Source organism: Psychroflexus aestuariivivens, from assembly GCF_004010055.1.
In the GTDB taxonomy this organism is placed as follows: Bacteria; Bacteroidota; Bacteroidia; order Flavobacteriales; family Flavobacteriaceae; genus Psychroflexus; species Psychroflexus aestuariivivens.
In genome coordinates this window covers 288,358-391,014 of sequence record NZ_RQVT01000050.1, presented here as the reverse complement: position 1 = coordinate 391,014, position 102,657 = coordinate 288,358, and the positions used below count along the sequence as shown (strand labels likewise).

Annotated in this window: 89 protein-coding genes and 1 tRNA gene (1 of these 90 only partly in view); 30 read left to right on the top strand and 60 right to left on the bottom strand. The window is 33.6% G+C overall.

Going from position 1 to position 102,657, the window contains the following annotated elements; all coding sequences use genetic code 11:
- Nucleotides 1-9: 9 nt before the first annotated feature.
- Both EIG86_RS10335 and EIG86_RS10330 read right to left on the bottom strand, forming a co-directional pair.
- Complete coding sequence (locus EIG86_RS10335) at nucleotides 10-354, bottom strand: GIY-YIG nuclease family protein (protein WP_127846095.1); 345 nt, start codon at nucleotides 352-354, stop codon at nucleotides 10-12.
- 49 nt (nucleotides 355-403) lie between these two features.
- A tRNA-Phe gene (locus EIG86_RS10330) sits at nucleotides 404-476 on the bottom strand.
- 100 nt (nucleotides 477-576) lie between these two features.
- On the opposite strand from EIG86_RS10330, the gene EIG86_RS10325 reads away from it, so the two are divergent.
- The 7 genes from EIG86_RS10325 (at nucleotide 577) to EIG86_RS10295 (ending at nucleotide 8,230) form a co-directional block, all read left to right on the top strand.
- On the top strand, nucleotides 577-1,308 hold the full coding sequence (locus EIG86_RS10325) for a type III pantothenate kinase (protein ID WP_127846094.1): 732 nt from the start codon (nucleotides 577-579) through the stop codon (nucleotides 1,306-1,308).
- The gene (locus EIG86_RS10320) at nucleotides 1,308-2,558 is read left to right on the top strand and encodes a lipid outer membrane transport protein FadL-like protein (protein ID WP_127846093.1); all 1,251 of its coding nucleotides are present in this window, start codon (nucleotides 1,308-1,310) and stop codon (nucleotides 2,556-2,558) included. Before EIG86_RS10325 ends, EIG86_RS10320 begins: the two co-directional genes overlap by 1 nt.
- A 14-nt stretch (nucleotides 2,559-2,572) precedes the next feature.
- Nucleotides 2,573-3,943 carry a tetratricopeptide repeat protein gene (locus EIG86_RS10315; protein WP_127846092.1) on the top strand — a complete coding sequence of 457 codons (1,371 nt, stop codon included), beginning with the start codon at nucleotides 2,573-2,575 and terminating at the stop codon, nucleotides 3,941-3,943.
- A 1-nt stretch (nucleotide 3,944) separates the two neighbouring features.
- Nucleotides 3,945-4,502: an LPS export ABC transporter periplasmic protein LptC gene (gene lptC / locus EIG86_RS10310; protein WP_240032204.1), complete on the top strand. Its 558-nt coding sequence runs from the start codon at nucleotides 3,945-3,947 to the stop codon at nucleotides 4,500-4,502.
- The gene (locus tag EIG86_RS10305) at nucleotides 4,502-4,696 is read left to right on the top strand and encodes a hypothetical protein (protein WP_127846091.1); all 195 of its coding nucleotides are present in this window, start codon (nucleotides 4,502-4,504) and stop codon (nucleotides 4,694-4,696) included. Before lptC ends, EIG86_RS10305 begins: the two co-directional genes overlap by 1 nt.
- Nucleotides 4,693-5,979, top strand: coding sequence for a hemolysin family protein (locus EIG86_RS10300; RefSeq protein ID WP_127846090.1), 1,287 nt, complete (start codon nucleotides 4,693-4,695; stop codon nucleotides 5,977-5,979). The genes EIG86_RS10305 and EIG86_RS10300 overlap by 4 nt, the downstream gene beginning before the upstream one ends.
- Before the next feature lie 139 nt (nucleotides 5,980-6,118).
- Entirely contained in the window at nucleotides 6,119-8,230 is a 2,112-nt protein-coding gene (locus tag EIG86_RS10295; RefSeq protein WP_127846089.1) for a peptidylprolyl isomerase, read from the top strand.
- Nucleotides 8,231-8,312: 82 nt separating this feature from the next.
- Here EIG86_RS10295 and EIG86_RS10290 read toward each other — a convergent pair whose 3' ends face one another.
- Together EIG86_RS10290 and EIG86_RS10285 are read right to left on the bottom strand one after the other, a co-directional pair.
- The gene (locus EIG86_RS10290; protein ID WP_127846088.1) at nucleotides 8,313-9,224 is read right to left on the bottom strand and encodes a GYDIA family GHMP kinase; all 912 of its coding nucleotides are present in this window, start codon (nucleotides 9,222-9,224) and stop codon (nucleotides 8,313-8,315) included.
- Nucleotides 9,224-10,534, bottom strand: coding sequence for a hydroxymethylglutaryl-CoA reductase, degradative (locus tag EIG86_RS10285; RefSeq protein WP_127846087.1), 1,311 nt, complete (start codon nucleotides 10,532-10,534; stop codon nucleotides 9,224-9,226). Before EIG86_RS10285 ends, EIG86_RS10290 begins: the two co-directional genes overlap by 1 nt.
- A gap of 195 nt (nucleotides 10,535-10,729) precedes the next feature.
- On the opposite strand from EIG86_RS10285, the gene EIG86_RS10280 reads away from it, so the two are divergent.
- From EIG86_RS10280 to EIG86_RS10270, 3 genes are read left to right on the top strand one after another with little or no spacing between them, the layout of a single operon-like run.
- On the top strand, nucleotides 10,730-12,916 hold the full coding sequence (locus EIG86_RS10280) for a S9 family peptidase (protein WP_127846086.1): 2,187 nt from the start codon (nucleotides 10,730-10,732) through the stop codon (nucleotides 12,914-12,916).
- Between the two features lie 13 nt (nucleotides 12,917-12,929).
- Nucleotides 12,930-14,510, top strand: coding sequence for a peptide MFS transporter (locus EIG86_RS10275; RefSeq protein ID WP_127846085.1), 1,581 nt, complete (start codon nucleotides 12,930-12,932; stop codon nucleotides 14,508-14,510).
- A 60-nt stretch (nucleotides 14,511-14,570) separates the two neighbouring features.
- On the top strand, nucleotides 14,571-15,113 hold the full coding sequence (locus tag EIG86_RS10270) for a thioredoxin family protein (protein ID WP_127846084.1): 543 nt from the start codon (nucleotides 14,571-14,573) through the stop codon (nucleotides 15,111-15,113).
- Here the strand turns inward: EIG86_RS10270 and EIG86_RS10265 are convergent.
- From EIG86_RS10265 to EIG86_RS10250, 4 genes are read right to left on the bottom strand one after another with little or no spacing between them, the layout of a single operon-like run.
- Nucleotides 15,110-17,161 carry a ComEC/Rec2 family competence protein gene (locus EIG86_RS10265; protein WP_127846083.1) on the bottom strand — a complete coding sequence of 684 codons (2,052 nt, stop codon included), beginning with the start codon at nucleotides 17,159-17,161 and terminating at the stop codon, nucleotides 15,110-15,112. The genes EIG86_RS10270 and EIG86_RS10265 overlap by 4 nt on opposite strands.
- A gap of 23 nt (nucleotides 17,162-17,184) precedes the next feature.
- The gene (locus tag EIG86_RS10260; RefSeq protein ID WP_240032203.1) at nucleotides 17,185-17,685 is read right to left on the bottom strand and encodes a C40 family peptidase; all 501 of its coding nucleotides are present in this window, start codon (nucleotides 17,683-17,685) and stop codon (nucleotides 17,185-17,187) included.
- A gap of 1 nt (nucleotide 17,686) precedes the next feature.
- Nucleotides 17,687-20,110 carry a GumC family protein gene (locus tag EIG86_RS10255; protein WP_127846081.1) on the bottom strand — a complete coding sequence of 808 codons (2,424 nt, stop codon included), beginning with the start codon at nucleotides 20,108-20,110 and terminating at the stop codon, nucleotides 17,687-17,689.
- Between the two features lie 2 nt (nucleotides 20,111-20,112).
- Nucleotides 20,113-20,877 (bottom strand): polysaccharide biosynthesis/export family protein, encoded by a 765-nt coding sequence (locus EIG86_RS10250; protein ID WP_127846080.1) that lies wholly within the window; start codon nucleotides 20,875-20,877, stop codon nucleotides 20,113-20,115.
- A gap of 194 nt (nucleotides 20,878-21,071) precedes the next feature.
- On the opposite strand from EIG86_RS10250, the gene EIG86_RS10245 reads away from it, so the two are divergent.
- Nucleotides 21,072-22,988 (top strand): polysaccharide biosynthesis protein, encoded by a 1,917-nt coding sequence (locus tag EIG86_RS10245; RefSeq protein ID WP_127846079.1) that lies wholly within the window; start codon nucleotides 21,072-21,074, stop codon nucleotides 22,986-22,988.
- A gap of 3 nt (nucleotides 22,989-22,991) precedes the next feature.
- Here the strand turns inward: EIG86_RS10245 and EIG86_RS10240 are convergent, their stop codons facing one another.
- Nucleotides 22,992-23,450 carry a GAF domain-containing protein gene (locus tag EIG86_RS10240; protein WP_127846078.1) on the bottom strand — a complete coding sequence of 153 codons (459 nt, stop codon included), beginning with the start codon at nucleotides 23,448-23,450 and terminating at the stop codon, nucleotides 22,992-22,994.
- Nucleotides 23,451-23,584: 134 nt separating this feature from the next.
- Here EIG86_RS10240 and xrtF point away from each other — a divergent pair, with 134 nt between their 5' ends.
- The 8 genes from xrtF (at nucleotide 23,585) to EIG86_RS10200 (ending at nucleotide 33,867) form a co-directional block, all read left to right on the top strand.
- Complete coding sequence (xrtF, locus tag EIG86_RS10235; RefSeq protein ID WP_127846077.1) at nucleotides 23,585-24,142, top strand: exosortase family protein XrtF; 558 nt, start codon at nucleotides 23,585-23,587, stop codon at nucleotides 24,140-24,142.
- Nucleotides 24,135-24,575 (top strand): exosortase F system-associated membrane protein, encoded by a 441-nt coding sequence (locus tag EIG86_RS10230; protein ID WP_127846076.1) that lies wholly within the window; start codon nucleotides 24,135-24,137, stop codon nucleotides 24,573-24,575. The genes xrtF and EIG86_RS10230 overlap by 8 nt, the downstream gene beginning before the upstream one ends.
- 24 nt (nucleotides 24,576-24,599) lie before the next feature.
- The gene (locus EIG86_RS10225) at nucleotides 24,600-25,025 is read left to right on the top strand and encodes an HYC_CC_PP family protein (RefSeq protein WP_127846075.1); all 426 of its coding nucleotides are present in this window, start codon (nucleotides 24,600-24,602) and stop codon (nucleotides 25,023-25,025) included.
- 79 nt (nucleotides 25,026-25,104) lie between these two features.
- Nucleotides 25,105-29,016, top strand: coding sequence for an efflux RND transporter permease subunit (locus EIG86_RS10220; protein WP_127846074.1), 3,912 nt, complete (start codon nucleotides 25,105-25,107; stop codon nucleotides 29,014-29,016).
- Nucleotides 29,017-29,019: 3 nt separating this feature from the next.
- On the top strand, nucleotides 29,020-30,288 hold the full coding sequence (locus EIG86_RS10215; protein WP_127846073.1) for a TolC family protein: 1,269 nt from the start codon (nucleotides 29,020-29,022) through the stop codon (nucleotides 30,286-30,288).
- Nucleotides 30,285-31,517 carry a permease gene (locus EIG86_RS10210; protein WP_127846072.1) on the top strand — a complete coding sequence of 411 codons (1,233 nt, stop codon included), beginning with the start codon at nucleotides 30,285-30,287 and terminating at the stop codon, nucleotides 31,515-31,517. The genes EIG86_RS10215 and EIG86_RS10210 overlap by 4 nt, the downstream gene beginning before the upstream one ends.
- 11 nt (nucleotides 31,518-31,528) lie before the next feature.
- Nucleotides 31,529-33,157, top strand: coding sequence for an efflux RND transporter periplasmic adaptor subunit (locus EIG86_RS10205; protein ID WP_127846071.1), 1,629 nt, complete (start codon nucleotides 31,529-31,531; stop codon nucleotides 33,155-33,157).
- Nucleotides 33,158-33,204: 47 nt separating this feature from the next.
- Nucleotides 33,205-33,867, top strand: coding sequence for a DUF3347 domain-containing protein (locus tag EIG86_RS10200; protein WP_157983128.1), 663 nt, complete (start codon nucleotides 33,205-33,207; stop codon nucleotides 33,865-33,867).
- Nucleotides 33,868-34,056: 189 nt separating this feature from the next.
- Here the strand turns inward: EIG86_RS10200 and hemE are convergent, their stop codons facing one another.
- The 7 genes from hemE to hemH form a co-directional block, all read right to left on the bottom strand.
- Nucleotides 34,057-35,076: a uroporphyrinogen decarboxylase gene (hemE, locus tag EIG86_RS10195; RefSeq protein ID WP_127846069.1), complete on the bottom strand. Its 1,020-nt coding sequence runs from the start codon at nucleotides 35,074-35,076 to the stop codon at nucleotides 34,057-34,059.
- Nucleotides 35,077-35,130: 54 nt separating this feature from the next.
- Nucleotides 35,131-36,117, bottom strand: coding sequence for a porphobilinogen synthase (gene hemB / locus EIG86_RS10190; RefSeq protein WP_127846068.1), 987 nt, complete (start codon nucleotides 36,115-36,117; stop codon nucleotides 35,131-35,133).
- A gap of 6 nt (nucleotides 36,118-36,123) precedes the next feature.
- Nucleotides 36,124-36,900 (bottom strand): enoyl-CoA hydratase/isomerase family protein, encoded by a 777-nt coding sequence (locus EIG86_RS10185; RefSeq protein ID WP_127846067.1) that lies wholly within the window; start codon nucleotides 36,898-36,900, stop codon nucleotides 36,124-36,126.
- 4 nt (nucleotides 36,901-36,904) lie between these two features.
- Nucleotides 36,905-38,356 carry a sensor histidine kinase gene (locus tag EIG86_RS10180; protein WP_127846066.1) on the bottom strand — a complete coding sequence of 484 codons (1,452 nt, stop codon included), beginning with the start codon at nucleotides 38,354-38,356 and terminating at the stop codon, nucleotides 36,905-36,907.
- A gap of 9 nt (nucleotides 38,357-38,365) precedes the next feature.
- Nucleotides 38,366-38,908 carry a CopD family protein gene (locus EIG86_RS10175; RefSeq protein ID WP_127846065.1) on the bottom strand — a complete coding sequence of 181 codons (543 nt, stop codon included), beginning with the start codon at nucleotides 38,906-38,908 and terminating at the stop codon, nucleotides 38,366-38,368.
- Nucleotides 38,909-39,256: 348 nt separating this feature from the next.
- On the bottom strand, nucleotides 39,257-40,606 hold the full coding sequence (locus EIG86_RS10170) for an MATE family efflux transporter (protein ID WP_127846064.1): 1,350 nt from the start codon (nucleotides 40,604-40,606) through the stop codon (nucleotides 39,257-39,259).
- Nucleotides 40,607-41,641 carry a ferrochelatase gene (gene hemH, locus EIG86_RS10165; protein WP_127846063.1) on the bottom strand — a complete coding sequence of 345 codons (1,035 nt, stop codon included), beginning with the start codon at nucleotides 41,639-41,641 and terminating at the stop codon, nucleotides 40,607-40,609.
- 199 nt (nucleotides 41,642-41,840) lie between these two features.
- Between hemH and EIG86_RS10160 the strand changes: the two genes are divergently transcribed.
- Nucleotides 41,841-44,282, top strand: coding sequence for a ligase-associated DNA damage response DEXH box helicase (locus tag EIG86_RS10160; RefSeq protein ID WP_127846062.1), 2,442 nt, complete (start codon nucleotides 41,841-41,843; stop codon nucleotides 44,280-44,282).
- Between the two features lie 205 nt (nucleotides 44,283-44,487).
- Here the strand turns inward: EIG86_RS10160 and EIG86_RS10155 are convergent, their stop codons facing one another.
- From EIG86_RS10155 to EIG86_RS10110, 10 genes are all read right to left on the bottom strand, one after another.
- Nucleotides 44,488-46,890, bottom strand: a complete 2,403-nt coding sequence (locus tag EIG86_RS10155; protein WP_127846061.1) for a tetratricopeptide repeat protein — start codon at nucleotides 46,888-46,890, stop codon at nucleotides 44,488-44,490.
- A gap of 133 nt (nucleotides 46,891-47,023) precedes the next feature.
- Complete coding sequence (locus tag EIG86_RS10150) at nucleotides 47,024-48,376, bottom strand: undecaprenyl-phosphate glucose phosphotransferase (RefSeq protein ID WP_127846060.1); 1,353 nt, start codon at nucleotides 48,374-48,376, stop codon at nucleotides 47,024-47,026.
- 4 nt (nucleotides 48,377-48,380) lie between these two features.
- On the bottom strand, nucleotides 48,381-49,367 hold the full coding sequence (locus tag EIG86_RS10145) for a UDP-glucuronic acid decarboxylase family protein (RefSeq protein ID WP_127846059.1): 987 nt from the start codon (nucleotides 49,365-49,367) through the stop codon (nucleotides 48,381-48,383).
- A 152-nt stretch (nucleotides 49,368-49,519) separates the two neighbouring features.
- The gene (locus tag EIG86_RS10140; RefSeq protein ID WP_240032202.1) at nucleotides 49,520-50,683 is read right to left on the bottom strand and encodes a glycosyltransferase family 4 protein; all 1,164 of its coding nucleotides are present in this window, start codon (nucleotides 50,681-50,683) and stop codon (nucleotides 49,520-49,522) included.
- 13 nt (nucleotides 50,684-50,696) lie between these two features.
- Nucleotides 50,697-52,007: a nucleotide sugar dehydrogenase gene (locus tag EIG86_RS10135; protein ID WP_127846057.1), complete on the bottom strand. Its 1,311-nt coding sequence runs from the start codon at nucleotides 52,005-52,007 to the stop codon at nucleotides 50,697-50,699.
- Complete coding sequence (locus tag EIG86_RS10130) at nucleotides 52,008-52,862, bottom strand: sulfotransferase (RefSeq protein WP_127846056.1); 855 nt, start codon at nucleotides 52,860-52,862, stop codon at nucleotides 52,008-52,010.
- Nucleotides 52,863-53,205: 343 nt separating this feature from the next.
- The gene (locus EIG86_RS10125) at nucleotides 53,206-54,384 is read right to left on the bottom strand and encodes a hypothetical protein (RefSeq protein WP_127846055.1); all 1,179 of its coding nucleotides are present in this window, start codon (nucleotides 54,382-54,384) and stop codon (nucleotides 53,206-53,208) included.
- 107 nt (nucleotides 54,385-54,491) lie between these two features.
- Entirely contained in the window at nucleotides 54,492-55,184 is a 693-nt protein-coding gene (locus tag EIG86_RS10120) for a class I SAM-dependent methyltransferase (protein ID WP_127846054.1), read from the bottom strand.
- 95 nt (nucleotides 55,185-55,279) lie between these two features.
- Nucleotides 55,280-55,804 carry an acyltransferase gene (locus EIG86_RS10115; protein WP_127846053.1) on the bottom strand — a complete coding sequence of 175 codons (525 nt, stop codon included), beginning with the start codon at nucleotides 55,802-55,804 and terminating at the stop codon, nucleotides 55,280-55,282.
- The gene (locus EIG86_RS10110; RefSeq protein ID WP_127846052.1) at nucleotides 55,797-57,035 is read right to left on the bottom strand and encodes an O-antigen ligase family protein; all 1,239 of its coding nucleotides are present in this window, start codon (nucleotides 57,033-57,035) and stop codon (nucleotides 55,797-55,799) included. The genes EIG86_RS10115 and EIG86_RS10110 overlap by 8 nt, the downstream gene beginning before the upstream one ends.
- Before the next feature lie 347 nt (nucleotides 57,036-57,382).
- On the opposite strand from EIG86_RS10110, the gene EIG86_RS10105 reads away from it, so the two are divergent.
- Nucleotides 57,383-58,456, top strand: a complete 1,074-nt coding sequence (locus tag EIG86_RS10105) for a glycosyltransferase family 4 protein (protein ID WP_127846051.1) — start codon at nucleotides 57,383-57,385, stop codon at nucleotides 58,454-58,456.
- A gap of 103 nt (nucleotides 58,457-58,559) precedes the next feature.
- Here EIG86_RS10105 and EIG86_RS10100 read toward each other — a convergent pair whose 3' ends face one another.
- From EIG86_RS10100 to EIG86_RS10060, 9 genes are all read right to left on the bottom strand, one after another.
- Entirely contained in the window at nucleotides 58,560-59,783 is a 1,224-nt protein-coding gene (locus EIG86_RS10100; protein WP_127846050.1) for an oligosaccharide repeat unit polymerase, read from the bottom strand.
- Between the two features lie 6 nt (nucleotides 59,784-59,789).
- Nucleotides 59,790-61,526: an asparagine synthase-related protein gene (locus tag EIG86_RS10095; RefSeq protein ID WP_127846049.1), complete on the bottom strand. Its 1,737-nt coding sequence runs from the start codon at nucleotides 61,524-61,526 to the stop codon at nucleotides 59,790-59,792.
- A 12-nt stretch (nucleotides 61,527-61,538) separates the two neighbouring features.
- Nucleotides 61,539-62,873 carry a flippase gene (locus EIG86_RS10090; RefSeq protein WP_127846048.1) on the bottom strand — a complete coding sequence of 445 codons (1,335 nt, stop codon included), beginning with the start codon at nucleotides 62,871-62,873 and terminating at the stop codon, nucleotides 61,539-61,541.
- The gene (locus EIG86_RS10085) at nucleotides 62,870-63,118 is read right to left on the bottom strand and encodes a hypothetical protein (protein ID WP_127846047.1); all 249 of its coding nucleotides are present in this window, start codon (nucleotides 63,116-63,118) and stop codon (nucleotides 62,870-62,872) included. Before EIG86_RS10085 ends, EIG86_RS10090 begins: the two co-directional genes overlap by 4 nt.
- A gap of 34 nt (nucleotides 63,119-63,152) precedes the next feature.
- Nucleotides 63,153-64,127: a hypothetical protein gene (locus tag EIG86_RS10080; protein WP_127846046.1), complete on the bottom strand. Its 975-nt coding sequence runs from the start codon at nucleotides 64,125-64,127 to the stop codon at nucleotides 63,153-63,155.
- A gap of 141 nt (nucleotides 64,128-64,268) precedes the next feature.
- The gene (locus tag EIG86_RS10075; RefSeq protein ID WP_127846045.1) at nucleotides 64,269-66,170 is read right to left on the bottom strand and encodes an amidophosphoribosyltransferase; all 1,902 of its coding nucleotides are present in this window, start codon (nucleotides 66,168-66,170) and stop codon (nucleotides 64,269-64,271) included.
- A gap of 45 nt (nucleotides 66,171-66,215) precedes the next feature.
- The gene (locus tag EIG86_RS10070; protein ID WP_127846044.1) at nucleotides 66,216-67,139 is read right to left on the bottom strand and encodes a PfkB family carbohydrate kinase; all 924 of its coding nucleotides are present in this window, start codon (nucleotides 67,137-67,139) and stop codon (nucleotides 66,216-66,218) included.
- 149 nt (nucleotides 67,140-67,288) lie between these two features.
- Nucleotides 67,289-67,579 (bottom strand): hypothetical protein, encoded by a 291-nt coding sequence (locus tag EIG86_RS10065; RefSeq protein WP_240032201.1) that lies wholly within the window; start codon nucleotides 67,577-67,579, stop codon nucleotides 67,289-67,291.
- A gap of 50 nt (nucleotides 67,580-67,629) precedes the next feature.
- Nucleotides 67,630-68,079 carry a nucleoside deaminase gene (locus tag EIG86_RS10060; RefSeq protein ID WP_127846043.1) on the bottom strand — a complete coding sequence of 150 codons (450 nt, stop codon included), beginning with the start codon at nucleotides 68,077-68,079 and terminating at the stop codon, nucleotides 67,630-67,632.
- A 37-nt stretch (nucleotides 68,080-68,116) separates the two neighbouring features.
- Here EIG86_RS10060 and dxs point away from each other — a divergent pair, with 37 nt between their 5' ends.
- Nucleotides 68,117-69,892 (top strand): 1-deoxy-D-xylulose-5-phosphate synthase, encoded by a 1,776-nt coding sequence (gene dxs / locus EIG86_RS10055; RefSeq protein ID WP_127846042.1) that lies wholly within the window; start codon nucleotides 68,117-68,119, stop codon nucleotides 69,890-69,892.
- Here the strand turns inward: dxs and EIG86_RS10050 are convergent.
- The 23 genes from EIG86_RS10050 to EIG86_RS09940 all read right to left on the bottom strand — a co-directional run bounded on the left by EIG86_RS10050 (nucleotide 69,884) and on the right by EIG86_RS09940 (nucleotide 92,384).
- Entirely contained in the window at nucleotides 69,884-70,336 is a 453-nt protein-coding gene (locus tag EIG86_RS10050; RefSeq protein WP_127846041.1) for a DUF1801 domain-containing protein, read from the bottom strand. The genes dxs and EIG86_RS10050 overlap by 9 nt on opposite strands.
- A 29-nt stretch (nucleotides 70,337-70,365) precedes the next feature.
- Nucleotides 70,366-71,094 (bottom strand): metallophosphoesterase family protein, encoded by a 729-nt coding sequence (locus tag EIG86_RS10045; protein WP_127846040.1) that lies wholly within the window; start codon nucleotides 71,092-71,094, stop codon nucleotides 70,366-70,368.
- Between the two features lies 1 nt (nucleotide 71,095).
- Nucleotides 71,096-72,235: an ATP-binding protein gene (locus EIG86_RS10040; RefSeq protein WP_127846039.1), complete on the bottom strand. Its 1,140-nt coding sequence runs from the start codon at nucleotides 72,233-72,235 to the stop codon at nucleotides 71,096-71,098.
- Nucleotides 72,236-72,353: 118 nt separating this feature from the next.
- The gene (locus tag EIG86_RS10035) at nucleotides 72,354-73,484 is read right to left on the bottom strand and encodes a hypothetical protein (protein WP_127846038.1); all 1,131 of its coding nucleotides are present in this window, start codon (nucleotides 73,482-73,484) and stop codon (nucleotides 72,354-72,356) included.
- 11 nt (nucleotides 73,485-73,495) lie between these two features.
- Entirely contained in the window at nucleotides 73,496-76,036 is a 2,541-nt protein-coding gene (locus EIG86_RS10030; RefSeq protein WP_127846037.1) for a TonB-dependent receptor, read from the bottom strand.
- 179 nt (nucleotides 76,037-76,215) lie between these two features.
- Nucleotides 76,216-77,403, bottom strand: coding sequence for a M23 family metallopeptidase (locus EIG86_RS10025; RefSeq protein WP_394342216.1), 1,188 nt, complete (start codon nucleotides 77,401-77,403; stop codon nucleotides 76,216-76,218).
- A 220-nt stretch (nucleotides 77,404-77,623) separates the two neighbouring features.
- Nucleotides 77,624-78,490 (bottom strand): ATP synthase F1 subunit gamma, encoded by an 867-nt coding sequence (gene atpG / locus EIG86_RS10020; protein WP_127846035.1) that lies wholly within the window; start codon nucleotides 78,488-78,490, stop codon nucleotides 77,624-77,626.
- An 11-nt stretch (nucleotides 78,491-78,501) separates the two neighbouring features.
- Entirely contained in the window at nucleotides 78,502-80,082 is a 1,581-nt protein-coding gene (gene atpA, locus EIG86_RS10015; RefSeq protein WP_127846034.1) for a F0F1 ATP synthase subunit alpha, read from the bottom strand.
- 40 nt (nucleotides 80,083-80,122) lie between these two features.
- Complete coding sequence (gene atpH, locus EIG86_RS10010) at nucleotides 80,123-80,650, bottom strand: ATP synthase F1 subunit delta (protein WP_127846033.1); 528 nt, start codon at nucleotides 80,648-80,650, stop codon at nucleotides 80,123-80,125.
- Nucleotides 80,651-80,661: 11 nt separating this feature from the next.
- Complete coding sequence (locus EIG86_RS10005) at nucleotides 80,662-81,156, bottom strand: F0F1 ATP synthase subunit B (RefSeq protein ID WP_127846032.1); 495 nt, start codon at nucleotides 81,154-81,156, stop codon at nucleotides 80,662-80,664.
- A gap of 81 nt (nucleotides 81,157-81,237) precedes the next feature.
- Nucleotides 81,238-81,462 (bottom strand): ATP synthase F0 subunit C, encoded by a 225-nt coding sequence (gene atpE / locus EIG86_RS10000; protein ID WP_003434627.1) that lies wholly within the window; start codon nucleotides 81,460-81,462, stop codon nucleotides 81,238-81,240.
- 25 nt (nucleotides 81,463-81,487) lie between these two features.
- Nucleotides 81,488-82,576 (bottom strand): F0F1 ATP synthase subunit A, encoded by a 1,089-nt coding sequence (gene atpB, locus EIG86_RS09995; RefSeq protein WP_127846031.1) that lies wholly within the window; start codon nucleotides 82,574-82,576, stop codon nucleotides 81,488-81,490.
- A gap of 142 nt (nucleotides 82,577-82,718) precedes the next feature.
- Complete coding sequence (locus EIG86_RS09990; RefSeq protein WP_127846030.1) at nucleotides 82,719-83,108, bottom strand: hypothetical protein; 390 nt, start codon at nucleotides 83,106-83,108, stop codon at nucleotides 82,719-82,721.
- A gap of 5 nt (nucleotides 83,109-83,113) precedes the next feature.
- Complete coding sequence (locus EIG86_RS09985; protein ID WP_127846029.1) at nucleotides 83,114-83,344, bottom strand: AtpZ/AtpI family protein; 231 nt, start codon at nucleotides 83,342-83,344, stop codon at nucleotides 83,114-83,116.
- Nucleotides 83,304-83,726: a bactofilin family protein gene (locus EIG86_RS09980; RefSeq protein ID WP_127846028.1), complete on the bottom strand. Its 423-nt coding sequence runs from the start codon at nucleotides 83,724-83,726 to the stop codon at nucleotides 83,304-83,306. The genes EIG86_RS09985 and EIG86_RS09980 overlap by 41 nt, the downstream gene beginning before the upstream one ends.
- A 1-nt stretch (nucleotide 83,727) precedes the next feature.
- Nucleotides 83,728-86,283, bottom strand: a complete 2,556-nt coding sequence (porW, locus tag EIG86_RS09975) for a type IX secretion system periplasmic lipoprotein PorW/SprE (RefSeq protein ID WP_240032200.1) — start codon at nucleotides 86,281-86,283, stop codon at nucleotides 83,728-83,730.
- Nucleotides 86,284-86,583: 300 nt separating this feature from the next.
- Nucleotides 86,584-87,204 (bottom strand): hypothetical protein, encoded by a 621-nt coding sequence (locus EIG86_RS09970; RefSeq protein WP_127846027.1) that lies wholly within the window; start codon nucleotides 87,202-87,204, stop codon nucleotides 86,584-86,586.
- A gap of 104 nt (nucleotides 87,205-87,308) precedes the next feature.
- Nucleotides 87,309-87,881 carry a DUF7010 family protein gene (locus EIG86_RS09965; protein WP_127846026.1) on the bottom strand — a complete coding sequence of 191 codons (573 nt, stop codon included), beginning with the start codon at nucleotides 87,879-87,881 and terminating at the stop codon, nucleotides 87,309-87,311.
- Nucleotides 87,882-88,052: 171 nt separating this feature from the next.
- Nucleotides 88,053-89,357 (bottom strand): erythromycin esterase family protein, encoded by a 1,305-nt coding sequence (locus EIG86_RS09960; protein ID WP_127846025.1) that lies wholly within the window; start codon nucleotides 89,355-89,357, stop codon nucleotides 88,053-88,055.
- Nucleotides 89,358-89,512: 155 nt separating this feature from the next.
- Nucleotides 89,513-89,923: a putative toxin-antitoxin system toxin component, PIN family gene (locus EIG86_RS09955; RefSeq protein WP_127846024.1), complete on the bottom strand. Its 411-nt coding sequence runs from the start codon at nucleotides 89,921-89,923 to the stop codon at nucleotides 89,513-89,515.
- The gene (locus tag EIG86_RS09950) at nucleotides 89,913-90,128 is read right to left on the bottom strand and encodes a hypothetical protein (protein WP_127846023.1); all 216 of its coding nucleotides are present in this window, start codon (nucleotides 90,126-90,128) and stop codon (nucleotides 89,913-89,915) included. Before EIG86_RS09950 ends, EIG86_RS09955 begins: the two co-directional genes overlap by 11 nt.
- Nucleotides 90,129-90,194: 66 nt before the next feature.
- The gene (locus EIG86_RS09945) at nucleotides 90,195-90,899 is read right to left on the bottom strand and encodes an ABC transporter ATP-binding protein (RefSeq protein WP_127846022.1); all 705 of its coding nucleotides are present in this window, start codon (nucleotides 90,897-90,899) and stop codon (nucleotides 90,195-90,197) included.
- A 9-nt stretch (nucleotides 90,900-90,908) separates the two neighbouring features.
- The gene (locus EIG86_RS09940) at nucleotides 90,909-92,384 is read right to left on the bottom strand and encodes a DUF5687 family protein (RefSeq protein WP_127846021.1); all 1,476 of its coding nucleotides are present in this window, start codon (nucleotides 92,382-92,384) and stop codon (nucleotides 90,909-90,911) included.
- A gap of 172 nt (nucleotides 92,385-92,556) precedes the next feature.
- On the opposite strand from EIG86_RS09940, the gene EIG86_RS09935 reads away from it, so the two are divergent.
- The 8 genes from EIG86_RS09935 (at nucleotide 92,557) to EIG86_RS09900 (ending at nucleotide 100,728) form a co-directional block, all read left to right on the top strand.
- Nucleotides 92,557-93,495: a T9SS type A sorting domain-containing protein gene (locus EIG86_RS09935; RefSeq protein WP_127846020.1), complete on the top strand. Its 939-nt coding sequence runs from the start codon at nucleotides 92,557-92,559 to the stop codon at nucleotides 93,493-93,495.
- A 104-nt stretch (nucleotides 93,496-93,599) separates the two neighbouring features.
- Nucleotides 93,600-94,142, top strand: coding sequence for a 3-hydroxyanthranilate 3,4-dioxygenase (locus tag EIG86_RS09930; protein WP_127846019.1), 543 nt, complete (start codon nucleotides 93,600-93,602; stop codon nucleotides 94,140-94,142).
- Nucleotides 94,143-94,203: 61 nt separating this feature from the next.
- Nucleotides 94,204-95,757, top strand: coding sequence for an L-piperidine-6-carboxylate dehydrogenase (gene amaB / locus EIG86_RS09925; protein WP_127846018.1), 1,554 nt, complete (start codon nucleotides 94,204-94,206; stop codon nucleotides 95,755-95,757).
- 268 nt (nucleotides 95,758-96,025) lie between these two features.
- Complete coding sequence (locus EIG86_RS09920) at nucleotides 96,026-97,021, top strand: beta-ketoacyl-ACP synthase III (protein ID WP_127846017.1); 996 nt, start codon at nucleotides 96,026-96,028, stop codon at nucleotides 97,019-97,021.
- 17 nt (nucleotides 97,022-97,038) lie between these two features.
- The gene (gene accB, locus EIG86_RS09915) at nucleotides 97,039-97,545 is read left to right on the top strand and encodes an acetyl-CoA carboxylase biotin carboxyl carrier protein (protein ID WP_127846016.1); all 507 of its coding nucleotides are present in this window, start codon (nucleotides 97,039-97,041) and stop codon (nucleotides 97,543-97,545) included.
- Nucleotides 97,546-97,598: 53 nt separating this feature from the next.
- Entirely contained in the window at nucleotides 97,599-98,951 is a 1,353-nt protein-coding gene (gene accC, locus EIG86_RS09910; protein WP_127846015.1) for an acetyl-CoA carboxylase biotin carboxylase subunit, read from the top strand.
- Between the two features lie 128 nt (nucleotides 98,952-99,079).
- Nucleotides 99,080-99,949 (top strand): ChaN family lipoprotein, encoded by an 870-nt coding sequence (locus EIG86_RS09905; protein ID WP_127846014.1) that lies wholly within the window; start codon nucleotides 99,080-99,082, stop codon nucleotides 99,947-99,949.
- Between the two features lie 2 nt (nucleotides 99,950-99,951).
- Entirely contained in the window at nucleotides 99,952-100,728 is a 777-nt protein-coding gene (locus tag EIG86_RS09900) for an amidohydrolase (RefSeq protein ID WP_127846013.1), read from the top strand.
- Here the strand turns inward: EIG86_RS09900 and EIG86_RS09895 are convergent.
- Entirely contained in the window at nucleotides 100,715-102,328 is a 1,614-nt protein-coding gene (locus EIG86_RS09895) for an Ig-like domain-containing protein (protein WP_127846012.1), read from the bottom strand. The genes EIG86_RS09900 and EIG86_RS09895 overlap by 14 nt on opposite strands.
- A gap of 47 nt (nucleotides 102,329-102,375) precedes the next feature.
- Nucleotides 102,376-102,657 carry the end of a ComF family protein gene (locus EIG86_RS09890; protein ID WP_127846011.1) on the bottom strand. Its footprint extends 399 nt past the window's final position, so 282 of the gene's 681 nt are visible here — the last part of the coding sequence; its start codon lies beyond the right edge, outside the window — the gene reads right to left on this strand; it ends in the stop codon at nucleotides 102,376-102,378.

The window sequence follows — 102,657 nt, the reverse complement described above, 5'->3', positions numbered from 1 at the left end:
AAACCTCAACTAATGAAAGTTGAGGTTTAAAAGGTGGTGCCTCCAGCCCCGAAGTCTCGGGGGAACCAGGTGACTATTTTTTTTTAAAATATCTACTAAAATTTCAGAGTTGTTGATTACTCTTTGTATAAATTTACGGCTTTTAATCCGTTTTATAAACTTTTCTAAAAACAATGCATCTTCCCTAGATTGGCATGCAAAAACAAGTTTCAACTCCCAATCACAAGCAACTCTTGTAAAAGCTTTTTTAAAATGATGTTCGTTATGCATCATCAATCGCTTTTCAACATCCTGAGTTTCGCCAACGTAATATTTATCTAATTCTCCACTATAAATAATGTATAAATATCGCATACGTCAAAAATAAAAAAACCTCAACTAATGAAAGCTGAGGTTTAAAAGGTGGTGCCTCCAGGAATCGAACCAGGGACACAAGGATTTTCAGTCCTTTGCTCTACCAACTGAGCTAAGGCACCAGTTTTTATTGCGGGTGCAAATATAAAACCATTATTTAATTCTGCAAAATAAAAATTCAATTATTCTTATATTGTATCTTTGTTTTTTTCAAATGAGATTATGAATTTAATTCTTGACATCGGTAACACATTCATAAAAGTCGCTGTTTTCAATGACGACGATTTGATTTTTAAATCTAAAATTTCTCCTGAAGATTTCGCTACTGAATTTCAAAATTTACTCAATGAATACCCAAACTTAAAATTTAGCATAATTTCTGCAACCGGTGACATTCCTCAAGGTTTAGTTGAACAGTTGGAATCAAAACTTGAAGTTATTCATTTTTCACATGAAAGTAAAATCAATTTCAAAAACGGATACAAGACACCAGAAACTTTAGGTCTTGACCGGATTGCGCTAACTACTGCAGCAGCTGGATATTATCCTTCACGAAATGTTTTGATTATAGATGCCGGCACTTGCATTACTTACGACTTTCTGGATGCTAATAATATTTATCATGGGGGCGCCATTTCGCCAGGAATTCAAATGAGATTTAATGCCATGCATAATTTCACTGCTAATTTGCCGTTGATAAAACAAGCTACGGCAGATGTTGGATTTTTAGGTAAAACTACTCGAGAATCCATGGAAGTTGGGGTTTTAAAATCAATTCAATATGAAATTGATGGATTTATTGAAGATTATCTGGCTGATTATGAAGATTTAACAGTTATTTTAACAGGTGGCGACTATCAATTGTTGTCAGCATCTATAAAAAATAGCATATTTGCCACTTCAAATTTTTTATTACAAGGTTTAAACAAAATTTTACAACTTAATATAAATTAATGATCAAACGTCTCAGCTTAATCATCTTAACATTAGTTCTCAGCACCAGCGGATTGAAAGCCCAAGAAGGTGTGTTTTCACCTTATTCATTTTTAGGCATCGGTAACAATACATTCCGTGGAACTGCTGAAAATAGGTCGATGGGTGGACTTGGAATTCTTTCAGACAGTATTCATTTGAACTTAAAAAATCCTGCAGCTTATGCAGATTTGAAACTTACTGCATTTACTGCTGGAATAACTAGAAATAGCGTGACTTTGGAAAGTGATTCGCAATCTGACGATGTCAACTTTACAACTTTAGATTATTTATCTATTGGTTTGCCATTTAAAAATTTCGGTGTTGGCGTAGGATTGAAACCCGTTTCGGCAGTTGGTTATCAGTTAGAAAGTTCAACTGAAAATCAAGTTTCTGAATTTTCCGGACGTGGTGGATTAACCAATTTATATTTCTCTGTGGGCGGAGAACCAATCAAGAATTTGAAAATTGGTGGGACGATAAATTATAATTTTGGTGATATTGAAAATAAAAATTTAATTTTTCAGAATCAAGTGCAGTACGCTTCTAGAGAACTTAATTTCACCGATTTAAAAGGTTTCTCTTTTGAATTGGGTGCGCTTTATGACTATGAAATAAACGACAAACTGACACTCCACGGCTCTTTACGCTACACAACTGCGTCCTCTTTGGATGTAGACAGTCGCAGAGAGTTGGCAACTGTGCAAGTGACTAACAGCGGAGATGAATTTGTTATCGACGAATTCGAAGCCTCTCCTACCAATACGGAAGTAGATTTACCCGAAATGATTGCTTTTGGAGCGGGAATTGGTCAAATCAGAAAATGGTTTGTTGGTGCTGAATATGAAAAGTACGGTGCAGCTAATTTTTCTAATATCGCTTATAATTTCGGACCTGAAGTGGTTCAAAAAGAAGCGAGTGCATTTAGACTTGGCGGTTTTTTTATACCAAGATACAACGATCCTGTGAGTTATTTCAAAAGGATTGTTTTTAGAGCAGGTTTACGTTACGAAGAAACAGGTTTGCAATATCGTGGCGAAGACATTAACGAGTTTGGCATATCTTTTGGTCTAGGTTTACCTGCCGGAAGACTTTTTACAAATGCTAACCTCGGTGTTGAGTATTTCGAAAGAGGTACAACTGATAATGATTTAGTACAAGAAAATTATTTCAGCGTATTCTTAAGTTTTTCATTTAACGACAAATGGTTCATTAAATCTAAATATAATTAAATACAAATATTATTATGAAGTTTAAAATTGCTTTTACACTTTTAGGATTATTAGCCAGCTACCAGGTAGCTGTGGCGCAGAATTGTACAGCAACACTTAGCCTTTTCAATGAAAGCGCAAAAGTTGAAAACTATGATGATGCTTATCCAAGATATCAACAGCTAATTGAAAACTGCCCTGACGCAAAGTTGTTGATTTATCAGCGTGGAGAAAAAATGCTTGAATCTATGATTGATCTTGCTTCAACTGAAGAAGAGAAGCAAAAACTAGTTCAAGAATACATTGATAATCAAAAAATGCGTTTGGAATATTTTCCAAATGACACCAAAAAAGGTGATATCCTTGCTGATATTGCTATGATTAAATACAAGCATGAAATCGGCTCACTTGAAGAAAGACTGAAATCTTTTGAAAAAGTCGTAGAAGAGGACAAAGAAAATTTCTCTTCACCAGTCGCCTTGTACGCCTATTTCAGAATTGCCAACGATCTTAATGACGCAGGCGAAAGAGATATCCAGTTTTTATTCGACAAGTATGACGAAGTTATTGAACTTATAGAAACTCAGGAAAACGATAAAGCTGCAGAAGCTGAACCTTTAATCAAAAAACAAGAAGAACAAGAAGAATTGACTTCTCGTGAATCTAGAATATTGAAAAATTCTGAAATTTATCTTAGAAATTACACCAAAATTAAAAGTAGTGTAAATTCTCTTTTGGGTTCAAAGGCAGATTGTGACAATTTAATTCCTTTATATAACAAGGATTTTGAAGAAAAGAAAAGCGATGTCAAATGGTTAAGAAATGCAAATGCTAGATTATCTGCTAAAGATTGTACCGATGATCCTTTATTTTTCAAAGTTTCTGAAGCCTTACATAACATAGAGCCTTCTGCAAATTCAGCTTACTCACTTGGTCAGCTTGCACAAGCTGAAGGAGATAAAGCCAAAGCATTAAATTATTTAAATGAAGCTGGTGAACTTGCTAAAGATAAAGGCAGAAAGTCAAGAATTTACTACAGAATTGCAAACATTTACAAAGCACAAGGTAGTTATTCACAAGCTAGAAATTATTACCGAAAAGCTTTAACTAACAAGCCATCTTTAGGAATTGCTTATTTGAAGATAGCAGAAATGTATGCGAAAAGTGCCAATGACTGTGGCGATAGTACATTCGACAAAAGAGCGGTATATTGGTTGGCTGCAGATTATGCTAAAAGAGCTGGACGTGTAGATCCATCTTTGAAATCTACTGTTGATGCAACGGTTGAAAGCTATAACGGTCGAGCGCCTCAAAAATCTGATATTTTCCAAGAGGATGCCAAAGGCAAAAAAATAACATACTCTAACTGCTGGATTGGCGAAAGCGTTGTTGTGCCAAACCTATAATATGTTTTTCAACAAAACATTTTTTAAAAATAGCATTGCTGTCTCTTTTTTGGCAGCAATGCTTTTTGCTTGTGAAGGCAATCTGAAAGACGTAAAAGACATGGAAAAAGATTTCCTAGCACCACAAGCCAAAGTATACGAAATCAATCTTTTTTATACAGACAGTGGTCGAGTGAAAGCCAACTTGAGAAGCCCTGAAATGCTTGACTATTCGAATAGAAAATTTCCTTTCAGAGAATTTCCAAATGGCATTGAAGTCGATTTTTTTGAATCCGATTCTTCAAAAAACACCATAATTTCTGACTACGCCATTATTTATAATGAAACAAATTTGGTAGATTTACGTGGCAATGTGAAAATAATTACCTCAGACAGCACAATAATGACGGGTTCTCAACTATATTGGGATCAAGAAAATGAGTGGGTCTTTACTGATTATAAATATAAGTTGAAACTACCAAATGGCGGAACTAATATTGGAGAGCACTTTGATACTGATCAAAAATTCACTAAATTCAATTCCATATCTAATATCGGAACCCAATACATAGAAGACTAATGAAATATTATAAATATTTTGAATTTGCCTACATAGCTTTTGCAGCGTTTTTCATTATTGAAAGTATTCGTACATGGCAAGAAAATGAAAGCAGAGCTTATCTTTACTTATTTTTTGCGGTCATTGCTATTTTTATGTTTTTCTTCAAAAGAAAATTTAGAAAAAAAATCGAAGATAAAAATAAAAACAAATGAGTTCAGAAGTTCTCATAATCATTATTATGCTTCTGCTCTCTGCTTTTTTTTCGGGGATGGAAATCGCTTTTATTTCGTCAAATAAAGTTCACATTGAACTTCAGAAAAACCAAAGCGATTTCATTGGTAAAATCCTGAAAATACTAACCAAAAAACCCTCAAAGTTTATTGCCACTATGTTGGTCGGCAACAATATCGCCCTAGTCATTTACGGATTTTTTATGGGTGATCTCATCATGAGTTGGTTCGAAAGTCTTCAACCTTCAAGTCAATTTTTAGCTTATCTTATTCAAGATGCAAGTCTATTTACTCAAACACTTATTTCTACTTTAGTCATATTACTCACTGCAGAATTTTTACCTAAAGTTTTTTTTCAAATTTACGCAAATGACTTATTGAAGTTATTTAGTATTCCCGCTTTCATTTTTTATTATTTATTCAGTTTTATTTCAAGTTTTGTTATTTGGATTTCTGATATTATACTTAAAAATATTTTTAAAATTGAAGGTGATAAAGTTCAATTAAACTTCAGTAAAGTTGAGCTTGGCGACTACATTAATCAGCAAATGGAAACCGTAAAAGCCGATGATGATGTAGATTCTGAAATTCAGATTTTCCAGAATGCACTTCAGTTTTCGGATGTCAAAGCTAGAGAAGTCATGATTCCTAGAAATGAAATCGTGGCAGTTGACATAGATGAAAAAACTGAAAATCTTATCGAAATTTTCACCAATACAGGACTTTCTAAACTTTTAGTATATCGCGAAACCAACGACGATATTATTGGGTATGTCCATTCTTTTGAAATGTTCCGAAATCCAAAAAACATCAAAAATATACTGATGCCAGTAGTCTTTGTGCCTGAAACTATGCCGGTCAAAGAAATCCTAAATTTACTCATTAAAAAGCGAAAAAGTATTGCTGTGGTTGTGGATGAATATGGTGGCACGAGTGGAATGATGACTTTAGAAGACATTGTAGAAGAGTTGTTTGGAGAAATTGAAGACGAACACGACTCGGTCGTTCTAGTTGAAGAAAAAATAAATGAAAACTTTTTCAAATTTTCTGCCCGCTTGGATGTTGATTACATTAACGAGCGACACAAAATCAATTTGCCAGAAAATGAGAATTACGAGACTTTAGGCGGAATGATTGTAAATATCACTGAAGAAATTCCAGAAGTTGGCGCAGAAATCAACATAGAGAACTACAAAATTGAAATTCTTGAAGCTTCAAACAAAAAAATAGATTTGGTCTCTGTTCGTTTAGTATCTGATGACTAGTTAATTACAAAATATAAGATTAATTTTCAGTAAACTTAGCACTACAAAATCAGTCGTTAAAAATATTTTAAAGTCCAAGGTTTAATATATGGTGTAATTATCTTATTTTCGCCCCCTAGATTTTATAAAATACCCAAAAATGGCAATACTTAGTAAAATTAGAGAACGTACAGTTTTTCTTATTGTAATCATCGCCCTAGCATTATTTGCTTTTGTGCTTACAGATTTATTCAAAAATGGTGGCTTCACTTCAGACAAAACCACAAACACTATTGGTGTGGTTGGAGATGAAGAAATTACCAGAGAGGAATTTGCAGCACAAGTTGAAAATATCGTTCAGCAAAACAGAGGACGTGTCACAACCATGCAAGCCGCTAAACAAGCCTGGGACGGTAAACTTAGGCAAATGTTGCTTAAGCAGGAATATGATAAACTCGGTCTTGAAGTTGGCGCAGAGCAAATTACAGATGCCATGGCAGACCAATTGGCTGGCGATCCTAGATTTTCCGATGAAAATGGATTTTTTAGCGAAGCAAAATTGAAACAATTCATCGCTGAAGCTAAAGTTACAAATCCACAACAATATCAACAATGGATCAATTTTGAACAAAATATGGAAGTTATGGCTAAATCCCAGCTTTACTTCAATATGATAAAAGCTGGAATTAGTGCAACTTTACTTGAAGGAGAGCAAATCTACCACCAAGAAAACGATAATTTATCTTTTGAATTTGTTCGTGTAGGATTTGACCAAGTGGATGATGTTGAAATCTCTAAATCAGATATAAATCAATACATCAGCCAACACAAGGACAGATTCAAACAAGAAGAAAAAAGAGATCTTGAATACGTGTATTTTGAAGAAGAGCCATCTGAAGAAGATGAAATGAGAGTTGAAGCTTCAATTTCAAATCTTCTTAAAGACACAGAAAGTGAAGAGTTTGAAGGCAAAACTAACTTCAAAACAACAGATAATGTTGAAGAATTTGTTGCTATTCATTCAGAAACACCTTACAAAGATCAATATGTCTTCGAATACAACATGAAAGGTGAATTCGATCAAGACATTTTGAAACTTGACGTTAATGACGTTTACGGTCCGTACAAAGAAAATGAGCAGTTGAAAATAACTAAGCTTCTAGAAAGAACAAAAAAACCTGACTCGGTCAAAACTAGTCATATTTTAATCACTTACGACGGAACGAGAATAGATCCAGAAGTGACCAGAACAAAAGAGGAAGCAGAAAAACTTGCAGACAGCATTTTGAATGTTGTAAAAGGAAATTCAGATAAATTCGCTGAAATTGCTGAAGAAATGTCTTCCGACAAGCAAAGCGCAACCAAAGGCGGTGATTTAGGTTGGATCAATTACGGTGCTTTGGTCCCAGAATTTAATGATTACGTTTTTGAAGAAGGTAAAGTTAATGATTACGGCTTAGTAGAAACCGATTATGGATTTCACGTTGTTTTCATCGAAGATAGAACAGAACCAAAAGATGCTGTTAAAATTGCTACAGTTACAAAATCTATAGAACCTTCTGAAAAAACTTTGAATAATTTATACAGAGAAGCCAGCAAATTCGAACTTTCTGCTAAAGATGAAGGTTTCACTGAAACCGCTGAAACTGCAGACAAAGAAATAAAGCCAGTCCGCGGCATCAACAAGCTAGACGAAAGCATTCCAGGCATTGGTCGCCAAAGACAAATCGTAAGATGGGCGTTCGAAGAAGAAACTAAAGTCGGAGATATTAAAAGTTTCGAAATTGATAATGGCTATGTAGTTGCTAGAATAACTAACAAAATAGCGGAAGGCGTCCAGACTGCCGAAGAAGCATCTTCTAAAGTAACGCCTATTTTGAAAAATGAAAAACGTGCTGAGAAAATTATAGGTAGAATTGGAGATAAGAATCTTGATGAAGTCGCTACAGAATTTGGTGTTTCAAAACAAACAGCAGCAGCTGTAAATATGAGCAACCCAACAATTCCTGGTGGCGGAAGAGAACCAAAAGTTGTCGGAGCAGCTTTTGCATTAGAAGTAGGTGAACAATCTAATCCTATTGAAGGCAACAAAGGCGTTTACATTTTGAAACTTACTGAGAAAAATAAAGCCCCAGAATTACCTTCATACAGAGGTGTTGCTAAAGAAGAAACAAAAACACGAACTCAATCACTCAATAGCAGAAATAGCAATGTTATAGATGCTTTGAAAGAAAGCAGAGAAATTGAAGATAATCGCCATTTGATTTACTAAAAATCAAATTTAGAATACTAAAAAAGCCTTTTGAAGTTTATTCAAAAGGCTTTTTTATTGGTCTTTAATGAAAAGTAATAAATTACAGAACCATAGTTTCGTAATCCAAAATTGTTGAAAAACCTTTATTTCTGAAATATTCTTCAGGATTATGTTCTGAAACTGCCATTAAAAAATCGCCGCCCCAAGCGCCTAGACTTTTTACCACACCAGAAAAATCTGAAAAAAGTCGTTGTTGAACAGTTTCAATTTGAAGAACCTCTGACAATAAAGATTCGTGTTTCAATACTAAATTTTGAAATCTGGAAACTTCTTGACAAATTGAAATTTCATTTGTAATTGAATTTACTTTTGAAATAAAATCCGACACATTTCCAAGTTTCAGTCGTCGATAATTCTGAATAGCCTCGCGACTATTTTGTTTTTGATTCAAGTGAACGAAATAAATATATGGTTTAAGAATTTCTGGAAATTCAACATTTTGAACAAACGCAATTTTATTTTTCAATTGAAAAGTCAATGCTGAATTACTTCCTGCACACGCAATATCATAACCGCTTCCACCAAAAGTTTTGGCGAGCAATTCATAAGGATTCACAGCTGCCCAATCAGCTAAATTATTTATCAGAGTTGATGATGTTCCCAAACCCCAATTTTTAGGAAATTCAAGTTTGGTTCTAAAATCATATTGTTTTGAAAACAACTTTGGTTTCATTTCTGCTAAAACAGAAAAAATCTGAAAAAGTCGAGATTCAAATTCGTTTTTAGGAGTTTGATTTGAATTCAAAACAAGATTCAAATCGAATTCAGAAGAGAACCAAATTTTTTCATGCTCATCAAAACTTGTCCAAGTAGAGAAATTTCCAGGTTTTGGTTGAACTGTGAAATCTTGTCCAAACTTACAAGGCAGAGCCAAAGCTTTAGCTCCATCCAAAACCAAATATTCACTGGTGATTAGTAATTTGCCGTGACTATAAAACCGCTGTTTAGGCATTAACTTCGAATTTTTTCAAGAAGGTTGATAACTTCAGAATGACTAACTGTATGAGTTTTAAAATATTCTACAGCTTCAGAACGTTCATCTGCGTTGGCTTCAAATTGGTTCAGAATATTCATTAAGTGCATTTTCATGTGTCCTTTTTGAATACCGGTCGTGACCAAAGAATTAACTGCAGCAAAGTTTTGCGCTAAACCAGCAACGGCTACAAAACGCATCAAATCTTTAGCAGAAGGTTTCCCAAGCATGGCAAGTGATAATTTCACCAAAGGATGCAAACTCGTCAAACCACCAATTGTGCCAAGAGCCAAAGGAAGTTCAATCCAAAATTTGAATTCACCGTTTTCAACTTTCACATCGGTCAGACTGCGATATTGACCGCTTCTAGCAGCATAAGCATGAACGCCAGCTTCTACGGCTCGGAAATCGTTTCCTGTCGCTAAAACGACTGCATCCACACCATTCATAATGCCTTTGTTGTGCGTTACAGCACGATAAGGTTCTAACTTAGCAATTTCTATAGCTTGGATAAATTTGTCGACAAATTTTTTAGAGTCGGCTTCATTGTCTCCAAGTTGAGTCACTGGACAAGAAACTTCTGCCCGCACCAAACATTCTGGCACATAGTTGGATAAAATACACATGATGACTTCTGGAAATTTACCGTCAACTTTAAATTTTTCAAAATTTTGAGCTTCAGATTCCAAAGTTTTACCAAACTGCTCCAAACAAGAATTGATAAAATTAGCACCCATGGCATCTTTGGTTTCAAAAGTGCAGTGCAATTGGTAATAGTTTTCCAAAGATTTAGATTTGTCAACCAATTCTATATCTAAAATTCCGCCACCCCGCTTTTCCATATTTTTGGTCAGTGACTTAGCATCTTGAAAAAATTTATTTTTGTTATTCTGAAAAAAATCTTCTAAATGTTGACTATTGCCTGAAAAACTGAAATGAACATGACCAACTTTAGTTGTGCTCAAAACTTCAGTTTTGAAACCACCGCGCTCTTCCCAAAATTTAGCGGCTTTGCTTGCAGCTGCAATGACCGAACTTTCTTCTATTGCCATAGGAATGACATGAAATTTGCCATCAATTTTGAAATTTGGAGCCACGCCAAGCGGTAAATAGTAATTGGAAATGGTGTTTTCTGTAAACTCATCATGGAGTTTTTGAAGCTTGTCATCAGCATTCCAATATTGTTTGATAATTTCGATTGCTTGTGGATGATCAGATAAATAATTCTCTGCAATCCAGCTTATTTTTTCATTTTTGGTCAACTTGGAAAATCCTGAAATCTTTGCCATTATTTAATTTTAAAAATCAAGTTACAAAGATACAATTCGAAAAAAATTCGCTCTAAAGTTCTAGATGTATTTAGAAAATTTATAAGAGTAATTGATAATCATGAAAAAGCCAAAAAATCTTATTTTCAGTTTTAATACAAATGTTAACCGAAATTTAATGTTTTTTTAGTAAAATTGAACTTCAAAAATAAGTTCATGAAAAATCGAAAGAAATTACAGCTTTTTTTTACATTTTTATTAATTAACGCAGGGCTTTTAACCGCTCAGAATAAGCAATTTACCTTAGAAGAAATCTGGAGCGGCGAGTTTCGGCAAGAGCAAATGCAGAATTTGCAATCTTTGAAAAATGGTGAATCATATATCGTTCAAGATTATGATAGAAGTAAGCAAGAAATGCGTGTTGATATTTTCAGCTATGAAACTGGAAATAAAACGGGCACGCTAATCAATAGCTCAAATATTGATGAGCTTCGTTTTTTTGAAACTTTTGAACTGAGTGCAGACGAATCCAAAGCTATTTTAGGTGTTGATATTGAATCTATTTATAGACGTTCTACTCGTGGAATTTATTTTGTTTATGATTTGAATAGTAAAAAATTGATTCAAATTGATTCAGAAAAGATTCAGTCGCCACAGTTTTCTCCACAAGGCAATCAAGTGGCTTTTGTAAAAAACAATAATATTTTCGTGAAAGATTTAGACGAAAATTCAACTTTGCAAGTCACTTTTGACGGTAAAAAAAATAAAATCATCAATGGTTTGACAGATTGGGTTTATGAAGAAGAATTCGCTTTTGTTAGGGCTTTTGAATGGAGCTTAGAAGGAGACAAACTTGCTTTTTTGAGGTTTGATGAAAGAAAAGTTCCTGAATTTTCTATGGATGTTTATGGAACTTATGGTAATGATTTGTATCCAGAACAAGATGTTTTTAAATACCCAAAAGCTGGTGAAATGAATGCAGAAGTTTCACTTCATTTGTATGATTTCAAAAATAAATCGACTTCAGACATAGATTTGGGAGATTATGAGTATATCCCAAGATTGAAATGGACTTCCAGAAATAATCTTTTAAGTGTACAAACGACAAACCGACTCCAAAACAGGTTGAAATTGCATTTTGTCAATACAGAAAACAACAAAGCAAAACTGGTTTTAGAAGATGTAGACGAAGCTTATGTGGATGTAACTGATGATTTGACATTTTTGAATAACAACAGTTTTATTTGGACAAGTGAAAAAGATGGCTGGAAACACATTTACCATTATGATGAAAATGGAGAACTCATTCATCAAGTGACGGACGGGAATTGGGAAGTCACCAATTATTACGGTTTTGATGACCAGTCTGGAAGGATTTATTTCCAAAGCACAGAAAACGGAAGCGTAAATCGCGATGTGTATTCAATTTTGGCAAATGGAAAAAACAAAATTAGGTTGACTTCAAAAACAGGAACAAATCGCGCTGATTTCAGTGCAGATTTTACCTATTTTGTGAATACTTACAGCAGCGTTAACACGCCAAATATTTACACACTTCACAAAGCCAAGAATGGAAAATTGGTTAGAAAAATAAAAGACAATTCAGCTTTATCAGAGAAATTAGAAAAATACGAAACTTCTGATAAAGAATTATCTACGATAGAGGTCAATGGAAATTCACTAAATATGTGGATGTTTAAACCTACAGATTTTGATCCAGAAAAATCTTACCCTATGTTGATGTTTCAATATTCTGGTCCAGGATCGCAATCTGTCTCTAATAGCTTTTTTAGCATTAATGATTATTGGTACCAAATGCTTGCGCAACAAGGCTATATTGTAGCTTGTGTTGATGGTAGAGGAACTGGTTTTAAAGGCAGAGATTTCAAAAAAGTGACTCAAAAAGAGTTAGGAAAATACGAGCTTGAAGATCAAATTTCAGCAGCAAAATTACTTGGCGAAAGAGATTATGTAGATGCTGACAGAATCGGAATTTGGGGCTGGAGTTTTGGTGGTTATATGGCTTCCAATGCTATTTTCCAAGCCAATGATGTTTTCAAAACTGCAATTGCCGTTGCACCGGTAACAAGCTGGCGTTTTTACGATACTATTTATACTGAACGTTACATGACGACGCCTCAAGAAAATCCAAGTGGTTATGATGAAAACTCACCAATTACTCACGTAGACGAGTTTGATAAAGGCAATTATTTACTTGTTCATGGAAGTGCGGATGACAATGTTCATGTGCAAAATACCATGCAATTGATAGAAGCTTTGGTACAAGCTAACAAACAGTTTGACTGGCGAATTTATCCAGACAAAAACCACGGTATTTACGGCGGAAATACCAGACTTCATTTGTACACATTAATGACAAATTTTATTCAAGAGAAATTATAAAAAAAAGGGATTTATGGAATTTAAATTTGGTGGTTCTGAACTGAACCAAAAAACAGTTTTAGGACAGCCTTCAGGTCTTTTTGTTCTATTTTTTACGGAAATGTGGGAGCGCTTTTCATATTATGGAATGCGTGCGCTATTAGTGCTTTTCCTTACAGCTTCAATACTAGATGAAGGTTGGGCTTGGCCTAGAGATGAAGCATTACTCTTGTATGGTTTCTATACAGGCTTAGTTTATATTACACCGATTCTAGGTGGGTTAATTGCTGATAAGGTCACGGGTTACAGGAAGGCTGTTGTTTGGGGTGCACTTATTATGACTCTAGGTCATGCTTCTATGGCTTTAGAGGGTTTTACAGATTCATTTTTTTATCTTGGTTTATTATTTTTAGTAATTGGAAACGGGTTATTCAAACCAAATATTTCTTCTATTGTAGGTAAGCTTTATAAAGATGAGGGCAAGAAAAAAGATGCGGGTTACACAATTTTCTATATGGGAATTAATGCTGGTGCTTTTTTAGGAATTTTAATGTGTGGATATTTGGGTGAAAAAATTGGATGGCACTGGGGTTTTGGTTTAGCTGGTGTATTCATGTTTTTTGGTATGCTTCAGTTTTATTTTGCACAATCAATATTTGGAAATATTGGCTTGAAACCAGACAAAGATGATAATTTTATAGATTCTACTGCGATTGAGGGTGAAACTGAAGAAATTAGAACTGAAAATAAAAAAACTTCAGATAAAGTTAAAAGACAAAGACTTATTGTTATTGCAATTTTAGCATTTTTCTCAATATTCTTTTGGTGGGCCTTTGAGCAGGCTGGTGGCTCAATGACAATTTTTGCGGGTGATTATACAGATCGTGTTTTGTCCGATGATACTGCTATAATATTCAAAGTTATTAATGCTCTAATTACAGTAATTCCCATGCTTGTAATTAGTTGGGTTTTGATTATGTTATTTCGACAAACTTTTGGAAAACACCCTCTTTCAAATATATTTTTAGCAACAAGTTTTATTATTATTTGGGGTGTTGTAATTTGGATGTTAAACAGGGAGTTTACTAATGATGTGGCAGAAGTTCCTGCCAGTTGGTTTACAATACTAAACTCGCTATTTATAATTATTTTTGCGCCATTATTTTCTAAAATTTGGGAAAGCCGATTAAACCCTTCTGGACCTGTAAAATTTGCTATAGGATTAGTGCTTTTAGGTGGTGGTTTTGCTTTCCTTGCTTATGGTTCATTCGGTATTCCTCAGGGTGCAAAAACAGCTTCTGTAAGTATGATTTGGTTGATTTTGGCTTATTTATTTCATACTTTAGGTGAACTTTGTGTTTCACCTGTAGGTTTATCTTATGTTAGTAAGCTTTCCCCTGCAAAACTTGTTGGTTTGATGTTTGGTGTATGGTTTTTTGCAAATTTCTTAGCAAATTTACTTGCTGGTGTTACAGGAAGTTACATAGATTATATTACAGAAAATTATTCTATGGGAACTTTCTTTTTAATTTTCACTGTAGTTCCTATTGGCGCAGGCATATTTATGCTTTTAATAAGCCGGATATTGGTGAGAATGATGCATGGCATCAGGTAAGAAACAATTATTAATTGAATTTAGCGTTATTTAACTAACGCTAAATATTATTACCATATTATGAGGCTAAACATTTTATTGATTATATTTTTATTGCTAAACATTTCTATAAATGCCCAAATAGAATGGATGTCGATGAATGAAGCTTTAGATGCCCAAGAAAAAAAGCCGAAAAAGATATTTGTCGATGTCTATACAGAATGGTGCGGACCTTGTAAAATGATGGACAAAAACACTTTCACCAACGATGATGTTGTAGAATATATCAACAAACATTTTTATGCGGTTAAGTTCAATGCTGAAGGCACTGAGAAAGTTCAATACAAGGATTTCAACTATACAAACCCGAATTATGACCCGAAACGAAAAGGCAGGCGAAATTCCCAACATTTTTTTGCTAACGCTTTGAAAGTTTCGGGATATCCTACGGTTGTTTTCTTTGATGAAAAGTCTGATGTTATTTCTCCTGTAGTTGGCTATAAAACGCCAGAACAGTTAGAAATATACCTAAAGATGATTGCTACAGATAAGTATAAAAAAATCAAAAGCGCGGAAGATTGGAAGAGATATCAGAAAAGTTTTGAAAGCACTTTTGAAGACTAATCTGATGCACATTTTAGGATGAAAGCGCCATCTTCCCAAGTGGAATGGAAATCTATACCAGCATTTTTTGTTGTTGATTTCCAGCGTTCAACATAGGTTTTGTAGTTACTTCCATCTGCAATAATCATTTTGGGTTGCAAATCTGAAATCACAAGATCAAGGTTGATTTTTGGTGAATTTTTCAACAGCAGATAATCTGGTTTGAATTCATCCAATTCATAAACTGCTAGACTATCAATTATGTAGAGATATTCATTGTTTTTCAGTACAAATACGTTTTGAAATCTTTCGTTTTTTATAGTATTGATGTTTTTCAAAGTAGAATAATTTTGAATAGCATAATCACTAGAAACATCTAGAGAGTCATCATGAAATACGGTCAAATGATCACCATTTTTGAAACCGATAAGTGATTTTTTATATTTATTAAAAATCACCCATTCCACTGTTGAGTTAACTTTTTTATGTTCAAAATAAATCACTGAGAACATAACAATTAAAGCCACACTTATCACAGCATAACTAAGCTTCCGATGAAATTTACTCCAAAACAAAACGGCAAATAGAAGCACTAAACTAGAAATTAGCATATTTTGGGTAAATAGAATTTCAGTAAAAATAAAATCCTCTTTCATTGCAATCCAATGAATAAAGCTTAATAACAAGTCAAGCAAATATGCATAAGTATCTACTATAAATTCGGGAAGAAAATCGACTAAACTCAACGCTATAATCAAAACGCCACCACCGAGTAAAACACCTAAAAATGGAATAATGACGAGATTAGTTAACATAAATAGCCCTGGAAATTGGTGAAAATAAAATAAGCTTAGCGGTAAAACTCCAATTTGGGCAGTTATTGTAACCGTAAGGATTCCCCAAAGCATCCGATCTAAATAAAATCGTGGTGTATAAATTTTGTAAAGCCGCGGCTGGAGCAAAACTATAGCAAAAACTGCCATATAACTCAACTGAAATCCAACTTGGAAAATGTCAAAAGGATTGATGGACAGCAATAAAATGAGCGACAAGGCTAGTGTATTAATCGCACTTGTTTTGCGATGAAAATTGATTGCAACCGTCAAAAAAGAAAACATTACCGCCGCTCTGACAACTGAAGGTGAAAACCCAGCAATGGCAGCAAAAAACCAAATTCCTATCAGTACAGTAAATGTTCTGATGATTCGACCTTTCGGGATGAAAAGCAACGGATAAGTAAGCCATTGTAGAATAATCAGAATGATACCAACATGAAGTCCAGAAACTGCCAAAATATGAACGACACCGGCTTTGGCAAAATCATCATAAGTTTGCTCAGAGATATCTTGTTTCTGTCCTAAAATAAGAGCCTGAATAATTCCTAGTTGAGCTTGGCTAAACTGCGTTTGGTCGAGCTTCAACTGAATTTTGTTCCTCATTTTTTCTCCAATTGCCAAAATACTAAAACCTTTTGAAGGTAAAACTTCAAGTTGTTTGTGGTCAACATTAACAGCGGATAACATGCCTTGACGAGACATGTAAGTTTTGTAATTGAATTGTTGTGGATTCTTTGGGTTAGTAAAACTTTTGAACTGCCCATAACCAAGAATTCTTTGGTTAGATTTCAACGTTTTAGTAGAGTCAAGATTTACTTGCATGAGAGTTTTACCTTGTACAGATTTTCCATCAACTTTACTAAGGGTCAATTCATATTTATCGTAGTATTTACTGCTTTTTAATGCTTTGTGAATTTCACCTTCGAAAAGAAGTGGTTTGGAAAAAAGTGAATCTCCTAAATGAATATAATGTTGTGGTTGGTTCTTAGGTAAGTGAATTTTAGTATTTAAAAACCCTAAGTTCATTATACAAAATAAAGCCAATAAACTTGGAATTAATTTCAATTTTGGGAAACGTCTGGCAAGTAAAAATGAAGCTAAAAAGAGTAAAGAGGCACCTATAAAAACAAAAATATAGGTTGATAAGTCAGAATTCCCCAAGTAGAAACCGAGACTTGTGCCAACAAGAAAAAATAGGCAAATCTGAAGTATGGGTAGATTGGCAAACCTCAATTTTGTAAGTATTTAGGATGAAATTAATTTAAAACTCTTCTGCTTTTCACATAGTTTTTTTCCCAATATGGATTTTTAATTGATGAAATCATAACGCCTCTTGTGCTACTAGAATGTATAAATTCTATCTGATCTCCATATTTTTTGACCACCAACCCGACATGATTAATTTTTCGGTGATTTTTGGAGGTTCTAAAAAAAACTAAATCACCGACTTCAACATTTTTCAATTTCAAAGACTTGCCAAAATTAGACATGTCACTAGATGTCCTTGGCAATTCTAAACCAAATTGTAAAAAAGAAATCTGAACCAAACCAGAACAATCCATGCCTCTTGAGGTAGTACCACCATATTTATAAGGTGTTCCTAAAAAGGATTTGGAATAATTTACAATTTCTATTGCTTTAAGTTTTAAATTGTTATTTCCAGAAGCGTTCAGGTTTTTTTTTGAACCGCATGAGGACAACATAAATGCGAAAAGCAAAAATGATAATAAACTATATTTTATTCTAAAGCATTTCAAATTACCAGAATTTCCAAAACTTCTTTTTCTTAGGCTTATCTCCATAAGCGTAACCATAGCCATAGGCATAACCATAAGTGTAACCGTACTTGTAGGCGCTAATTCCAGTTTCAGGCAAACCATTCATGACCAGTCCAACATTCACCAATTTCTTATCTTGATAATATTCGTTGATGTGTGGCAATAATCTTATATCGGTATAACCAGCTCTGGTTAAATATAGTGTGATATCGGCAAATTTAGAAATCAAAATCGTGTCGGTGACCAAAATTGTAGGCGCAGTATCTATAACAATATAATCGTACTTTTCTTTAGCTGCGCTAATCATTTCTTCGTATCGGTCACTCATCAGGAGTTCAGCAGGGTTAGGCGGAATTTCACCTGAAAGAACAATATCTATATTTGAATTTTTAATTTGCTGCTCTAAAATTAAATCATCAAATTCTACAGAATGATCATACAAAAAGTTGGTCACTCCAGTGTGATTTTTACCAATATTTAGGTAATTATGCAATTGTGGATTCCTTAAATCACAACCCATCAGTAATACTTTTTTGTTTGTTGAAGCTAAAGTACTCGCTAAATTGACTGAAACAAAGGTTTTACCTTCTGCTTTTGTGGTTGAGGTTACCATGATTATTTGGCCATCATCAGATTTTCCATGACCGCTTTTCTTTAGGTTGAGATAGTTCAAATTGGTTCTTAAAATCCTAAAAGCTTCAGCTACTGGTGAGCGTTCGTTAGTTTGAATAATTGGATCTTCATCCTTTTTTCGCATAGGTATTTCTGCCACAATAGGGATATTTGGCAAATAAGACTTAATTTGATCTTTAGATTTTAATTTAGTATCTAACAAAAAGGCTAAAAATAAAATTCCAAATGGAATTAAAAAACCTATAATTCCACCAGCTAATAAAATGACTTTAGACTTTGGACTTACTGGTGATCCTGAAGTGTAAGCGAAATCTACTACTTTAATAACAGGCGCAGTAATAGCGTTGGATAATGCTGCTTCTTCTCGCTTCTGAAGTAAGAATAAATATAATTTTTCTTTAATTGCTTGCTGACGCTGTATAACCCTAAACTGTTTTTCTTGTTCTGGTAATTCCTCGAAGTTTTCTTCGAAAGTTTCTTCTCTAGTTTGGATATCATCTAAAGCAATATTTAAACTCTTGATGTAACCATCTATGGTATTGAGTATATTGTCTCGCAACTGTTTAAGGATTCTATTGGCTTCAATAATTAGCGGGTTGTCTTTAGTTGAAGACACCAAAAGTTTCTGTCTTTCAATAATTTTTTCATTGTAAGATTCTGTAAAAGCATTGATATTTGAATTGTCAATTCCAATATCTGCTGGTAATAGTCCGTATTCATCTTGATTGAGAATAACTTCCTTAAAGCTTTTTGTAAGCGCAATTTGGGTCAAAACTTCATAGCGTCTCAATTCTGCTTCACTACTTTTTGTTATAATTTCTCCCGCACTTGTTTCAATAGTAAGTAATTCATTACCTTTTTTGAAATCCACCAAACCACTTTCAACAGTATCTAGCTCCTCAACTAAATAGCCTAGCCTTTCTATAACAAATTCCTCCGTACGTTTTGCAACTAAGCGTTTATCAGCCACACCATCCTCATTGAATTCACTGACTAAAGCATCTAGTACATCCTGGTTTTTTTGTGGATTTTGACCATTCATTGAAATGTCAAGAATTTCGCTACCTTCTCCTAAAATCTCTATTTTAAATTTTTGCGATAAACTGGCTGCTGCGCTTTCTTTATTTTTTCGAGTAAAACTAAATGTGGAATTTATAATTGAATTCAGGTTTTTATCAAAACTAGGGTTAAAATTAATCACGAATTTATTACCTTCTACTTCTAAGGTATCACCAGGATTGAAACGATCTCTAAAGCCAGTTTCAGGATTGCTAAGCTCGTATTTTGTTAAACTTGTGAATTTCACATCATAGCTACCAGACTTATCTCTAAAGTCTTTTCCATTTGACCATTCTACCACAAAAGGAACTTCATCTTTCCAAATTTCCGAAACTTTCAGATTGCCAGATTTATAATACGAAGTTTCCAAATTTAAAGTATCTACGACCTTTTTGGCTATTCTTCTAGACTTTATAACTTCTATTTCATTCTGAAGGTTAATCTTATTCCAGTCGAAAAGTGGCGCACTACCTTGAAGTCCAGACAAATCCAACCCGCCTTCATCTTTCAAAATTTTAATCTGAGTCGCTGTTTTATAAACACTTGTAGTGTATCTTAAATATAGAAAAGCAAGACTCAAACAAATAAAAACAGAGATAGCAAACCAAGGCCAGTATTTCAGATATTGAAAAATGATTTGTTTAACATCGCCTTCACTTTTCAATTCTTCCTGGGCAGAAGTAGATAAATTTGAATTATAGTTTTCGGACATAATTATCTAGAGATTAGGACGATTAGAGATGACAGAATTGAAATTACAGAAATGACTGTACCAACATTACTAATAAATCCAGCAGAAGCAACTCTTGGATTGTTAGGTTCTACATAAATCAGATCATTAGGTTTAATGTAAAAAAACTCGGTATTCATCCAATCAGATTGAGTCATGTCTATGCGTTTCACTATGCGTTCTCCTGCAACTTGTCTTATGATAAGAATATTCTCGCGTTTACCTCTAATGCTCAAACCTCCAGCCATACCTAAGGCTTGGGGCAAAGTTAGATTTTCTTCTGTAGTTTCGTAAGTTCCAGGTTTTTCTACTTCACCTTCAAAAGTAAATTTAAAATTAATTATTCTCACTCGAACAGTTGGGTCTTGGACAAACTGCTTTAATTTCTTTTCTAAAAGTTGTTGCACCTCTTGTGTATTTTTTCCTTGAACTTCGATAAGTCCAAGTTGAGGAAAATTGATTTCGCCATCACTATTTACCAAATAACCCATTAATTTCATAAGTTCAACATTTCTGGGTTGTTGTTGGTTAGAACCACCAGTATCAAATTTATAAGGCATTACGCTTTCTGGATTTAGTGCTGCGACTTCAATATTCAAAATATCATTGACTTGAATTTTGGGGTGTGAACTAATTTCTGCTAAAGGCTCCAAGTTTTGATCATCAATATCTTGATAATAAATAACTTCCTTCCGAGTAGCACAACTTAGAATTAAAAAAGGAACAATAAGAATAAATAATTTTTTCATGTTTTTTAAGCTAGCAAAATAGTTACAAATAACACGTTTTTTTTTTAAACTCAAAACTGTACTGTTGACTAAAATAGGAAATATTCTATAATTAACTTTTTTATGCTTAAATTTATTGTGTAATCATATTAATGATTAAATTTGTTTTGGAAAAATTTAACTAATCGTTCTAAGATTTTATCTATCTAAAAATTATGAGTTTCCTAAATTTAATAAAACAGAAACCTGTCAATTTACTTAAAGGACTTGTCAAAAATTACGTCCCCAGAAGCATAATTTTCTCTATAGACACGTTAATAGTTTTTGTAGCCGCCCAGTCTACTTTTTTTCTTATTTCAACTATTTCTGAGCCTGAGCCTGACTACCTAAACCTTAAACTTAACTTCTGGATTATTTTTGGTATTCAGATTCTCATTTTTTTAATTCTGAAATCTTATGCAGGAATTGTAAGATATACTGGTTTTAGAGATGCAATTAAACAATTGCAAACTACAATTTTGGCAGTTGTCTCTATTTTAGTTGTTAATCAAATTTATTTTCAAACTTTAGGCGAAAAGTTGATTATTAATGCAGGAGCTGTTGTTTACGGGTTTATTGCATTTTCAATGTTATTCTTTTTCAGAGTTCTCGTCAAACGCATATATCAACTTATTCATTCAAACTCTACTTCATCGCGGGCTTTGATTCTAGGAACCAGTCTTACAGATGTTGCGGTTGCTGAAAGTATTATTGCTGATACTCAAAAAAAGTTTAATGTTGTAGGATTTATCAATGAATCTGGAAAACTGAAACGTACTAGAATCTTAACCCTGCCAATTGTTACCATTGAACAGCTTCAGCACAAAAAAATAAGAGGCGCGACTTGCATTATAATTTCCAGCCAAAAATTAAGAGAACTTTCTACCAATGAACCCGAATTTTTAAATAAGTTATTAGAGCTCAATTTCAAAATTTTCAAACTTCCAGAACTCCAGGATTGGGATGGCGAAAGTATTTCTGCTGAAATCAAAAAAGTGAATTTAGAAGATTTACTTCAAAGAACACCTATAAAACTTCAAAAAGATAAATTAAGCGCTATTTACAAAGACAAAACCATTTTGGTTACTGGTGCTGCTGGCTCTATTGGTAGTGATATTGTGAAGCAATTGATTCCATTCAAACCTAGAAAAATATTGATGCTGGATCAAGCTGAAACTCCACTTCATACAATGAGTCTTTGTATGGATAAAGAGTTTCCAACTATTAATTATGAAAAAATAATTGCAAATGTTCGTAATAAAAAACGCATTGAGTTAATTTTCAATGAACATCAACCTGAGATAGTTTTTCATGGTGCTGCCTACAAACACGTACCAATGATGGAAGCTAATCCAATTGAAGCTTTGGATGTGAACTTTATTGGCACCAAAAACCTGGTTGATCTTTCTGTAGAAAACAATGTTGATCGTTTTGTGTTTGTCTCTACCGATAAAGCCGTAAATCCCACAAATATTATGGGAGCTTCAAAACGTGGAGCAGAAATTTACGTTCAGTCATTAGCCAGGCTAAAAACTACGAAGACCAGATTTATTACAACTAGATTTGGTAATGTATTAGGTTCAAATGGATCTGTAATTCCGCATTTCAAAAAACAAATTGAAGAACTCGGTCCAGTTACTGTAACTCACCCAGATATTACTCGATTCTTTATGACCATAGATGAAGCTTGCCAACTGGTTTTAGAAGCTGGAGCAATGGGCAACGGTGGTGAAATTTACGTTTTTGATATGGGTAAACCAGTCAAAATTATTGATTTGGCAAAACAAATGATTCGCTTATCTGGTTTTGTTCCAGATGAAGATATCAAAATTGTTTACACAGGTTTAAGACCAGGCGAAAAGCTTTATGAAGAGCTACTAGCGGACAAAGAAAATACCCAACCAACTCATCACCAAAAAATACTGATTGCTAAAGCTAGTTTTGCCTTTGATAAAGGCAAACTGATTCTTTTAGAAAATCTTGTCAATCAAATTTCAAATAATAATGAAATCAAATCTATTGAAGTTCTGAAAAAATTAGTACCAGAATTCATCCCTTTGACCGAACAGCAACGTCAAAAAAATGCCATGTAATTATTACTTCAAAATTTCACTCACCTGTTGATTGACCCAAGTCAAAAATTCTTCATCAGTTTTTGAAAAAGCATTTTTTGTATGCGAATCAATATCAATTTGACCAATATTTTCACCATTCAGAAATAGTGGAATCACAACTTCTGATTTCACATGAATGTTGCAAGCGATATAATTATCTTGCGCACTGACATCTTCAACTACAAAATTTTGATTTGATTCTGCAACCTGACCACAAATCCCTTTTCCAAAAGGAATGATCGTGTGATCCGTAGGTTCACCGGCAAAAGCTCTTAAAATCAATTCGCGCTTATCGCCGTTTTTGAAATAAAACCCAACCCAATCATAATGATCCTCATTTTGCTCCAGCAAAGTACACACTTCTGTCAATCTATGATTTACATCGAGTTGCTCTTGATTCAATATTTTTTCTATTTCAGGTTTCAACTGTTCTAAAGCCATAACTATTTTTTTGACAAAAGTATTTAATATTTAAAGGTCGTTGATAATCAAATTTCTATAAATTTGTTAAAAGTTACCTTAGATTTTATACGGAACACAAAGTTGAAATCATTTAAAATTTTAAATCTGGTTTAGTGGAAATAATTAGAAAAAACAAAGCAGTTATCAAATTTCTAGTCACCTTCTTTGGCGTCTATTTAGTGTTGAGTTTACTTTATAATTTGTATCTGAATTATGGAACTTCAGAAAAATATTATCCAGAATTAATCACTCATATCGTAGCCCTGCAAAGTGAAAACCTTATTTCTGCTTTCGGATATGAAACTAAAATTATTCCGAGCAATTACGATGCATCCATGAGAATTGGATTGAATGGAGAATATCTTGTTAGAATTGTGGAAGGTTGTAATGCTGTGAGCGTTATCATTTTATTTTTATCTTTTATTCTGGCGTTTCGAAGAGATTTCAAAACAACAGCACTCTATATTTTTGGCGGCATTGTTATAATTTATGCATTGAATATTCTTAGAATTGCTCTGCTTACCATTGGCATTTATGAAATTCCTGAACACGAATCTTTTATGCATGGCACACTATTCCCTGCTTTTATTTACGGTGTGGTTTTCTTGCTCTGGTTTTTATGGATTAGGAATTTCAACAAAAAGGAAAATAAAGCTGCAGACGATGAATAAATACCTGAAATTAACCTTGATTTTTTTGTTGTTTGTTGGATTAGCTATCATCCGCTTTTTCGAAGATGAAATATTTAATGATCCTTTAATTGATTTTTACCATTCAACTTATAAATTTTCAGAAGCTCCATCATTTGATCTTTGGCAGTTGATTATGACGACCAGTTTTAGGTTTCTTTTGAATACCATTATTTCATTACTAATTATCTGGATTGCTTTTCCAAGTAAAAAAACATTGAAATTTTCGCTGCTAATTTATGGTTTGGCTTATTTGATTTTAATTTTGCTTTTTAGTTATTCTATCGAAAATATGACTTCAGAAGACTACTTCACCATTTTTTATATCAGGCGTTTTCTCATTCAACCCTTATTCGTACTTGTTTTATTGCCAGCCTTTTATTATCAAAAATATGTCGCCAAAGACAATTCTTGACAAAAATTGCTTAAATTTGCAATTGTGAAGACGCATTTATTCAAAATATCGTCCATCTTTTTAGCATTTTTGGTGCTTTTTTCAACTATGTCATTTACCATAGATGCGCATTATTGTGGCAACATTTTGGTAGACAAAGCCATCATGAAAAAAGCAGAAACTTGTGCCATGCATAAGTCAAAAAGTGCTAAAAGTCACGAAAATTCTCATCAAAAAAACAAAGCCGATAACTGTTGTGATAACGAAACTGAAACCATTGAAGGTCAAGATGAACTTCAGTTTTCTAAAGCCGAATTCAGCTTTGAAATGCCAAACGCAGTCTTCGCTTTCAGTTTTATTTATTTGTTCGGTTTTGCAGAATTCCAGACTGAATATGACGAATTAAAATTTTACGACCCGCCTGAATTTTCACCAGATTTAAATATTCAACACCAAGTTTTTATCATTTGATATTTTAAAACAATTCATTTTTCTCTCAGAGACTTAGTTTTTGAGGATTTTATTAATGTTTTTGTTTTAAACACATCTTATGTTAAATACAGTTATCAAATTTTTTCTTAATCAACGCCTGTTAAGTTTTATTCTACTTTCAGGTATTATTATTGGCGGACTTATTGTTTCTCCATTCGATTGGCAAAATAATGCTTTGCCAAAAAATCCTATTCCTGTAGATGCGATTCCAAACACTGGCGCAAATCAGCAAATTGTTTTTACAGAATGGCCTGGTCGTTCGCCACAAGATATCGATGACCAAATCACCTATCCGCTCACGACCTATTTATTAGGTTTACCTGGTGTAGAATCTGTGAGGAGCAATTCTATGTTTGGCTTTTCTAGTATTTATATCATTTTCGAAGAAGATATAGAATTTTATTGGTCTCGCTCTCGTATTCTTGAAAAACTCAGTTCCATTCCCAAAGGACTTCTGCCTGCTGAAGCTAAACCTACTTTAGGACCAGATGCCACTGCATTGGGTCAAGTTTTTTGGTACACATTGGAACCGAGAGACGAAAATAACGAACCTACTGGCGGTTGGAATTTAGATAAAATAAGAAGTGTCCAAGATTTCTATGTAAAGTACGGATTAAGCAGTGCTAAAGGCATTTCTGAAATAGCATCAATCGGTGGATTCGTCAAAGAATATCAAATTGATGTAAATCCAGAAGCATTGAAATCTTACGGTATTTCTTTGATGCAAGTCGCTAAAGCAGTAAAAGAAAGCAATCGAGATGTAGGTGCTAAAACCTTGGAAATTAATCAAGTTGAATATATTGTCAGAGGATTGGGATATTTAGAAAATCTGCAAGATTTTGAAAATATTGTAGTAGAAGAAAACCAAAATGTCCCGATTTACCTGAAAGATGTTGCACGAATTAAAACTGGCCCAAGTCAGAGGCGCGGAGTTCTAGATCGTGCCGGAGCAGATGTTGTTGGCGGTGTTGTCGTCGCTAGAGATGGTTTCAACCCTATGGAAGCTATCAATAATATAAAGGATAAAATTGAAGAAATTTCTCCTGGCTTACCGAGCAAAACTTTGTCAGATGGAACCGAGAGTCAGCTAAAAATTGTTCCTTTTTATGACCGTTCAGAATTGATTAATGAAACCATAGGAACTCTGGAAGAAGCCATCAGTTTACAGCTTATCATAGCTTTGCTTGTGGTAATTATAATTGTGTTCAACATTAGGGCTTCAATTGTAATTTCAGCAGTTTTGCCAATTTCAGTATTGTTGGTTTTTATCGCCATGAAATTTTTCAACATTCAGGCGAATATTGTAGCATTATCAGGAATTGCCATTGCAATTGGAACTATGATTGACTTGGCTGTAATTCTTTCAGAAAACGTCCTAAAGAAGTTTGAAAAATCTCCAGAAAATTCACTTTTCAAAAATATCTATAACGGTTCAGCTGAAGTAAGTTCGGCAATTTTGACGGCAGTACTTACAACGGTTATTAGTTTCATGCCAGTTTTTGCATTGGAAGCCGCCGAAGGAAAACTATTTATTCCTTTAGCTTACACCAAAACATTTGCACTTGTCGCAGCATTTTTAGTTACAGTGCTGATACTCCCAAGTTTGATTTATGTCTTTTTCAGAATAAAAATCAATAAAGCCAAAACTTCATATTTCCTTAATGTTTTGCTTGCTGTTATTGGCTTTTGGACTATTTTTTATGAATTTTGGTTAGGCTTTTTTATATTAGTTTATAGTTTAACTTACTTCTTATCTTATCAAACTCGTATTAAAAAATTTCAGTTCAAAAATCTTCATTTTTACGTATTAGTTTTAGGAATTTTAATTTTACTCAACAAGTTTTGGCTGCCTTTAGGACCTCAACAGCATTTCTTATCCAATCTAGTCTTCGTAGGTGTTTTAGTCGGTGTTATTCTAGGATTCTATCTTTTATTAGAAAAATACTACGCCCAAATTTTAAAAATATTTTTGAATAATGTCAAAACATTTTTGGTCATTCCATCAATATTTATCCTTTTAGGAATCACTATATGGTTAGGATTTTCCAAAACATTTCATTGGTCCAAAGCAATCTCTAATAGTCTTGGTTTTTCTATAGAAAATACTAGGCTTTGGAATACTATGGATGAAAATTTCCCTGGTATTGGCAAAGAATTTATGCCAAGTTTGGACGAAGGAAGTTTCATTTTGATGCCTACCAGCATGACACATTCTGGAATTGAATTCAACAAAGAAAAACTTCAACAAATGGATATTTTGGTCAAGCAAATACCAGAAGTTGAAGTTGTTGTAGGGAAATTAGGTCGAGTAGAATCTGCAATTGACCCCGCGCCAATTTCTATGTTCGAAAACCTTATAACATATAAGTCAGAATTTATTTTGAATGCTGAAGGTCAACAACAAGCTTTTGAAGTTGATGAGAGTGGACTTTTCAAAGTGAAAGGTTTAAAAATTCAGGATAATCAAATTGAAATAACCAAAAGCTCTGAAGATATAATTTGGTTCGATAATCAAACTTTTGCATTTCAAAATAATTCTAACCAAGTGTTTCCAGATCAAATTCAAAATGAAATTTTATATGAAATTGAAAATGATTTCGAGCCTTTTTTAATCAAAAATGAAAATGGAAATTACTTTAGAAACTGGCGTCAACACATAGAATCTCCAGACGATATCTGGAATGAAATTGCAAAAGTCACAAAAATTCCTGGTATAACTTCTGCGCCAAAACTTCAGCCTATAGAAACACGACAAATCATGCTTCAAACTGGCATGCGCGCGCCAATGGGTATCAAAGTTTCTGGCCCAGACCTAGAAACTATAGAAGGTTTTGGGAAAAAGTTGGAAGATATTTTGAAACAAGTTCCTAGCGTAAAAAGTCAAGCGGTTTTTGCCGATCGAGTGGTGGCAAAACCTTATTTACACCTAAATCTGAATCGAAAAAATATGGCGAGATATGGCTTGAATGTCAATGATGTTCAAAGTTATATTTCCACGGCAATAGGTGGAGAAAGTTTAACTCAAACTGTGGAAGGTCGTGAGCGTTACCCTGTACGAGTTCGCTATCCTCGAGAATTGAGAAACACGCCAAATGCAATTGAAAATATGTTGATTTCAACTTCTTCTGGAACACAAATTCCTTTAGGAGAAATTGTAGATATTGAATATCATCGAGGACCACAAATGATAAAAAGAGAAAATACATTTTTAAACTCATACGTTCTTTTTGATCGTGCCGAGGGTGTAGCAGAAGTTACTGCTGTGGAGGCTGCCAGAGACGCTATTTCTTCTGAAATTGAAAAAAAAGATTTGAAAGTCCCTAGCGGAGTAAGTTACAGATTTGCTGGAAGTTTCGAAAATCAAGTCCGTTCAGAAAAACGCTTATCCATGATTATACCAGTTGTTATGGTAGTTATTTTCTTGATTTTATATTTTCAATTCAAGTCTGTTAGTGTAAGCTTTATGGTGTTTTCTTCCATTGCCTTGGCATTTAGCGGTGGTTTTATCATGATTTGGTTTTATGGCCAAGATTGGTTCATGAATTTCAGTTGGTTTGGCGACAACTTTCGGGATATTTTTCAATTGAAAACCATCAATTTGAGTGTTGCCGTTTGGGTTGGTTTTATTGCTCTATTCGGCATTGCTACCGACGACGCCGTTCTGATGGCGACTTATTTAAAACAATCATTAAAGAAAAATCCTACCCAAACAAAATCCGAGCTCTACGAAGCAGTTATGGACGGAGGACTCAAAAGAATTCGACCAGCAGTTATGACTTCAGTTACAACAATTATCGCACTCTTACCCGTGTTGTCTTCAACAGGAAAAGGCTCTGACATCATGGTGCCTATGGCAATTCCTGCTTTTGGCGGAATGCTGATGGCGAGTTTGACTTATTTTTTATTACCGGTATTATTTTACCTTGTATTTGGACAAAAATTGAAAAATAATTCTGAATTAAAATATTAAAAAATGAACAAAATATTCAACATAAAGAAAATTTTTCTAGCTCATTTCAAACTGTTTGCTCTGACCATAATATTTTTCTTAGCTAATGAAAGCAAAGCACAAAGTTTAGAAGATTTTCAAGTTTTAGCAGCTGAAAACAATTTGGAATTGAAAGCGCAGTATAAAGCTTTCGAAGCAAAATTAGAAGAAGTAACACAAGCTAAATCTTGGCAAGATCCAAATCTGAGTTTTGGATATTTCATAAGTCCGATAGAAACCCGAGTTGGACCGCAAATTGCAAGATTTTCGTTGAGTCAAAAATTGCCTTGGTTTGGCACTTTCAAAGCTAAAGGTGATGTTGCAACAAAGAAAGCTGAATTTGAATATGAAAAATTTCAAAATCAAAAAATGAAATTGTTCCTTCAAGTTGCCAAGCAATATTATGACATTTCGGTATTGCGTTCTTTAGAAAAAATTGAGCAGCAACAATTGAAAGTCTTGGATGATTTAAAATCTATGATTGAAGTTCAATATGAAAACGATCAGGCCAAATTGGTCGATGTGTTAAGAATTGATCTTGAAATCGATGATCAAAAAACAGCAATTCAAGTTATAAAAGACCAAGAAAAGGCACAAGTTTCTAAACTCAATTCAATATTGAATCGACAATTAAAAACTCCTATTGAAATCACGAATCCTGAACTGGTTCTAGAACAAGATTTAATGTTTGAAGCTGATTCTGTTTCAGAAAATCATCCACGTCTTCAAGCAATCCAAAGATTAAAAGAATCGAATTTAGCGGAAGCAGAATTAGTCAAAAAACAAAACATGCCACAATTTGGATTTGGTTTGGACTATGCCATAATTCAAAACAGAAATGTTATGAATGCTGATGCTGGGCAAGATGCAATTATGCCAATGCTTTCAGTAAGTTTACCAATTTTCGGTAAGAAAAATAAATCCAGAGAAAAGCTTATTACGCTTCAAGGAAAATCTGTTGATTTTCAATTAGAAAATGAACGAAATCTGTTAGAAAATGAAATCCAAATTAGCCGTTATAAGCAAAACGAACTAAATAATTTACTGGATTTGTATAACCAACAAATTACAACTTTAGAAGATATTTTAGAACTTTCCGAAGCTGCTTTAGCCAATGCTAATATGGAAATAGAAGAAGTTTTACGCCTTTACGAAAAGCAACTTATTTATAAAAAACAACGCATAAAAACTTTAGCTGAACTTCAAAAGATAAATCAAACTTTGAGATATTTAACTTCAAATCTACTACCATGAATTTAGAAAATTTTTTAGAAAATTGGGGGAATGCAGCAAATACTGCACTAGGTTTTTTTTGGATGGCACTTTGGGCATTTATACTCGGTTATGCGCTTAGTAGTATGATACAAGTGCTTGTCACCAAAAAAAACATGCAAAAAACCATGGGAAAATCGGATATGAAATCCGTACTTTTTGGAACTTTCTTTGGCTTCATTAGCAGTTCTTGTAGTTTTTCAGCTTTAGCTACAACAAAATCTCTGTTCAAAAAAGGAGCGAGTTTTATCTCTTCAATGGCATTTCTTCTAGCTTCTACAAACTTGGTGATAGAACTCGGAATCGTTATTTCTATATTCTTAGGTTGGCAATTTGTAGTTGGTGAATATGTTGGCGGTTTGCTATTGATTCTTATCGCATGGGCATTAATCGGTTTAATAAATCCCAAATCAATAATTTCTAAAGCAAGGCAAAAACTTGGCGATTCTGAGAAAGAAAAAGTAGATTCAACTCCTATTTCAGAAAAAATTCAGAATAAAACCAATTGGGTGAAAATCGGGAAACAATATGGTATGGAGTGGAAAATGGTATGGAAAGATGTCACTATCGGTTTTACCATTGCTGGAATTATTTCAGCCTTTGTGCCAGATTCTTTTTTTCAAACATTATTCATAAACACTGGAAGCGGTCAAACTTCTTTTGGATTTTTTACACTCTTAGAGCACGCTATAATTGGTCCTTTCGCAGCTTTTATAACATTTATTGGTTCGATGGGGAATATTCCTTTAGCAGCTTTGCTTTTCGGAAAAGGAGTCAGTTTTGCAGGAGTCATGGCTTTTATATTCAGCGATTTGGTGGTGTTTCCAGTATTAAGAATAAATGCGAAATACTATGGCTGGAAAATGTCGCTTTTTATACTTTTTTTATTATTTACAGCGCTAATCTTAACCTCACTTATGCTTCACTATAGTTTTGACTTATTTAATTTAATTCCAGATTTTTCATCAAACAATATTTCAAAACAAGACCATTTTCAAATAGATTATACTTTTTTTCTAAATATTGGTTTCTTAGTTGTTTCAGGAATTTTGATTTACCTCGGTTTTTATTCTAAAAAGAAAGATATTTCTTATATGAAAGAAATGGCACCTAAAAGCCCACTTCTGGAGAAAATTTTAAAGTATCTCGCTTTCGTAAGTTACCTCTGGTTAGCTGGTGGAATCTTAGTCAAATACATATTCAATTATTAAAATAGTTCAAAATGAAAAATAAATTCAAAACATATATAATTGCCGCAATTATTTTGATTTTCGGCATTATTCTCGGCGCTACTTTATTTACTTCGGAATCACAAAATACTTCCAAGCCAGAAGAACATTCTCACGAGCTGGGCGATAATTCAACTTGGACTTGCTCTATGCATCCACAAATACGCAAAGACGAACCTGGCGATTGTCCAATCTGCGGAATGGATTTGATTCCAGCAAATCAAATGGAGAAAACCATAGATCCGGACGCTATCAAAATGAGCAAGACTGCTCGGAAACTAGCTCAGGTAGAAACTATGATTGTGGGCAGTAAAAACAACAATCCTTCCTTGAATTTGTCTGGTCGTCTGGAAATAAATCAAGACAAAACACATTCTATTTCTGCCAATTATGAGGCTAGAATTGAAAAACTATACGTGAGTGAAGAAGGCGAAAAAATCGAAAAAGGCCAAGTGATTGCAGAACTTTATGCACCAGATATCCAAGTTTTGAAAAGCGAATTGGATTTGGCAAAGCGCCAGGCTGATGAACGTTTATTGAAAAAAGTAAAGCAAAAAATTCAAAATTATGGTTTAACTCTAGAAGACATTCAGAATATTGAAAATTCTAAATTGAAATTGAGAGCCACTAAATCTGGAGTTATTACTGAATTGAAGGTTGAAGAAGGTGATAATTTAAAAACTGACCAAATACTAATGAGTATCGCCGATTTATCTACTCTTTGGGCCGTTTTAGATATTTATGAAAGTGATCTTAACAAAATTGAAGTTGGCGATAAAGTTGAAATGACCACCAAATCAAATGAAAATATTTCTGGTAAAGTCACTTTCATTTCTCCAATTTTAAACGATGATTCGCGTTCTGCAAAAGCTCGAGTGGTCATCGATAATCAAAATATCGGTTTGAAACCAGGAATTTTTATAACCGCCACTTTAAAAGGTTCAGAACAAGAAAAAAATGAAAAACTGATGGTTCCAAAATCAGCAGTGCTTTGGACAGGCAAACGTTCTGTCGTTTACAAGCAATTAGAAAATGAAAACGGTGTTTATTTCAAAATGAAAATCGTAGAAGTCGGCAATTCGACTTCAGAATATATTGAAATTCTTTCAGGTTTAGCGTCTGGAGATGAAATTGTGACACATGGCGCTTTCAGCATCGATTCTGAAGCACAACTTTCTGATAAGCCAAGCATGATGAATCCTGATAAATTGCAAGAAAAAATTGATATAAAAGCCTCTGATATTGAAATTTCAAATATTGAAGAAGTTTTATCTCCGTATTTTGAAATGAAAAATAATTTAGTCAATGATGATTTTGAAAAAGCTAAACAAAGTTTTGAAAAATTAAAGCAAAACTTATCGGTAAAGAATCTGAAAATAAGCCTTGAAAACAACATTGAAAATATTGAAGAATTAAGAGACGAATTTCAGCGTATTTCAGAAATAATGATTCAGTTAACCCGAAAAACAGAAGACTTGCCAAAAATCATTTACATCCAGAATTGCCCAATGGCAGACAATAATTCTGGAGCAGATTGGCTAAGTTATTCAGAAGAAATCCGAAACCCCTATTTTGGCGCTTCTATGCTGAAATGCGGCAGCGTTATAGATTCTATACAATAGCAAATTCGAAAATAAAAATCACTAAATATAAATTTAAAATTCAAAAAATGAAAAATCTAAATGTAAGCTTATCGAGAACAGTCCTAATCGGACTAATGGTTTTACTAACTTCTTGTGTGGACAAGAAAAAAGAGGAAAATGGTGAAGCTGAAAACCATCAGGAACAAGAAATGCATGACGAAAATATGACGGACGAACATATGAATCACGACGATAAAATGATGAAGGAAGCAAATAATAGCATGATTGAGAAGTCTGATCTAACGGTTAAAGAAAGCGAAATAGCATCTTCTTTAATTGAAGACTATTTAAAAATTAAGTCTGCGTTGGTAAATGATGATAATGATTCAGCACAAAAAGCGGGCAAAAGTTTTATAAATTCTATAGCTAACTTTAATTTCAGTAAAATTGAAGAATCAGAACAAAAAGAAGTAAAAGAAATTCTTGACGTTATGAAAAATCATGCACAGCATATTTCTGAATCCGACATAGCTGAACAAAGAAAACATTTTGCTAAGATAAACGCCGACATGAAAAATTTATTAAAGATTACAGGTTCAGACAGAATGCTTTACCAACAATATTGTCAAATGTATAATAATAATGAAGGTGGGGCTTGGTTAAGTGAAAATAAAGAAGTAAAAAATCCACTCTTCGGCAGCAAGATGTTGAAATGTGGATCTATAAAACAGACAATCACCTTAAAATAATTGCTATAATGCACTTCAAAGAATTTATAGAGATAGACGTTCGAAGTCAATTCTGCTGAGGTTGATTGAATTATTCAAAAAAACAGAACCATTAGGGTGCAACTTAATTTTTAAAATATCTTAGCATACGAATGTTTAGAAAAAAAGACTGCAAAATTTAAATTTTTGCAGGCTTTTTTTTATTTAATTTTAATACGATTTTACAGCATCCACAAATGCTTTTGCGTTGTCTACAGGAATATTAGGCAGAATGCCATGACCTAAATTCACGATGTATTTGTCTTTACCAAATTCATCAATCATTTGATGCACCATTCTTTTTATTTCTTTTGGTGGCGAAAACAATCTTGACGGGTCAAAATTCCCTTGCAAAGTAATCTTTGCACCGCTTAAATATCTTGCATTTCTTGGTGAACATGTCCAGTCTACTCCAAGTGCAGAAGCGCCAGATTTGGCCATTACATCCAATGCAAACCAACAACCTTTACCAAAAGCAATGACTGGAATTTCAGCTTTCAACGCATCTATAATTTGCTGCATATATTGCCAAGAAAACTCTTGGTAATCTGATGGGGACAACATCCCGCCCCAAGAATCAAAAACTTGAACAGCATCTACTCCAGCTTCAACTTTTCCTTTCAAATATGCAATCGTAGTGTCAGTGATTTTTTGAAGTAATTCGTGTGCCATTTCTGGTTCAGTAAAACAAAACTCTTTCGCTTTATCAAAATTTTTAGAACCCTGACCTTGTACGCAGTAACAAAATATCGTCCACGGTGAACCAGCAAATCCAATGAGCGGAACGCGATTATTAAGCTCTTGCTTAGTCATTTTTATGGCATCGTAAACGTAACCTAATTCTTCGTAAACATTAGGAACAACAACCTGATCCAAGGCTTTTCTGTCTCGTATTGGATTTGGCAACCAAGGTCCAACGCCTGGCTTCATTTCCACTTCAATATTCATGGCTTGAGGTACAACCAGAATGTCGCTGAATAATATTGCTGCATCAGTGCCGACCTGGTCAATTGGCATCACTGTAATTTCTGTCGCCAATTCTGGTGTTCTACAACGTGTGAAGAAATCGTATTTTTCTTTCAATTTCATGAAGTCTGGCAAATATCTACCAGCCTGTCTCATCATCCAAACTGGTGGTCTTTCCACAGTTTCACCTTTAAGCGCTTTCAGAAATAAATCGTTTTGAATCATCGATTTTATTTTAATAAATTTTGAGTAATATTTTAAGTTGACAAATTTACTTAGCTAAAGTAGTTTTACAGCATCTTTCGCAAAATAACTTGCAATCATCGTGGCTCCGGCTCTTTTGATAGCTGTCAGTTGTTCTAACATTACCGCATCATGATCCAACCAACCTTTTGCAGAAGCCGCTTTGATCATGGCGTATTCGCCACTAACTTGGTAAACTGCGATTGGCAATTCTATTTCATTCGCCAAATCTCGAACAATATCCAGATAACACAATCCTGGTTTTACCATAATAATATCGGCACCTTCTTCAATATCAGAAAAGCTTTCTTTCAAAGCTTCATTTCTATTGGCAGGATCCATTTGGTATGTTTGCTTGTTTTTAGGAACATCAGCTACATCTACAGGTGCAGAATCCAAAGCGTCTCGAAATGGTCCATAAAATGCTGAAGCAAACTTGGCTGAATAACTCATAATTCCAGTATTATAAAAATGTGCATCTTCCAAAACACTTCGAATTTCAAGTATTCTACCATCCATCATATCGCTCGGTGCGACAAAATCTGCTCCGGCTTGTGCATGGCTCAAGGCCATTTGTGCTAAAGCTGAATTTGTTCTGTCATTTATAATTTGACCGTTTTCGACAATGCCATCGTGTCCAAATTTTGAATAAGGATCTAAGGCAACATCAGTCATGACAAGCATTTCTGGAACAGCATTTTTAACTGTCTTGATTGCGCGTTGCATCAATCCATCTGGATTTGTGGCTTCTTTTCCACGATTGTCTTTCAATTTATCATCAACTTTTACGAAAAGTAAAACTGATTTCAATCCCATTTGCCAAAGTTCCTTGACTTCCTTCTCCAGCAAATCCAAACTGAAACGGAAATAATTCGGCATGGAATTAATTTCCTCTTTCACATTTTGTCCTTCAACCACAAAAAGTGGCACGATAAAATCACTTGGTCGCAAATGGTTTTCACGTGTTAACGCACGAATAGCTTCGTTTTGTCTTAAACGACGGTGTCTTTGTAATGGAAACATGAGCTGTTATTTGAAGTTTGCTTTTCGTTTATTCAAAAATGCATCGGTACCTTCTTTGAAATCTTCTGTACCAAAAGCATTTCCAAAACTGTCGATTTCAGTTTGGTAACCATCCACACCTATTTTATAATTATCATTGACTGCTTTAATAGCAGATGAAATGGCTTGCATAGAATTGTTGAGGATTTTACCAGCTAATTTTTCTGCTAAAGGCAATAATTCTTCTACACTCGTTACGTGATTGACTAAACCGTAATTTTTGGCAGTTTCTGCATCAATCATTCCTGCAGTCATAATCATTTCCATAGCGCGACCTTTGCCAACCAATTCGGGTAAACGTTGTGTCCCGCCATAACCTGGAATTACACCAAGTGAAGTTTCTGGCAAACCGAGTTTTGCATTGTCGCTCGCAATTCTGAAATGAGCTGACATCGCTAATTCCAAACCGCCTCCAAGTGCAAATCCGTTGACAGCGGCAATTACTGGTTTTGGGAAATTCGCAATATAATCGAACACCAATTCTTGGCCTTTTGCTGCCAAGTCTTTGCCTTCTTCTACCGAATAGTCTGAAAATTCTGCAATGTCTGCACCGGCAACAAAAGCTTTCTCGCCGCTGCCTGTTAAAATCACAACTTTGACATCTTGATTTTTCAATAAAGCATCGAATGCACTGTGAATTTCTCCTATGGTTTCACGGTTGAGTGCATTGAGTTTTTTGGGTCTGTTTATTCGCACAATGGCGATGTTGTCGTTGATTTCGACTAAAAGATTTTCAAAATCCATAATTTTAATTTTTTGGTAATTTTACTGTAAATATAGTGCCTTCATCAATTTCTGAGGTCAATTTTATGTCGCCTTTATAAGTTTCAATAATATTTTTAACCATGCCTAAACCCAATCCCATTCCGCTAGATTTTGTGGTGAAACGCGGTTCAAAAATACGTTCTTGCATTTCTTCAGAAATACCAACCCCGTTATCTTCTATTGAAATATACACGGAATCTTTATCGGTTGAAACTTGAACTTTAATATACGGATTGTTTTTCGATTCTGTCGCTTGAATAGCGTTTTTCACCAAATTAGTAACTATACGAATCAATTGATTTTTGTCAAATCTAATCAGAATTTGATCAGATTTACTTAAAAAATGAATATTTTGATCATTGAAAATATCTAAGGCTAATTTTAGAGTTTCAACAACATCTAGTGTTTCATTTTGTTGAGCAGGCATTTTGGCAAAATCTGAAAACGCACCAGCAATAGCACTCAAATTGTCGATTTGTTGAACCATGGTTTTTGAAAAATCGCTCACTTTTGTTATAATTCCTGGATCGTTGGGATCAAATTTCCTTTCAAAACTCTGAATACTTAGTCGCATAGGCGTGAGTGGGTTTTTAATTTCATGTGCGACTTGTCTTGCCATTTGTCGCCAAGCTTCTTCTCTTTCAGATTTGGCAAGTTTGAGCGCACTTTCTTCGAGCTCGTCGATCATTTGATTATACGCTGTAACTAATGGACGGACTTCTACACTGATGTCTTGCGGAACTATTTTTGGGTTTTGCTGTTCTAACCTTGTTTTGGTAATCTTTTTACTGATGGATTGCAAAGAGCTTGTGATATATTTTGATAGGAAATAGGCTAAAATAATTGCAACAATCAACATAAAAATATAAACCTGTGATAGTAGAATTAAAAATTCGCGCAATTCTTTGTCTAAAAAATTATCGTCTTCGATATAAGGTAAATTCAGAATACCTATTGGTTTAAAATAATTATCTAAGATATAAGTATAAGAAGATTGATAGTCTTGTCCGTTTTTTTGAAAATTCTCAACGTATTTTTTGTCGCTTGAATTATTTAATTCTTGAATTTTTTTTGGATCCATTCTAGTTTCAACGGAGTCCATATAAAATGTAGCAAAAGAAGATTTTAGCAAATAGCCATTCAAATCGTAAATATTTATTTCAGTATCATGAATATCTTGAATTTCATAGATTTTATCTTTAAAAATCAATGGTAAATTTTCGCTATCAACGGGGTAAGTTGTTGTCCTTAAAACATAATTGATGTTTGCTTTAATCGCGTTTTCTTTACGGTTTAGTTTTTCGCGATGGAGTTCTTTGGCTTCTTCATTATACTGGTGAATTGTTACGCCTGCAATAAGAATGGATGCCCCAAGTACCAAAGTTATCATAGAGATAAAAATTCTGGTTCTAAGTGATCTCGTCAAATTAAACATGCGTAAAATTTATTTTTTATTTTTTGATCTAGTTTTTTTGTACAATCTGATGCCTAGCATCAATAAACCTGCAAGTCCGAGTAATCCAAACAAACCAAAAATCCAGTTGATGGCACTTTTTAAAATTACTAAAAAAACTATTGCAAACAGGATAATGGTGGCACCTTCATTCCAAAATCGCATTTGGTTGGACGTCCAGCGAATGTCATCCTTTTGAAATTGTTTGAAAATCTGGTGGTTTTTCAAATGATACAAGATTAGCAAAACAACAAAAAACAACTTTACATGCATCCATGGTTGAGTTAGCCAAGACGGAATTAAAACCAACAACCAAATAGCAAAAATTATAGCCAAAATTGCCGATGGCCAAGTGATAATATACCACAAACGCTTGCTCATAATTTTCAATTGTTCGCTTAAAATATCGGCGTCAGGTTGCGGTTTTTGTCTAGCTTCGATATGATAAATAAAAAGCCTCGGAATGTAAAATAAACCTGCAAACCAAGTGATCACAAAAATAAGGTGAAGCGCTTTGATATAGTTATAATCCATGATTTGCTATTTTTTTAGACATAATTTAAAAAACACAAATATTGAAGTTTTTGGTATTTAAAATTCAAATTTGAAATGAAAGTTATTCAGATTTTTTCTCGAGTAATTTTTTTATGCTTTTCAGAGTTTCAACCTCATCACAAGCTATTATTTTTTGCATCAATTCAATTTTTAGTGTATCGATTTCTTTTTGAGTCATGATTCTTTTTTATGAAATTTCTGAGGCATTCAATTTTTAAAAATACGTAAATTCTGTGATTTCATAGTATAAAGCTTACTAAGCTTCATGATAATAGAATAGATTTTACTTTAAATAAATTCAGCTATAAAACAGAAAATTGATCTTTTTCACTGACTTGGCTTCAGATTCAATCGAATTTCTCTATTCAGAAAAAAACCTGTTACAATAGTTGAAATGAGGTCAGCAAGCGGAAATGAAATCCAGACTCCCAATTCTCCGTAATATTCAGGAAGAATGAAAATCAACGGAATAAAGAAAAATCCTTGTCGTGTTAGCGTCAGTAAAAAAGCTGGTGTTGCTTTGCCGATGGCTTGAAAATAAGCAGAACCTATAAGTTGTATGGAAATGACAGGAATAGCTGCAAAAACCCAGCGCATTGCTCCTGGAGCATCTTTTAAAACTTGTTCATCTTTAGTAAAAACTGTGACAATACTTTCTGGAAAAATCATAATTACTCCAAATACCAAAATTGCTACTGAAGACGCATAAATTATAGCTTTATTGATACTTTCTCTAACTCTAGCATATTGTTCTGCGCCGTAATTATAACCAGCAATTGGCAAAAAACCTTGCGTTACCCCCAAAACCGGAAAGAGTGCAAACATGAGCATTCTGGCGAGAATCGCATAAGTTGCTACCGAGGATTCACCGCCTAATTCAAACAAAATATTATTCAGCAAAAGATAGGTTACACTCACCACAGCTTGTCTAGAAAGCGTTACAAAGCCTAAAGCGCTAATTTCTTTTAAAATCTTCCGATGCAATCCAAAATCTGAAAATCTAATTTTCAATTCTGAATTTTTGGATAGAAAAAACCAAATTATATAACCTAGACACAAAACATATGAACCTGTGCTTGCCCAGGCAGCACCAAGCATACCATAATCTAAAACATTGATGAATAAATAATCCATCAGTAAATTTCCCACCGAAGGAATAATCATGGCAACCATGGCAAACTTTGGTTTGCCCTCTGCACGAATTACGCTATTTCCCATCATGGCTAGAGCCAAGACGGGAACACCGTATAAAACAACGCGATAATAAATTTTTGCAGGCTCGAAAATATCACCTTTTCCTCCAAATGCAGGAATCAAATCGTTGATATAAACCAATCCAATAAGTGCAAGAAAAACAGTCAGCAGTAGAGTAATTGTAATTTGATTACCAAAGGTTTTCAAGGCTTTAGAGTGGTCGTTTTTGCCAAGTGCTCTTGAAATAATTGAAGAACCACCAATACCAATTGCCATACCCAAGGCAGCAATAAAAAAAGATACTGGAAGAACGACATTAATAGCTGCTATTGCTATAGAACCTATCCAGTTTCCAACAAAAATAGTGTCCACCAAAATATTGATGGACATCACAAGGATACCAATAGAAGCAGGAACAGCTTGTTTAATCAGCAATTTACCAATTGGCGCATTACCAAGTTCTTCTGATCTAATTTTGGACATTTACGACACTTTAGATTCTGGTTGATTCGCCCATTCATCTATCCAGCGACTCAGGGTTTTTACCCAGTCTTTTCGGTCATTCAAACAAGGAATAAATTTGAAATCATCACCTCCAGATTCTTCGAAAATCTCTCGGGCTTCCATATTTATTTCTTCCAAAGTTTCTAAACAATCAGAAACAAAAGCTGGCGAAACTACCGCTAATTTTTTGGTTCCTTCAAGACCTAATTTCTCTACGGTTCTATCGGTATAAGGTTTCAACCACGGATCAAAGCCTAATCTAGACTGGAATGATGTGCTAAAAGTTCCTTCTTTCAAATTCAAAGTTTCAGCGACTTGTCTTGTAGTTTCAAAACATTGGTGACGATAGCAAAACTGATGTGCTTTGGATGGTGTTTGGCAACAACTGCCATCAATTTTACAATGCGAGTTGGTAATGTCACTTTTTCTAATATGTCGCTCTGGCACACCATGATAACTGAAAAGTAAATGATCATAATCAAAATCATCTAATTGTTCTCCGATACTTCTAGACAACACCGTTACGTAATCTGGGTGATTATAAAATGGTGGTAAAGTTGTGAATTCCATTTTAGGAAATTTTTCACGACGCAATTCTTCAGCTAATACCAAAATCGTTTCAGTTGTAGCCATCGCAAATTGAGGATAAAGCGGCATCAACAAAACCTCATCGACGCCTTGATCGTGCAATTCTTGCAAACCCTGTTCAATAGATGGCTGACCATAACGCATGGCTAGTGCAATTGGAACACTAGTCATTTCGTCAATGCCTTTTTGAAGTCGTTTTGATAAGACAATTAATGGCGAGCCTTCATCCCACCAAATTTTGGAATATGCTTCTGCCGATTTCTTAGGTCTTGTGTTCAAAACTATGCCTTTTACTAAAATAGACCTGAATATTTTAGGAATATCGATTACACGCTCGTCCATCAGAAACTGACCGAGATATTTTTTAACATCTTTAGGATCAGTTGATTTTGGCGAACCTAAATTGACTAATAAAACTCCTTTCATAATTTAGATTTCAAAATTTCATCAAATTCAAAATTAAGACCAATAATTTTAACAAAAGCTAAATTTGATAGAATGTTATGATAAGGCTAGAGTTTTACTCTATAAAAGAAAAAAAATCGCTTTTAGTTTTCAAAATAATTCACATTTGTTTTTTGATTGGTTTTCATTTTAGTCTAAATTTGAAAGTATTGTTCCACTTATGTCGAAACAAACAAATTTTTCAATTTTTGAATCTTGGTTTTCATCCAAAAACTGGACGCCTTTTGATTTTCAAAAAGAAACATGGCAAGCATTTTCCGAAGGCAAAAATGGTTTGCTGAATGCGCCCATAGGAAGCGGAAAAACTTATGCGTTATGGGTGCCGATTTTAGCCAATATCATAACTGAAAAATCGAAAACAGGTTTGCGAGCCGTTTGGATTACGCCTTTGAGAGCGCTTTCTGTTGAAATAAAACAAGCCGCAGAACTACTTATTTCTGATTTGAAACTGGATATCACAATTGGTATTCGAACTGGTGATACTTCTCAAAAAGAACGCGCTAAGCAAAGGCGAAAGATGCCGAATTTGCTAATTACCACTCCTGAAAGCTTACATTTACTTTTGGCTTCCAAAAATTATCCTAAAACATTTCAAAACTGTGATTCTATCGTTATAGACGAGTGGCATGAGTTGCTTGGGACTAAACGTGGAGTCCAGATAGAATTGGCATTATCAAGACTGAAAAATCTTAGTAAGAATCTAAAAATTTGGGGTATTTCTGCCACTATTGGCAATTTGAATCAAGCTCAAGAAGTTTTACTTGGTCATCATTTCAGAAATTTGAAAAATTCCGTGCTGGTCAAATCCAAGTTGAATAAAAATATTCAAGTTGAAAGCATCATCCCAGAAACAATGGATAAATTTCCATGGCGTGGACATTTAGGATTGCATCTTCTGGAATACGTCATACCTATAATTAAATCTTCCAAAACCACTTTGTTGTTTACCAACACACGTTCTCAATGTGAAATTTGGTTTCAGAAGATTTTAGAAAAACATCCTGAATTTGCTGGTGAACTGGCGATGCATCACGGCAGTATCGACAAAAACACCCGAATTTGGGTAGAAAATGCCATTAGAGACGAAACATTAAAAGCCGTGGTTTGTACTTCCAGTTTGGATTTGGGTGTAGATTTTGCACCTGTTGAAAGTATAGTCCAAATTGGCGGACCAAAAGGTGTTGCCAGATTTATGCAACGTGCTGGCCGAAGCGGTCATCAACCTGGTAAAACAAGTAAAATTTATTTTCTTCCCACTCACGCTATTGAGTTGATCGAAGCCTCTGCATTAAAAAAAGCAGTTAAACTTAAAGCTGTGGAAGACCGTTTACCTTACCTCAACAGTTTTGATGTTTTGGTGCAATATTTAACCACTTTAGCCGTGTCTGACGGTTTTTATCCTGATGAAATTTTTCCAGAAATTCAATCAACATTTTGTTTTCAAACACTAACAGAATCACAGTGGAATTGGGCGCTAAATTTTATCACCACAGGTGGAGAATCGCTTCAAAATTATGAGGATTATAAAAAAGTTGAAATTGAAGCAGATGGCAAATTCAAAGTGAATCATCGCGGTATTGCTATGCGACACAGATTGCAAATTGGCACGATTGTTAGCGATGCTGTGCTTGGAGTGAAATATTTGAAAGGTGGTTTTATCGGTTCTATCGAAGAATGGTTTATTTCTAAACTTAAACCCGGCGATGTTTTTACGTTTGCGGGTAGAAATCTGGAATTAGTCACTGTAAAAAGTATGCAGGTTTTGGTGAGAAAATCAAAGTCAAAAACTGCCAAAGTGCCAAGTTGGATGGGTGGTCGGCTGACTTTAACTTCGCAAATGAGTGCATTGTTAAGAGAAGAGCTTTACAATCTAAACACTGAAAATCAAAGTCGTGAATTAAAAGCCCTTCAACCTATTTTTGAAAGGCAACAGCAAGAATCTATTGTTCCTAAACCTGATGAATTTCTAATTGAAACTTTTAAAACCAGAGATGGATTTCATCATATTTTTTACCCGTTCGAAGGGCGTTTTGTTCATGAAGCTATGGCAAGTTTGTTAGCGCACCGCATTAGTTTATTGTCCCCAATTTCTTTTTCATTAGCTTTTAACGACTATGGATTCGAACTTTTATCCGACCAACCTGTCAATATTGAATCTGTTTTGGATAATAACTTATTCAGCGTTGAATATTTATTGGACGATTTGCAAAAAAGCCTGAATGCTACTGAAATGGCAAGGCGAAAATTCAGGGACATTGCTGTCATTTCTGGATTAGTTTTTACGGGCTATCCTAACAAAATGATTAAAAACAAGCATTTGCAGTCTAGTTCTCAACTTATTTTTGATGTGTTCAAAGATTTTGAACCAGAGCATTTGCTTTTTCAACAAGCATTTACTGAAACCTTTGAGCATTCTCTGGAGAAAGGTCGTTTGCAAAAAGCTTTAGAGCGGATTTCTTCACAACAGGTTGTTTGGAAATCTTGCCAAAATCCAACACCATTTTCATTTCCGATTATTACCGACAGATTGCGAGAAAAATTGTCTTCTGAAAAGCTCAACGATAGAATTCAAAAGATGATTAGGAAGCTTCAAAAGAAGTGATTTTTACATTTAGATTCTCGTAAAATTGAAATATTCACAAATTCAAGAGATTACAAGGATGTTTTAAATACAGATTTTAATATTGCATTTTTTATTTGAAAGCACACCTATTAAACTGATGGCTTTTGAATTCAACATATTTCAGTTTCAATATATTGGTAACAAATTTCTAGACGAAATTTTTGGTCAGAAAAAAATCTATTTTTTAAATGTCGCTGTTTGTGTCTGGTTTGGATGGCACTTCAAAGCAGATGCGAGTACCTTTGTCTATTTCTGTAAAATCTACCCAAATTAAACCGTCATTTTCTTCAATGAAATTTTTACAAAGTAAGGTTCCAATACCTTTGCCTTTTTCAGCTTTTGTGCCAATTGCAGAAACAAGATTATTTTTTTTGAATAAACTTTCTGCAACTTCTTGACTCATACCTAAACCTGTGTCTTGGACACAAACTCTATCAAAACCGTCTTTATGAATTGCAGAAATGGTGATTTTATCACCTATGTCGGTAAATTTTATAGCATTTGAAATGAGGTTTCTCAGTACTATTTTCAATGAATTTTGATCAATAAAAATTTCAAAGTTTTCATCTACTTTATTGATAATCTTTACCCCTTTTTGTTTCAAGTTTGAATCGAAAAAATTATTTTTACTCTGTACTTCCTGAAAAAGATTTAATTCTTGTTTTTCAATATTAGATTGATTTAGTGATTCGCTAGCCCAATTGAGCAAATTATCTATTAGCAGTTTTGTAGATTCTATATTTTTGTTGATTTCTGGCAACCAAGCTTTGATTTCTTTTTCTTCCAGTTGGTCTTTATTGTATAAATCAAACAATTGACTTAGGCTATTCAAAGGGCTTCTTAAATCGTGAGAAATGATTGAAAAGAGCTTGTTTTTTTGATCGTTTGACTCATTGAGTTTATTGTTTTTAATCTGAATTTCTTTATTTTTCTCAAGTAATATTTTATTGGTTTCATTTTTATTTCTTCTATGAAAAAGTAACAAAATAGTAAGTAGTAACAATACGCCTAAAACAATACTTAGGTAAATAATATAATTTTCTCTTCTTTCAACTTGCAATTGTTTTTTGAGTAATTTCTTATCGTTGTCGTAATTCAGTTTTTCTGTAAGGTTTTTGAAACCGAGTTCAGCCTCAAGTTTGCCAAGTTCTCTGCTTTTTTCTTTATCAAACAAGCTGTCTTTTAACTTTAGATGTGTTTCTAAATATTTGAGGGCTTGCTCAGGTTCATCTTTCGCTTTATGAATTTCGTAAAGTAATTTAGAGGAATCTGAATGTTCTAGTAGTGCGCCAATTGTCTTTGCTATATCGTAGGATTTTTTACTATAGTAATAAGCAGAATCTATTTTATTTTCTTTCTGATAGACTCTGGCTAAACTTGAAAAAATTAGTGTCGAAGTGTATTCATCTTTAATTTTATTGACTATTCTTTCAGCTCTTTTAAGTAAACCCTTTGCCTCTGTATAACTTTCCTGTCCATATTTTATGGATGCTTGTGCATGAAGGTTGAGTGCAATATTTGATTTTCTATCTTGTTTTTCGAAAATTTCGTAGGCTTCTTGAAGGTTTTTTATTGCTTTGTCAAAGTTTTTTTTGTTTTCTTCAATCATAGCAATATTAGTTAAAGTTGAAGCATAGGTATTTATATCAATATTTTTTGTGATTTCGGAAGACTGAATATATAGTTCAAGTGCTTTATCGTCTTCATTCAGACTAAAATAATTATTGGCTAGGTTATTCAAAATAATAGATTCTAATCTAGGGTTATTAATTTCTCTAGCCGCCGCCAAGGCATCTTCAAAGTAGGTGATAGATTCGAGATAATAACCTTGTTTCCTAGCGATATTGGCCAGGTTATTATTTGTTCCAACTATAGAACGCGTTCGATTCATTTCCTTGAATAATTCTAGACATTCTTTAAACTTTTCTTTAGCCAGTTTGAAATCGCCATGATATTCTGCGATAACGCCTTGTGAACTTACAATTGCAGCGTAAGAAGCTTTATCTTCCAACTTTTTGTTGACTTCCAAAGCTTGATCTAATAAATTTGAGGCTTTTTCAAGATCACCTCTTTCTGAGTAGATTGTAGAAACATTGATGAGGTTATCAAGAACGCCTTGCAAATTGTCTGATTTTTCATGAAATGATCTAGCCAGTTTGAATTTTTGTAGTGCCGAATCGTAATCTCCAAAATGTTTAAGTAAAATGCCATAATTATTATAAGTTTTGGCAAGCATTTCATAATCTTCTATAGATTCGAAAATTTCAATGGATTGATTTATTTTTTCGGTGGATATTTCTGGTTGTCCTAAATAAAAATAATAAATAGATTGCAGTCTGAAACTAACTCCTTCTCCTTTTTGATAATCAACTTTTCTAGAAATGTCTATTGCTTTCTGAGTATAAGGCAAGATACTGTCGAAACTTACGTTAATGAATTCATAAGCGATATCGTTGAGTAATTTGACTTTTAAAGTGTCAACTTTTGTATTATTGAGCTCTACTTTTAAGCTGTCAATCTTTGGATTGCCAGCTTTACAGAACAAGGCAAAACCAAAAAAAATGATAAAAGAGAAGAATGTTTTCATTTGGATATTTCTTAATAAAATGCTAAAATAAATCTAATGTATGAAATTTAAAGACATAAAATTAAATAATTGGACTAAAATTGTTTTATAGCAATAAGTATGAAGTTTAAGATGTTTAATTAATGAAACTATTTCAATAGGCTTTTCTGTCACCTTTAAGTGCATTATAAATTGTTTGGAACATAATTTTCACATCAAGTAAGAGTGACCAATTTTCTAAATAAAAAATATCGTATTTCACACGATTCACAATATCCTCGTCAGATTCAACTTCACCACGAAAACCACTAACTTGTGCAAGCCCTGTAATTCCGGGTTTTACGAAATGTCGAACCATAAACTTGTCTACATTTTCTGCATACATATGCGTGTGGCTAACCATATGTGGACGTGGTCCTACTACACTCATATCTCCTAACAGTACATTGTAAAACTGTGGAAGTTCATCCATACTGGTTTTGCGTAGAAACTTGCCAATTTTGGTAACTCTTTCGTCGTTCTTTCTTACCTGATGCAAATCTGCTTCGGGGTTCGGTTTCATAGATCTAAACTTATAGCAATAAAATTCATTATAATCTAGCCCATTTCTTTTTTGCTTGAAAAAGACGGCACCTTTGCTACCTAATTTAATGAAAATTGCTAATATTGGAACTAACCAAGACAAAATAAGCACCAAAACCAAGACAGATACAACAATATCAAAAAATCTTTTGATAAACTTGTTGATAGATTCATCTATTGGAATTCGGCGTAAAGATAAGATTGGTAAAAATCCGTAATATTCATAATTGAGCTGCCGTGAATAGATATCTTTATTATCTGGAAGGAATTTCAAAACCTTTAGATTGTTATCTGCAAAATCTATAATTTCATTAAGATTTACATTTTTTATTTCTGCGATAGAACAATAAATTTCGTCAATTTCATTGGTTTTAATATAGTCGAAAATTTGTTCTAAAGTAATTTTATCCTTACGAACATCGAACATCCTTTCACATTGATAACCGTATTCTGGTGTGCTGTCAAAAAAAGATTTTAACTGTTTGGTTTTCGAATTTTCACCTATAATGATGGTGGTTCTATAGTTTCCACCTAAATCTTTTCTATAACTTTTCAGTAAATAATAAACGGAAAGTTTGAAGAATAGAATAAGTCCAAAAGATTTTCCTAAATACAGGAAAATTCTAGAAGGATCTCTTGCCAAATTATTATAAAAACCGAAAAAAGCGAAAATAATAAGCATGAATAAAACAGCCTGCAAAAAGGTTAATGAAAAAATACGCGTGACTTTGGTATATCTATAAATTTCGTAAAAATCAGATTTTAGAGATAGTAATATCCATGATAAAATAATATAAAAACAAAAAACAAAATAGGTGACTGGGTCAAACTGAAACTGCTGAGCTAAAAACACCAAAATCCCAATATCTATGAAATAAGAAATCGGTCGAAGCAATCCGGAATATCGTCCACTTTTTGGTTTCATTCAACTATTTTCTATTGTGTTCTGAAAAATCCTTATGAGCGCTTTTGTGCAACTCCTCTTTTGATAAGGATTTGAAATAATCATAAGTTTTTTTCATGCCTTCAGCACGATTTACTTTTGGTTCCCAATCTAAAATTTCTTTAGCTTTAGAAATATCCGGTTGTCTTTGCATTGGATCGTCTTTTGGCAAAGCTTCAAATCTTATTTTTTGGTCAGTTCCAGTCAATTTTATGATTTCTTCGGCAAAGTCTAAAATACTGATTTCATGCGGATTGCCAATATTCACAGGTTCGGAATAATCACTCATCAAAAGTCGGTAAATGCCATCGATTTGGTCATCGACATAGCAAAAAGAGCGGGTTTGTGAACCGTCGCCAAAAACGGTTAAATCTTCGCCGCGCAAAGCCTGACCAATAAAAGCAGGAATAACTCGACCATCATTCAGTCGCATTCTTGGGCCATAAGTATTGAATATTCTGGCTATTCTGGTTTCCAAACCATGAAAACGATGATACGCCATGGTTATGGATTCTTGAAATCGTTTTGCTTCATCATAAACGCCTCGCGGTCCAATGGTGTTTACATTTCCGAAGTAATTTTCTGATTGAGGATGCACTTGTGGATCGCCATAAACTTCGGAAGTTGAGGCAATCAAAAGTCGGGCTTGTTTTGCCATTGCTAAACCCAATAAATTATGCGTACCTAAAGAGCCGACTTTCAAAGTTTGAATAGGAATTTTCAAATAATCTATCGGACTTGCTGGTGAAGCAAAATGTAAAATATAATCTAAATCGCCTGGGACGTGTACAAATTTGCTAACGTCGTGGTGATAAAAATCGAAGTTTTCTAATTTGAAAAGATGTTCAATATTTTTTAAATCACCAGTAATTAGGTTGTCCATACCTATGACATAAAAACCTTCATCAATAAATTTATCGCATAGGTGAGAACCTAAAAATCCAGCTGCACCTGTGATTAAAACTCTTTTCATAAATTCGTTTTGCTCTGAAAATTACTCAGATTACAATTTTAAGCATTTTGTAGATTGAAATAAGCCTTTATCGTTAAAAAAATAAATTTAGGTGTCTAAATAAATAGTATTATTTTCTGAAGAGTGATTTATTGACAACTTCTGAGAAGTTTTTAGTTTTTTGTGATATTAAAAACTTTTCTATATAGATTAATTAATTTTTTACTCTCAAATTCCCACGAAAGTTTATCTAAAACTCTTTCATAACCATAATTACCCATTTCAGATCTAAGTTCTGGATTGTCTAGTAGATGAATGATTTTATCACCAAAGTCGATTGGATCTGTATTTTTAGCATAAAGTGAGGCTTTGTCTGCTGAGAACTTTCCTTCTTTCAATGTGTATTGAACAATAGGCTTTTTTAAAGCCATATATTCCATAATTTTATTCATCGTAGACAAATCATTCATAGCTGTAGGCTTGTCAGGATTCACACATACATCTGCTGTGTTTAAGACTTTCAACATCGTTTCATCATCGACTCTGCCATAAAAGTCAAAGTAGTCATCCAAGCCCATTTTAGAACAAATTTCCTGGATTTCTTTTAGATGAGTACCACCTCCAACTATTCCAAAGTGGACGTCCTTTCTTTTTGATATAATGTAAGCTGCCGACTCCAATAATAAATCTAAACCTTCCTGCTCACCAATAACACCGATATAGCCTATTAAATATTTTTTCCCTTTTTTATATTTTTCTATAGGATCCAATAGTTTCAACCGATCTAGTTTAGGTCCGCTTCTTACCACTTGCACTTTATCTGGGTTCATTTTACCCCGATTTATTGCTATTTTTTTATAAGATTGGTTGGTTGCTATTGAGAAATTTGCAGTTTTGAAAGTTAACTTTTCAAAAAGTAGCATTAACTTATAGAAAAAGCCTTTCTTTTCAAATTTAGAGATATAAAGCTCTGGGTTGATGTCATGATGATCAAACACGTACTTTACACCAAAAGGTTTAAAAAAAAGAGCTGTGAAAAAAATTAGATCTGGTGGATTACAACCTTGAATTACATGAAACTTGTTCTTGAAATAAATTTTCCAACTTAGTACAAATTCCCAGAAAATAGCTTGTGAATATTCTAATAAATAGCCTAAAACGCCTTTAGCTTCTTTCAAGTTGTGTCTATAAATTTCTATACCATCCACGACTTCATAAGACTCATCGTAACCCTTCATTTTGGGACAAACAATAGATACTTTAGCGCCGTTTTCTTTCAATGTAGACGCTTCTTGCCACACTCTTCTATCAAAAGGAGCCGGCAAATTTTCTATCACTATTAAAATGTGTTTACCAGCAAATTCCAATATAATTTCCTTTTGATGTTTTTTGATTATCAACTCTAACTAAATCGACAATAATTTTACTTTCGGGTATTTGCGGCAAAATAGTCGCGAATTCTTCTGAATTATTTCCGATTACAATAACCTCTGACTCTTCAATCACTTCATTTATATCTTCCTTTAGTAATTTGTAAATGTGTGGTATATGGTTATTGATATAGTCTTTATTTTTACCTAATAGTGAAGACAAATGGACATTACCATCATAAACTTTTAAATCGTAGCCTTTGCCGATCAGAGTTTCTATGATTGAAACCAGAGGACTTTCTCGTAAATCGTCTGTTCCAGATTTAAATGCAAAACCTAAAAATCCTATTTTATTTTTATTTGTATTTAGAATTAATTCTAATCCGCGTTCTATTTGATAAAAGTTACTTTTTAAGAGACTGGATAATAAAGGCGTTTTTAAATCTAAGCTTTTTGCAAGTTGTGTTAGTCCGCGAACATCTTTTGGTAAGCATGAACCTCCAAAAGCAAATCCAGGTTTTAGGTAATATGGTGATAAGTTCAATTTGGTGTCTTTGGATACAATATCCATAACTACATGACCATCAACTTTGCTTTCTTTACAAATATTGCCTATTTCATTTGCGAAAGAAATTTTCATAGCGTGGAAATTATTATTCGCATATTTTATGACTTCCGCTTCTTCGGGTTTTATATAGTGAATTGGCGCATCAATATTTTGATAAAGGCTAGTCATCAGTTTTTCACTTCTCTCACAATTTGTGCCCACTATTGTGTAAGGTGGATTAAAAAAGTCACTCATTGCTGTTCCTTCTCTGAGAAATTCAGGATTTGAAACTAATCCGAAATCCTTTCCAAAAGATTTTCCAGAAATATCTTCAATTATTTCTATACATGTTTTTAAAGTGCCTATTTTAACTGTACTTCTTATAACAACTGTATGAAAGCTATCTTTAACCTTTATGGCTTCAGCAATTTGCTTTGTTACTTCATAAATATAGGCTAGATTTATAGCACCATTTGAAAGACTTGGTGTCCCAACACATATAAAAGATACTTCAGAATTTAAAACTGCTTTTTTGCTATCTGAAATTGCATTTAGCAAACCTTTATTTACTGATTCAGTAATTTGTTCTTCTAATCCTTTTTCTATTATTGTTGATTTCCCATTATTAATTAGGTTAACCTTAGTCTCATTGATGTCAATACCTATTACTTTATGTCCTTCTCTAGAAAAACAAGCAGAGCAAACTACACCTACGTAACCTAATCCAAAAACGCTTATTTTCATTTATCTGTATATTATGTAATTTAAAATTCTAGTGAAATAAAATTTTATATCCTTTTTAGGTTTTTTTGAATGTCGCAAAGTTATACTTTCTTGAAGTCTAATTCTATTTCCATCGAATAAAAATCCTGTTTTCAGTTTTTCTTTTTTGTTTATTTTACCTATCAATGATGTTAAATCCAAATCTAAATCTTTCTGTATTTTCACTAAAGTATTTTCTGTGTCTTTAGTTAGATTTTCATAAGTAATTTCCGATACTTTGTGTCCACGCTTTTTCAGTAATGCTATTGAAATATTACAAATCAAATTGACTGTTAAATAGTAAATATTCGCACTAAAAAAACCCTTTGAAGGTTGTTCCAAATTCTTTTTTTGAAAAGAATTGACCACGTTTGCAGGATCTTTCTTTAGGTAAATGTATTTTATTGAAAACTTTTCTTTATTTACGTAATTAGACAAATTAATTGCTCTTACTGGATATTTTGAAGATTCTACAATAACATTTTCATCGGTTTGATTATAAAGTAAATCATACTGTAACCTAAGCAATTTTATATATTCAGAATCAGAATTTTGTGAGATAGATTTGTATAAACTTGTGTGATATTCATGATTTTTGAATAAGTCATTTAAATAGTTGTAATCGTTTTGGTTGTTTAGGTCAAATTGATTTTTGAATGAACTCCAAAATGTCGAAACTTTAGATGACTTTTCTCGTTTAGGCGGTTTTCCCTCCCTTAAAAAAAACCTATTTATTTCTCCCAAACTAAGACTATTGGAATTATTACCAAGCATTATATCTAATAAAGTTGTTCCGCTTCTACCGGCTCCAATAATATAAATTAAAGTTTTCGTCATTAAGTTTTAAAAATAGATTTTGCTAATTGAAAACGTATTATTAATTAGAATATTGACATCAATTATAGATGAACTTAAATTGTTCTAAAATTAATATGACTTGCAAATAAAGAAAAATTATCCCTTTTAAGTTGTCTTGGTTAAGAAAAACACTTTTTAATGTGAATTTTTCGTTCATTAGGAAAATAATTAAACACTTGTATTTTTCAACTTATAGTATAAAAACTGGAAAACAATGCTTTAATTTATTGCTCATCAAGAAATGACTTTAAAAAACTATTATTAAGTGATAAATATATTAATAATCAAGACTTTTCTTCAAAAACTTAAAATGTTATATCCATCAAGTCTGGTCTAATATTTCAGGATTTTTTTGCCACTTTATAAGCAAAACAGACATTGGCGCAAAGAAAAGCGTAATATTTGTATTGTAAAAAAACTGTCCTGAGAGAGCAGAAACGGTAAGCAAGCCTATAATTAAAATACTATATTGGCTAAGGTAAAATTTGAAAATAATTTTATAATAAAGCCATAAATAAATTATTGATCCTACAATACCGAAAAAAATAAATAAGTCTACAAAGTCAAATTCAACATTAAGGTAATATCCTGTTTTACCACCAAAAAGATAGTTGAGCCAAGACCATTCCTGACTGTAAATTTCAACAGCTTCCATAAATTTTCTGCTGCGAAAAGAAGTGAGTGCGGAAATAACACCTTCATTTTCGTAGAGTTTATAGAACACGTTGTAAGTATTTTGCAAGGTGGATTTCATAAACACAAATACCGAAATGATAATCGAAAACATTGAAACTAAGCCAACAATAAGCTGTGTTCTGTTCAATTTAAAATCTTTACTCAAAAATTTATAAACAAAGAAAAAAACTAAAAACAACAAACTGGCTTTGGTGCCAGAAATCAATGTGCAAAGCACACAAAGCAAAAGATAAACATAGCTGTATTTAAATTTTTTCTTGAAAATTTCAAAAAATAAAAAAGCCATAATCAAAAAATAGGTGGTCACAGAGGGTTTTGACAACACACCACCGTATCCAAATCGGTTGGAACCGTAAGTTCTAAACTCTGGAATGTCGAATATAAAGCCAAGAATAATACTTGCGAACACAAACAGAAAAATGAACTTGAGCGCCAAAAACATTGAAGCTAAACTGTCTTCTTTCGCCAGTTTTTTGAAACCAAAAAAAAGTATAAAAATGTAAATATACTTGATGAACATTCCAAGATTCTTCAGTGCGTCAATTTCAAATTGAACCAAAGAAAACTGACCAATCAAAAAACAAATTCCTAGTAAAATTATCCACAAATAGGTTTTGATTTCTTTTCTAAAAGTCAGTACAAAAAAACTTGCTAACAATAGAGATTTTACATAAAACGCCCAAGGTCTGAACGCAGAATGATAATACACTAACTGCGTATTGACTACGACAACCAGAAAAACTGCAACCAAAATAATGGCAGGTAAATATCTTTTAAGGTCGAGGATTTTGATTTTTCGAGTCAAAACAATGTTTTAAGTTCAAAATGAAAAAATTGGCTTTTTTTATGTGCATTAATGAATTTCGAAAATACTCTTATTTTGTATTTTAATTAAAAATTGGTTTTACTTTTTCAAAGTTTTGATCTGGCAATAAAACTTTTAGGTAAAAAAAAGAAACGCTCTGTGATTAATTCAGATTCATCATATAAAAATTTGAATTCTTTGTAAGATAGCATTCGGCTTTCTTCAAAATTAGCAGTTGCCCTATCAAAACTTCTTTTTTTGAAAATCATCAAAGTCTTTGTGTGAATTGGTCTAGGGAAAAAATGAACTAATGGTAACAAATAATGCGGTTCAATGGGAAACCAATAATTAGGCGTTTGCACAAAATAATAATTCCCAATGCGTTGACATTCTTTAGCGAATTTTTTAATATTTTGCCAATCTCCAACGTGTTCAATAACCGAGTTACTATGGGTTAAATGAAAAGAATTATCTTCTTTATGTGACATATCACAACCATTACCAACTTCTGAAATAAATTTCAAATTCGAATGGTCTAATAACTTTTGATAGTTTTCATCTTCAGATCGAATTGCCTTTTCTACGTTCACTAAAGTTATTTCAAAATTAACTTCTTTGAAATCCGAAAACGGAAAAACTAACCAATATCTATAAGTCCCGCCTAAATCACATATTTTTATGCTTTTAAGATTCTCCCGTTCAATAATTTGGTTCACAAAGTTGATTAAATGTTTTACTCTTTTCTTACGGATTTTTGAACGCAAAGAATTTGGGTTTGTAAGATCTTGGTGTTTACTCATTAGAAATTATTTTAAAAAACACGGATTTGAAATTATTGATTTTATATTTATTTAGCAGGCCAAATTCAACTCAAAATATGAAAGGCGATTTAAACTTATTTCTTTGTTTCTGTTCTATATTTAATCACTTTGGCTGGGACACCACCAATGATTGCCCATTCAGGAATGTCCTTTGTTACCACAGAGCCAGCAGCTATAATTACGTGGTCACCTATATTACATCCAGCAGTTATGATCACATTCGCACCAATCCAAACATCATCACCAATTTTAGTTTTATAATAACTTTTGCCTTGCTGTTGAATTGGTATATCTAGTCTGTCGTATTTATGATTTCTAGAATAAATTTTAATATCAGGTCCCATGATGACATTATTGCCTATTTCAACATTTGCTTGGATTACAGAATTTGAACCTAATTCTGAGTCACTTCCTATTGTGGAATTCAAAGAGATTTCAGCTCCTTTTTTAACTCTCAGGTTTTTTCCACATTCTTCTAAATAGTGGGTTACAAGCCAACGCCTAATGTTTGGAAAGAATAAACTATATGGTCTAAAATCCTCTGGTGTATTTTTAAAAAATAACACATATATTAAGAACAAAAATTTTCTTTTAAGCATATTTTGTTTTTAAGAGAAAGTTTGCATTCAATAATACCAATATATTTATTCCCATGTTACTGTCTATAAAGTTTTCAACTGAAAATATTGCAAGCATCAATATTAAGAAAGATATATAAACAATGTCTTTGTGATTAAAAGCCATATACGAATTTCCGATAAAAAAGGCCATCATGAAAAAGAAGCCAAACAATCCAAACCTAATTAAGTAACTTAACATTTGGTTATGAGCATTATAGCCTTGTGAAACTGAACGCGACATTTCATTTTTTTTAAACGCTTTTAATAAAACTTCTTTTTCCACTCCAGTACCGTAACCTATTAGAGGTTTTTCAGTGAAAAGCTCCCAACCAACAATCCATCTTGACATTCTGGAGTCCGAAGTTATACTTTCAGCTGTATTTGGCGTTCCTACATTATTTTTCAAATCCCAAACTGTTCCATTTATAGCTTTATTGAAAATGTATGTCTTTTCAATAAAGGGGAAAACAATAATTAAACCTACAACTAATAATGCTAATGACAAGAAAAAAGTTTTAAGCGGTAATTTAGTCAAAGAAAATAGAATAAAAATAACGAATAACGAGAAAAATATAATCCTAGAATTCATGAAAACAATGCTAGAAATATAAATAAGAACAATAATTACTTTAAAAGCTTTATGGACTTTTAACTCGGAGAATAACAAAAAACTCAGCGCAGTTACAAAATAAGATCCTACATAAATGGGATGTAGTCTATCTCCAATTGGTTCTAAAAAATTAAATCCTGTAATATGACTGCTAAATAATTTGACGATTGGGAGATCTCTTACTAAAAAAAAATCATAGAAAGTATAGCTCAACAAAAATATTCCACTTAAGAAACAACCAGCTATTAGGCTATTTTTCAAAATTGTTTCAAAATATAATTCTGAAAGATCTTTTCTAAATAGCAAAATAGGAAGTAGAAGCAAGAAAATATATTTAAAGATTTCATCAAATGCTTCACCTGGTAACGAAGAGTAAATAGATCCTAATAATACTGGAACGATGAGGGTGAAAGTTGAAAGATAAAAAAACTTCTTTAGGTTGCTCTTATTAAAATCAGCACCGTACATTATGAAGGAAAAAATACTGGTGACTATAAGCCCAATTATACCAATATTGCTAATAGATGTTTTTATAGGCAGAAAAAAAACTGCAATAAATAAAAACAATCTTGTTACAATTGTCAGTGTTCGTGCTTTCATTTTGTTTATGCTTTAAAAACTCACGGCTAAGCTACTATTTTAAATAAAAAAAATGCCGATTTTAATTCGCTATGCGAATTTAGAAAAGTAAAAAACTTCGATATATTTAGCGAAAAATTTTACAGAATATTGTTCATTATTGAAAAAGTAACACCAAATAGTCATTAAATCATTTCGATTAGCACAAAAAATTCTAAAAACTAAATATTCCTAAAGTGAATGCATAAACTCTAATAAATCTGAAACACGCCAATAAATGTCTTTAATTAAAATGTACTTTTGACAAAAGTAAACTTTAAAACCTAACGTCTAATGGTTTTAATAGCAATCAATTTATAATTTATCCAATGAAAATATTCTTGATATCTAATATGTATCCATCAAAAAACGATGGCTTATTTGGCGTATTTGTCAAAAACTTTAAGGAAGAATTTGAATCACAAGGAATTAAATTTACTGCTAAATCTGTTATTAAAGGGAAATCCTATTCTGCCCCAAAAAAACTTTTCAGGTATCTAATCCATTATTTATCAATTTTAAAAAACTATACTTTTTGTCGCTATGATTTTATTTATCTTCATTATCTAACCCATCATTTGCCTATATTATTAGTATTACTACCTTTTAAAAATAAACCATGGGTAATAAATGCACATGGCAATGATTTTAGCTATTTAGAACGAAAAAAGTTCTATAAAAGCATAGCTTCAAAAATTCTAAAAAGAATTGAACTAATCGTTGTGCCATCATCTTACCTAAAGTATGAAATTTTAAAAAATTACCCTTTTTTATCAGAAAAAGATATTTTCGTTTCTCCATCTGGTGGCATTGATCCAGCTCTTTTTTATAAAGAAAAAAATAAACCCCAAAATTCAACATTAAACTTAGGTTTCGTTTCTCGATTAATAGAAGAAAAAGGTTGGAAAACTTTTTTGAAAGCTTTAGTAATGCTACAAAATGAAGGAATTCCTTTTACAGCTACTATTGCTGGAAAAGGACCAGACGAAGAAAAAATTAAAACTTTTATTAAAGAACATGATTTATCTAATGTAAATTTTATTGGATTTGTAAAACAAAATGAATTAGTTCATTTATATAATCAATTTGACATCTACATATTTCCGACTTATCATGATAGCTTAGGCTTGACTGGTGTGGAAGCTATGGCTTGTGGTACACCTGTAATAGCTTCTAATATTGAAGGACCATCAACTTATGTACAACATGAAGTCAATGGTTTTTTATTTGAAAGTAAAAATAGTCAAGCGCTTTTTGAGTGTATAAATTCTTTTTTGAAAATGAATTCTTCAAGTAAAGAAGCGATGAGACAAGAGGCTTTAAAACACGCACAAAATTATAAAAAGGATTTAGTTGCAAAAAGATTAATCAGTCGATTGAATAGCCTCTTAAATCCCAAGTGATTTTAATGTGCTTTTTGGTTTTCTAGAATAAATACATTATTTATTTCGTATATAATTCACAAGTTTTTTAATCTGAAAAACTGGATAGAAATTAATGAATTTTCTAAATACTTATCTTCTTATAATTAATGTTATAAACGATAAACTTCAAAAAGAAAAGCGAAGCAATAATAATTAAAAAAGGAACATCTATATATCCAGTATGGATGCATTTTAACAAAGAAACACCAACGATTCCGTATAGAGCAACAGTGAAGGGATTTTTTCTTTTTCTAACGTATTTACGCAAAATCTCCATTAAAAGCGCAGCCATAAAAAAACCAATTGCGACAAAAACATAACCACCATCTACGAACAAAGCACCTTGAAGCGTCGGGGTTATACTCCAAGGCACGCCATCTGGTCTGCTCCTTGCACCTGTAATATCGCCTATTATATTTCTAGCTGCCCATTGTGTTCCTGGCAGTAAGGTTTTTATATTGGCAAATGCAAGTCCCAAATACATAGGGTCACCTTCTTTTTCTTCAATCAAAGTGCTAACTATTTGTTGATCGTATCTAAACAACGATAATGTTGGAACAAAAGGCTCTAAATATGTATTTTCTTCAAGATATTTATCATCAATATTTTTATAATACCTACCAAGGTCGTATTTCCTGCTTACCCTAAAAGAAGCAATAGAAGACATTAAGGCTAATAGTAGAAGTGCACTAACAAGTATTTTGAAAGAAAAAACTCTTTTTAAATTATTTTGATAATCATTTCTAATCGTATAAAAAATTACAAAAAAACCACCTAAAAGACTGATTAAGGGTGATCGAAATCCTAGAGACAAGAATAAAATAGATTGAAAAGCCAAAAACACAAAATACTTTGCCTTGAGTTTTTTGTTTTCTAGAAGTATGCAGCTGTAATAAGTTAACGTGATTACAATGGACATATAAACAAATAAGTTTGTAATTACTGTTGGTCCAAATCTATCGTCCTCTGAAAAAATAATAATCTGTCCATTTCTAACATTGGTATAAATTATAGAAAAGACAGTTATTAAATTGATTGCGTAAAAAAGAATTCTAACAAGTTTATGTTTATCAAACTTAATGTCTCTCTCTGAAATTTTAAATTTTATGATTCTAAAAAAAAATGCTGGTAATGCAAAAGATACTAAGGCTATCAAAAATAAATAGATCACTTTGACGTTCTCCAATTTATTATTATAAAGCGGTAAATCAATAATACCTACGAGATTAATAAATAAAAAAACAGCGATAAACGACCTGACAATAGGAAAGGGTGAAATCGAGATTTTACTTTTTTCGTAAGACATTTATTTTTATATTTTAAAATGAAGCTTAATTGCTAATAAAACTGTAATCACAGCAAACCTATTGCGGTATTCAAAAATATCCTTTTCATAAATTGAAACTAAGTCTTTTTTAAGTTCTTTATCTTGGATTAAGTCAATATTTTCGTTAAATATCTGATTAAATTTTTCTAGCAACTTTGGATTAGCTTGAAACCAATTTGTTATTGGATTCATACTATCATATCGTAATCCAAAGTATTTTTTTCCTCCATTGACATATTTTTTAATCAATCTGCCATAATTGATATTAAAATCCGAGTTTGGTTTAAGGCCTATTTTTTCCCATTTATAATTCAGAGTTTTCGGATGCTTTACTTTCAACCAATCAAAATATATCTTTTGGTTGATTTTAAAACTGTTAGGTATTGTTAGGCAATAATCTAACAATTCAGTATTATAAAATGGAGAGACTTGATCAATAAAGTTATTAAATACATTATCTCCCATTAAAGTACCATTAATCTGCCGTTGTTCAAAACCGAAGACCTCATAGTCTGAATTATTGTATTTGCTTGTAAGTTCATCTAGAAAATCCATTTTTTCTAGCATTTCCTTATTCTTCACAAAACCGGTCAATCCAATCTTATCTTTATTATTCTTAAAGTCATAATTAGGTCTCAAAAATGATCCAAATAAGACGTCGCCTATTTGTCCTGAGTGAAGTAAGCCATAATTTTGTTTTTCTATTCTGCTCAACGCATTATAAATAATTGCATTTGCCGTAAAATGCGTCAAACCATCTGTAGCCTTAACATAATTGTTCAGTATATTCTCAATAAGAAAATCTCCTTTTTGAAGATTAAACTGTATGTGAGAATAGAAATTATCTTGAGCGATTTCTTTGGCGAATTTTACATCGCTAGAATTTGGATTACCATAGGTGAATGCATTGATTTTATTAAAGCCAAGTTCTTTCGCAACGATAGTGTTAACCCTAGAATCCATACCTCCGCTCAACAAGCTTAAATGTTCTTGATATGAGTTATCTCTATCTTTTTGCCATTCTTGTCTGATTGATTTAGTCATCAATGTTTCTATAGATTCGACAACCTCTTCTTTAGATTGTGAGCGCTCGTTTTTAGAAATTTTATAATATTGCTGGGTTGTCATAGTACTTCCACGACATTCAAATGTCAGTACAGTTCCATAATTTATTTTTTTTATTTCTTTAACCAGCGTGAAGTTATTATACATTTGGCCATAAAGAGCTAATGAATAAATTCCATCATAATCATAACTGATAGGTATATTATGATCTCTTAAAAGCTTAGAAAGTACATGCAATTCAGAAGAAAAAGCAAAACCAATATTTTTATCATAATAATAATAAATATTTTTAGTTGATAAACTATCGGTAAAAAGAGTAAGCTCTTCATCGTTTTTTGAAAAAATAAATCCAGAAAATGTGCCTTCCAAACTCTTAACAAAATTGCTGCCTTGTTCTTTATAAGCATCAATAATTTTCTGAGGTGTATTAATTTTAGAATAATTAATTCCCTCGAGGCAAACTATATAAAAATCATTTTCATAGAGAAAACGATCATCATTAAATTTATTTATGACTGATCTACCAAAGTAATTTTGCTTATACTTTAATTCTTCATTTATAGTATCCTTAAACCTGAATCTATAAAAATTCTTATACAAGTTAAGCTCACTTTCATGGTTTAAACCATTCAACAAAATTCCGTAAATTCCTGCCATTTGCTTATTTATCTAAGTCTTATTATTTCCTTTTGAAAATTTTTGAAAGGGATTGAAATATGAAACTATACCCATTTTTCGTTTCAAGTAAATAGAGCAGCCAATACTCCAAAATGATATACTTGAAACCGTTGCTATCGCCGAACCAATACCACCGTAAATCGGTGTCAAAATAAAGGTAGCCACTACATTGATGATAAGTGCGGTTAATACAAAATTCTGAAAAACTTTCTGTTTACCTATCATCTGCAAAATAACAGCAACCGAACCTGAAAAGGAATTGACAATTTGTCCAAAACAAAAAATAAATAAAATAGTGGTACCCGCAACAAATTCATCTCCAAACATACCCAACAAAAACTGACTCGCAAATATAATTACCAACACTACACCTGAACTGATAAAAAAATTAAGTTTAGTCGAAAATGCAATCAACTTCTTATAATTTTTCTCATCGCCTTTCCAGTAATTCTGTGCAATTTTAGGTGCTAAAATAGAATTGATTGCTTCTAATGAAAAACTGGTTAGCGTGGCTACTTTTAGAGCTACATTATAAACTCCAATTTCGGAGTCGGTCACGTAAATTCCCATCACTATTGTGTCCATCCAACCCAACAAAATCAGAATCGATGAGGACAACATCATTGGCAAGGCGCTTTTTAGAAAACGCCATGAATTGACTGTACTTTTCAATTGAAGTGATTTGATTTGAAATGACACCACCAAAAAGCTAAGCAATGCGCTAATCAGCACGCCAAAAAAGTGAGCTTGTACTGTGATTAAAGGATCTTCTGTAAAAAAATATAAAATTAATATGGCAAGCAAAGCAAACACAAACCGCCCTGGATTATTGAAAAATGCAAAGGCTTTGGTTTTTTTCTTAGCGCGTAAATATCCATTGCAAATATTATTAGCGGACCAAAATGGGATGGCTGCCAAGACCCAAGGCAAATAGGGCAAAAGTTGTGGTTTAGGCTCCTCAAAAACATGCAATACAAGCTCATTTCTGAAGTAATAAATCCCAAGTGCGATCAAGCTGCTGAGTGCAAAAGATTTTATTATAGATTTATAAAATATACCAGACTGCTTGTCATTGTCATCGTCCGAAAAAAATTGTAGGATATTGATATCCAAACCCATCTTACCAACTACGCTAGAAATTAGAAAAATAGAAAAACCCAAAGCCACCAATCCATAAATATTGGCGCCAAACTTCAACGTGATGAACATCGTAAACAAGTAGCCTGCGATTGTACCACCAAGTCTAAACACCAAAAAAGAAAATCCTTTGGTAAGGATTTCTTTAAAATCGGAGTCGTTAATAATATTTTGAAGTTTTGCTTTCAAATTGGTATTTCGATTATTCTACAATTGTTGAGGTAAGATAATTTAGGTTTTGGTTGAATTTCATTAAAATCATAATCTGGTTTTATTTCAAAAAAATCTAACACTTGATTCAGCATTTTTTGATGTTGAGCCGAGATGCAAACCTTCATTACAAAGTGATTTTTTCGCCCTCTTAAAACCTCAATGAGTGCCAATATTTTGATGTCTTCTGGTTTTTTACCAAATACGTTTAGGGCTTTATTCATCAAATAATGATTTCTGAGTTTTGATGAAATATTTTTAATTATTTCGGGTAAATTTCAATGCTTTCCTAGACAAATATCTGAAGAAAAATATCAAGCAGTAAAGCAGAACTAAAACTACAGACAGAAGTTTATAAGAACGGTTGTATTCTTTATCTGAAATTTGGTAAGACGCGTCTATAATTTTAAGGACTTCGTCTTCAGTCGCAATCGATTTTAAAACCTTAACATCATCAGCTAATAAGCGTTTTTTATGAATGAGTAATTCATGCAAACTTTGCGCTCCATTGAAGCTTATTTCAGAAGTCGTTATTTTTGGTGAATTCTCAGACTGGCTATTTTCAACGATGGAATCTATTTGCTGACGCATCTGCGCATTTTCTTTCAACTGTTTTTGAAGATCGGCAAACAGGAGTTCTTTTAAATTTTCATAATATTCGTTTTGTGATACGAATGCCAAGAACTTGTTGGTCAATTGCTGGTGATTTTCCTTACCTTTTACAATCACTTTGATTTTGTGAACAGGATAATTTCTTATGTTCACTGGTTTTTCTAAAAACTCTAGATTGCCTTCTTCTTTAAAAAGCATTTGGAATGTTTGCTTGTGGTCTTCAGATTGAGAGACCAAATCGTAAATATCCAATACCGGTTCAACTTCTATACTAGAGACTAAGTTAAAGTTGTCACCAAAAATATTTTTTAAATAAATGCTGTCATTGCTCGAAAGTTTATTGTCAACTGCATCAACTTTGCTATACAAATATTCTGTGCTTTTATAATTCGGCTTTACTAAAACCTCGTTGACGTATTTTTTTTCTTTAATTGAATTTAAAAAATATCCACCAACGTAACCGATAATAAATAAGGCAACTAAAATGAATTTGTGTTTATATAAAAATCTAAAAGCCTTGATAATTTCTATCAAAATCGACTTAAATAAAGATTTAATTTTATGCAGAACTTCGCCAAGTTCTATTTCTTCTGGATTTTTTCTTGTTGAATCTTGTGACATTTCTTAAGTTTTAAAAAGCGCTAAATTAACATATTTTTTAGAACGTAAGCACTCTATTGACAAGTAGGAATAATGAGCAAAACGTTGCGTCTTTTTATGTTAAAAAATGCTAGAATATAAAAATAAAAACTATAAATTTAATTAATAAGCACGGTCGTTTTTACCTTCATAAAAGTTCATAAACGCCTTGTTTACCACTTTATTACCTCCAAGTGTTGGATAATCTCCGGTAAAGTACCAATCGCCAAGATTTTTAGGACAAGCTTCATGAAGTTTTTCCACAGTTTGGTAAATCACTTTGACCTCAGCATTTATACTTTCTTCACTAAGCAACAGGGCAATTCTATCGGAAATTTCTTCATAAGAAAAAGGCTCGTACATCGCCTTTACATAATTTTCTTCGGTTTCTGAAGCAAACACAGGTTGATTTTGGCATTTTTTGTAAATAGACTCCACTACCTCATCATAAATACCTCGCTCTTTCAATAAAGATACTGCGGCTTGAAAAGCTACAAAATCCTCTAATTTTGCCATGTCAATGCCGTAACAATCCGGATAGCGAATTTGTGGTGCAGAAGACACAATAATGATTTTTTTCGGGTTCAAGCGGTCCAACATTTTCAAAATACTTTTTTTCAAAGTTGTACCTCGTACAATGCTATCATCAATCACAACTAAATTATCCGTAGGCTTTACAACACCATAAGTCACATCGTAAACGTGAGCAACCAAGTCGTCGCGACTACTGTCTTCAGTAATGAAAGTCCTGAGCTTGGCGTCTTTCACAGCAATTTTTTCTGTCCGAAGCCTCAGATTCAAAATTTCAGAAAGTCGTTCGTCAGTTAAATTTTCTTTTTCTTTTAGAATGGCTTGGTTTTTCTGTCTGTTCAGCTCATCTTGAGCAGCCTCAACCATTCCATAAAACGAAGTTTCTGCAGTATTTGGAATGTATGAAAATACAGAATTCATAGTATCGAAATCTATGGCGTCCAAAACTTCTGGCATTAATAATCGACCAAGGTTTTTGCGTTCTGTATAAATTTCAGCATCACTGCCTCTGGAAAAATAAATTCTTTCAAAAGAACATGCTTTACGTTCTTTTGGCTCCAATATTTTTTTGAAACTTACCGAACCATCTTTTTTGGTAATTATAGCGTGTCCAGGATCTAATTCATGAACATCTTCATATTTCGCATTGAAAGCGGTTTGAATCACAGGACGTTCGGAAGCGACTACAACCACTTCATCATCCTTATAATAATAGGCAGGTCTAATTCCATTTGGATCGCGCATGACGAAAGAATCGCCATGACCAAGCATGCCAGCCAAAACATAACCGCCGTCCCAATCTTTTGAAGATTTTCTCAGAATTTTATGAATCTTCAACTGTTCGATAATGTGTGGTGAGGCTTCTTTTTTATTGAAACCTTCAGATTTTAATTTTTTATAAAGTTTTCTAACTTCAGAGTCCAAAAAATGTCCGATTTTTTCCATCACAGTAATGGTATCGGCTTTTTCTTTTGGATGCTGGCCAATGTCAATAAGTTTTTGGAATAATTCATTGACATTTGTCATATTGAAATTCCCAGCAACAATTAGATTTCGATGCATCCAGTTATTTTGTCGAAGAAATGGATGTACACTTTCAAGACTGTTTTTGCCATAGGTGCCATAGCGTACGTGTCCTAAAAAAACTTCGCCAATATATGGCAGATTCTTTTTTTGAAGCTCTACATTATCCTGAAGTTCTGGATTTGCTTCTATTTCAGCGTTTATTCTATGATTGATTTGCGCAAAAATATCTTGTATAGGTTGGGCTTCATTTGAACGCACACGACTGATGTAGCGATTACCTGGTTCGACGTCCAGTTTTACACTTGCAATTCCAGCGCCATCTTGACCGCGATTGTGTTGCTTTTCCATCATCAAATACATTTTGTTGATGCCGTAGAAAGCTGTGCCGTATTTTTCTTTATAATAAGACAATGGTTTCAGCAATCTTAAGGTTGCGATACCACATTCGTGTTTTATTAATTCACTCATTCTATTTCTAATAAAAAAGCCCTGAAATTTCAGGGCGTTATTTGTCTATGCTAAATTGATTTCAAACTGGGTTAATGCTTGAAAATTTTTCAAGCGTCTTTCCAATTCGCCTTGCTCGAGTTCTAGCATTCGTTCTGTGCCAAATTTTTCGACACAAAAGGACGCTAAATTTGATCCGTAAATGACTGCATTTTTCATATTTCCGAAAGAAACATCTTTGGTTTTTGCTAAATAACCAGCAAATCCGCCGGCAAATGTGTCTCCGGCTCCTGTTGGGTCAAAGACTTCTTCCAGAGGTAAAGCTGGTGCGAAAAACATTTCTTCGTTATGAAACAATAGTGCGCCGTGTTCACCTTTTTTAATAACAACATAATCTGGCCCCATGTCTCTGATTTTTCTTGCTGCTTTTACCAAAGAATATTCGCCTGACAATTGTCTGGCTTCTTCATCATTTATTGTAATCACATCTACTCTGGCAATGACTTTTTTCAAGAGTTCTAGTTCAGAATCCATCCAAAAATTCATAGTATCCAAGACAATAAGTTGTGGATTATTCACTTGATCAATCACACTCATTTGTACAGCTGGGTGCAAATTGCCAAGCATTACGATTTCAGAATTTTTATAAGCTTCTGGAACATTTGGACTGAAATCTGCTAGAACATTGAGTTGGGTGTCCAAAGTATCACGCGTATTCATATCGTTGTGATATTTACCGCTCCAGAAGAAAGTATTTCCGCCTTTGACAACTTCTAAAGCATCTAAATTCACATTTCTATCTCTGAGTAAATCAAGGTATTTTTCTGGGAAATCTTCGCCAATAACAGATACTACTGAAGAATCTATACCAAAATGTGCTGCGCTTAAAGCAATATATGTTGCAGCGCCACCCAAAATTTTATCTGTTTTTCCAAAAGGAGTTTCAATAGCATCAAAGGCTACAGTTCCTACAATCAACAATTTACTCATTCTAGATTTTTTTTGCAAATATAGGCATTCTGTCATAAATTAGTTTACAATGAAGAAGTCATTGTGATTTTTTATAAATCGCCCTTTATTCATGTTTTGAAAACTAAAAAATTGAGTTCGGGAAATTAAAACGTTTCACCTATTTTCATTTAATTTCCGGCGAAGGGCGTTCCAAAAATTCCAACTGATAATTCAGCCCAAATCAAAAAGAAAAATATGATCAAACCTGAAATAAAAATCACTCGTGAGATTCTACTTTTGAATTTTAATAAAATAAATTCAAAAGCTAAACCAGCAGCCACTAGAAAATCAAACAAACTCCATTGAATTTCAGTTGTGAAATACATGCCTAAAAATGGAATCAATAACAAAGTCAAAACGCCGAGTGTAACACGTAAAACGCATCTTGATAAATAATTTAATGACAATTCAGCTTTCATGATTTTTGAAATAAGTTGTAAAATTTGATACTTTTTTGAAATAAATTCAACTATTTCAATTTTCGTTGATTTTGAAAGAATGTTTTAATCAACTCAGAAGCTTCGTCTGCATAAATTCCAAAATCAACTTTTGTTTTGGGGTGAAGTTGTGTTTTCATCGCACGATATCCGCGTTTTTCATCAGAAGCTGCAAAAACCAACCTTGAAATCTGACTCCAATACAAGGCGCCTGCACACATTTGGCAAGGTTCCAAAGTGACATACATCGTGCAGTTTTTCAAATATTTTCCGCCGATATAGCTCGCTGCTGCTGTTATGCTTTGCATTTCTGCGTGAGCAGTAACATCGGTGAGTTGTTCTGTAAGATTGTGACTTTTGGCAATAATCTGATTTTTATGAGTGATAATTGCACCCACCGGAATTTCTCCTTTATTCAAAGCCGAAATTGCTTCGGATAAAGCCTTTTTCATGAAATAATTGTCATCAAATGGATTCAGCATATTCAAAAATACAATTTCTTATCTGTAACTTTGTATCATGGAAATGAAATTGCTTTCAAAAATAAATTCACCTGAAGATCTTAGGCAATTAACAAATGAAGAATTAGTTGACTTAGCTTCTGAATTAAGACACTTCATTATCGATATTGTGTCCACCAAGGAAGGTCATTTGGGCGCTAGTCTGGGCGTTGTGGAACTGACGATTGCTTTGCATTATATTTTTCTAACACCAGAGGATCTTTTGGTTTGGGATGTTGGACATCAAGCTTACGGTCACAAAATTTTGACTGGAAGACAAAAACTTTTCCATACCAATCGCAGACTGAACGGCATCAGCGGTTTTCCCAAACTTAATGAAAGTCCTTACGACGCTTTTGGAACTGGTCATAGTTCTACTGCAATTTCTGCTGCGTTGGGCATGGCCATCGCTTCCAACCTAAAAGGTGATACTGAAAAGCAACACATCGCGGTCGTTGGAGATGCATCAATTGCTAGCGGAATGGCTTTTGAAGGATTGAATCACGCTGGGGTGACAAAAGCTAATATTTTAGTTATTCTAAACGATAATGCGATAGGAATTGACCCAAGTGTTGGCGCTTTGAAGAATTATTTAACCAAAGCGAAAATCGGCAGAAAACCTTTGCAAGACAACATCATTGAAGCGCTAAATTTCAATTATGAAGGTCCCATAGACGGTCATGATTTACCTCAACTTTTGAAAACTTTGGCGCGACTCAAAAAAGTAAAAGGCCCGAAATTTCTTCATATTATAACCAAAAAAGGTAAAGGCTTAAAACAAGCTGAAGAAGATCAGGTAAAATATCATGCGCCAGGTAAATTCAATAAAAATACGGGAGAAATTATACCCAAAGATGAACAAAATTTGCCACCAAAGTATCAAGATGTTTTTGGTCTCACGCTTTTGGAATTGGCAAAAACCAATCTGAAAATTATAGGCATTACACCAGCCATGCCAACCGGAAGTTCGCTAAAATATATGATGCAAGCTTTACCCGAACGTGCTTTCGATGTTGGGATTGCCGAACAACATGCGGTAACATTGGCAGCAGGCATGGCAACACAAGGCAATGTGGTCTTTTGCGCCATATATTCTACATTTCTACAACGCGCTTACGACCAATTGATTCACGATGTAGCTTTGCAAAATTTACCAGTTATTTTTTGCATTGATCGCGCTGGATTGGTTGGACAGGATGGGGCGACTCATCATGGTGTTTTCGATTTGGCATTTCTGCGTTGCATTCCCAATATGATTGTTGCTGCACCTGCCGATGAAGTTGAATTACGCCAAATGATTTACACAGCATCTTTAGGTTTGAATCAGCCGATTGCTATTCGTTATCCTAGAGGTCGTGGCCAAAATACAAATTGGCAACTTCCTTTTGAAAAAATTAAAATCGGTGAAGGCCGTTTGTTGAAATCTGGCGAAGATTTGGCGATTCTTAGTGTAGGAAGTATTGCTTCTGAAGTAAAAAAATGTATTAAAATGGCTGATCAAGAATTTGATTTAGCACATTATGATTTGCGTTTTGTCAAACCTTTGGATGAATCTTTACTTAAAGTAATTTTTGAAAAATTTGAAAACATCATTACTATTGAAGATGCTTCTGTAATTGGCGGTTTTGGCGATGCTGTGCTGGAATTTGCACAGCATCAAAATTTTAAAGGTCGAATTTTCAAACTTGGTATTCCAGATCAATTTATTGAACATGGTGAAACTCAAGAATTGTATGATTTAGCTGGAATTTCAGCTGGTAAAATCCTTAAAAAGGTAAAATCTACTTTACTTTAGCTGTCTTTCGTAAGTTTCAATCCAGTCTTCAGGCGTCATTTTTTGACAGAGTTCTGCAATTAATTCAAAAGGGATTTTCTTTGGATTTCTGAATCTGATGCAGCTTTTACCCATGTCGAGTTTCAGCTTGGAATATTTTGGAAATTCACTCACAAACCAATCCAGAAGTTCCTGGTTGGCGTAAATTCCCATGTGATAGAATCCGATGTGATTTTTTTGTGAGGCAATACTGATAAACGGCAAAGGTTCATCTGAATTGCAGTGATAACCTTTTGGGTACAAATCAAAAGGAACCACATAACCAATCATGCCGTAATTCATTTCTTCTGAAAATCCTTCAGGCAGATTTGCTTTGATTATTTCACGAAGTTTTGAAATTGCTTCTTGTCGGTCTTCCGGCAGTTGAGCGATATATTCTTTTGGTGATTTGGCTTCAATCTTCATAAACATATTTTTTCAAAATTAAATAAATTTTAATTTCTGCCATTTTCATTCGGATAATATTGGAAAGCTGGTTTGCTTTGCCAAACTTCCTTGGTATCTACATCCATAACACTTACTGCACCTTTGAAAGCTGCGCCTGTATCAATATTCCAAACATTGGCAAAATTGACTGGTCGCGTTTCTCCTATTCTTATCGTTGGGGTGTGGCCAATATAAATTTCATTGAAAAGCGCCAAGCGTTTTGGGTAGAATTCATCTCCTGGTTCTAAAGATTGATCCATGGCTAAAACCATTTCCCACAAACTACGATCCCAATATACTGTGTTTTCATAAAATTCTGCTTCTGGACCACTCAAATTAGAGAAACCAGCATGAACAAACAATCGGTTAGATTCATCGATATGGTAATTGGTAAGATTCTCTAAAAACCTTTGGTGCAAATCTTTGGTTGTGTTGTCAACATCTTCGTAAGACTCAATTGTACTTTGACCGCCGTGTTCCATCCATTTGGGTTTGGCTTCATTGGTTTTGAACCAATCTAAAACTAAATCATCATGATTTCCTCTGATGAAAATGCAATTGTGTTTTTCTTTCAAAATAATTAAGTGTGAAAGTAAATCTGGTGTTCCGCTCCAGCCATCGACATAATCGCCAAGGAAAATCAATTTGTCTTCTGGTTTTGGTTTCACTTGGTCTAAAACATCTTTTAAAGCTTTGTCTGCGCCGTGAATATCACCAATAACAAGTGTTCTGCTCATTTTAATTGTATTTTATTTTTCTTAGTATTCGTAAGTTATCTTTTAGTCTGTTGTAGGCTTTTTTGTGTTTAGTTTTCAAAAGAGATTTGGCTTGCTCTATCCGATCTATAGCATCGTCAAAACCATTCAGATGTGCGATGAGATAAATTGTGGACATATTGACAAGTTCTGATTTTTCATTTGAAGTTAGCTCAATATTTCGCTTTAACTTGTATAATAAAACATTATTATGATTCAGATAGTGACGCAAAGTTTTCTGGTCGAATTGTGGTGGTTCAAACACAATTTGAGATTCAATATCATATTTCATATTATTTTGAAATCTAATGGAGACGATTTCTAAAGGGTAATATTTAAATTTATTTTGCAATCCCAAATGAACATATTCTTTGATTTGAAATTGGTCATCGTCATATTGAATCTCAACCTCATCCAAATCTGAATAAAACAGTTTCACTTGCTCGTTGATTAGCTGAATATTGACACGTGAATAAAAAGTTTTGTCGCCAACAATTTTAGGTTTTGCCGCCCAACAAAGCACAAAATATTCTTTGAAAACTTTATACAAAGGATTGAAATCTTTACTCTTAATAATAAAATCATGAAAACCGTCGAGCGTTAATTCGATGTTGTTTTGTGAATGCTGTTCTATGGCTGCGACAATTTCTGAATTGATATCTTTGATTTCAATATCAAAAGCTCTAGGCTTGCTGATGCTGCCTTCCCGCATAAAAACTGTACCGCCCCAGTATTTCCAAATATTTTTTCGAAGCGCGCAAATGCTAAAATCTTTTTTTGGTCGAATGGTCACGAGCCCAACAACTTTGTCATCAGGCAAATGCGGAAATTGAATATTTTCGTAGGCTACAATTGGCGGGTTTTCCAAATACGCATTGATTAGATTTTGAATTTTGCTGTCGTCAAAAAAATCTACGCCGATAATTGTGTTGCTTTCATCTTCAACGCCAATCACGATATAGGCATTGCTTACAGGATTGGTGTTAGACAAAGAGCAAACGTGCTTCAAAAACTTGGATTTGCCTTCTTTACTGCCAATATCTATCCTCAGCTTTTTGTCGTAAAAGCTGTTTTCGCCGTTGTGCGCGAGCAAATTTTTAATGAGCAGACGTTTGTTAATCATAATTCTGTTTAAAATTACGAGAAATTAACCGAACTAAGGAAGGACAAATTTGAATTAATTGTAAAAAAAACGAGACTCAAAATTGAGTCTCGTTTTAGATTTATAAATTTAAATGGTCTTATGCGTCTGGATTATAAATCCATGCACCATCTTCCTTGATTACAAAAACGGTTTCTGTAGTATTTGTACCATTATATACGGCATAAGTTAATTCATATTTTTGGCCGTTTTCAGCATCTGGATTTAACTCGTCAAGGACTACATTTATAGCTTCCAAAATCATTGCATCGTTCCAGTAAGCATCGGTTCCTTCTCTTCTGTCGAAGTTACCGTAGTTGCTTGCACTAGAAGTCGCATTTGGGTATTCAGCAGATAAAGCCGCTTCAATTGTTGAATAGTCCTCTTCAACAAATTCATATTTAATTGTGTTGTCAGGAACCCAAGTTTCACCATCATGTCCAAACTTTAAGCTTTCTGTTGCAATATTGGTGAGTAGCATCCATTCTTGATTGGTGTAAATGAAGTTGGCAACTTGGTATAATGTTTCGCCATCGTAGTATTTATAAAGCATACGCTTTATACTATCTTCTTCTATAGTCTCATAAGAAACAGTATTGTTTAGCAAAATGCTGAGCTTCGTTTCAGCTTGATCTTCACTGTTAAAGTTATAGTATTGACCATGTCCCATTTCTTCGTACTGAGCCTCAGTAACACTAGTTGTTTGGAGCCATTCAGAACCTTCAAAAAGAAAACCTTGTGTAAGTGTATTTACAGAGCCACTATAAAAATCGAAAGTTAATAATATGAGTTGTCCTTCTTCCGCATTTGGGTATTTGTTGCTTAAGAAATCTTTGATGTCTTCATAGTTATCGAAGTTACCATATTCTGTATATGGTGCGTAATCATCTTCAACAAGTGTATACTCAATCGGTTCGCCTTCAACTTCTGGTTGTGGTGAATATAAATTGTAAGTGACCAAAACTTGAGATCCTTTTCCCCAGAATGGATACAAGTCAGTAAGTACATCAGGAACAAGTGTTTTGGCTTCTTCGTTATTGCTGAAGTTTGCAAAATCTAATTCTAGAATATCTGTATAATCTTCTTCGACTAAAGTGTATTCTGAGATTCCACTTACCGGCGTGTTATCGATCTCTGTATTGATTTCGTTTTCAATATCTTCGACTGGCTCGCAGCCTACTATTAGTAAGCTACAAACCATTATGCTACTTAAGAGAAATAAATTTTTCATTGTATGTTGTTTTAAAAGTTAATTATCGTTCCAATGGTGTAGGTTCTTCCGAAACCATACCATACAAGTGCATCAGACGCAGATGATGTTGATCCATCTCGAGCGTCTGCAATATATTCTGTATCAAAAAGGTTATATATGTTTCCAATGATTTTAGCATCAAGTGAACTGATTTTGAAGTTGTGAATTAGTCCAAAGTCTACTAAACCGTAATCTGGCACTTCCCATGCTTGGCCAGAATCTGGTGATGTTCTATTGTTCGGGTCAAAATCTGCATAAAAGTTGCCTGCATAATTATAGTCTATACGAACTTTTGTACTTGGAAAAACATCATAATTTGCACCGAGCGCAAAAGTTGTTTGTGCAGCGTTACCAACTTTTAGATCTTCAATATAAAGGTCAATTGTTCTGACAAGGTTTTGCTCATCATCAAAAACTTGTACATCTGTAACATCATTATCCCAAGTCCAGTCACCTAAAGACGCCATTCCTGTAAATGTTAAACGGTCGGTTGGCTGATATCTCACATCGAATTCAATTCCTTGATGGATAGCATTTACACCCAAGATATTAGCTGAACCGAAAGTTCCATCTTGGTTCTGAAAACTTTGCGTTAAAGTTCTATCGTTCCAGCGTGTGTGGTATATGTTTAAGTTACCTGATAGTTTCCCTGATCTAAACCCGTAACCAAGCTCTGCGCTATATATTTTTTGATTTTCTGCTTCTGCATTTATATCGTTACGAAAATTTAAGAAAACAGAATCGAAGAAAGGCGCTCTTTCAAAATATCCAATATTTGCAAAGATGTTTTGATTATCGTCAATATTATAGTTTGCACCACCTTTTACTGAATAACCAAAGAAGTTTTGAAAATCTGTTTCTTGTTCTGGGTCAGAATCAAGATAGTTAAAATAGTCTATACGTTTGTAAGAGGTATTAGATGCAGCAAGTGAAATAAATGCAGATAAATCATTATCAGAGTATTCGGCTTGCAAAAATCCACCTTCCCAAAGCACTATTCCATCGTTCCAATAGCTAATTTTATCTCCGACTTCTGTAGTATTAATAGGATTATTAATATTGGAATCATCAAAATAGAATTGACCACCTAGTAAATCTTTTACTTCTTGGAAATGTTTCCCTTCGTAATACCTTAAATCAAGACCAGCTAATAATTTTATATCTTCGGTTAAGTCTGTCGTTAAAGTAGATAAGCCACCGTACCAGACATGATCGTTTCTAGAGTCTCTTAAGATTGTTTCTGAACCTAATGCTCCAAGCGCAACATTTTCATCCACAATTTTATCAAAGTTAACAGGTTGAGCAAAACCATCTCTGTATTCAGAGTCTAAGCCAAACTTGTTTACTCCAGTAAAACCACCACCACCACCAGTACCATACGAAGCATACAGTGCAGTAGATAATTGCGTTTTGCTATTAATATCCCAATAATGATTTAAAGACATTTGTGGTTTATGATAAAAGTTGTCTTCTATACTAGTAACTTGACCATCTTTGTAACCCCAGTCTCGGTTGAACTTAATTTCTCTTTCGCTTCTTTGAAAAGTTTCAATAAGTTCTCTGTTTTGACGCTGACCATGTTTTTGAGGCGCTCCAAATGCTGTAAAGGAAAGCTGATGGTCATCACCTAAATCTTTTGCAACATTGATAAAGTAAGAATAACCCTCAAACCACGTACCGTCTACAAAACCATTTCCTGTTGTTTTAGAAGCTGAAATAGTCGCTGCCCAGCCGGTATCTAATTTACCCGTCGATACAGTCCCACCAAATTTTTGGTAACCATCGTTACCTGTAGTTGCAAAGAAGCTTCCCCCTTTCTCTGAATCTGTCGTTTTAGTTACAATATTTATTGTCCCACCAATAGAAGGCACAGCAACTTTAGAAGCTCCTAAACCCCTTTGAACTTGCATAGAGCGAGTCACGTCAGACAACCCAGCCCAATTAGACCAATAAACACGACCATTTTCCATATCGTTTACTGGCACACCGTTTATCATTACTGCAATGTTTTCTGAATTGAATCCACGCAATCTTAGGTTGGCATCACCATAACCACCACCCTGCTTTGTAACATAAATACCAGGTGTAGATTTTAAAAGTTCTGGAAACTCCTGATTTCCAATCTTTGTTTCGATTTCTGCACTCTTTAAAGTAGATACAGCAACTGGTGTTTTCCTATCGATTGCTAATGAAAAAGTGGTAATAACAATTTCATCTAAAGCATTCGCATTTGCTTTAAGCTTAATTTCACCTAAATCGACATTATCATCGCCTGATTTAAATTCAAAGGAAATTTCTTGAGTTTTAAAACCCATGTAAGAAATTTTGATCTTACCTTCTTTTGAATTGACTTTTAGTAAAAATTCGCCATCAAAATTTGTTGTTGTTCCATTTGTTGTTCCTACAAGCTGAACATTAACACCTGGCAATGGTACTGACATTTGTGGGTCAACCACACTTCCTGTCACTGTTCCTTGTGCAAATGCGCCTATTCCTATCATCAAGAATACGCCAAGTAAAATTTTTTTCATTGTAAAAAAGATTTATTTATTTTTTTACAAATGAAAGCCGATATAAGTGATGAATTATTAAGCTTGTATTAAGGAAAGGTAACCTAAAAAATGATAACATTTGCTAGGAAAACCTAATAGTTACAAAGCCTAAGCTTAAGGTTAATTTAAACTAGAATTGGCTTTTAGACAAAGGTTTTTTATGAATTTAGATCAACGTATTCAATATCATCAAGTTGGGTTTTAAGTGGTTTTATGAATTCAAAATACTTGGGCTTTAATTCTTCCTTCATTGGTTCAGCGTCTGGCAAATCCTGTTTATAAGGATCGACTTGTCTACCATTAACCCAAAATCTATAACAAACATGAGGACCTGTAGCTAGACCAGTTTGGCCTACATAACCAATAATTTCACCTTGTTTGACATATTCACCAACTTTTACAGCACGTCTGGACATGTGCAAATATTGGGTTGTGTATTTATTGGTATGACGTATTTTAACGTATTTCCCATTTCCGCTGGTATAACTGGACTTGATCACGACACCATCTGCCGTTGACCAAATTGGTGTTCCTGTTCCCGCAGCGTAATCTGTGCCCTTGTGAGCTTTCCAACGTTTCTGAACTGGGTGAAACCTTCTTCTGGTATAACGTGAGGAAATTCGGCTAAACTTTAAGGGTGCTTTTAGAAAGAAACTTCTTAAAGTCTTGGCATTTTCATCAAAATAATCTGTGCGACCAGTAAGCGTGTCAATTTCGAAATCGAAAGCATAAAATTCTCTGCCTTTATGTTTCAACACTGCCGCATCTATAGATTCCAAGCCAGCATATATTGTGTCGTCAATATATTTTTCTTTATAAATTAATTTGAATTGATCGCCTTTTTGAAGCTTGAAAAAATCAACACTCCATTGATAAATGTCAGCAAATCTGTTCGTTAATAAATAGTCTAATCCAGCTTCATCAATAGCAGCGGAGAGCGAAGAAGAAATGACGCCACTAGTTGACTTTTGTTTAATTGTAACAGGTTTATTCGCTTTTTTAGCGAAAATAGAATCGGTTAAGCTTAATACTGAATAATTAATTCTTGAGTTTTCATAAATAAAATGCTGCAGTGCTGAAGTCGAATCTTTTGATTTCAAAATCGTGTAAGGCTTGCCTTGATTGATTCTTTTGAAATTCATAATAGAATCAGGAATCTTATTAACGATTTGATAAACTTTACCTGGACCAACGCCGTATTTATCCATAATTACACCAAAAGTGTCACCACGTTTGACGGTATCACGAACTACTTCAAATTCATCTAGATTGAAGCCATAAGCTTTTGGAGAAACTTTTGGTTCAGATTTAATGTTAACTTTTTCTGGCTTAGATTCTTCAGTAATATCTTCTGCACAGCTTAAATGGAATAATATTCCAGAAAATGCAATCAATCTAATAATTCTGTTCAATTTCAAGGCGGTAAATTTTGTATTCTAACGGCAAAAATACATTTATTGTTGTGAATAGGCTATGAAATTCAATGACTTGATGCTTTGAAATTCATTATAAACTAAAAAACCTCTTCCGAATAATAGGAAGAGGTTTGTATACTTAAAATTAAAGTTATTCTGCTAAGGCTTCCGCACCAGCTACAATTTCTAGAATTTCGTTTGTAATCGATGCTTGTCTTGCTTTGTTGTAAGATAATTTCAAGTCATCTCTCAAGTCTGTGGCATTATCTGTGGCTTTATGCATAGCGGTCATACGCGCGCCATGTTCTGAAGCAACGGAATCTCTGATCGCTTTGAACAATTGAATTTTTAATGATTTTGGAATTAAATTTTCAACTATTTCGACCTTATTTGGCTCAAAAATATAATCAGAAGATTTTTCTTCACCACTTTTCTGACTTGCTGGTTTTATTGGTAAAAATTGTTCAGTCGTAACAATCTGGGTAGCTGCATTTCTGAAACTGTTGTAAACAATTTCAATTTTATCAAAACTTCCATTTTTGAATTGCGTCATTAAACTTTCAGCAATCTCAGCAACATCTTCATAAGACAAGTCATTATAAATTGCATCGTGAGTACTAATAAATTCGTGTTTCTTTTTTAAGACGTCACAGGCTTTTTTTCCAATACTTACCAACTTTACATTTTGGTTGGCGTAGTTTTCAGAAATCATAGTATTGACTCTTTTGACAATATTAGAATTGAAAGCGCCTGCTAAACCTCTATTGGAAGAAATGGCAACGATTAAAACGTTTTGGACTTCTCTTTGGTTTGAATATGGACTATTTGTGTCATTATCCAATGAAGCACTTAAACTTTGAAGCAGTTCGTTCAGCTTTTCAGCATAAGGACGCATATCTTCAATAGCGCTTTGTGCTTTATTCAACTTTGCAGCCGAAACCATTTTCATGGCTTTGGTAATCTGCATGGTAGATGATACCGATGAAATTCTACTTCTTAATTCCTTTAAATTAGCCATAAACTATAAGATTATGCTTTATATTTTGATGATATTTCTTTTGCAGCACTTGTTAAAGTATCTGTGACCTCATCTGTCAATTTGCCTGCCTTCAGCGTATCCAAAACATCACGATGTTTAGCTTCTAAAAATGCTAAATAGTCTTTTTCGAATTCTTTAATTTTATTAACAGGAACATCTTTCATCAAGTTCTTAGTTCCGGCGTAAACAATTGCAATTTGATTTTCAACAGGGAAAGGACTTGCTTCAGGTTGCTTTAGAATTTCTACGTTTCGACGTCCTTTTTCAATCGTACTCAATGTAGCAGCATCCAAATCTGAACCGAATTTAGCGAAAGCTTCTAATTCTCTAAATTGAGCTTGGTCAAGTTTCAATGTTCCTGCAACTTTCTTCATCGACTTAATTTGCGCTGAACCACCAACTCGTGATACAGAAATACCAACATCAATTGCAGGTCTTACACCAGAGTTAAATAAATCTGAAGTTAAGAAAATCTGACCATCTGTAATCGAAATTACATTGGTTGGAATATATGCTGAAACGTCACCAGCTTGAGTTTCAATAATTGGTAAAGCGGTAAGTGAACCACCACCTTTTACTTTATCTTTTAAAGATTCTGGTAAATCGTTCATTTGTTTTGCAATATTATCATCATTGATAATTTTTGCTGAACGCTCTAATAATCTAGAGTGCAAATAAAATACATCACCAGGATAAGCTTCACGACCTGGAGGTCTTCTTAATAATAAGGAAACCTCACGGTAAGCTACCGCTTGTTTAGATAAATCATCATATATGATTAATGCTGGGCGACCAGTATCTCTAAAATATTCACCAATTGCAGCTCCGGCTAACGGTGCATAAACTTGCATTGCAGCAGGATCTGATGCGTTTGCGGCAACAATAGTTGTGTAAGCTAAAGCACCTTTTTCTTCTAGCAAATTAGCGATACCAGCAACAGTTGATGCTTTTTGACCAATGGCAACATAAATACAGAAAACTGGCTCTCCTCTATCGTAAAACTCTTTTTGATTCAAAATGGTGTCGATACAAACAGAAGTTTTTCCAGTCTGTCTGTCACCAATCACTAATTCTCTTTGTCCACGACCAACAGGAACCATGGCATCAATAGACTTAATTCCAGTTTGAAGTGGTTCTGCAACCGGTTCTCTATAGATAACTCCTGGTGCTTTTCTTTCAATAGGCATTTGGAAAGTTTCACCTTGAATCTCACCTTTACCGTCAATTGTTTCACCTAAAGTATTGACTACACGACCAACGATTCCTTCACCAACTTGAATCGATGAAATCTTTTTGGTTCGCTTTACAGAATCACCTTCGTTAATATTGTTAGATTTCCCTAAAAGTACAACACCGACAGTGTCTTCTTCAAGGTTTAGAACCATGCCATTTAGACCACCTTCAAATTCGACAAGTTCTCCTAATTGAGCGTTGGTCAAGCCGTAAACGTTGGCAATACCATCACCAACTCTAAGGACTGTTCCTACTTCATCTAAAGATGTTTCTGATTCGAAACCAGAGATTTGTTTTTTCAAGATTGCTGAAACTTCAGCAGAGTTTACTTCAGCCATAATTTATTTGCGTTAAATGGTAAATGAATACCGTTTAAAATTATAATAATTGTCTTTTAAAGTTAGACAAACTTCTGGAAACACTTGCATCAAATTGGAGGTCATTTAGTTTTAAAATGAAACCACCAAGAATCTTTTCATCGACTTGGTTTTCTAATGTTGCTGTGTAACCTGTAATTTCTTTAATTTTATTTTGAACTTTAGTTTCAATTTCCTTGTTCATCGGAATTGCCGTAACAACCTGTGCGCTTTGAATGTTGTTCAGGGCTTTATATTGGTTGACAAATTCTTCGCAAACCATTTGTAATATTTGGATTCTGTTATTTGCAGCCAATGCGTCGAATAACTTGTGTGCCAAATCGTTAGAATGTTTAAAAACTTCTTTTAAAACTGCATTTTTCTTAGCCAGTTCTATCAAAGGACTAGCCAACATCAATTTTAGCGATTTGTTGTTTTGAATTGTGGCATCAATACTGATAAAGTCTTCGTAAAGTGCTTTATCTGTTTTTGCCTCTATCGCCAATTCTAGTGTTGCTTTGGCATATCTTTTTGCTGCGCGTCTTCCCATTTTACGTAATCTTAGTTAAGTTTTACGTCGTCAAGCATTTTGTCGACCAATTTCATTTGCTCGTCTTTATTGTCCAATTGCTTTTTAACAACTGTTTCTGCAATTTGAACTGATATTTCTGCTACTTGAGATTTAATTTCAGCTAAAGCTTGCTTTTTCTCACTTTCGATAGTAACTTTTGCTTTTTCTAAAATTGCTTCAGATTTTTTGTTGGCATCATCTGTTGCTTCTGCAATAATATTCTTCTTGATTTGCTGAGCTTCTTTCAACATTTCGTCGCGTTCTGCTCTGGCTTGTTGCAACATTTTTTCATTGTCAGCTTTCAAATTAGCCATTTCTTCTTTGGCCTTTTCTGCAGAAGCTAAAGCATCATTAATTGAATCTTCACGAGCTGCAACAGCTTTCATCACTGGTTTCCATGCAAATTTTGTTAGAATGAAAATCAATATGATGAGTACAACTACTTGCCAAACAAATAATCCGTATTCCGGCGTAATTAAATCCATATATCAAATGTGTTTTTTAATTCAATAATTTTAAAAAAACCCTCACCCAACCAACCGTTGGCTATGAGGGTTTTGTTCATTTTAAGTGGTTAGGACACCTAATAGAGCGGCAACTACTCCGAAAAGAGCAACACCTTCTACAAGTGCAGCAGCAATAATCATAGCTGTTTGGATTTTTCCAGAAGCTTCTGGCTGGCGTGCGATAGCTTCCATAGCGGAACCACCGATTTTACCAACACCAATACCTGCTCCTAAAACTGCTAATCCAGCTCCTAAAGCTGCAATACCTACGTGTAATAATTCCATAGTAAATAAATATTAAAATTAAAGATTAATGATGTTCATGTTCTTGTACCGCCATTCCTATAAATAGGGCCGACAGCATGGTAAATATAAAGGCTTGCAAAAATGCAACTAATAATTCTAAAACTGTGATAAATAATGCGAAAGGAACAGAAATGGCAGCAACTCCAGCATTTTCTAAAATAAATATCAATCCAATTAAACTCAGTATAATAATATGACCCGCAGTGATGTTGGCAAACAAACGAATCATAAGTGCGATTGGTTTGATGAATACACCTAAGATTTCTACAATAGCCAAAATTGGTTTTACAAAAGTTGGAATGCCTGGCATCCAAAATACGTGCTGCCAATAATCTCTGTTACCATTTACTAAAATTAAGGCCAATGTAAATAAACCTAAAGCTACTGTGACTGAAATATTTCCAGTTACGTTTGCCGCACCTGGCAACAATCCCAATAAGTTTGTAATCCAAATAAAGAAAAATACCGTCAATAGAAATGGCATGAATTTCATGTATTTCTTTTCACCGATTTGTGGTTTAGCGATTTCATCTCTAACAAAGATCACTAAAGTTTCCAAAATATTCTTGAAGCCTTTTGGGGCAAATTTTGATTTTCTATAATGCTTTGCCAACCCTAAAAAGAAAATAAACATCACCAAAACCGTCAACAACATTGATGCAACGTTTTTTGTAATCGACAAATCAAATGGACGGTCTGCGTTAAGTGCAGCGTGAGTTTCTTCGTCAAACTTCAATTCATCTTCACCTTCGTTCAAAAGGTAAATTTTCTCATGATAATTTACGAATTTTTGTCCGTTTCTTTCTACAATATGTTCACCTTCGACATCATGATGAAATGCACTTGACATAAATGTCGTGATGCCATCATCTGTCCATAATATTACAGGCAACGGAATAGTAAAAGAATCTTCTCCTTCACCAAAGAAATGCCATCCGTGAGAATCACTAATGTGATGCATGATCATTTCCGTAGGATTGAAGCTTTCTTCGGTAGTATCTTCAGTTTTGTTATCTGCGATACCTAAGATTGGACTCAAAAAGAAAACTAGCATCAAAGCCACTGTAATCTTAAAAGATTTGTGTGTTGCCATAAATATTTGACTTAAAAAGTATCAATTCAAAATTTCGTGCAAATGTAAGTTTTTACTTTTTAATTTTAAATGAATATTGAGAAAAAATATTTTTCTAATAATTTAGCTTTCGAATAATGGCTTAAAATTGCAAATAATTCAATCAGTGGTCGTATTTCCTATTGATTAATTTAACTACAATCAAAGTTTCAAAAACTAAAAAAATGAAGTAGGGAACGAAAAAATTCATGATATTTATAAAATTTGGCTTGTCTTCTGATAAAAATCCAGGAAGTAAAAACAAAACAGCAGCCAACATTTTAAGTAAACTAGTTCCCATAAACGCAAATCCTGTATGATCTTTAGATTTCTCATAGACCAAATGAATTATCGCAAGCACAGCTAAGGCAGCTATAATATGAAATGCGTAGATTGAAATAATGGAGTAATAACTCAGAATTTGAAAAAAATAATCCAGAATGAAATGTAAAAGAACTACAATGACAGCAAATAGCAAGGTTTTTTTACAAGCATTTAGTAATAATTTTTGCATTTATTTTATTCGTTAAAGTTTTTTAATCCGATAATAACTTGTGCCAGTGCTATAAAAATTCCTACTAAAGATAAAACAATTGTAAAAACTCTCGAGTTTTCTGTGAAATTTTCATCTAGCCAAATTCCAAGCCAAACTGCTCCGCCGATGACAATTGCCATCTGAAAACCTATAGCAGTAAAGTAAAGCCATGCATTAGGCTGATTGTCCTTTTTGTTTTTTGGATTTGTGGGCATCGTCGTTTAGAGATTTAACGGCACCTTTCATACTACAAGTGGCGTTGAATACAGCACCAGGTTCTATAGAAAGTTTATCAGTAAACACATCGCCTTCAATTTTGGCAGTCGAACGAAGCGTTAGAAGAGATTTCACTTTGAGTTCGCCAGTAAATTGTCCTTCAAAATCTGCGTTGGCACAATCTATTTCGCCTTCAATGTAGCCGGTTTTGCCAACGACAATTTTACCAGGTGTAGTGATGTTTCCGATCACTTTGCCCTCTATTCTGAAACTGCCTTGCGATTCTATCGTTCCTTTAAAAACCGTGCCTTGAGCTATTTTATTTTGCTCCTTTGTCAGGTCTGAAGCTGTGCCTTTGTCTTTGTTTTTATCTGAAAACATATCAATTCAATTTATTGAGGTATTCATCTAGGTTTTTGTAAACCTGTGCAATTTTATAATTACTGCGTGAAATTACAAAATAATTGAATTCATTTTCCAAAAATTCATTATTTATCCATTTCTCTGCCAATCCTTCTGCACCAAGCTTACTAGTAAGGCCCCGCACGGTAACTAAAGTTTTGGAGTTGTTGTAATAATCCTTGGAAACTTCCAGTTCCAAAGCTTGTTCTTCCGCCACGCCTTCATTCAACTTTTCTGTAAAGGCTTCGATTTCTTCTTCTGAATAAGTGTCGGTGTCAAAACTATAAACCAACATATATTTTTCGTCAGGCTGTTCTTCAAAATTGAATTCTGGTTGCTTAAAATCTTTCTCTAAATCGTCAAATAGTTTTTGAGCATACTTGCCTTCTTTAGACTGCGGGAAAGTTAAAGCCACATAATTCAAACTTTCCTTGTAAGCTTCAAGTCCCTGAGTTTTAGCTCTGGCTCTAGCTTTTAAAAGTTCAAATTTTGGCACAATGGCTGTTCCTAAAAACAAATCGGCATATTCCTCTGTTTTCTGAATAACCTCTTCATAATGTCCAGCTTTGAATTTTTTATAAAGTTGTGTATAAATATTCTGCGGATTATTCTCATCTTTCAAATAAGCTTCGGGATTTCTCAAAATACTGGCATATCTGGAATCTGGGTGTTCTTCTAGAATATTATTCTTCCAGTAATTTGCTTTTGCTTCATTTTCAATTTCTTGATAAATCTTATACAAATAATATTTTGAAGGCAAAACTAAACGCTCTTCAGGATCACTTTCAAGGAGATTTTCAAGTTTGTCAATAGCAAGATCGTATTCCCTAAATTTTTCTTTGTAAATCAATCCGAGTTGATAATAAGCGAAATTTCGTTCATCTGAAATACTGTCTATCACTTTCTGTTCAGTTGGAATTTTGGCGATGTAAGTTTCGGGATCGAATTTCGGGTCTTTAAATTTTTCTTCTTCAGGAATGTCTTCTTCTTCGTCGTCAGAACTTAGAGACTTGGATTCAGCATCGGTTCGCCAGTTGTCTGTCAATTCTATGTCACCCCATTCCTTTCTAAATGAAGATTCGCCACGTTTCTTTTGCGTGACATCATAAAAGTAAAAATTGTCTTCAGAGCTTTGTCGACTGCTACCAACTTGGCTTTGTTGTCTACCAAACATGGGATTGTTGAGCGTTGGTGCTTTGTCGTCAGCGAAAACACTTTGTTGCTCAATTTTTAATTCTTCTATATAATCTTCAAAAATTTTGAGCCGCTCTTCTTCAGAAGCATTGATTAAATTAATGATGCTATCGTTTTTATCGGCTATTCTTTCAAACTTGATGACGTCTTGTAGATTATCTCTTTTGCGTTTTACATCTCGACGCTCACGAGTGCCAGCGGTAAGATGAGTAATTGTAGAATCATAATATTTTCCAGCCGTTTCGTATGAGGCGCGATCGAAATAAATTTCTCCTAAATTATAATGATTTTGCGCTCTCAAATATTCGTCTTGTGGTTCTTCTCGTAATGATTTGTTGAAATATTTGATGGCGTGGTCTACAGAATCATTTTGAAGTTTGAAAATAGCATTGTCGTAAAATATGAAGTCTAAATATGGCCTGTTCTCACGATTTTCTGCCATTTCATTGAAAAACATTTGGGTCGTATCCAAAGGAATCTCTTCAAAACCTTTCAAACGCAATTTCTCTAATTTTGCATGAATCATGTAGGTTCTTGGTGATTTCCTGTTCAATTCTATAACACGTTCGAAACTCACCTCAGCGCTATCTTTATTGTTTAGAAGCGCATAAATTTGACCACGGATATAATTCAACCGGCCTTCGGTTTCATGATTTGGAGCGTATTTTATGGCTGTATCCAGCGGCTGAATCGCATTTTCTTTTTGATTTTCGAATAAGTAGGCTTGGGCTAGTGTCGATGCGGCTTCGTAAGTTTCATAATCTTCTAATGCCGGTCCGTTCAAAATTGCATTCAAATTATCAATCGCCATGTCATAATATTCCAAACGCATATTCACTTTTTCCATCCAAATTTTGGCCTCATTGATGGTCGAACTTTTAGGGTAATGATTCAGAATAAATCCAAATGCATCTTTGGAAGGAATAAATCTTTGGTCGTAATACCTAGATTTTCCTAACAAAAGAAAAGCTTCGTCGATTTGCGGATTATATTCTTTTCCGCCCATAAACATAGAATGTTTTTGAATGGCTTTGGTGGCTTTTTCTTCGGCACGTTCAAAATTAGAATTTTCGGATTTGTTGGGATTTTTTTCCTGAATTTCCTTAATATTCATACGTTCTATTGGCAAGACCGCCCAATAATCTTCTTTGTAATTATTGACAACATCGTGTTTACCGTCTTCCAGTGCTAAATTGCCGTTGTACAAAATATTGTAATACGTGCCCATCGCATGGAAATTCCGATTCAGCCATTTGTCTTTCTTACGAGAACAAGACGCTATTGTAGCCAAGACCAGAAGTGCCAAACCAACATATACGATCGCAGTAGTGTTGTTCTTCATCAAATTCATGAGGTGTTAGTTATTAAATAACTAAAATTTACAACTTTTAGTATGATAGCGGTCAAAATTACGTTTCTTTATAAGAAAATAAAGCCTTGACTAATTTTTTTTGAAAAACTTGTAAAGCAAATTGGTTTTGTTGAGTTGTTGAGTTTAGTTTTAAAGTGAATGAAGGTGAACTTTCTAAAATATTTTGCTGAAAACCAGCGCTTTTTTGGTTGATTTTTGTAAATAAAAATCATGGTTTTTGAATTGATTTCAAAAACCATGATAAGTATTGTTGAAAAATTAAAAAACTGTTTATTGAATTTTCAGTTTTAATGAATCATAGCTGTCTGATCTAATTCCTATTAAACCATATCTGGTTTCTCCTTTTTTAATAACTCTTCCATTTATGTCATAGTCTGTTAATTCTGAGTTGAATTTTTTATTTGATGAATTGGCATAAATCATATTTCCTCCAGCTATTCCAGGTCCTAAAATCAATCCTACAGGAATAGTACTTGATGTTTCCTGAACCCCATCTGAATTTGTTTCATAGGTATAAATATTAATCGGTGTGAGCAGCAAATACCATAAATAAGACGTCGGACTTTGTTTTAATATTTCAAATACTTTTTCATTATCCATGATAAAAATCTCTGACCCATTTTCATAAGTCAATTTTAAATCTGCTCCAAATTTCAAGTCTCTATCAGAATTATTTGTGACCTTGATGGCGATTAGTTTAACATCGTTTTTAGTTTCTTTTTTGGCGTACTTTTTATCGAGCAAATCGTATTTGTATTCTAATTTTACTTGGTCAATTTCATTGACTGATACATAATCAATAGATTTTGGTTCAATCATTTTGTAGCCGGAGGCACAATTTGCAAAAGTTGTAAGAATAACTCCTAAAAGGGCAATTTTAATAATTCTCATGGTGTAATTTGATTGTTAATATTAAAGTTAAGTATGTTACAAAGGGTTTTGTGGTTTGAAAATTTGCTTTTAAAACTCAGCTTCAGACGAGTTGAAACTGAATTTTACCTCGGTGATGTTATTTTTTTGTTTTTCAATTTCTTGTAATTCAAAAATATCCAAAGACCAAGTAAGAATAAGTTTAAAGCAATAAAAATCGGGATGTAAAACATTTGATCAGGCAAAACATTGAGTGAAATTAGCATTGAACCGACAGATATACTCACTGCAAATATGGCATAGCCGATTTCGTCGTAAAACCAAGCGTAAGGAAAAAGGTGAGCTCCAGTAATCACAGCGTAAGCCATGATAAAATAATCTGGATATTTTATCAAAATAAATACCAAAAAAGGAAAGTAAATCAACTGGGCAAAATTCAGCCAAATCCCTAATGGTTGAAGCGGATTATCTTTAATTTTCCAATTGGTTTTGAACAATTTTGAAAATGCAAAAGCCAGTGGCAATAAAATTCCGCCAATGATAAATGTAAAAATACTTTTCTGGTAAGAACCATAATCCAATGTCCAAATCAAGTAAATGCCAAACCAAATAAGACTTGCTGCAAAGATAAAATCGATGCCATTTTTGGCTTTCAGTTGGATTTCTAATTTTAAACCCTCAAATTGATTTTGTTTCATATTTAGATTGGTGAAGCGCTGTTTGGCTAGATAAAAAAACGATTTAGCATATTGAAATGTTGCGGGAAAATTAGCAATTATTTTTCAATTTATGATTTTAATTCAAAAAATCTCTGAACTCTGATTTCAGCCGTAATCCACGATGAACGATTTGCGATATTGTACAACGTTTTATAGTTCGCCTAATTTATAATCAGGAGTTGATATTTTTTTTACAAAGATTAAACCATCATAAGATTCTGAATATATTTTTGAAATCTTTATCTTATGTAAAGGTTTAGGTTGATAACCGCCTCCACCTATAAGTAGATATTTGTTTTTCTTGCTGAAGAATTGTGTAGGTTCATTTTTAATTGCTTTATCTAAATCAATAAAGTAAATTTCCTTGTTAGCCGCATTTAACGTTTTGGCATAAGTTTTTCTAAATGGTCTTTCTATATGGTAAGTTTTCCAGTGATTTCCATTTTTATCATCTACGACATAACCATTAATATTTCCTGTTGCAAAATCAAAACCTACACTATAGTAATCTTCCTGGTAGTAGTCTTTTAAGTGACGACCTAAATTGATTATATCGCTTCCAGTATAATACATTTCTTTTTTATTAATGTGCTCGTTATGAGCCCAGATAAAAGCTTTTCCGTTTGTCGATAGATTTTCCACAATCCATTTGACGTTTTCAAACATTTTCAAATCTCTAAATTTAATGCTTTTTGGATATTCATCTTTAACGTACGACGCATACTCAGTATAACTTATTAAATAATCTAAACTTCTTATTAAAGATTTAAGCTCTCCATTTTCGTCTTTTGAAATCAGCAATTGCTGTTTTAATTCAGTTAATTTTGGAATCTGAAGTTGCCACCAATCGTCAGGTTTATTATAGTTTATTGTTTTATTTGAGCAACTATCTACAGTAGTCAAGAGTGATTCGTCAATATCAATTTTATTCTCAGTAATTAATTTTCGTATTTCTTTATTAAGGTTTTCCCCATTTTGAATATCCATTCCATAAAAGCGAATCTGCTTTTCTTTTGGTTTATCTAAGTTGAAATTTCTCATCCATTGTAATAAGTCTACAACTTCTTTACAACGCCAAAATCCAATATTAAAATTCTCAGCTATTGTTTTAATGTCTCCTTTTCCACCGCCTATCCATTCATTAATTCCGAATTCAGCTTGATATGATTCTTCCATTATGAAAACTCTGACACCTTGGGTTTTGACCAAGTGTTTAAAAAATTTTGCCTTTAAGTCAAAAAATTCTTTTGTATTATGAGAAGCTTCTCCAAAACCATAAATTTTGGCATTGGCAAATTTGACGGGAGTATTTTGTCCAAAATCAATTAGTTCAGAGTTTGGCTTAGCGTCTTCAATAAGAATAGAATTATTATTTAGCCATTCTATAGTTTGTTTATTTTGAGAATAGCTAAGGGAGGTTAAAAAAAATATGGATATTGAAATTATAAATTTCATTAGATAGGTTGTTTTTAAAATTTGTTCGTATAAAGGTTTAGCATATCGCAAGTAGCGTGAAAATTAGTGATTATTTTTAGATTTTACTTCCAGCAAATCCTGATATTAGTCACGGACTCTGCAATTAGAGATACATAGTGTTGTACAACTTACGTTTATCGGATCTGTTCTAAGAAGTCATTAAAGTTTATAATTCTAGTTCGCTCTATTTTCTCTAAAACGAGCAAATCATTGTCTCCTGTAATTAAGTAATCAGCTTTTGAGTCAATTGAGAGATTGAGTAGAAAATTATCTTTTTCGTCACGACAAATTTTGATATCAGATTTAACTTTAATCAGTTTTCCATACTGGTCAAAATAGGTAAGTATTTTCTCAATATCGTTTTTTGAAAAATATTTCTCGAATTTGGGGCGATTAACTACATCAACAAATTCCTCTATCAATTCGTCCGAAAAAATTAATGTAATCTTATTGTTTTCAATCTGATTGTCGATTGAATTAAATTTTTTTGAAATGAGAAAACTAATCCAAAGGTTCGTATCTAGGATTATTTTTTTACTTCTCATATCGTGAACTTCTCACTTGCTCAACTTCTTTTGTTATTTCGTCCAAAGAAATTTCATCAGTTGATCTAGTTCTAAGTTTTTGAAGTAGTGCAGAAAAGTCAGATTTATTTTTAGTTTTATTAATCTTTATCAAATTCAAATCAGCTAAATTTCTCAATAACTTCTTTGCCTTTGGATTAAGTATATCAACCTGTATCGTTTCCATTTCGAATATTTTTATAAAACTAATGAATTTAATTCAATTGCAGAATTTTTTCAGTGTGTGGTACAACTACCTGTTAAAATAAGATTCCAATTCTTTCAGCGTGGCTTCACTGGTTTTGATATCATTTACAACTTCGCCTTTGTCCAAAACCACGATGCGCTCGCAAACTTCAGTAACGTGCAAAAGGTCGTGACTAGAAACCAAAATGGTAACGTGTTTTTTGGCAGACAACTCTTTGATGATGCTCTTCAATCGAATTTGTGTCGTGGGATCCAAATTGGCAAAAGGTTCATCTAAAATGATGATTTCTGGATTGCCGATTAAAGCTGCCACAATACCGACTTTCTTTTGGTTTCCTTTGGACAAATCACGCAAATACTTTTTCTGATTCAAGATTTCACCATGGAAAAAATCTTCAAATTCTGCCAAAAGTGCATCAACTTCTGTTTTGGAAGTGTTTCTTAAATCACCGATAAAGTAGAAATATTCTTCTGCGGTAAGGTAACCAATCAGAAAACTTTCGTCGATAAATGCCGAGGTGAAAGGTTTCCAATCTTCACTTTCACTGACAACAATATTCTTGTTTTTGATGTGACCGCTACTTGGCTGAATCAAATCCAACAGCAAACTAAAAAAGGTAGTTTTTCCAGCACCATTGTTTCCGACCAAACCAAAACTTTGACCTTTTGGAATTTGCAATTCTGAAATTTCTAAAACTGTATTTTGGTTATATGTTTTCGATAAATTCTCAACATCGATGATTGGTTCCATAGATAAATTTTATTTTTTTTCTGCAAAAGCAGCGATTGTTTTATATTTTCCTTTTTGGTAAATGTTTTCAACTTTGGATAAAAAGAAATTTTTGAAAATCAGACCTAATACACCACTGACAGCCAAACAAATAATCCCAACATCAAAATTGAAAATTTTATACGGCACATAAAAAATAATCATCGGGCCAAAAATTTTCGGTAAACTGATTAAAAGTTGAGTAACATTGAAACCTTGCGTATTGCTAAAGGCTTTGGCTTTTTGGTTCAGTTCTACGGGAACGCGATTCAACGCGCCACCATAAAGCGTAATAAAGGAATTCAGACCAATATTGAACGCCGCACCAGCTGCTATCATGGCGTAAATATCCCATCCGAAATAAATGTAGGGCGTGCTCAAAATAAAAGAAACCACGCAACCGACCACCATTAGCAACCATTTAGATTCCAAATATTGACGGTAGGAAATATTCTGACTCATCATCAGTTTGTAATATTCACTATCCCAAGCTGGTACCATTTGCCCAAAAGTGATTAAAAATCCACCGGTAACAAACATTGAAGCGAACGCCAAGATGGCTGGCATTTCTCTATAAATATCTTGCGTGTAAAAAATCAAACCATAAAATAAAAACATTACCGACATGAGTAGAACTTGCTTTGGACGCGCATTTCTGATAATCATTTTGATATCGTTTTTCAAAAATACTGACAAAGTGCCAAAACGATTTAGAAATTCAAGATTGTAATTTTTGACCGTTTCTGTTTTGTTTTTTACTGCACCGTCGATGTAAAAATTTCGTTTTAGCAAATTGAAGTTTCTTTGGAACAAAACCAGCATGATTAACAAAGGAATGAGGACAAAATACGGTTGATTATAAAGCGCAAAAAACGCAGCGCCGCTATATTCAGTAACATCGAAAACGCCAAAATAACGCAGAGCGAATCCTACTAATACAAGAATTGCTAGACCAAAGAAATAAGATTTGGTTTTATTGATGAGAAAATTCAAAAAATTAATGCTGAAACTTATACATAACAGTCCAATAAACCACAAAATTGTATTGATTGGCGAATAACCTTGAATTAGCAAAACCACAGAAAGTGGCAAAAAGACCAAAATTGGCAAAATATTGAAAAAAGACGTACTGGTTTTCAGCAACAAGAAACGAATTACCTTTTGTTTTTTTACAGGAATAATCATCATCGGTTTGATGTTCATCACTGGCAATTGCTGCATAAAATAACGAATTACCAAATCTAACAACACCCAATAAATCAAATAATTATTGATTGTCTCGAAAGGATCAATTTCAGGAATAGCTTTTTTAACCAAAAAGAAAACACCTATTCCTAAAAAGACAGCAATGCCACCAAAATAGAGCGCTCCCATAATCATCAATATTTTGATAAACAAGCCTTTCTGAAAATACGAGGAGCGAGAAAACTGTTTCCACTCAAGCTGGATAAAATTTCTGATGGTCATAGACGCTAGTTTTGAAGATTAGTTTTCATTTTTATGAAATTGTTACAAATTAAGTTGAAAAATATCAAACTGACAGACAATGAATCTGTTAAAGTGAACGTGTCTTTAGGTTTTATACTTAAAAACCCTTTATTTTGGATATGTTTAACAACTTCGCGTTAAAACATTGTCTATGAAAAACCAATTACTCAAATTATTTTTAATATTCATTTGTATTTTTCTCAATGCAAATTCAAATGCCCAAAACACCAATAATTACGAGTCTATTTTTGGAAATAATGAAACCTATTGGAATTATTATATTAATCAATTTGGTGACGATCCGCCTCAACTTGTTGGTGATATTATTTTTATCTTGAGTGATGAACTTTACACTAATACCACAACTGGCGAAACTTACAGAGTTTTTGATGGTGGATATGTTGACGAAGATTCAAATGAATTTATCATTGTCGCTCCTGAATTCTATTACCTTAGAGAAGATACAGGTACAGGAAAAGTTTGGTTACTTCAACCACAATTCAGTGAGGACGAGGAAATTTTAGTGATAGATATGAATTTAGAAGTTGGTGATGACTTCGATTTTCTAACTGCAGAAGGCACACAAACCACGACTGTGACAAATGTTTATTATCAAAACAATTTAAAACATATTGTTTTTGATTATTCTGAAGACATTGAAGTTGGTGATGAAATTATTTCACAAGATTTAGTTTTTATAGAAGGTGTCGGCTCTAGTTTAGGTTATCTCAATTATGCATTTCGAAAACATTTAGTTTGTTCTGAAAAAGATGGAATTCCAACTTTTGAAAATGATGAAACTGCCTTCGATAGTTTTTGTGTTTTGTCTATGCTAAATTCAACAAGTTTTGAAAATTCATTGAACATTTATGTCTATCCAAATCCAGCGAAAAACAAGTTATTTATCAAATCGCCCAACCAAAATAATTTGAATCTGGAAATTTTCAATTTAGAAGGAAAATCAGTAGCACAACACCAACTCAAAAACACACGTAAAGTAAATATCAGCAATCTGAATTCAGGAATTTACTTGGTAAAAGTCAAAACTGAAAACGGCGCAACTTTCACGCAAAAACTTATTGTCAAATAGGTTTAAAAATTAAATTCACATCTAAAGCAATCAAAAAGCTTTTACTTCAGAACCCTTTTGGGCTGAATAATATTTGTATTTTTATAACATCAAAATCAAAAATTATGGCAACCCAAAAACCTTTCAATTTAGACCAGTGGATCAAAGACAATCGCGATTTGCTGAAACCGCCAGTTGGAAATAAAAATTTATACAAAGAATCGGGCGATTATATCGTGATGATCGTTGGCGGACCAAACGCTAGAAAAGATTATCACTACAACGAAACCGAAGAACTTTTTTACCAACTCGAAGGTCAAATCCAAGTTCACATTCAGGAAAACGGTGAAAAGAAAACCATGGAACTCGGTCCAGGCGACATGTATTTGCATCCTGCTAAAGTGCCACATTCTCCAGTAAGATTCGAAAATTCCATCGGTTTGGTGATTGAACGCAAAAGAAATCATCTGGATGTCAAAGACGGTTTGCTTTGGTTTTGCGACAATTGCAATCACAAACTTCATGAAGTTTATTTCTCTCTGAATGATATTGAAAAAGATTTTCTAAAACATTTCAAAAATTTCTACAGCGACAAATCTCTCAGAACTTGCGACAATTGCGGAACTGTCATGCCAGTTGACGAGCGTTTTGTCGCTGATAATGAATAAACAATAAAAAATTGTTACTTTCGCATCTAAAATTTAATAAATCGATAAAAATTTCGAGATAATGAGTGATATTTCAAAAAAATACGGCATCGACGATGCTTTAAAAGAATTAGGAATTGAAGCCGAAAACAAAGGAACATCTGTAGGTTCAGATTTCTTTGCCAACGGTGAAATGATCGAGTCTTTTTCTCCTGTCGACGGCGCTTCTATAGGAAAAGTTCAAGCGACAACAGAAGAAGATTACGAAAAAGTAGTGACTACGGCACACAAAAGTTTCAAAGAATGGCGCACTTGGCCAGCTCCTGCTAGAGGTGAAGTTGTTCGTCAATTCAATGATGAATTGAGAAGATTGAAAGCGCCACTAGGAAAATTGGTGTCTTATGAAATGGGAAAATCTTACCAAGAAGGTTTAGGTGAAGTTCAGGAAATGATTGACATCTGCGATTTTGCCGTTGGTTTATCCAGACAACTTCATGGCTTAACCATGCACAGCGAACGTCCAGGACACAGAATGTACGAGCAATGGCATCCACTTGGTGTGGTTGGAATTATTTCTGCATTCAACTTTCCTGTTGCCGTTTGGTCTTGGAACACAGCATTAGCTTGGGTTTGTGGCGATGCTTGTATTTGGAAGGGTTCAGAAAAAACACCTTTAACATCTGTCGCTTGCCAGAAGATTGCAGCCAGAGTTTTTGAAAAAAACGATGTGCCAGCAGGAATTTCTTCACTTATCACTGGAGATTATAAAGTTGGTGAATACATGACAAACGATAAGCGCGTTCCATTAGTTTCAGCTACTGGTTCTATCAGAATGGGGAAAATTGTTGCCCAAGCTGTAGCCAAAAGATTAGGAAAATCTTTACTTGAATTAGGTGGAAATAATGCAATTATCGTTACTCCAGATGCCGATATCAAAAACACTGTCATCGGTGCGGTATTTGGTGCTGTGGGAACTTGTGGCCAAAGATGTACTTCAACCAGACGATTGATTATCCACCAATCGGTTTACGATAAAGTCAAAAATGCGATTGTAGATGCCTACAAACAAATCAGAATTGGAAATCCTTTGGATGAAAAGAATCACGTTGGTCCATTAATCGATAAAGATGCGGTAAAAAATTACCAAAAAGCTTTAGAACAAGTGGAAAAAGAAGGTGGAAAAATTCTTGTTGAAGGTGGCGTTCTAGAAGGTGAAGGTTACGAAAGCGGTTGCTACGTAAAACCAGCCATTGCAGAAGCTGAAAATCACTTCGACATTGTTCAGCATGAAACATTTGCGCCAGTTTTATATATTATGAAATATTCAGGTGAAGTGGACAATGCATTAGAATTGCAAAACGGTGTTGTTCAAGGTTTATCTTCAGCAATTATGACAAATAATCTAAGAGAAGCTGAAAAATTCTTGTCTGTAGAAGGTTCAGATTGTGGTATTGCTAATGTTAACATCGGAACTTCAGGAGCTGAAATCGGTGGCGCATTCGGTGGTGAAAAAGAAACCGGTGGCGGTAGAGAATCAGGTTCTGATGCTTGGAAAGTCTACATGAGAAGACAAACCAACACAATTAATTATACCAAAGAATTGCCACTAGCGCAAGGTATTAAGTTCGATTTATAATTTTATTGAATTCTAAATAAACAACAAAAGTTGTTGCAAATTAATCTTTGTAACAACTTTTGTTATCTAAATTTAATATACTAAAAACCAATACCTTATCTTTGAAAAGAAGAATTCAAATGTAAGTTGCGTTCAATAAGATAAATTAATAGTTAAGTAAATGTTGTGTAAGTTTTTTGCTCACGAATAAAAAACAACTTAATTTGCATAATGATTGGTTATAATTTTTAAAGATGAAAAACTTTAAAATTGAAAATAAATAAAATTTATGAGTGATGTTAAAGCAGCCATCACTGCCGTTGGTGCCTATGTTCCAGAAGATGTTCTAACTAACAAAATGTTGGAAGACATGGTAGATACTAATGACGAGTGGATTACAGCAAGAACAGGAATCAAGGAAAGAAGAATCTTGAAAAACCCAGGCAAAGGCTCCTCTTTTTTAGGTATTAAGGCTTGCGAAAATCTTTTTAGCAAAACTGACACCAAAGCTTCTGAGATAGATTTAGTGATTTTTGCAACTGCAACTCCAGATATGCCTGTAGCTTCATCAGCTGCTTATCTAGCAACAGAAATAGGTGCGGTCAACGCATTTTCATTCGATTTGCAAACAGCGTGTTCCAGCTTTTTATATGGTATGTCGGTTGCTTCTAGTTATATAGAATCTAAAAAATACAAAAATGTTCTTTTAGTTGGTGCAGATAAAATGTCTTCTATTATAGATTATGAAGACCGCTCTACATGTATTATTTTTGGTGATGGTGGTGGCGCCGTTTTGTTTCAACCCAATCAAGATGGTTATGGACTTCAAGACGAAATCTTGAAAACAGATGGTATCGGAAGGCAATTTCTGAAAATAGATGCTGGTGGCTCTATTTTACCTGCTTCGGAAGAAACCGTGAAAAACAAACAGCACTATGTATTTCAGGATGGTAAAACTGTTTTTAAGTTTGCCGTTTCAAATATGGCTGATGTAAGTGAACGAATCATGACCAAAAACAATTTGACTGCCAAAGATGTAGATTGGTTAGTCGCACATCAAGCCAATAAGCGTATCATTGACGCCACTTACAAAAGAATGAATTTAGATGAAAATAAAGTATTGATGAATATACAGCGTTATGGAAATACTACTTCTGCAACGCTGCCTTTATTATTAAGCGATTACGAAAAACAATTAAAAAAAGGGGATAATATTATATTTGCTGCATTTGGCGGAGGTTTTTCATGGGGTTCCGTGTATCTCAAATGGGCGTATAATTCATAACCACAAAACTTAGAACTATGGATTTAAAAGAAATTCAAAATTTGATCAAATTTGTCGCCAAATCTGGTGCCAGTGAGGTTAAACTTGAGATGGATGATGTTAAAATCACTATCAAAACTGGCAATGACGATGACCTAAAATCTGTGATTCAGCAAATGCCAATGGCAATGCCACAACAGCAAATGCAACAGATGCCGGTTCAACAACAGCAACAACCCGCAGAACAACAAAGTACTGCTCCACAAGGTGACGCTAAATCTGCTTCAGAGGATGATGACAGTAAGTATGTGACTGTAAAATCACCTATAATTGGTACATTTTACAGAAAACCATCTCCAGACAAAAAACCATTTGTGGAAGTTGGCAGTGAAGTGAAAGAAGGTGATATACTTTGTACAATTGAAGCTATGAAACTTTTCAATGAAATTGAAAGTGAAGTTTCAGGTAAAATTGTGAAAGCTTTAGTTGATGATTCGTCACCAGTAGAATTTGATCAGCCTCTTTTCTTGGTCGATCCTTCATAAATTCATTTTTTTAACTGACACATTTCAAGAGGTTAAATCAAAACACAAACTCTATGTTTAAAAAAATTCTCATAGCCAATCGTGGAGAAATCGCATTGCGAATTATCCGCACTTGCAAAGAAATGGGCATCAAAACTGTGGCTGTATATTCTACCGCCGACAAAGAAAGCCTTCATGTTAGATTTGCAGACGAAGCGGTTTGCATCGGTCCACCACAAAGTAGTGATTCGTATCTAAAAATACCAAATATCATTTCTGCAGCAGAAATTACAAATGCTGACGCCATTCATCCAGGATATGGTTTTTTATCTGAAAATGCAGCTTTTTCAAAAATTTGCGAAGAACACGATATCAAATTCATCGGTGCAAGTCCCGATATGATAGGTAAAATGGGAGACAAAGCCAGCGCTAAAGCTACAATGAAAGCTGCAGGCGTTCCTTGTGTTCCTGGTTCAGAAGGAATTTTGAAAGACTTTCAAGATTGTAAGAAAACCGCCAAAAAAACTGGTTATCCAGTCATGCTGAAAGCGACTGCAGGTGGTGGAGGTAAAGGAATGCGAGCAGTTTGGAAAGAAGAAGATCTTGAACACGCTTGGGAATCTGCCAGACAAGAAGCCAAAGCCGGTTTTGGAAATGATGACATGTACATGGAAAAACTCATTGAAGAGCCTCGACATATCGAAATCCAAATCGTTGGAGATCAGACCGGGAAAGCTTGTCATTTATCTGAACGCGATTGTTCTATTCAGCGTAGACACCAAAAACTTACTGAAGAAACGCCATCACCTTTTATGACGGATGAACTTCGTGAGAAAATGGGAAATGCAGCTGTAAAAGCTGCTGAATTTATTCAGTATGAAGGCGCTGGAACTATTGAATTTCTTGTAGATAAGCACAGAAATTTTTATTTTATGGAAATGAATACCAGAATTCAGGTAGAGCATCCAATTACAGACGAGGTGATTGACCATGATTTAATTCGTGAGCAAATCCTTGTTGCAGCAGGTGTGCCGATTTCTGGGAAAAATTATTACCCAAAACTTCATTCTATAGAATGTAGAATCAATGCTGAAGATCCTTTTAATAAATTTAGACCTTCTCCTGGTAAAATCGAAACCCTGCATTTGCCTGGCGGTCACGGTGTGAGAGTAGACACGCATGTTTACAGCGGCTACGTGATTCCACCTAACTACGATTCTATGATTGCAAAGTTGATTACAACTGCGAGAACCAGAGATGAAGCAATTAGTAAAATGAGACGTGCTCTAAGTGAATTTGTTGTAGAAGGAGTCAAAACGACTATACCATTTCATGCACAATTGATGGATCACCCTGATTATATTTCTGGAAATTACACTACAAAGTTTATGGAAACTTTCGTGTTGGAAGAAATAGAAGAAGACTAAGTCATATTTTTTAAAAATTATTTTAAAAACAGCCGTCAGCGGCTGTTTTTTTTTGGTAGTATTTTTTAAATCAAAAAACAAAGTATTTAATTTCATTTGAATTCTTCTTAACTTTAAAGAAAATAATCATGGTAAAAAAATTCAAACTTGGTTTAGTGTTTTTGATTTTAATTTCTTCTGCGAAATTAGTGGCGCAGCACAAAAAATCATATCAACTTTTTGACCAATCTGGAACACCGATTTCATATGAAAAAATGGTAGACAGCTTAAGTCAAACCGATGTGGTTTTATTTGGCGAATTTCATAATAATCCCATTATTCATTGGTTACAACTTGAAATTACTGAAGAATTAAAATCACAACAAGTCAATCTAACTTTGGGCGCAGAAATGTTTGAAGCCGACTCGCAACAGGTGCTGAATCTTTATTTAAACGATAGCATTTCAGAAAAAGAATTCAAAGAAAAATCCAGAGCATGGCAGAATTATAATACCGATTATAAACCATTAGTGGATTTTGCAAAAACAAATGAAATAGACTTTATTGCTACTAATGTACCACGTCCTTTTGCTTCAAAAGTATATAAAAACGGAGGTTTTAAAGCTTTAGACTCTTTGACTTCTGAAGAAAAAAAATGGGTGGCACCTTTGCCAATTCCGTTTAATATTAAGCTGGAATCTTACCAAAATATGTTGGAAATGATGAATGGACATGGTGGAGACGACATCGTCAAAGCTCAGGCTTTAAAAGATGCGACGATGGCACATTTTATACTGAAAAATTATTCGCCAAATGAAGTTTTTGTGCATTTCAATGGCAGTTATCATTCCAATATTTTTGAAGGAATTTATTGGTATTTAAAACAATACAGTCCAAAAATCAAGATTCTAACGATTGCGGCTGCAGAACAAAAAGAAGTTGAAATCCTAAATGAAGAAAATCAAAATCTAGGAAATTTCATCATAGTAGTTGATGAAAACATGACTAAAACCTACTAATTATGTCAGACACACTTAAAGTTACTTATTTTCAAACTGAATTATTTTGGGAATCGCCTCAAGATAACCGCAATAAATTTGAAAAACTAATTGAAAAGTACGGTAAAAACACCGATCTCATTGTCTTGCCAGAAATGTTTACTACAGGTTTTTCCATGAATGCAGAAGAAATTGCTGAATCTCCTCAACCGACTTTTGAATGGATGAAAAAAATTGCTAAAAATTATCAAACAGCAATAACAGGTAGCATTATGGCAAAAGTTGATCAACATTTTTTTAATCGTCTACTTTTCGTGAAACCTGATGGGAAATATGATGTTTATGATAAAAAACACTTGTTTTCACTTGCCAAAGAAGAAAGAATTTACACCTCTGGAAAAGAAAAAATAACCATAAACTACAAAGGTTGGAAAATCTGTCCTATGATTTGCTATGACTTACGTTTTCCAGCTTGGTCTAGAAATTTAGAAGATTACGATTTATTAATTTATGTTGCCAATTGGCCAGAAAAACGTGTTAGAGCTTGGGATATTTTGCTGAAAGCACGCGCTATTGAAAACATGAGTTATACTATAGGCGTCAATAGAATTGGCAAAGATGGAAAAGATTTCCCTTATGTTGGACATTCAGCAGTTTATGATTTTTTAGGTGAAAAAATCAGCCAACATCCGCCTGAAGAAGAAGCTGTGGAAACTTTAACTTTAGATTATCCTAAGTTACAAAAATCCAGAGAAAAGTTTGGGTTTTTGAAAGATCGGGATCAATTTAAAATAGAGTAATTGTCAATTGTTCATCCCAATTGGCACGTACTGTAATCGGTTTGGCTTCGTATAAAACAGGTTCTGGTTTGATGCCTTTCAGGAAATCTCCAGTGTCCCATTTTCCGTTTTTATTCTGATCGTAAATTAACCGAATAAAATAATCACCTGGCTTGATGTGTTTAAATTCAAAACTGCTTTTTTCGGTTTCATAAACAGAGGCAATCGCTTCATTTTGTTCGTTCACTAATTCTACAATCACAGGAAATTCTTCAATATTAGTGATTTTGATTATATAATTTCCAAAATCTGAATAGGCTTTGGTTTTAGGTGAAAACTTTAATGTATCGTTTTCAGTATTAAAAAAATCGATTACTGCACCTGGAAAAAATTCTAAATTGTAGGTTTGGGATTCTTCTTTTTCAAATTGAAATACCAACTGATTTTTCAAAGTATCTAAATTCACTTCAAAATCCATAAGGGTTGAATCTTTGTCCATCAATTGTATCATTTCTTTATTGAAATTTAAAATTGGTGTATTGGCTTCAACCTTGAAATTTTCAACAAAAAGATTGCGTTTTGGTTTCACTTCAGAAATCCGTAGCGAATCCTCTTCAATCATTTTTGGACGAATTTCTACGGTGTCGATTTTATCCTTATTTCTGAATGCGAAAAGTAAGCTGTCATTCTCCAAATACGGCTTGTACCAATAATGAATCGTGTCTTTATCTCTATCTTTGAAGTATTTAAATTTGAAATCCTCTGGTGCTTCAGAAAGCAATTCTATGTCGTAATCTTCCAAAAGCCCTTCGTAACCGAATTCAAAGTGAAGTCTCGAAATTTGTTTGGGACGATTAGCTTCAAAATCTAGGATTTCTTCAAACACCAAAATATCGAATAATTTGTTGGAAGGAACTTCAACAGGCTGCTCAACAAAACCAATTTTATCTTGTTTAGGATCGTATTTGTAGTTGTTGTTTTTGTCTGAAAGCGCAATCATTTTATAAGTTCCAGCTTTGATGTTTTCCACATTAAATAAAGTCGTGGAATCTCTTACAAAACCAACGTAAAACGGCTTTTCTTTATAAACTATAGAATCTGTATAAGTTGAATCCATTTTGTATAGCAATACGGACATATTTTCGTCAGGTTGACGGTTGTAAGCATCAAAAATATTGCCTTCAACATTCAAGGAATCTACGTAATCACCAGTGGAAAAAACGTATTTGAAATAAGGCAGTTGGTTGCCCTCGGTATTGTCTTCTATACTTTTGCCAAAATTTATTGTGTAAGTTGTATTATCGGCCAAAGAATCTATAGGAATTTTAATATTTATGTTTTTACTTGGCAAACCCATAGGGGAAATTTCCGGTCGAGGTTCTATTGGAGGAGAAAAGAAAATTTGTTGTTGTGCATCCTGCAATTTAATGAATTCATTGAAATTTATGGTAATTTCTTCTTGCTCAAAATTTATGCTGTAATTTTCTGGGTCAGAATTAACAAATTTTGGCGGTTCTAAATCTTTGGGACCGCCGTCTGGTCTGCCACGTTTCGCGCAAGCAAATACCGAACTAACCAAAATTGTATACAAGAACAGTCTTAATAAAAATCCAGATTTCATTTTAAATCGTGTTTTGAATGCAAAGAAACAATAAAATAAATAACCTGTCACTTGCTTATTGCCATGGTTGCAATATTCAGTTTAATATTTTTAGCGGAATTTAAAGCCATCCAGCAAGCTTCTAAAGTAGAACCAGTAGTTGCTAAATCATCAACTAACAAGATATGTTTATGATTAAGGCTTTCAATATTTTTGGAATAGAAATTTCCTTGTACCACATCTGTTCTTGCAAATCTACTTTTGAAAACTTGTGTTTTGGTTGTAGATTTTCTGAGTAAAACTTTGTCTTCGTATTTTGCAGAAAGTTTTGCAGCAATGGCTTTACCAAA

What these genes read in the sequence shown, in the direction of transcription:
- EIG86_RS10335 (WP_127846095.1), bottom strand. Translation starts at nt 354, where the DNA reads ATGCGATATTTATACATTATTTATAGTGGAGAATTAGATAAATATTAC.
- EIG86_RS10325 (WP_127846094.1), top strand. Translation starts at nt 577, where the DNA reads ATGAATTTAATTCTTGACATCGGTAACACATTCATAAAAGTCGCTGTT.
- EIG86_RS10320 (WP_127846093.1), top strand. Translation starts at nt 1,308, where the DNA reads ATGATCAAACGTCTCAGCTTAATCATCTTAACATTAGTTCTCAGCACC.
- EIG86_RS10315 (WP_127846092.1), top strand. Translation starts at nt 2,573, where the DNA reads ATGAAGTTTAAAATTGCTTTTACACTTTTAGGATTATTAGCCAGCTAC.
- lptC (WP_240032204.1), top strand. Translation starts at nt 3,945, where the DNA reads ATGTTTTTCAACAAAACATTTTTTAAAAATAGCATTGCTGTCTCTTTT.
- EIG86_RS10305 (WP_127846091.1), top strand. Translation starts at nt 4,502, where the DNA reads ATGAAATATTATAAATATTTTGAATTTGCCTACATAGCTTTTGCAGCG.
- EIG86_RS10300 (WP_127846090.1), top strand. Translation starts at nt 4,693, where the DNA reads ATGAGTTCAGAAGTTCTCATAATCATTATTATGCTTCTGCTCTCTGCT.
- EIG86_RS10295 (WP_127846089.1), top strand. Translation starts at nt 6,119, where the DNA reads ATGGCAATACTTAGTAAAATTAGAGAACGTACAGTTTTTCTTATTGTA.
- EIG86_RS10290 (WP_127846088.1), bottom strand. Translation starts at nt 9,224, where the DNA reads ATGCCTAAACAGCGGTTTTATAGTCACGGCAAATTACTAATCACCAGT.
- EIG86_RS10285 (WP_127846087.1), bottom strand. Translation starts at nt 10,534, where the DNA reads ATGGCAAAGATTTCAGGATTTTCCAAGTTGACCAAAAATGAAAAAATA.
- EIG86_RS10280 (WP_127846086.1), top strand. Translation starts at nt 10,730, where the DNA reads ATGAAAAATCGAAAGAAATTACAGCTTTTTTTTACATTTTTATTAATT.
- EIG86_RS10275 (WP_127846085.1), top strand. Translation starts at nt 12,930, where the DNA reads ATGGAATTTAAATTTGGTGGTTCTGAACTGAACCAAAAAACAGTTTTA.
- EIG86_RS10270 (WP_127846084.1), top strand. Translation starts at nt 14,571, where the DNA reads ATGAGGCTAAACATTTTATTGATTATATTTTTATTGCTAAACATTTCT.
- EIG86_RS10255 (WP_127846081.1), bottom strand. Translation starts at nt 20,110, where the DNA reads ATGTCCGAAAACTATAATTCAAATTTATCTACTTCTGCCCAGGAAGAA.
- EIG86_RS10250 (WP_127846080.1), bottom strand. Translation starts at nt 20,877, where the DNA reads ATGAAAAAATTATTTATTCTTATTGTTCCTTTTTTAATTCTAAGTTGT.
- EIG86_RS10245 (WP_127846079.1), top strand. Translation starts at nt 21,072, where the DNA reads ATGAGTTTCCTAAATTTAATAAAACAGAAACCTGTCAATTTACTTAAA.
- EIG86_RS10240 (WP_127846078.1), bottom strand. Translation starts at nt 23,450, where the DNA reads ATGGCTTTAGAACAGTTGAAACCTGAAATAGAAAAAATATTGAATCAA.
- EIG86_RS10230 (WP_127846076.1), top strand. Translation starts at nt 24,135, where the DNA reads ATGAATAAATACCTGAAATTAACCTTGATTTTTTTGTTGTTTGTTGGA.
- EIG86_RS10220 (WP_127846074.1), top strand. Translation starts at nt 25,105, where the DNA reads ATGTTAAATACAGTTATCAAATTTTTTCTTAATCAACGCCTGTTAAGT.
- EIG86_RS10215 (WP_127846073.1), top strand. Translation starts at nt 29,020, where the DNA reads ATGAACAAAATATTCAACATAAAGAAAATTTTTCTAGCTCATTTCAAA.
- EIG86_RS10210 (WP_127846072.1), top strand. Translation starts at nt 30,285, where the DNA reads ATGAATTTAGAAAATTTTTTAGAAAATTGGGGGAATGCAGCAAATACT.
- EIG86_RS10205 (WP_127846071.1), top strand. Translation starts at nt 31,529, where the DNA reads ATGAAAAATAAATTCAAAACATATATAATTGCCGCAATTATTTTGATT.
- EIG86_RS10200 (WP_157983128.1), top strand. Translation starts at nt 33,205, where the DNA reads ATGAAAAATCTAAATGTAAGCTTATCGAGAACAGTCCTAATCGGACTA.
- hemE (WP_127846069.1), bottom strand. Translation starts at nt 35,076, where the DNA reads ATGATTCAAAACGATTTATTTCTGAAAGCGCTTAAAGGTGAAACTGTG.
- hemB (WP_127846068.1), bottom strand. Translation starts at nt 36,117, where the DNA reads ATGTTTCCATTACAAAGACACCGTCGTTTAAGACAAAACGAAGCTATT.
- EIG86_RS10185 (WP_127846067.1), bottom strand. Translation starts at nt 36,900, where the DNA reads ATGGATTTTGAAAATCTTTTAGTCGAAATCAACGACAACATCGCCATT.
- EIG86_RS10180 (WP_127846066.1), bottom strand. Translation starts at nt 38,356, where the DNA reads ATGTTTAATTTGACGAGATCACTTAGAACCAGAATTTTTATCTCTATG.
- EIG86_RS10175 (WP_127846065.1), bottom strand. Translation starts at nt 38,908, where the DNA reads ATGGATTATAACTATATCAAAGCGCTTCACCTTATTTTTGTGATCACT.
- EIG86_RS10170 (WP_127846064.1), bottom strand. Translation starts at nt 40,606, where the DNA reads ATGTCCAAAATTAGATCAGAAGAACTTGGTAATGCGCCAATTGGTAAA.
- hemH (WP_127846063.1), bottom strand. Translation starts at nt 41,641, where the DNA reads ATGAAAGGAGTTTTATTAGTCAATTTAGGTTCGCCAAAATCAACTGAT.
- EIG86_RS10160 (WP_127846062.1), top strand. Translation starts at nt 41,841, where the DNA reads ATGTCGAAACAAACAAATTTTTCAATTTTTGAATCTTGGTTTTCATCC.
- EIG86_RS10155 (WP_127846061.1), bottom strand. Translation starts at nt 46,890, where the DNA reads ATGAAAACATTCTTCTCTTTTATCATTTTTTTTGGTTTTGCCTTGTTC.
- EIG86_RS10150 (WP_127846060.1), bottom strand. Translation starts at nt 48,376, where the DNA reads ATGAAACCAAAAAGTGGACGATATTCCGGATTGCTTCGACCGATTTCT.
- EIG86_RS10145 (WP_127846059.1), bottom strand. Translation starts at nt 49,367, where the DNA reads ATGAAAAGAGTTTTAATCACAGGTGCAGCTGGATTTTTAGGTTCTCAC.
- EIG86_RS10135 (WP_127846057.1), bottom strand. Translation starts at nt 52,007, where the DNA reads ATGAAAATAAGCGTTTTTGGATTAGGTTACGTAGGTGTAGTTTGCTCT.
- EIG86_RS10130 (WP_127846056.1), bottom strand. Translation starts at nt 52,862, where the DNA reads ATGACGAAAACTTTAATTTATATTATTGGAGCCGGTAGAAGCGGAACA.
- EIG86_RS10120 (WP_127846054.1), bottom strand. Translation starts at nt 55,184, where the DNA reads ATGAGTAAACACCAAGATCTTACAAACCCAAATTCTTTGCGTTCAAAA.
- EIG86_RS10115 (WP_127846053.1), bottom strand. Translation starts at nt 55,804, where the DNA reads ATGCTTAAAAGAAAATTTTTGTTCTTAATATATGTGTTATTTTTTAAA.
- EIG86_RS10110 (WP_127846052.1), bottom strand. Translation starts at nt 57,035, where the DNA reads ATGAAAGCACGAACACTGACAATTGTAACAAGATTGTTTTTATTTATT.
- EIG86_RS10105 (WP_127846051.1), top strand. Translation starts at nt 57,383, where the DNA reads ATGAAAATATTCTTGATATCTAATATGTATCCATCAAAAAACGATGGC.
- EIG86_RS10100 (WP_127846050.1), bottom strand. Translation starts at nt 59,783, where the DNA reads ATGTCTTACGAAAAAAGTAAAATCTCGATTTCACCCTTTCCTATTGTC.
- EIG86_RS10095 (WP_127846049.1), bottom strand. Translation starts at nt 61,526, where the DNA reads ATGGCAGGAATTTACGGAATTTTGTTGAATGGTTTAAACCATGAAAGT.
- EIG86_RS10085 (WP_127846047.1), bottom strand. Translation starts at nt 63,118, where the DNA reads ATGAATAAAGCCCTAAACGTATTTGGTAAAAAACCAGAAGACATCAAA.
- EIG86_RS10080 (WP_127846046.1), bottom strand. Translation starts at nt 64,127, where the DNA reads ATGTCACAAGATTCAACAAGAAAAAATCCAGAAGAAATAGAACTTGGC.
- EIG86_RS10075 (WP_127846045.1), bottom strand. Translation starts at nt 66,170, where the DNA reads ATGAGTGAATTAATAAAACACGAATGTGGTATCGCAACCTTAAGATTG.
- EIG86_RS10070 (WP_127846044.1), bottom strand. Translation starts at nt 67,139, where the DNA reads ATGAGTAAATTGTTGATTGTAGGAACTGTAGCCTTTGATGCTATTGAA.
- EIG86_RS10065 (WP_240032201.1), bottom strand. Translation starts at nt 67,579, where the DNA reads ATGAAAGCTGAATTGTCATTAAATTATTTATCAAGATGCGTTTTACGT.
- EIG86_RS10060 (WP_127846043.1), bottom strand. Translation starts at nt 68,079, where the DNA reads ATGCTGAATCCATTTGATGACAATTATTTCATGAAAAAGGCTTTATCC.
- dxs (WP_127846042.1), top strand. Translation starts at nt 68,117, where the DNA reads ATGGAAATGAAATTGCTTTCAAAAATAAATTCACCTGAAGATCTTAGG.
- EIG86_RS10050 (WP_127846041.1), bottom strand. Translation starts at nt 70,336, where the DNA reads ATGAAGATTGAAGCCAAATCACCAAAAGAATATATCGCTCAACTGCCG.
- EIG86_RS10045 (WP_127846040.1), bottom strand. Translation starts at nt 71,094, where the DNA reads ATGAGCAGAACACTTGTTATTGGTGATATTCACGGCGCAGACAAAGCT.
- EIG86_RS10040 (WP_127846039.1), bottom strand. Translation starts at nt 72,235, where the DNA reads ATGATTAACAAACGTCTGCTCATTAAAAATTTGCTCGCGCACAACGGC.
- EIG86_RS10035 (WP_127846038.1), bottom strand. Translation starts at nt 73,484, where the DNA reads ATGAAAAATTTATTTCTCTTAAGTAGCATAATGGTTTGTAGCTTACTA.
- EIG86_RS10030 (WP_127846037.1), bottom strand. Translation starts at nt 76,036, where the DNA reads ATGAAAAAAATTTTACTTGGCGTATTCTTGATGATAGGAATAGGCGCA.
- atpG (WP_127846035.1), bottom strand. Translation starts at nt 78,490, where the DNA reads ATGGCTAATTTAAAGGAATTAAGAAGTAGAATTTCATCGGTATCATCT.
- atpA (WP_127846034.1), bottom strand. Translation starts at nt 80,082, where the DNA reads ATGGCTGAAGTAAACTCTGCTGAAGTTTCAGCAATCTTGAAAAAACAA.
- atpH (WP_127846033.1), bottom strand. Translation starts at nt 80,650, where the DNA reads ATGGGAAGACGCGCAGCAAAAAGATATGCCAAAGCAACACTAGAATTG.
- EIG86_RS10005 (WP_127846032.1), bottom strand. Translation starts at nt 81,156, where the DNA reads ATGGATTTAATTACGCCGGAATACGGATTATTTGTTTGGCAAGTAGTT.
- atpE (WP_003434627.1), bottom strand. Translation starts at nt 81,462, where the DNA reads ATGGAATTATTACACGTAGGTATTGCAGCTTTAGGAGCTGGATTAGCA.
- atpB (WP_127846031.1), bottom strand. Translation starts at nt 82,576, where the DNA reads ATGGCAACACACAAATCTTTTAAGATTACAGTGGCTTTGATGCTAGTT.
- EIG86_RS09990 (WP_127846030.1), bottom strand. Translation starts at nt 83,108, where the DNA reads ATGCAAAAATTATTACTAAATGCTTGTAAAAAAACCTTGCTATTTGCT.
- EIG86_RS09985 (WP_127846029.1), bottom strand. Translation starts at nt 83,344, where the DNA reads ATGCCCACAAATCCAAAAAACAAAAAGGACAATCAGCCTAATGCATGG.
- EIG86_RS09980 (WP_127846028.1), bottom strand. Translation starts at nt 83,726, where the DNA reads ATGTTTTCAGATAAAAACAAAGACAAAGGCACAGCTTCAGACCTGACA.
- porW (WP_240032200.1), bottom strand. Translation starts at nt 86,283, where the DNA reads ATGAAGAACAACACTACTGCGATCGTATATGTTGGTTTGGCACTTCTG.
- EIG86_RS09970 (WP_127846027.1), bottom strand. Translation starts at nt 87,204, where the DNA reads ATGAGAATTATTAAAATTGCCCTTTTAGGAGTTATTCTTACAACTTTT.
- EIG86_RS09965 (WP_127846026.1), bottom strand. Translation starts at nt 87,881, where the DNA reads ATGAAACAAAATCAATTTGAGGGTTTAAAATTAGAAATCCAACTGAAA.
- EIG86_RS09960 (WP_127846025.1), bottom strand. Translation starts at nt 89,357, where the DNA reads ATGAAATTTATAATTTCAATATCCATATTTTTTTTAACCTCCCTTAGC.
- EIG86_RS09955 (WP_127846024.1), bottom strand. Translation starts at nt 89,923, where the DNA reads ATGAGAAGTAAAAAAATAATCCTAGATACGAACCTTTGGATTAGTTTT.
- EIG86_RS09950 (WP_127846023.1), bottom strand. Translation starts at nt 90,128, where the DNA reads ATGGAAACGATACAGGTTGATATACTTAATCCAAAGGCAAAGAAGTTA.
- EIG86_RS09945 (WP_127846022.1), bottom strand. Translation starts at nt 90,899, where the DNA reads ATGGAACCAATCATCGATGTTGAGAATTTATCGAAAACATATAACCAA.
- EIG86_RS09940 (WP_127846021.1), bottom strand. Translation starts at nt 92,384, where the DNA reads ATGACCATCAGAAATTTTATCCAGCTTGAGTGGAAACAGTTTTCTCGC.
- EIG86_RS09935 (WP_127846020.1), top strand. Translation starts at nt 92,557, where the DNA reads ATGAAAAACCAATTACTCAAATTATTTTTAATATTCATTTGTATTTTT.
- EIG86_RS09930 (WP_127846019.1), top strand. Translation starts at nt 93,600, where the DNA reads ATGGCAACCCAAAAACCTTTCAATTTAGACCAGTGGATCAAAGACAAT.
- amaB (WP_127846018.1), top strand. Translation starts at nt 94,204, where the DNA reads ATGAGTGATATTTCAAAAAAATACGGCATCGACGATGCTTTAAAAGAA.
- EIG86_RS09920 (WP_127846017.1), top strand. Translation starts at nt 96,026, where the DNA reads ATGAGTGATGTTAAAGCAGCCATCACTGCCGTTGGTGCCTATGTTCCA.
- accB (WP_127846016.1), top strand. Translation starts at nt 97,039, where the DNA reads ATGGATTTAAAAGAAATTCAAAATTTGATCAAATTTGTCGCCAAATCT.
- accC (WP_127846015.1), top strand. Translation starts at nt 97,599, where the DNA reads ATGTTTAAAAAAATTCTCATAGCCAATCGTGGAGAAATCGCATTGCGA.
- EIG86_RS09905 (WP_127846014.1), top strand. Translation starts at nt 99,080, where the DNA reads ATGGTAAAAAAATTCAAACTTGGTTTAGTGTTTTTGATTTTAATTTCT.
- EIG86_RS09900 (WP_127846013.1), top strand. Translation starts at nt 99,952, where the DNA reads ATGTCAGACACACTTAAAGTTACTTATTTTCAAACTGAATTATTTTGG.
- EIG86_RS09895 (WP_127846012.1), bottom strand. Translation starts at nt 102,328, where the DNA reads ATGAAATCTGGATTTTTATTAAGACTGTTCTTGTATACAATTTTGGTT.